Origin of the sequence: Solibacillus ferritrahens, assembly GCF_037027585.1 — a bacterium.
In the GTDB taxonomy this organism is placed as follows: domain Bacteria; phylum Bacillota; class Bacilli; order Bacillales_A; family Planococcaceae; genus Solibacillus; species Solibacillus ferritrahens.
In genome coordinates this window covers 57672-173014 of record NZ_JAXCLE010000003.1, presented here as the reverse complement: position 1 = coordinate 173014, position 115343 = coordinate 57672, and the positions used below count along the sequence as shown (strand labels likewise).

Annotated in this window: 123 protein-coding genes and 1 riboswitch (1 of these 124 only partly in view); of the genes, 34 read left to right on the top strand and 89 right to left on the bottom strand. The window is 36.7% G+C overall.

What is annotated here, in order from left to right; all coding sequences use genetic code 11:
- From SNE38_RS04855 to SNE38_RS04830, 6 genes are all read right to left on the bottom strand, one after another.
- Positions 1–783, bottom strand: coding sequence for an MBL fold metallo-hydrolase (locus tag SNE38_RS04855; RefSeq protein ID WP_191705431.1), 783 nt, complete (start codon positions 781–783; stop codon positions 1–3).
- A gap of 23 nt (positions 784–806) precedes the next feature.
- On the bottom strand, positions 807–1247 hold the full coding sequence (locus SNE38_RS04850) for a DMP19 family protein (protein ID WP_336045982.1): 441 nt from the start codon (positions 1245–1247) through the stop codon (positions 807–809).
- A 248-nt stretch (positions 1248–1495) separates the two neighbouring features.
- The gene (locus SNE38_RS04845) at positions 1496–2110 is read right to left on the bottom strand and encodes a hypothetical protein (protein WP_336045981.1); all 615 of its coding nucleotides are present in this window, start codon (positions 2108–2110) and stop codon (positions 1496–1498) included.
- 357 nt (positions 2111–2467) lie between these two features.
- Positions 2468–3103: a hypothetical protein gene (locus SNE38_RS04840; RefSeq protein WP_336045980.1), complete on the bottom strand. Its 636-nt coding sequence runs from the start codon at positions 3101–3103 to the stop codon at positions 2468–2470.
- Positions 3104–3170: 67 nt separating this feature from the next.
- A complete protein-coding gene (locus SNE38_RS04835) occupies positions 3171–3641 on the bottom strand; it encodes a hypothetical protein (protein ID WP_336045979.1) in 471 nt (156 codons plus the stop codon).
- A gap of 191 nt (positions 3642–3832) precedes the next feature.
- Positions 3833–4357 carry a dehydrogenase gene (locus SNE38_RS04830; protein ID WP_336045978.1) on the bottom strand — a complete coding sequence of 175 codons (525 nt, stop codon included), beginning with the start codon at positions 4355–4357 and terminating at the stop codon, positions 3833–3835.
- 221 nt (positions 4358–4578) lie between these two features.
- Here SNE38_RS04830 and aspA point away from each other — a divergent pair, with 221 nt between their 5' ends.
- Positions 4579–6003: an aspartate ammonia-lyase gene (gene aspA / locus SNE38_RS04825; RefSeq protein ID WP_191705426.1), complete on the top strand. Its 1425-nt coding sequence runs from the start codon at positions 4579–4581 to the stop codon at positions 6001–6003.
- 50 nt (positions 6004–6053) lie between these two features.
- On the opposite strand, the gene SNE38_RS04820 is transcribed toward aspA, so the two are convergent.
- From SNE38_RS04820 to SNE38_RS04810, 3 genes are read right to left on the bottom strand one after another with little or no spacing between them, the layout of a single operon-like run.
- Positions 6054–6356, bottom strand: coding sequence for a DNA primase (locus SNE38_RS04820; protein ID WP_336045977.1), 303 nt, complete (start codon positions 6354–6356; stop codon positions 6054–6056).
- On the bottom strand, positions 6353–7039 hold the full coding sequence (locus tag SNE38_RS04815; protein WP_336045976.1) for a DUF771 domain-containing protein: 687 nt from the start codon (positions 7037–7039) through the stop codon (positions 6353–6355). The genes SNE38_RS04820 and SNE38_RS04815 overlap by 4 nt, the downstream gene beginning before the upstream one ends.
- Positions 7023–7451, bottom strand: coding sequence for an ATPase (locus SNE38_RS04810; protein ID WP_336045975.1), 429 nt, complete (start codon positions 7449–7451; stop codon positions 7023–7025). Before SNE38_RS04810 ends, SNE38_RS04815 begins: the two co-directional genes overlap by 17 nt.
- A gap of 88 nt (positions 7452–7539) precedes the next feature.
- On the opposite strand from SNE38_RS04810, the gene pgeF reads away from it, so the two are divergent.
- Complete coding sequence (pgeF, locus tag SNE38_RS04805) at positions 7540–8301, top strand: peptidoglycan editing factor PgeF (RefSeq protein ID WP_191705422.1); 762 nt, start codon at positions 7540–7542, stop codon at positions 8299–8301.
- A gap of 337 nt (positions 8302–8638) precedes the next feature.
- On the opposite strand, the gene SNE38_RS04800 is transcribed toward pgeF, so the two are convergent.
- From SNE38_RS04800 to SNE38_RS04770, 7 genes are all read right to left on the bottom strand, one after another.
- Positions 8639–9445, bottom strand: coding sequence for an aldo/keto reductase (locus tag SNE38_RS04800; protein ID WP_336045974.1), 807 nt, complete (start codon positions 9443–9445; stop codon positions 8639–8641).
- 184 nt (positions 9446–9629) lie between these two features.
- Positions 9630–10628 carry an NAD(P)/FAD-dependent oxidoreductase gene (locus tag SNE38_RS04795; protein ID WP_191705420.1) on the bottom strand — a complete coding sequence of 333 codons (999 nt, stop codon included), beginning with the start codon at positions 10626–10628 and terminating at the stop codon, positions 9630–9632.
- Between the two features lie 161 nt (positions 10629–10789).
- A complete protein-coding gene (locus SNE38_RS04790; RefSeq protein ID WP_336045973.1) occupies positions 10790–13183 on the bottom strand; it encodes a heavy metal translocating P-type ATPase in 2394 nt (797 codons plus the stop codon).
- A gap of 94 nt (positions 13184–13277) precedes the next feature.
- Positions 13278–13484, bottom strand: a complete 207-nt coding sequence (copZ, locus tag SNE38_RS04785) for a copper chaperone CopZ (protein ID WP_336045972.1) — start codon at positions 13482–13484, stop codon at positions 13278–13280.
- A 13-nt stretch (positions 13485–13497) separates the two neighbouring features.
- Complete coding sequence (locus SNE38_RS04780) at positions 13498–13824, bottom strand: metal-sensitive transcriptional regulator (protein WP_191705417.1); 327 nt, start codon at positions 13822–13824, stop codon at positions 13498–13500.
- A gap of 151 nt (positions 13825–13975) precedes the next feature.
- A complete protein-coding gene (locus SNE38_RS04775) occupies positions 13976–14761 on the bottom strand; it encodes a class I SAM-dependent methyltransferase (RefSeq protein ID WP_191705416.1) in 786 nt (261 codons plus the stop codon).
- Positions 14749–15183 carry a BrxA/BrxB family bacilliredoxin gene (locus tag SNE38_RS04770; protein WP_191705415.1) on the bottom strand — a complete coding sequence of 145 codons (435 nt, stop codon included), beginning with the start codon at positions 15181–15183 and terminating at the stop codon, positions 14749–14751. Before SNE38_RS04770 ends, SNE38_RS04775 begins: the two co-directional genes overlap by 13 nt.
- Before the next feature lie 356 nt (positions 15184–15539).
- Between SNE38_RS04770 and SNE38_RS04765 the strand changes: the two genes are divergently transcribed.
- From SNE38_RS04765 to SNE38_RS04755, 3 genes are all read left to right on the top strand, one after another.
- The gene (locus SNE38_RS04765; protein WP_404829040.1) at positions 15540–15680 is read left to right on the top strand and encodes an aspartyl-phosphate phosphatase Spo0E family protein; all 141 of its coding nucleotides are present in this window, start codon (positions 15540–15542) and stop codon (positions 15678–15680) included.
- Positions 15681–15984: 304 nt separating this feature from the next.
- Entirely contained in the window at positions 15985–16518 is a 534-nt protein-coding gene (locus SNE38_RS04760; RefSeq protein ID WP_191705413.1) for a GNAT family N-acetyltransferase, read from the top strand.
- A gap of 365 nt (positions 16519–16883) precedes the next feature.
- Positions 16884–18401, top strand: a complete 1518-nt coding sequence (locus tag SNE38_RS04755) for an AbgT family transporter (protein ID WP_191705412.1) — start codon at positions 16884–16886, stop codon at positions 18399–18401.
- A 61-nt stretch (positions 18402–18462) separates the two neighbouring features.
- On the opposite strand, the gene SNE38_RS04750 is transcribed toward SNE38_RS04755, so the two are convergent.
- From SNE38_RS04750 to SNE38_RS04715, 8 genes are all read right to left on the bottom strand, one after another.
- The gene (locus SNE38_RS04750) at positions 18463–19368 is read right to left on the bottom strand and encodes a cation diffusion facilitator family transporter (protein ID WP_191705411.1); all 906 of its coding nucleotides are present in this window, start codon (positions 19366–19368) and stop codon (positions 18463–18465) included.
- A 129-nt stretch (positions 19369–19497) separates the two neighbouring features.
- Complete coding sequence (locus tag SNE38_RS04745) at positions 19498–20220, bottom strand: metallophosphoesterase family protein (RefSeq protein ID WP_191705410.1); 723 nt, start codon at positions 20218–20220, stop codon at positions 19498–19500.
- A 105-nt stretch (positions 20221–20325) separates the two neighbouring features.
- Complete coding sequence (locus tag SNE38_RS04740; protein ID WP_191705409.1) at positions 20326–20880, bottom strand: histidine phosphatase family protein; 555 nt, start codon at positions 20878–20880, stop codon at positions 20326–20328.
- A 58-nt stretch (positions 20881–20938) separates the two neighbouring features.
- Entirely contained in the window at positions 20939–21745 is an 807-nt protein-coding gene (locus SNE38_RS04735) for an alpha/beta hydrolase (protein WP_336045971.1), read from the bottom strand.
- A gap of 195 nt (positions 21746–21940) precedes the next feature.
- On the bottom strand, positions 21941–22489 hold the full coding sequence (locus SNE38_RS04730; RefSeq protein ID WP_191705407.1) for a lipoprotein: 549 nt from the start codon (positions 22487–22489) through the stop codon (positions 21941–21943).
- Between the two features lie 46 nt (positions 22490–22535).
- On the bottom strand, positions 22536–22766 hold the full coding sequence (locus SNE38_RS04725; RefSeq protein ID WP_191705406.1) for a hypothetical protein: 231 nt from the start codon (positions 22764–22766) through the stop codon (positions 22536–22538).
- A 4-nt stretch (positions 22767–22770) separates the two neighbouring features.
- On the bottom strand, positions 22771–23313 hold the full coding sequence (locus SNE38_RS04720; RefSeq protein WP_191705405.1) for a DUF2812 domain-containing protein: 543 nt from the start codon (positions 23311–23313) through the stop codon (positions 22771–22773).
- Position 23314: 1 nt separating this feature from the next.
- A complete protein-coding gene (locus tag SNE38_RS04715) occupies positions 23315–23626 on the bottom strand; it encodes a PadR family transcriptional regulator (RefSeq protein WP_336045969.1) in 312 nt (103 codons plus the stop codon).
- Positions 23627–25020: 1394 nt separating this feature from the next.
- Positions 25021–25206, top strand: a riboswitch (cobalamin riboswitch).
- Between the two features lie 146 nt (positions 25207–25352).
- Here SNE38_RS04715 and SNE38_RS04710 point away from each other — a divergent pair.
- The 6 genes from SNE38_RS04710 to SNE38_RS04685 all read left to right on the top strand — a co-directional run bounded on the left by SNE38_RS04710 (position 25353) and on the right by SNE38_RS04685 (position 29955).
- Entirely contained in the window at positions 25353–25577 is a 225-nt protein-coding gene (locus SNE38_RS04710; protein WP_191703142.1) for a glutaredoxin family protein, read from the top strand.
- Positions 25574–25936 carry a class Ib ribonucleoside-diphosphate reductase assembly flavoprotein NrdI gene (gene nrdI / locus SNE38_RS04705; RefSeq protein ID WP_191703141.1) on the top strand — a complete coding sequence of 121 codons (363 nt, stop codon included), beginning with the start codon at positions 25574–25576 and terminating at the stop codon, positions 25934–25936. Before SNE38_RS04710 ends, nrdI begins: the two co-directional genes overlap by 4 nt.
- A 2-nt stretch (positions 25937–25938) precedes the next feature.
- The gene (nrdE, locus tag SNE38_RS04700) at positions 25939–28032 is read left to right on the top strand and encodes a class 1b ribonucleoside-diphosphate reductase subunit alpha (protein WP_336045968.1); all 2094 of its coding nucleotides are present in this window, start codon (positions 25939–25941) and stop codon (positions 28030–28032) included.
- Positions 28020–28604 (top strand): ribonucleotide-diphosphate reductase subunit beta, encoded by a 585-nt coding sequence (locus tag SNE38_RS04695; protein WP_225223689.1) that lies wholly within the window; start codon positions 28020–28022, stop codon positions 28602–28604. The genes nrdE and SNE38_RS04695 overlap by 13 nt, the downstream gene beginning before the upstream one ends.
- Before the next feature lie 286 nt (positions 28605–28890).
- Positions 28891–29274: a ribonucleotide-diphosphate reductase subunit beta gene (locus tag SNE38_RS04690; protein WP_225223701.1), complete on the top strand. Its 384-nt coding sequence runs from the start codon at positions 28891–28893 to the stop codon at positions 29272–29274.
- Positions 29275–29469: 195 nt separating this feature from the next.
- Positions 29470–29955 carry a YusW family protein gene (locus SNE38_RS04685; protein ID WP_336045967.1) on the top strand — a complete coding sequence of 162 codons (486 nt, stop codon included), beginning with the start codon at positions 29470–29472 and terminating at the stop codon, positions 29953–29955.
- Positions 29956–30228: 273 nt separating this feature from the next.
- On the opposite strand, the gene SNE38_RS04680 is transcribed toward SNE38_RS04685, so the two are convergent.
- The 8 genes from SNE38_RS04680 to SNE38_RS04645 all read right to left on the bottom strand — a co-directional run bounded on the left by SNE38_RS04680 (position 30229) and on the right by SNE38_RS04645 (position 35489).
- Complete coding sequence (locus SNE38_RS04680; RefSeq protein ID WP_336045966.1) at positions 30229–30648, bottom strand: ferritin-like domain-containing protein; 420 nt, start codon at positions 30646–30648, stop codon at positions 30229–30231.
- Positions 30649–30663: 15 nt separating this feature from the next.
- On the bottom strand, positions 30664–30936 hold the full coding sequence (locus SNE38_RS04675) for a translation initiation factor 2 (RefSeq protein WP_336045965.1): 273 nt from the start codon (positions 30934–30936) through the stop codon (positions 30664–30666).
- A 302-nt stretch (positions 30937–31238) separates the two neighbouring features.
- Positions 31239–31916 (bottom strand): S16 family serine protease, encoded by a 678-nt coding sequence (locus SNE38_RS04670; protein ID WP_336045964.1) that lies wholly within the window; start codon positions 31914–31916, stop codon positions 31239–31241.
- A gap of 210 nt (positions 31917–32126) precedes the next feature.
- A complete protein-coding gene (locus tag SNE38_RS04665) occupies positions 32127–32915 on the bottom strand; it encodes a DUF2785 domain-containing protein (RefSeq protein WP_336045963.1) in 789 nt (262 codons plus the stop codon).
- 19 nt (positions 32916–32934) lie between these two features.
- A complete protein-coding gene (locus tag SNE38_RS04660; protein ID WP_336045962.1) occupies positions 32935–33465 on the bottom strand; it encodes a GNAT family N-acetyltransferase in 531 nt (176 codons plus the stop codon).
- Between the two features lie 22 nt (positions 33466–33487).
- A complete protein-coding gene (locus SNE38_RS04655) occupies positions 33488–33895 on the bottom strand; it encodes an acyl-CoA thioesterase (RefSeq protein WP_336045961.1) in 408 nt (135 codons plus the stop codon).
- Positions 33896–33909: 14 nt separating this feature from the next.
- Complete coding sequence (locus SNE38_RS04650) at positions 33910–34713, bottom strand: GNAT family N-acetyltransferase (RefSeq protein ID WP_336045960.1); 804 nt, start codon at positions 34711–34713, stop codon at positions 33910–33912.
- 20 nt (positions 34714–34733) lie between these two features.
- Positions 34734–35489, bottom strand: coding sequence for a class I SAM-dependent methyltransferase (locus SNE38_RS04645; RefSeq protein ID WP_336045959.1), 756 nt, complete (start codon positions 35487–35489; stop codon positions 34734–34736).
- Between the two features lie 195 nt (positions 35490–35684).
- On the opposite strand from SNE38_RS04645, the gene SNE38_RS04640 reads away from it, so the two are divergent.
- Complete coding sequence (locus SNE38_RS04640; RefSeq protein WP_336045958.1) at positions 35685–36167, top strand: RNA polymerase sigma factor; 483 nt, start codon at positions 35685–35687, stop codon at positions 36165–36167.
- A 14-nt stretch (positions 36168–36181) separates the two neighbouring features.
- Positions 36182–37129 (top strand): hypothetical protein, encoded by a 948-nt coding sequence (locus SNE38_RS04635; RefSeq protein WP_191703129.1) that lies wholly within the window; start codon positions 36182–36184, stop codon positions 37127–37129.
- A 113-nt stretch (positions 37130–37242) separates the two neighbouring features.
- Here the strand turns inward: SNE38_RS04635 and SNE38_RS04630 are convergent, their stop codons facing one another.
- Genes SNE38_RS04630 through SNE38_RS04620 form a run of 3 tightly spaced genes read right to left on the bottom strand, consistent with a single transcriptional unit; the run spans position 37243 to position 39394 of the window.
- The gene (locus SNE38_RS04630) at positions 37243–37827 is read right to left on the bottom strand and encodes a hypothetical protein (RefSeq protein WP_336045957.1); all 585 of its coding nucleotides are present in this window, start codon (positions 37825–37827) and stop codon (positions 37243–37245) included.
- A 46-nt stretch (positions 37828–37873) separates the two neighbouring features.
- Positions 37874–38314, bottom strand: a complete 441-nt coding sequence (locus SNE38_RS04625; RefSeq protein WP_191703127.1) for a GNAT family N-acetyltransferase — start codon at positions 38312–38314, stop codon at positions 37874–37876.
- A 39-nt stretch (positions 38315–38353) separates the two neighbouring features.
- Entirely contained in the window at positions 38354–39394 is a 1041-nt protein-coding gene (locus SNE38_RS04620) for a DUF1835 domain-containing protein (protein ID WP_191703126.1), read from the bottom strand.
- Between the two features lie 691 nt (positions 39395–40085).
- Here SNE38_RS04620 and SNE38_RS04615 point away from each other — a divergent pair.
- Entirely contained in the window at positions 40086–40649 is a 564-nt protein-coding gene (locus tag SNE38_RS04615) for a DUF4256 domain-containing protein (protein WP_336045956.1), read from the top strand.
- Positions 40650–40803: 154 nt separating this feature from the next.
- Here the strand turns inward: SNE38_RS04615 and SNE38_RS04610 are convergent, their stop codons facing one another.
- From SNE38_RS04610 to SNE38_RS04520, 19 genes are all read right to left on the bottom strand, one after another.
- Positions 40804–41592, bottom strand: a complete 789-nt coding sequence (locus tag SNE38_RS04610) for an urease accessory protein UreD (protein ID WP_191703124.1) — start codon at positions 41590–41592, stop codon at positions 40804–40806.
- Complete coding sequence (gene ureG / locus SNE38_RS04605; RefSeq protein WP_191703123.1) at positions 41589–42212, bottom strand: urease accessory protein UreG; 624 nt, start codon at positions 42210–42212, stop codon at positions 41589–41591. Before ureG ends, SNE38_RS04610 begins: the two co-directional genes overlap by 4 nt.
- 12 nt (positions 42213–42224) lie before the next feature.
- Positions 42225–42905: an urease accessory protein UreF gene (locus tag SNE38_RS04600; RefSeq protein WP_336045955.1), complete on the bottom strand. Its 681-nt coding sequence runs from the start codon at positions 42903–42905 to the stop codon at positions 42225–42227.
- 1 nt (position 42906) lies between these two features.
- The gene (ureE, locus tag SNE38_RS04595; protein WP_191703121.1) at positions 42907–43344 is read right to left on the bottom strand and encodes an urease accessory protein UreE; all 438 of its coding nucleotides are present in this window, start codon (positions 43342–43344) and stop codon (positions 42907–42909) included.
- Between the two features lie 14 nt (positions 43345–43358).
- On the bottom strand, positions 43359–45065 hold the full coding sequence (ureC, locus tag SNE38_RS04590; protein WP_336045954.1) for an urease subunit alpha: 1707 nt from the start codon (positions 45063–45065) through the stop codon (positions 43359–43361).
- Entirely contained in the window at positions 45065–45382 is a 318-nt protein-coding gene (locus tag SNE38_RS04585; RefSeq protein WP_336045953.1) for an urease subunit beta, read from the bottom strand. Before SNE38_RS04585 ends, ureC begins: the two co-directional genes overlap by 1 nt.
- A gap of 12 nt (positions 45383–45394) precedes the next feature.
- Positions 45395–45697, bottom strand: a complete 303-nt coding sequence (locus SNE38_RS04580) for an urease subunit gamma (RefSeq protein ID WP_336045952.1) — start codon at positions 45695–45697, stop codon at positions 45395–45397.
- On the bottom strand, positions 45681–46085 hold the full coding sequence (locus SNE38_RS04575; protein ID WP_336045951.1) for a hypothetical protein: 405 nt from the start codon (positions 46083–46085) through the stop codon (positions 45681–45683). The genes SNE38_RS04580 and SNE38_RS04575 overlap by 17 nt, the downstream gene beginning before the upstream one ends.
- Positions 46078–47637, bottom strand: a complete 1560-nt coding sequence (locus SNE38_RS04570) for an ABC transporter substrate-binding protein (protein WP_336045950.1) — start codon at positions 47635–47637, stop codon at positions 46078–46080. The genes SNE38_RS04575 and SNE38_RS04570 overlap by 8 nt, the downstream gene beginning before the upstream one ends.
- Positions 47585–49675 carry an ATP-binding cassette domain-containing protein gene (locus SNE38_RS04565; RefSeq protein WP_336045949.1) on the bottom strand — a complete coding sequence of 697 codons (2091 nt, stop codon included), beginning with the start codon at positions 49673–49675 and terminating at the stop codon, positions 47585–47587. Before SNE38_RS04565 ends, SNE38_RS04570 begins: the two co-directional genes overlap by 53 nt.
- A 7-nt stretch (positions 49676–49682) precedes the next feature.
- Positions 49683–50636 (bottom strand): ABC transporter permease, encoded by a 954-nt coding sequence (locus SNE38_RS04560; protein WP_336045948.1) that lies wholly within the window; start codon positions 50634–50636, stop codon positions 49683–49685.
- Positions 50637–50716: 80 nt separating this feature from the next.
- Entirely contained in the window at positions 50717–51418 is a 702-nt protein-coding gene (gene urtE / locus SNE38_RS04555; protein WP_191703112.1) for an urea ABC transporter ATP-binding subunit UrtE, read from the bottom strand.
- Complete coding sequence (urtD, locus tag SNE38_RS04550) at positions 51411–52166, bottom strand: urea ABC transporter ATP-binding protein UrtD (protein WP_191703111.1); 756 nt, start codon at positions 52164–52166, stop codon at positions 51411–51413. Before urtD ends, urtE begins: the two co-directional genes overlap by 8 nt.
- Positions 52141–53217, bottom strand: a complete 1077-nt coding sequence (gene urtC, locus SNE38_RS04545) for an urea ABC transporter permease subunit UrtC (protein WP_191703110.1) — start codon at positions 53215–53217, stop codon at positions 52141–52143. The genes urtD and urtC overlap by 26 nt, the downstream gene beginning before the upstream one ends.
- Positions 53218–53229: 12 nt before the next feature.
- Positions 53230–54132: an urea ABC transporter permease subunit UrtB gene (gene urtB, locus SNE38_RS04540; RefSeq protein ID WP_191703109.1), complete on the bottom strand. Its 903-nt coding sequence runs from the start codon at positions 54130–54132 to the stop codon at positions 53230–53232.
- 625 nt (positions 54133–54757) lie between these two features.
- Positions 54758–56035 carry an urea ABC transporter substrate-binding protein gene (gene urtA / locus SNE38_RS04535; RefSeq protein ID WP_336045947.1) on the bottom strand — a complete coding sequence of 426 codons (1278 nt, stop codon included), beginning with the start codon at positions 56033–56035 and terminating at the stop codon, positions 54758–54760.
- 887 nt (positions 56036–56922) lie between these two features.
- Positions 56923–57789 carry an ABC transporter ATP-binding protein gene (locus SNE38_RS04530; RefSeq protein WP_191703107.1) on the bottom strand — a complete coding sequence of 289 codons (867 nt, stop codon included), beginning with the start codon at positions 57787–57789 and terminating at the stop codon, positions 56923–56925.
- Positions 57789–60272 (bottom strand): hypothetical protein, encoded by a 2484-nt coding sequence (locus SNE38_RS04525; RefSeq protein WP_336045946.1) that lies wholly within the window; start codon positions 60270–60272, stop codon positions 57789–57791. The genes SNE38_RS04530 and SNE38_RS04525 overlap by 1 nt, the downstream gene beginning before the upstream one ends.
- A gap of 552 nt (positions 60273–60824) precedes the next feature.
- The gene (locus SNE38_RS04520; protein ID WP_191703154.1) at positions 60825–61424 is read right to left on the bottom strand and encodes a DedA family protein; all 600 of its coding nucleotides are present in this window, start codon (positions 61422–61424) and stop codon (positions 60825–60827) included.
- 485 nt (positions 61425–61909) lie between these two features.
- Here SNE38_RS04520 and SNE38_RS04515 point away from each other — a divergent pair, with 485 nt between their 5' ends.
- Entirely contained in the window at positions 61910–62206 is a 297-nt protein-coding gene (locus SNE38_RS04515; protein WP_336046040.1) for a DNA-binding protein, read from the top strand.
- Positions 62207–62381: 175 nt separating this feature from the next.
- Here SNE38_RS04515 and SNE38_RS04510 read toward each other — a convergent pair whose 3' ends face one another.
- The 3 genes from SNE38_RS04510 to SNE38_RS04500 are packed head-to-tail and all read right to left on the bottom strand — an operon-like array spanning position 62382 to position 65387.
- Positions 62382–63191 (bottom strand): carbohydrate ABC transporter permease, encoded by an 810-nt coding sequence (locus tag SNE38_RS04510; RefSeq protein ID WP_191703105.1) that lies wholly within the window; start codon positions 63189–63191, stop codon positions 62382–62384.
- A 12-nt stretch (positions 63192–63203) separates the two neighbouring features.
- Complete coding sequence (locus SNE38_RS04505; RefSeq protein WP_191703104.1) at positions 63204–64085, bottom strand: carbohydrate ABC transporter permease; 882 nt, start codon at positions 64083–64085, stop codon at positions 63204–63206.
- 51 nt (positions 64086–64136) lie between these two features.
- On the bottom strand, positions 64137–65387 hold the full coding sequence (locus tag SNE38_RS04500; protein ID WP_191703103.1) for an ABC transporter substrate-binding protein: 1251 nt from the start codon (positions 65385–65387) through the stop codon (positions 64137–64139).
- Between the two features lie 491 nt (positions 65388–65878).
- Here SNE38_RS04500 and SNE38_RS04495 point away from each other — a divergent pair, with 491 nt between their 5' ends.
- From SNE38_RS04495 to SNE38_RS04485, 3 genes are all read left to right on the top strand, one after another.
- Positions 65879–66820 carry a bile acid:sodium symporter family protein gene (locus SNE38_RS04495; protein ID WP_191703102.1) on the top strand — a complete coding sequence of 314 codons (942 nt, stop codon included), beginning with the start codon at positions 65879–65881 and terminating at the stop codon, positions 66818–66820.
- Positions 66821–67124: 304 nt separating this feature from the next.
- On the top strand, positions 67125–67913 hold the full coding sequence (locus SNE38_RS04490; protein WP_191703101.1) for a hypothetical protein: 789 nt from the start codon (positions 67125–67127) through the stop codon (positions 67911–67913).
- Complete coding sequence (locus tag SNE38_RS04485) at positions 67910–68455, top strand: hypothetical protein (protein ID WP_191703100.1); 546 nt, start codon at positions 67910–67912, stop codon at positions 68453–68455. Before SNE38_RS04490 ends, SNE38_RS04485 begins: the two co-directional genes overlap by 4 nt.
- Positions 68456–68968: 513 nt before the next feature.
- Here the strand turns inward: SNE38_RS04485 and SNE38_RS04480 are convergent.
- Positions 68969–71197 carry a YcdB/YcdC domain-containing protein gene (locus SNE38_RS04480; RefSeq protein WP_191703099.1) on the bottom strand — a complete coding sequence of 743 codons (2229 nt, stop codon included), beginning with the start codon at positions 71195–71197 and terminating at the stop codon, positions 68969–68971.
- Between the two features lie 211 nt (positions 71198–71408).
- A complete protein-coding gene (locus SNE38_RS04475) occupies positions 71409–72638 on the bottom strand; it encodes a dicarboxylate/amino acid:cation symporter (protein ID WP_336045945.1) in 1230 nt (409 codons plus the stop codon).
- A 470-nt stretch (positions 72639–73108) separates the two neighbouring features.
- Here SNE38_RS04475 and SNE38_RS04470 point away from each other — a divergent pair, with 470 nt between their 5' ends.
- Entirely contained in the window at positions 73109–73891 is a 783-nt protein-coding gene (locus SNE38_RS04470) for a helix-turn-helix domain-containing protein (RefSeq protein ID WP_191703097.1), read from the top strand.
- A 390-nt stretch (positions 73892–74281) separates the two neighbouring features.
- Here SNE38_RS04470 and SNE38_RS04465 read toward each other — a convergent pair whose 3' ends face one another.
- Both SNE38_RS04465 and SNE38_RS04460 read right to left on the bottom strand, forming a co-directional pair.
- Complete coding sequence (locus SNE38_RS04465) at positions 74282–74626, bottom strand: DUF3147 family protein (protein WP_191703152.1); 345 nt, start codon at positions 74624–74626, stop codon at positions 74282–74284.
- Positions 74626–75033 (bottom strand): MarR family winged helix-turn-helix transcriptional regulator, encoded by a 408-nt coding sequence (locus tag SNE38_RS04460; protein WP_191703096.1) that lies wholly within the window; start codon positions 75031–75033, stop codon positions 74626–74628. Before SNE38_RS04460 ends, SNE38_RS04465 begins: the two co-directional genes overlap by 1 nt.
- A gap of 218 nt (positions 75034–75251) precedes the next feature.
- On the opposite strand from SNE38_RS04460, the gene SNE38_RS04455 reads away from it, so the two are divergent.
- The 4 genes from SNE38_RS04455 to SNE38_RS04440 are packed head-to-tail and all read left to right on the top strand — an operon-like array spanning position 75252 to position 77899.
- Entirely contained in the window at positions 75252–75704 is a 453-nt protein-coding gene (locus SNE38_RS04455) for a LytTR family DNA-binding domain-containing protein (RefSeq protein WP_336045942.1), read from the top strand.
- Positions 75701–76111 (top strand): DUF3021 domain-containing protein, encoded by a 411-nt coding sequence (locus SNE38_RS04450; protein WP_191703094.1) that lies wholly within the window; start codon positions 75701–75703, stop codon positions 76109–76111. The genes SNE38_RS04455 and SNE38_RS04450 overlap by 4 nt, the downstream gene beginning before the upstream one ends.
- 2 nt (positions 76112–76113) lie before the next feature.
- Positions 76114–77043 carry an ABC transporter ATP-binding protein gene (locus tag SNE38_RS04445; RefSeq protein WP_191703093.1) on the top strand — a complete coding sequence of 310 codons (930 nt, stop codon included), beginning with the start codon at positions 76114–76116 and terminating at the stop codon, positions 77041–77043.
- Positions 77033–77899, top strand: coding sequence for an ABC transporter permease (locus tag SNE38_RS04440; protein ID WP_336045941.1), 867 nt, complete (start codon positions 77033–77035; stop codon positions 77897–77899). Before SNE38_RS04445 ends, SNE38_RS04440 begins: the two co-directional genes overlap by 11 nt.
- 50 nt (positions 77900–77949) lie before the next feature.
- Here the strand turns inward: SNE38_RS04440 and SNE38_RS04435 are convergent, their stop codons facing one another.
- From SNE38_RS04435 to SNE38_RS04405, 7 genes are all read right to left on the bottom strand, one after another.
- Entirely contained in the window at positions 77950–78495 is a 546-nt protein-coding gene (locus tag SNE38_RS04435; protein ID WP_191703091.1) for a hypothetical protein, read from the bottom strand.
- A 408-nt stretch (positions 78496–78903) separates the two neighbouring features.
- Entirely contained in the window at positions 78904–80733 is a 1830-nt protein-coding gene (locus SNE38_RS04430; RefSeq protein ID WP_191703090.1) for a hypothetical protein, read from the bottom strand.
- Between the two features lie 187 nt (positions 80734–80920).
- Positions 80921–81907 carry an NADPH:quinone reductase gene (locus SNE38_RS04425; protein WP_336045940.1) on the bottom strand — a complete coding sequence of 329 codons (987 nt, stop codon included), beginning with the start codon at positions 81905–81907 and terminating at the stop codon, positions 80921–80923.
- 146 nt (positions 81908–82053) lie between these two features.
- Positions 82054–83736: a hypothetical protein gene (locus SNE38_RS04420; protein WP_191703088.1), complete on the bottom strand. Its 1683-nt coding sequence runs from the start codon at positions 83734–83736 to the stop codon at positions 82054–82056.
- Between the two features lie 615 nt (positions 83737–84351).
- Positions 84352–84537, bottom strand: coding sequence for a hypothetical protein (locus SNE38_RS04415; protein WP_191703087.1), 186 nt, complete (start codon positions 84535–84537; stop codon positions 84352–84354).
- Positions 84538–84551: 14 nt separating this feature from the next.
- Positions 84552–84719 carry a YvrJ family protein gene (locus SNE38_RS04410; RefSeq protein ID WP_191703086.1) on the bottom strand — a complete coding sequence of 56 codons (168 nt, stop codon included), beginning with the start codon at positions 84717–84719 and terminating at the stop codon, positions 84552–84554.
- A complete protein-coding gene (locus tag SNE38_RS04405; RefSeq protein ID WP_191703085.1) occupies positions 84712–85263 on the bottom strand; it encodes a sigma factor-like helix-turn-helix DNA-binding protein in 552 nt (183 codons plus the stop codon). The genes SNE38_RS04410 and SNE38_RS04405 overlap by 8 nt, the downstream gene beginning before the upstream one ends.
- 511 nt (positions 85264–85774) lie before the next feature.
- On the opposite strand from SNE38_RS04405, the gene SNE38_RS04400 reads away from it, so the two are divergent.
- Positions 85775–86632 (top strand): XRE family transcriptional regulator, encoded by an 858-nt coding sequence (locus SNE38_RS04400; protein WP_191703084.1) that lies wholly within the window; start codon positions 85775–85777, stop codon positions 86630–86632.
- 61 nt (positions 86633–86693) lie between these two features.
- Here the strand turns inward: SNE38_RS04400 and SNE38_RS04395 are convergent, their stop codons facing one another.
- The 10 genes from SNE38_RS04395 to SNE38_RS04350 all read right to left on the bottom strand — a co-directional run bounded on the left by SNE38_RS04395 (position 86694) and on the right by SNE38_RS04350 (position 97298).
- Positions 86694–87368, bottom strand: coding sequence for a metal-dependent hydrolase (locus SNE38_RS04395; protein ID WP_191703083.1), 675 nt, complete (start codon positions 87366–87368; stop codon positions 86694–86696).
- A gap of 890 nt (positions 87369–88258) precedes the next feature.
- Positions 88259–88780, bottom strand: coding sequence for a peroxiredoxin family protein (locus SNE38_RS04390; protein WP_191703082.1), 522 nt, complete (start codon positions 88778–88780; stop codon positions 88259–88261).
- Positions 88777–89466, bottom strand: coding sequence for an ABC transporter ATP-binding protein (locus SNE38_RS04385; protein ID WP_336045939.1), 690 nt, complete (start codon positions 89464–89466; stop codon positions 88777–88779). Before SNE38_RS04385 ends, SNE38_RS04390 begins: the two co-directional genes overlap by 4 nt.
- A 7-nt stretch (positions 89467–89473) precedes the next feature.
- Complete coding sequence (locus SNE38_RS04380; protein ID WP_336045938.1) at positions 89474–90271, bottom strand: ABC transporter permease; 798 nt, start codon at positions 90269–90271, stop codon at positions 89474–89476.
- The gene (locus tag SNE38_RS04375) at positions 90268–90729 is read right to left on the bottom strand and encodes a nitrous oxide reductase accessory protein NosL (protein ID WP_191703079.1); all 462 of its coding nucleotides are present in this window, start codon (positions 90727–90729) and stop codon (positions 90268–90270) included. The genes SNE38_RS04380 and SNE38_RS04375 overlap by 4 nt, the downstream gene beginning before the upstream one ends.
- The gene (locus SNE38_RS04370) at positions 90726–92000 is read right to left on the bottom strand and encodes a NosD domain-containing protein (protein ID WP_336045937.1); all 1275 of its coding nucleotides are present in this window, start codon (positions 91998–92000) and stop codon (positions 90726–90728) included. Before SNE38_RS04370 ends, SNE38_RS04375 begins: the two co-directional genes overlap by 4 nt.
- Positions 92001–92069: 69 nt before the next feature.
- Positions 92070–92708, bottom strand: coding sequence for a nitrous oxide reductase accessory protein NosL (locus tag SNE38_RS04365; protein ID WP_336045936.1), 639 nt, complete (start codon positions 92706–92708; stop codon positions 92070–92072).
- A gap of 293 nt (positions 92709–93001) precedes the next feature.
- A complete protein-coding gene (locus SNE38_RS04360) occupies positions 93002–94048 on the bottom strand; it encodes a TlpA family protein disulfide reductase (RefSeq protein WP_336045935.1) in 1047 nt (348 codons plus the stop codon).
- A gap of 37 nt (positions 94049–94085) precedes the next feature.
- The gene (locus SNE38_RS04355; protein WP_336045934.1) at positions 94086–95777 is read right to left on the bottom strand and encodes an FAD-dependent oxidoreductase; all 1692 of its coding nucleotides are present in this window, start codon (positions 95775–95777) and stop codon (positions 94086–94088) included.
- Positions 95778–96125: 348 nt separating this feature from the next.
- On the bottom strand, positions 96126–97298 hold the full coding sequence (locus tag SNE38_RS04350; RefSeq protein WP_336045933.1) for an MDR family MFS transporter: 1173 nt from the start codon (positions 97296–97298) through the stop codon (positions 96126–96128).
- A gap of 156 nt (positions 97299–97454) precedes the next feature.
- Between SNE38_RS04350 and SNE38_RS04345 the strand changes: the two genes are divergently transcribed.
- The 3 genes from SNE38_RS04345 to SNE38_RS04335 all read left to right on the top strand — a co-directional run bounded on the left by SNE38_RS04345 (position 97455) and on the right by SNE38_RS04335 (position 100823).
- Positions 97455–98702 carry an MFS transporter gene (locus SNE38_RS04345; RefSeq protein WP_336045932.1) on the top strand — a complete coding sequence of 416 codons (1248 nt, stop codon included), beginning with the start codon at positions 97455–97457 and terminating at the stop codon, positions 98700–98702.
- Between the two features lie 4 nt (positions 98703–98706).
- The gene (locus tag SNE38_RS04340; RefSeq protein ID WP_336045931.1) at positions 98707–99990 is read left to right on the top strand and encodes an alkaline phosphatase family protein; all 1284 of its coding nucleotides are present in this window, start codon (positions 98707–98709) and stop codon (positions 99988–99990) included.
- Positions 99991–100067: 77 nt separating this feature from the next.
- Positions 100068–100823, top strand: coding sequence for a class I SAM-dependent methyltransferase (locus SNE38_RS04335; RefSeq protein ID WP_336045930.1), 756 nt, complete (start codon positions 100068–100070; stop codon positions 100821–100823).
- A 54-nt stretch (positions 100824–100877) separates the two neighbouring features.
- Here the strand turns inward: SNE38_RS04335 and SNE38_RS04330 are convergent, their stop codons facing one another.
- Positions 100878–101765, bottom strand: a complete 888-nt coding sequence (locus tag SNE38_RS04330) for a LysR family transcriptional regulator (protein WP_336045929.1) — start codon at positions 101763–101765, stop codon at positions 100878–100880.
- A gap of 113 nt (positions 101766–101878) precedes the next feature.
- On the opposite strand from SNE38_RS04330, the gene SNE38_RS04325 reads away from it, so the two are divergent.
- Both SNE38_RS04325 and SNE38_RS04320 read left to right on the top strand, forming a co-directional pair.
- Positions 101879–102892 carry a DUF2332 domain-containing protein gene (locus tag SNE38_RS04325; protein ID WP_336045928.1) on the top strand — a complete coding sequence of 338 codons (1014 nt, stop codon included), beginning with the start codon at positions 101879–101881 and terminating at the stop codon, positions 102890–102892.
- 86 nt (positions 102893–102978) lie between these two features.
- The gene (locus SNE38_RS04320; protein WP_336045927.1) at positions 102979–103860 is read left to right on the top strand and encodes a helix-turn-helix transcriptional regulator; all 882 of its coding nucleotides are present in this window, start codon (positions 102979–102981) and stop codon (positions 103858–103860) included.
- Positions 103861–103961: 101 nt separating this feature from the next.
- Here SNE38_RS04320 and SNE38_RS04315 read toward each other — a convergent pair whose 3' ends face one another.
- Positions 103962–104378, bottom strand: coding sequence for a hypothetical protein (locus SNE38_RS04315; protein ID WP_336045926.1), 417 nt, complete (start codon positions 104376–104378; stop codon positions 103962–103964).
- Between the two features lie 141 nt (positions 104379–104519).
- Here SNE38_RS04315 and SNE38_RS04310 point away from each other — a divergent pair, with 141 nt between their 5' ends.
- Genes SNE38_RS04310 through SNE38_RS04300 form a run of 3 tightly spaced genes read left to right on the top strand, consistent with a single transcriptional unit; the run spans position 104520 to position 105809 of the window.
- On the top strand, positions 104520–104960 hold the full coding sequence (locus tag SNE38_RS04310) for a DUF4275 family protein (RefSeq protein WP_336045925.1): 441 nt from the start codon (positions 104520–104522) through the stop codon (positions 104958–104960).
- Positions 104961–104973: 13 nt separating this feature from the next.
- Positions 104974–105321 (top strand): hypothetical protein, encoded by a 348-nt coding sequence (locus SNE38_RS04305; RefSeq protein ID WP_336045924.1) that lies wholly within the window; start codon positions 104974–104976, stop codon positions 105319–105321.
- Positions 105322–105347: 26 nt separating this feature from the next.
- Entirely contained in the window at positions 105348–105809 is a 462-nt protein-coding gene (locus SNE38_RS04300; protein ID WP_336045923.1) for a DUF2691 family protein, read from the top strand.
- 96 nt (positions 105810–105905) lie between these two features.
- Here the strand turns inward: SNE38_RS04300 and SNE38_RS04295 are convergent, their stop codons facing one another.
- The 3 genes from SNE38_RS04295 to SNE38_RS04285 are packed head-to-tail and all read right to left on the bottom strand — an operon-like array spanning position 105906 to position 109373.
- The gene (locus tag SNE38_RS04295) at positions 105906–107924 is read right to left on the bottom strand and encodes a TRAP transporter permease (protein ID WP_336045922.1); all 2019 of its coding nucleotides are present in this window, start codon (positions 107922–107924) and stop codon (positions 105906–105908) included.
- Positions 107921–108337, bottom strand: a complete 417-nt coding sequence (locus tag SNE38_RS04290; protein ID WP_336045921.1) for a DUF1850 domain-containing protein — start codon at positions 108335–108337, stop codon at positions 107921–107923. The genes SNE38_RS04295 and SNE38_RS04290 overlap by 4 nt, the downstream gene beginning before the upstream one ends.
- 55 nt (positions 108338–108392) lie before the next feature.
- On the bottom strand, positions 108393–109373 hold the full coding sequence (locus SNE38_RS04285) for a TAXI family TRAP transporter solute-binding subunit (RefSeq protein WP_191703045.1): 981 nt from the start codon (positions 109371–109373) through the stop codon (positions 108393–108395).
- Between the two features lie 358 nt (positions 109374–109731).
- On the opposite strand from SNE38_RS04285, the gene SNE38_RS04280 reads away from it, so the two are divergent.
- Together SNE38_RS04280 and SNE38_RS04275 are read left to right on the top strand one after the other, a co-directional pair.
- Positions 109732–110070 (top strand): hypothetical protein, encoded by a 339-nt coding sequence (locus SNE38_RS04280; RefSeq protein WP_336045920.1) that lies wholly within the window; start codon positions 109732–109734, stop codon positions 110068–110070.
- A gap of 171 nt (positions 110071–110241) precedes the next feature.
- Complete coding sequence (locus tag SNE38_RS04275) at positions 110242–110754, top strand: hypothetical protein (protein ID WP_191703043.1); 513 nt, start codon at positions 110242–110244, stop codon at positions 110752–110754.
- Between the two features lie 204 nt (positions 110755–110958).
- On the opposite strand, the gene SNE38_RS04270 is transcribed toward SNE38_RS04275, so the two are convergent.
- From SNE38_RS04270 to SNE38_RS04245, 6 genes are all read right to left on the bottom strand, one after another.
- A complete protein-coding gene (locus SNE38_RS04270) occupies positions 110959–111222 on the bottom strand; it encodes a YfzA family protein (RefSeq protein ID WP_318247675.1) in 264 nt (87 codons plus the stop codon).
- Positions 111223–111254: 32 nt separating this feature from the next.
- Positions 111255–111863, bottom strand: a complete 609-nt coding sequence (locus SNE38_RS04265; protein WP_191703042.1) for an ABC-2 transporter permease — start codon at positions 111861–111863, stop codon at positions 111255–111257.
- On the bottom strand, positions 111847–112728 hold the full coding sequence (locus SNE38_RS04260) for an ABC transporter ATP-binding protein (RefSeq protein ID WP_191703041.1): 882 nt from the start codon (positions 112726–112728) through the stop codon (positions 111847–111849). Before SNE38_RS04260 ends, SNE38_RS04265 begins: the two co-directional genes overlap by 17 nt.
- Entirely contained in the window at positions 112728–113105 is a 378-nt protein-coding gene (locus SNE38_RS04255) for a GntR family transcriptional regulator (RefSeq protein WP_191703040.1), read from the bottom strand. Before SNE38_RS04255 ends, SNE38_RS04260 begins: the two co-directional genes overlap by 1 nt.
- Positions 113106–113299: 194 nt before the next feature.
- Entirely contained in the window at positions 113300–114361 is a 1062-nt protein-coding gene (locus SNE38_RS04250) for a YkvI family membrane protein (RefSeq protein ID WP_336045919.1), read from the bottom strand.
- Between the two features lie 484 nt (positions 114362–114845).
- Positions 114846–115343 carry the end of a catalase gene (locus SNE38_RS04245; protein WP_336045918.1) on the bottom strand. Its footprint extends 1500 nt past the window's final position, so only the last 498 of its 1998 coding nucleotides appear in the window; its start codon lies beyond the right edge, outside the window — the gene reads right to left on this strand; the stop codon is at positions 114846–114848.

Sequence of the window (115343 nt, the reverse complement as noted above, 5' to 3'; positions counted from 1 at the left end):
CTAAAATCGCACACTAAAGCCTTTAAATTGGTGTATGCCTGTTCCAAATTTCACTAAATCATTTTCTCTCAAGTAGATAACTGCCTTTTGAACTTCATTTAAAATATCAGGTTTAATTCCTAATGAATTATGCGAACCATAAATCAAATTAACGTTAGGGATTGTTGTGATTTTCTCTAAAGAGTTCACTAAATCTACAGGGTCTGTTGTTGGATAAAATGCATAAATTGGCGTTTCATCGTACAGTAAATCTCCCGTAAATAAATAGCCTTTTGTCTCGTCAAATATACAAATATGTCCTGGCGAATGTCCAGGTGTATGATAAATAATTAATTTCCGATTCCCTAAATCAAGAATATCGCCATCTTTGAATAATCCAGTAGGCTTTCCAGTAAAGGGCGTATATGTATCTGGGTTAAAGCTTTTCGGTATGGGGATTGTAATATCTCTTGCTGTGTTTGCTCTAATCTGATCTATGGACAACCCCACAATTCCATTTATTAGCCAGGATTCTTCGTACTCATGGACAAAAATACGTGGATATTCCCCATGACTTCCGATATGGTCTGAGTGAACATGTGTTGTGAGCACATCAATTGGCAAGGTCGTTAGCTGATCTGTAATTCGCTTCATGTTATCAATACCTAAGCCTGTATCTATAAGAGCAGCTTTTGTTTCCCCTAATAATAAAAAGGAATGGACTTTTTCCCAATGGCCTAATTCACTTATTGCATATGTATTGTCATCAATTTGCCGAACAGTAAACCAATCATCTTTTAACATGATAACTCCCCTATCCATTCCAATTAATCTTCCACTACTTCTACTAAGTCCGTATAAATCGTAACAAAATATGTTTCCAATAACTCTCGCAACACATCATTAAGCTTGTAATACTCATCTGTCGCTTTTTCCACGATACTATAAAACTCGTCTTCTTCAATTTCATCATTTTCTAATGCAACGTACAAGCTCCACAACTTTTTACCATACTTTTTCTCAATCATCGCATAATTGTGAGCACCGATTTCCTCAAGGACGCCAATTAGTTTATTCAAGTAGTTATCTATTCCAATCTCTTTAATTTCCTGTCCAAACCATCTGAATAAACTTTCGTGTCCCCCACTTTCAAGTTCAGAGTAGTAATGATAGACAATTAATGCTTTATTTAAAGTAGGATCTTCTGATGACAAATTAGATTCACTTAAAACAGTCATTACAGCGTTTGAGATATCTGTCTTGGTCATTAAATCTTTTCTTTTCATTATAGGTTTCACAGCATTCCCTCAAATTCATGTTTTATCTTATACATAGTTCCAAATATACCCTATTCCATAAAAGTTATATTCTTCCTTTTTATTATTAAATTATATCAAATTTATAATTGGTTCTCGCTTAAGTGAGCCTAATTAAATAAAAAAGACAGTAGACAAAATCGAAATCTTCAACATGTCTACTGTATAAAGGGGATGAATAACTTTCGGCATCTTAACTATCAACTGCTCGTTACGAATTTTTTTACTTCGGAAGCCTTATCGCCGTTTAATAAATGCGTCACACCATATAGTTCACCTTTTCCCTTATGATTAATGGCAACGTCTAAATCATTCATAATTTGCTTCATGTACTCGAATGCTTTATGCGTGTTTTCATCAGTAGGTGCCCATTCATCAACTAATTCTATTGATTCCTTCGCTTCACCATTTGGACCTAAATGTACCGTGCGGGCAAATTGCATATGAGAGATATAACTTGTTAAAAGGAACAAAGTTGTATAATCTTCTTCTAATTTTTTATTTCCTTTAATTAAATGGAGTGGTGATTCATCATTGACTACTAGTGACTTCAAGTAATACTCGAACCCTTCATCGTTGCCCGCTTTTTTCAATTTTGGGTCATTCAACGGTTCGGAAAGTAATAGATTCATCTTTGAAACCCATTCTCCGATTTCAGGATGATAAATTTGGGATTCAGATGCTTCTAGGATGTTACTATTTGTTGAGTCATTATTGTCGCTTGAATATTTAAGAGCCCCATATTCACGAACTCCAAGTGTGGCAATAATTATAACAGCAATAGTAGCAGAACCGAATAAAATTTTTCTTTTCATTCTCAAACACCTTTCCTTAATAAAGTTATTATAACCAAGAAGCGCGAGATAGACTCAATTCATTTTTTAATTAGACTTATCGCTGTTTTATTCAACTTCTTCATCTCTATGTCATTGGTAGAAAAGTTATAATCCACACCATGAATAAACTTTTCAAATACCATAGCTGTTGAGACTTGGTTATCAACACTCCAAATAATATTGTATTTTCCCTTATGGTTAGATTCTATAAAAATATCAAGGTCATTTTTTTTAGTATTTATAATCTTTTTACAGCTCTAATTTCCACCTGAATTGACATCTCATTATTTAAGTTGTTCACTTAGAAACTCCTCATTATAAATCTTGCCATAAATGTCATACGCTAGCTACATCACGAGCTATTCCTATAAGATACCATTCTCCATCTCTTTCTTGGTAGATAAACCGCAAAGATTGGAATAAATGCTCCGTTTCTCCTGGCGAATAGTATTCGACGTATTTAGCATTCGGATAAAATTCATGAATGGTATTTATTACACCTGCAAAATTCTCTCCTGGTTCATTAAATGTAATAATACTATAATCTGCATCACTCATTCCCCATTTTCGTAAGAGGAACTGTTGAACATATTCATGGAAGGACATTTCAAATTCTTTACCTGATTCATCGGCTCCCCATAAATACTTTGTATTATTTCTTTCACTTATCTCCTTCTTTGATAAGTTTACATATTCCCCTCCATAGCCATCGGGATGACCAAAATCCGCATAAAAAGCAAAGGTAACACCATGTTCTTGATCAACCTTCTCAGCAAATTTTTCATAGTTAGAATCCTTTAACAGGGAGAATATTTCTTCTGACAATGCTAATAACTTTTTTTCTGTTTCTTTTTCTGAACTCATTTTTTCAGTGTCGGTAGTCGTAGAAACCGGTTGCTTTCCACCTTCATCACAGCCGTAAAGCATTAGCAAACTTGTGACCAAAATTAAAAACCCCCTAATATTTTTCATTTTTCCTCCTGTTACCTTTTTCTTTATTATTTAAAATTGTATTTAATCTTACTGTTTCGTAATTACCCTAATTAGTATAAATTGATTTCAATAGATAATTTCCACTTTTCCCCTTATGCTCAACAAATGAAAACTCGTAGGATACATTATTAACTCCTAAAATGATTAAAACTGTATCTTCTTGTACCATATAAGCTCTAAACTCAAAATTGTTATAATCAAAGCTGTCTCTTATAGGTATTTCATTTGAATCCCCAAAAGAAATCGTATTATTCTCTTTATTAAGTTTTACTGTAGGGGCAATGATTTCTTCTAAATATTCATAATCCTTGTTTATCATTGCACTTATTGCCCGCAGTGATAAATTAAGTGTTTCTTTTAATTGTTCATGTTGTGCTTCACTCAAATCACGGTTTTGTTCGGTTCCGGTTACCGAAGTAGCCAATTTCTCTTCACCCTGACTAATCATTTGATTTTCTGGCTTAGAGGAAATTAAATGAAAAATTGTTGCACTCCCTATCAAAAGTAACAATATCATGCTAGCTGTAAGTTTCTTAAATATAAGTTTCACCCCATTCTTACGTTTTCTAGTGTTAATCCCGTTGAAGATTTGCCCGCAATTCGTTAAAGCGTTTACTCGTGTCGACAATGAAGGGTAGTTCTACTCATTTGAGTTGTTGCTCCTAAAGCTTTTAATCGTGTGATGAATACTGAAGAGCCCCTCAATATTTATTGCAGCTTTTCCTGAACAATCGCATTATCTTCATAAATTGTTCGTTGAATATCAATTAACTTCCCTTTTGTCGTGTTCGTCTTTTCCATCTTGATAACATACGTATTTGGTAGTGCCATTTCCGTACATACAATATCTTTTTCTTTACGAATATCTTCAGGGTAATTTAACTTTACAATTAATGTTTCCCCTTCTTTTTTAACACTCTCGAATACTCTGCCACAGCCATCTGAATAAGCCGTTATAAAAAGGACTTCTTCTGTTTCAAAGTCTATAGCATGGACTGTATCAAACTCGAATATTTCAGCCCATGTTAAATATAGTTTCTCATCCTGTACAATTGAAATGCTAGAACCTATCTCTGGTGGCATGTAGTTCAACTGATGTAGTAGTTTATAGTCAATATTGTCTTCCGCTGCGTCTTCCCCACTATTTTCACCCAAATTACCTGTCTGCTCACCACTATTACAGGCACCCAATAACATAATTAGTATAAACATGTATGGTAACCAATTTTTCATTGTATTCCGCTCACTCCTTTCTAATTTAGTCGCACGAAGCAGAAAAAAGTTTCGTAATTGACTAGAATTTGTTTATAATGAACTTCGGCAATAACTTTTTAAAGTTCACATGAACACGTCAAATAATCTAATAATTCAGCAAGTAAGCTTTTAGGAGTTTTTGACGTATAATGTAATTGTTTATCCAACTATTACACCATTCTCTTGGAGGGTTCGTACAAATGAGTACACGTATTGAAAAAGACTTTTTAGGCACATTAGAAATTCCAAAGGACGCATATTACGGCGTTCAGACAACTCGTGCAATAGAAAACTTCCCCATCACAAAAATGACTATGCATCCGGAATTGATCCGCGCATTTGCCATTGTGAAAAAAAGCTCAGCACTTGCGAATGCAGCGATCGGTAAATTAGACGCAACAATTGCTAATGCGATTGCGCAAGCATCTGATGACATTATTAAAGGGCATTTACACGATCAATTCGTTGTAGATCCAATTCAAGGCGGCGCAGGTACTTCAATGAACATGAATGCCAATGAAGTCATTGCTAACCGTGCGTTAGAAATATTAGGGGAAGAAAAAGGTACTTATTCAATCATCAGTCCTAACAGCCATGTTAATATGGCCCAATCAACTAATGATGCATTCCCATCTGCTATTCATATCGCAACAGTAGCAACTTTAGACAAGTTAATAATGGCGATGGAAGTAATGCGTGACAGTTTCATTCAAAAATCAGTAGAATTTGATTCCATTGTAAAAATGGGTCGTACTCATTTACAAGATGCAGTACCAATCCGTTTAGGTCAAGAATTTGGTGCATACGCGGCAGTAGTAGCACGTGATATTGCCCGTATTAAGAAAGCTCAGCAAACAATGCTGCAAATCAATATCGGTGCAACTGCTATCGGTACTGGTTTAAATGCAGATACACAATATATGAAATTAGCTGTAGAAAACATTGCTGCTTATAGTGGATTCCCATTCATTAAAGTAGATAATTTAATCGATGGTACACAAAATACAGATACGTACGCAGAAGTTTCATCAATGTTAAAAATTGCGATGATGAATATGTCGAAAATCTGTAATGATTTACGTTTAATGGCATCAGGTCCAAAAGCCGGTTTTGCAGAAATCCGTTTACCGGAACGCCAGCCTGGTTCATCTATTATGCCTGGTAAAGTAAATCCAGTTATGCCTGAAGTGATTAACCAAATTGCTTTCCAAGTAATCGGTAATGATGTTACAATTTCTCTTGCTTCTGAAGCAGGACAATTCGAATTGAATGTAATGGAGCCTGTATTAGTATTCAACTTGCTACAATCAATCGAAATTATGACAAATGGTTTTACAGTATTCACAAAATACTGCTTAGATCATATTGAAGCAAACGAAGCGCGTTTACATGATTTTGTAGAGCAATCAATCGGTGTTGTAACAGCTTTAGCCCCTCATTTAGGCTATGAACGTTCAAGCCAGATTGCCCGCGAAGCACTTCATAGCGGTAAATCTGTACGTGAACTTTGCCTACAATATAATTATTTCACAATCGAACAATTGGATATTATTTTAAATCCATTTGAATTAACACAACCAGGTATTGCTGGTGAACGTGCTTTTGAGAAAAAAGTAATTCTATAATATAAAGAAAGCTCCACTGAGAAAATTAATTTCCCGGTGGAGCTTATTTTTTAACTGAATAAAGTTTCCTTTGCTAAAGAAATGGCACGTTTACTTACTTCCAAACGATCCCCATCCGCATTTTTCTTAACGACATCATTTATTTCGTCAAAAATGGATTTTAGCTGTGCTTTCGGCTTTACACCAACCATCATCGGTGCTTTTTCGAACTCTTCAGTGCGTAGCTTTTCCTGCTTTGGTGTGAATCCTTGATCTTCCCCAATTTTCGGGAATGCTGTAGTTTGTTTTTGTATATTTCTTGGACGAGTCTGGTTCGTTAAACTTGAACTACCAGCGCCAACAGATCGAATCATGAAAGATCCCCCTTCTTTTTCCTACTTTTTTGTACATCAATATCCGCGTAAATTTCGATTTCCTGAAGCGCCTGATTTGCTAGCTGATCGGCTTCACCATTTTGTTTGCGGTCAATATATTCATAGTGAGGTCGAATGCCAAGCTTTTGCAGCTTCACATCGATTTTATCCGCCCACGTTGTCAAAACGGAATCAGTTACCGCCCATTCGCCGTTCATTTCATTAATGACTACTTGCGAATCGCCATAAATCTTCACTTTTTGATGGTGGACACCCATTTCCTCAAGCTGTTCAACCGCAAGATTCAGAGCCGCATATTCCGCTTCATTGTTTGATGTTAAATACTCCGCCAGTCGGTTCGTTCGCAAGCGATAGTTTTTCCCATTCTGTTTATAATAGACGACTATCCCTAAACCAGCCAGCTTTTCTTCTCTATGAAAACCTCCATCGAAATACACTTCCACTTCGGTTGGTTCTGTTTCCAGTGATTTTAAATATTTTTTCAGCTCTTTCATGGTCCAAGTACTGTCATGTTCATCTGTCATCACAATATTTTTTGTCCGACCCGTATTTTCCATATCCAGTACCAGCGTATAGGCATGCGCAGCAGGTATGGCCTCACTTCGCCAAGTAATTTCCTGCTTGGACTTTGTGATATAGTGCCATTCAATCGTCAATTCCAATCGGCTCTCCCCTTCCATCTGTCAGTTGCTGTAAGTCTTCTTTATAGAACCAGTTAATACACAGTGTACTAACCATTATGCCAACTATAAACGGCGGTGATACAAAAAATAAAAAATCCGCGCTGCCCATCGGTACTTTAAGAATCATTCCGAAAATGATTGGCTGAAGCACGCAAAAAACAAGACTTGTGAACAAAAGTGCACGTTTGCTGTAACGTTTGCGCATGATGTACAACACATAATACCAAGGGATGACGACAAAGAAGTAAATTGGCAAAACATAAACAATTATGGTCACGGCCGTACCGAATGTGATCGCTTCATTCGCATAAGGAATTGCAACCGCTATAAAAACAATAACCGCCATTACATAAGGTAAAAACCCCGTTAAAATGATTTGCCAACTTTTCATCCTATTCCCCCTATTTCTCATCATTATACCAAACCCCATTTGCCTATACAAAAATTGCTTTTGAGGGTATAGTACAGGGGGTGATAAAATGAAGGTAAAATTTTATGAAAATAATGTAAAACGAGTAATGGGTATTACACTCAAAGATTCAGCATTTTCCGAGGACAATAATATGGCCCTGCATGTTTGCAAAAACGAAGCTAATATTATCGAAAACCGCAAACAGCTTGCATCACTGCTGGAAACAGACCTGTCGGATTTTGTCTGCGCCAATCAAACACATAGCGCAAACTTCTTCCGTGTAGAAAAATCAGAAATCGGTAAAGGTGCGACAGACAACGCAACAGCCATTTCCGACACCGATGCCCTCTATACGTACGAATCGAATGTCGTAATCTCAAGCTTCACTGCAGACTGTGTACCCGTTCTATTTTATAATGAAAAAACAAACCTAGTCGGTGCCGTTCATTCCGGTTGGCAAGGTACGATTAAAGAAATTACTTTAAAGTTGCTACAGCATTTAAACACACAAGAAAATTGTGATATGCGTGATTTAAAAGTGTTAATCGGACCTGCAATTAGCCAGGAAAAATTTGAAGTGGATGCGGATGTGCAGGAGAAATTCAATGCACTCGGCTATGCGGATGAATTTATGTACTGGAATGAAGATACAGGTAAATTCCATATCGATAATCAGTTAACCGTGAAAAAGCAATGCATGCTTGCAGGTGTTCCTGAAGAGAATATTACAATTGACCGTATGTGCACATTTTTGGATGATGACGGATTTTCTCATCGTCAAGACCGAGGTACAGGCAGACATTTGAGTTTTATTATGCGGAAGGAATAGGTTCTTGTGTTTTGGATGAAATTTGAATCAAATAGTACTCCACTTACGATAAGTTTTGTACAGTCACATTGGAATATGGGCTTTAGATAAGTCGAAGTATTTTTTATTAGAACTTTAGATTAGATATTAGAACCTTTTGGCTGGATATTAGAAGATTCCCGAGCGATATTTGAACATTTCAACAGCTTATTAGCACATTGGACAGATATATTAGAAAACTGAACTAATATTAGCACATTTTTAAATATATTAGAAGATTCGACCTGGTTATTAAAAAACGTAAACCAACAGACTAGATAAAACAAGCGTCTCCTAAATTGGAGACGCTTGTTTACATTTACAGACTTTCAATTCTTTCTACATCTGTTGCAGTTAATTCGAAATCGAAAAGTGCTAGATTAGCTGCTTGATTATCACGGTTGTGTGATTTTGGAATAACGATTACACCGCGCTCTATTTGATATTTTAATAACACTTGCGCGCCAGTTTTCCCATAAGCTTTACCGATTTCATCTAACACTTCGTTTTGATCAGCTTCAGTTTTCATAGGCCCCCATGCAACAGGCGTAATACCCTCTTCTTGTAATAAAGCCAGAAGTTCTTTATTCTTTTCTTTTAAATTAATTTGTATTTGATTAACGGCTGGCTTCACTTTAGCGAATTCTTTCAATTCATCAAGCTGATTTTTACCAAAGTTTGAAACCCCTATTGCTTTTAGTTTGCCCGCTTCGTAATAATCTTCAAATACTTCCCAAGTGTTTTTCAGCTGTTCTTTGTCTTCGATCGGGAAGTGAATAAGAAGCAGGTCCAAATAATCTGTTTGGAAGTTTTTCAGACTATTATCTATAGCTGCTCGAGTCGCATCTTTTGAAGAAATATATTCTTCGTTCGCCGGGACTTTTGTCGTAATAAATAAATCTTCTCTAGGAACTGTGCTTTCTGCTAAAACTCTTCCGACAAGTTCTTCGTTGTTATACATAATAGCAGCGTCTATTGATCGATATCCCAACTCAAGTGCTGACACGAGTTCAGGAATTTCATTTTTTAATGCTCCTTTAAATTCATTATTTTCTTTTCCATACGTATTTGTTCCGGTACCAACAATCGACATTTTTACTCCATTATTAAGTGTAATGTATTCCATAGTTTAGGCACTCCCTTTAAATTCTCATTATTTTTCCTGCTAGTTATATCATAACGAAATATGGAATTTTCAGAAAGTAATAGGTAAAGGTCTACGCTTATAATAGTAGATTCCTAAATGTAGATAAAAAGAGACACAAATTCATAAGCGAATTGTGTCTCCATTTCTCTTATTAAACCCCATACTACTTCCTACTGAAAATATCCGTGCTGTGCGGTACATGTTTTTTTGCTGATGGGTCAATATACAACCGTGCCGCACTAATTGCAACCGGCGCTTCACCGAATCCAGTTGCAATTAATTTCACTTTTCCATCGTATGTGGTAACGTCACCAACAGCATATATTCCTTCGATATTTGTTTCCATTTTAGAGTTTACGATAATGGAATTTTTCTCAATTTCCAAACCCCACTCTTTGATTGGACCTAATGAGGATTTAAATCCATAGTTTACGATTATTTCATCCACCTCAAGTGTTTCTTTTTCTCCTTCTGCATTCCGGATGACAACTTGTTTAATGCCCTTTTCATCACCAAACAACTCATCAGGTATAAAAGGCGTTTTTATGTCTACACTCGATTTGAGCAGCTTTTCAACACTGTGCTCATGCGCTCTAAATTGATCACGTCTATGGACAATAGTAACTTTCTTTGCAATAGGCTCAAGCATAAGTGACCAGTCAATAGCTGAGTCTCCTCCGCCGAAAATAACTACATTCTTCCCCTGAAATTCATTTAACTCACTGATGAAATAATGAAGGTTTTTGCCCTCGTAATATTCTGCTCCTACAACTTCCAACTGTCTTGGCTGGAATGCACCAAGACCAGCTGTAATAATGATTGTCTTTGAATAATGTATTTCTTTGTTCGTCGTCAGCTTAAATGTTCCGTCCTCCAACTTAGTAATTGTTTCGACACTTTGCTCAGTTACTATTTCTTGGTTAAATGCTGACATTTGCTCTTTCAAATTATTCACAAGTTCCCGCGCCCGGACCTTTGGAAAACCTGCAATATCATAAATATATTTTTCTGGATAAAGTGCAGCAAGCTGCCCACCTAATTGTGGAAGACTTTCAATTAACTTAACTTCAAGCTGGCGCATACCTCCGTAGAATGCCGTAAACATACCCGCAGGACCTCCACCGATAATCGTGACGTCATATACCTTTGAATCTTCCTTCATATTGATTGCTCCTATCATTATTGGTTTATTTATAATAAAGATGGAATGAGAAAAACATCGATTGTAAGCTTTCACTACAACAAAAACTATACTGTGTTTCTATGTTGATATATTCTTTATTATGAAACGTAAGCATTCTTTATTCAGGAAGTCGGTTATTTTTACAATTTAACACGTTGCAGTCTTAATGCGTTCAATACAACCGAAACAGAACTGAATGCCATCGCGGCACCTGCTACCCAAGGAGCTAGGAAACCGAGTGCAGCAATCGGAATGCCAATGATATTATAAGCAAACGCCCAAAACAGGTTTTGTTTAATGTTCGTCATCGTTTTACGGCTCATTAAAATTGCATCTGCAATACTGTTCAGATCCCCGCGAATTAATGTAATATCTGCCGCTTCCATCGCAACATCGGTTCCTGTACCAATTGCCATTCCGATATCAGCTACCGCTAGTGCCGGTGCGTCGTTTATCCCGTCACCAACCATTGCAACATTACGCCCTTGTTGTTTCAAGGTTTCAATTTGCTGTGCCTTTTGTTCAGGCAGCACTTCTGAGATGACTTCATCAATGCCCACTTCCGCCGCAATAGCTTGAGCAGTACGTTCATTGTCCCCAGTAAGCATAATCACTTTCAGGCCAAGCGCATGCAAACGTTTCACCGCTTCAGCAGATGTTTCTTTTACCGTATCCGCCACGGCAATAATTGCTGCGAATTCTTTGTTAATGGCAACAAGCATCGCAGTCTTTCCTTGCTGTTCCAATGAAATCAATTGCTGTTCAACTGATTCATTAATATCAATTTGTTGATTACGCATTAGTTTTCTCGTACCAACAGCTACTTCGACATCATCTACTTGCGCTTCAATACCAAGTCCAGGAAGTGCTTGGAAATTTGATACAGCTGACAGTTTAATACCACGCTCTAACACACCTTCAACAATCGCTTCTGCCAAAGGATGTTCAGACTGTTTTTCTGCTGTTGCGGCAATGCGAAGCACATCATCTTCATCAAAATTATTAAACATCACTACATCCGTTAACACCGGCTTCCCGTTAGTAACGGTACCTGTTTTATCAACAACCACTGTATCGACAAAACCGGTCTGTTCAAGATGTTCCCCGCCTTTGAACAAAATCCCGAGCTGTGCGGCACGTCCTGAACCCGCCATAATCGATGTCGGTGTCGCCAAGCCGAGCGCACAGGGGCATGCAATAACAAGTACTGCTATTGTCGCTTCAAATGCCTGGATAAATTCTCCGCCGATTAGCCACCATAAAATGAATGTCACGACGGCAATTCCGACAACGATTGGTACAAAAATATTGGAAATCTTATCGGCAAGTCGTTGAATGGGTGCTTTAGAACCTTGTGCCGATTCTACAATTTTAATGATTTGTGACAGTGCTGTTTCACTGCCAACCTTTAAAGCTTTCATTTCCAGTGCACCGTTTTTGTTTAATGTGGCACCATAAACAAAATCGCCAATCTTTTTTTCGACCGGCAAACTTTCGCCTGTCAGCATCGATTCATCTACCGCAGAAGTACCGGAAACGACTTCACCATCGACAGGAATTTTTTCACCAGGCTTCACGCGGACAATATCATTAATGCGCACTTCTTCAAGCGGCACAGACTGCTCGACGGCATCCCGGATCACAAGTGCTGATTTCGCTTGCATACCCATCAACTGTTTGATGGCCTGTGAGGATTTACCTTTTGCACGTGCTTCAAACAGTTTCCCTAATAAAATTAATGTAATGAGCACCGCGCTCGTTTCAAAATACAAGTGCGGCATATGACTGCTCGAATGTGCGAGCATTTGATAAATACTATAAAAATAGGCCGCACTCGTTCCCATCACAACGAGCACATCCATATTGGCCGCACCACTGCGTAATGATTTGTACGCACCTACATAAAATTGCCAGCCAATAATAAATTGAACGGGTGTTGCTAATGCTAGCTGTACCCAAGGATTCATTAGAAGGTCAGGCACATATAAGAAGCTCGTAAATGAAAAGTGTGCCACCATCGTCCATAATAGTGGCAGTGATAAAATGGCCGCCGCGATAAATTTAATTGTTTGCCGTTGGATTGCTTTTTCCCGATGATCAACCGGGTCGCCCTCGACTACAGCTTGTGCCCCATAGCCAATTTTCTCAATACGCGCAATAATATCGGACACCGAAACTTGTGACGGATTAAATTCTATCGTCGCTTTCTCCAATGCCAAGTTCACATTCGCAGTAGAAATCCCGTCCATTTTCCCAAGCACCTTTTCGATTCTTGCCGAACATGCCGCACACGTCATACCATCGATTGTGAAATCTGCTTTCTCTTTGACAACATCATAGCCGAGCGCCTGGATTTTTTGCTCGATATCCTGTGCTTTGATGACCGTTTCATCATATTGAACCGCTGCTTTTTCAACCGCTAGATTGACGTTCGCTGATTCGACCCCTTCCATGCGGTTCAACCCTTTTTCAATCCTTGCCGAACATGCCGCACACGTCATACCTGTTACTTGCAATGTCAATTCTTTTGTCATATTCTCACCTCTTTATACCTCAAGGGGGTATAAAATTTTATAAAAAGAGAGGTTCTCTAATTAGAGAACCTAAAACATTCGTAAACCTCAATTATTAAACAACGTCATAACCTTGTTCATCAATTGTTTCTTTAATTTTATCAACTGAAACAGCATCTTCGTTATACGCAACTGCTACCTTTTTTTCAGTTAGGTCCACTTTTACTTCCTGTACACCAGCTAATGCGCCAACACTTGTTTCAACAGCTTTTACACAATGCCCGCATGTCATACCATTTACATTTAAAATTACGTTTTCCATTCTCAAACACTCCTTATTTTTTCATCATTTTTTGAATTGTAACTACAAGCTCGTCTAATACTTCCGTGTCGCCTTCATTTAAACGATCGACTACACAGCCTTTTAGATGACCTTCCAGCAAAATTTTCGCGACACTATTTAAAGCAGATTGAGTGGCCGATAATTGTGTAATGACATCATCACAATAAATATCTTTCTCAATCATACCTTTAATCCCACGAATTTGCCCTTCTATACGATTTAATCTTGTCGTCAAATCTTTTTTTATCGGTTCAGGATGATGACTTTTACGACAGCTCACTTCATGAATTACGTGCTCTTCGTTGCTTTCATGGATCATTCAACCAATCCCCCTTACTTATTTTTACATTACCATACCTATATGGGGTATGTAAAGTTCCAAGACGTTCCTATTTATGTGCAATTCATAGCAACATATTCATTCAAATCAAAAAAAGCGCTGAAGCTCCTATAAAAGAACTTCAACGGCCTTATTTTATATAGACACCATAATGGAATTTTGCAGTTAGACGGACATCGCGCTGAAAATGATACCGTTCAAACCAATCCGATTTAAAATGTGCCTTTAAAACAACACGTCTTTTAGCAACACGCTTTGCTTCTATTACCCATTCATCCGTTAACGGGATATGGTTACCAGCGAAACGTAATGCTTCAAAATTAGTCGATTCCTCGATTACTTCGGTAAACATCGGATCCATATATACAACATCAAAACTGTTATCTTCCTGTTTTTTCAAAAATTCAAGCGCATTGGCATGAATGACTTTAATATTGCGCATATAGGACGTTAATGGGAGCTCGGAAGTATCATAAGTTTGCATACCTGTTTTCACAATAAATGCTACATTTTGATCGGCTTCAAGACCGATGATTTCACCACTATTCCCAACCGCATATGCCGCTAATAAGCTGTCTGAGCCGATACCGAGCGTACAATCTAAAAACGTATCGCCCTTTTGTAAAGCACACGCTGTAAGCAATGGCTCTTCTTCACCACGATCTACTCGTTTCAATCGAAATGCAGCAGAATTCGGATGAAAAAAGAAAGGCGCCTCAGCACCTTTCGCGTAATATTCATAACGGTTTTTCCCAGCAACGATTACATTCGCATCGTAAATTTCAGCAAGTTTACGAACTGAACGCTTTTGTCGTGGAATAATTTTCGCATTTAGTTCCTGACTTGCTAGTTCAGCTAATTTTAGCGATTGCTCGTCTGGACGTCCGGCAGTCGTGATGATTGTTAGTCGGCACATACTTGCTTTAATACATCTACTAAATGGTCACGAATTTGTTCCATAGGGAAGCCTTCGATTTGTTCACGTGGAATGAAATATGCTAATTGACCACCTTTTAAAATTGCCATAGAAGGCGAACTTGGTGGCACTTCATCAAAATAACCGCGCATCGCTGCTGTTGCTTCAGGGTCTTGACCTGCAAAAACAGTTACTAATTGATCCGGTTTTACTTCTGAAACTGCTTCACGGGCAGCCGGACGTGCTAAACCTGCAGCACAACCACATACGGAGTTAATGACAACAAGAGCTGTCCCCTTCGTTTCTGCCATAAATTCATGTACGCTATCCGCAGTCGTTAATTGTGTAAAGCCTGAATTTTCAAGCTCTGTACGCATTGGCTGTGTTACTTGACGCATGTATTCATCATAAGCATTTGTCATTTCCATAACCTCTTTCTGATTCTTATCTATTCACAATGCCCATTATATCAATGTTTTTCCGAGTTGTACAAAGATTGGATTGCTTTGACCTCGAATTTTAGGATACCTTTCCCTCCCAAAATAATGCTTAAAAATGAACCTTTTTATTAAAGTCAAGCTTGAATAATAGTTTGTCGAACAAATTTCCTTTATTTGTTACAAATTTATGAAATGTGTCAATTCTTACACATTTCGACACCTGGAATTTTTTGAATAAGATACCATATAAAAGTCATAAATATATTTCATCCACATAATGAAGATTACTAATAATAACGAATGGAGAGTTTACTTTGAAGATCTACTTGTTAAAAAAAATGTTAAAACTAAGAATTGAATTGAAAAGAAAATATATGTATAAAAAAGCAAAAAATTTAGGATATACGCATCCACAAGTAGTAAATTGCAGTCAGGAATTAGACGAATTACTTAATAAGTATTCTGATGTAGCTGCTTAATTACGGCTGTTCATCCATACCTATCGTTCCCTACAAAGCTTCACGCCTGAAGGATTAGCTTTATACTACTATTAAGATATGGATGAGCAGTATCATAAATTAAGTAAGTGTAGATTTTAAAAGACGTTTAGGACAGCATCAATGTTATCTGATGCTGTCTTTTTTTAGTTGTTAGTAGTCACGCCCGTGCTTCTCCAGGAAAGCGGACGTCGTAACCGAGAACAACGGCTACATGGTAGCACATTACACATCACCATTAATATGTTAAGATAATAAAAATAATAGTAAACAAGGTAGGAACAGCATGAATATAGTACCGTACGAAATAAAGTATGCAGCTAAAATTGCTGCACTTTTAAATGATTATTTACCATTTGAAATAGAAAATGCCCACACTATTGATCAGGCTGGTGGCATCCGTTATTTATCGCTCAATGAGCATGAGGAGGTTGTTGGCTATATTGCTGGATATGAAATAATTGATTTCAATAAGGACTTCCCTTATTTCCAGAATGAACTACAGTTTTTAAAAGAGCGTGTTTCGTCAGGCACAGCCTTTTATACAAGCCACTTTGTCGTCCATCCGAATGAGCGGAAAAAAGGGATTGGGACGGAACTTTTGCGTGCATACCTCAGTGCAGCTGAAACAATTGCACAGACGATTATAACGGTTGGCTGGGTACAGTCCGATACGAACCGCTGGGCAGCCGAGCGCCAATTTGTAGAACAAGGGTTCGAACCCGTCATTTATATGCCGCGCTATTTTGAACCTTACAAAGTCGATTGCCCTAGTTGCAAAGGACTTTGCTATTGCGATGCTCATATTTTTATAAAATAATAAAAGCCTAAAACAGCTTTGTGTGACTTGCTACTTTAGGCTTTTTTGCATTTAATATCTTCTCCCCCTCTCTTTGTACACCCTACAAATACATTTGATTTTCTTAAATATACAAAACGTCACATTTCAGACACAATCACCTCATCAAATATACAGTTATTTACAATGACAATTTTCATGCCTATTCAACAAAATTTTCGAGAATAAAAAAGATTTATAGGTACTAAATTTTCTTTGACTATTAAACAACCCTTGCATTATTAAATTTTTTCTTTCTAGAGTTAATTCTGAATTTTTTCTAAAAATGGTATTCTATATATTTCTTACTATACTAAAAAAGTTACTTTAAATTAGGAGGAGAGACCATGGATAAAAAACAAAAAAAATCCTTAATCGATCGATTTTTAAATGGAATAGAAACAGCAGGTAATAAATTGCCTGACCCTATTACTATTTTCGCCATGTTAGCAGGTTTAGTCTTACTTGCTTCTTGGTTGTTAAACAAAATCGGTCTAACAGCAGTGAGTCCAACTTCCGGTGAAACATTGGAAGTTGTAAACTTACTTTCTAAAGAAGGTTTGCATCAGATATTAACAAACATGGTGTCAAACTTCACAAGCTTTGCGCCACTTGGCATCGTGATCGTTGCGATGATTGGTATTGGTGTAGCCGAGCATAGTGGTTTAATTACTACGATGATGAAAAAGACAGTACTATCTGCACCAAAGGGCCTGATCGTACCTGTCCTAATTTTCACAGCAATTTTTGGTAGTGTCGCAACAGATGCCGCATACATCATCTTGCCACCTATTGCTGCAATGATCTTCATGAGCATTGGACGCCATCCATTAGTTGGTATGGTTGCGGCTTATGCAGCAATTGCTGGTGGATTTAGTGCGAACATCCTAATTACATCACTGGATGTATTACTTGTTGGGATTACACAGGAAGCTGCGCGCCTAGTTGACCCGGAATTTACAGGTCTTGCAACGATGAACTACTACTTCATGGCCGTATCAACTGTATTATTAATTGCAGTTGCAACATGGGTAACAGTAAAAATCGTAGAGCCTCGATTCGGTAAATACGAAGGTAAAGTTGAAGTATTAGAAAAAGTAACACCTAAAGAAAGTAAGGCACTTATTTGGGCAACCGTATCTGCGCTTATTTATATCGCTGTTCTACTGGTTACGGTACTTCCGGAAAACGGTATTTTACGCGGTGAAAACGGTGAATTTTTACAATCACCATTTATGTCGGGTATCGTACCATTAATGCTATTCCTTTTCTTAATTCCTGGTATCGTCTACGGAATGGTAGTCGGTACAATCAAATCAGACCGCGATGTTGCTGGGATGATGTTCAAATCAATGGCAGACCTTGCATCATTCATCGTGCTGGCATTCGTTGCTGCACAAATGATTGCATTCTTTAGCTGGAGTAATATCGGCACAATTTTAGCAATTAAAGGTGCTGAAACATTACAGGCTATGAACTTCACGGGTGTACCAATGTTTATCGGATTCATCTTCATCGTGGCGTTAGTTAACTTACTAATGGCATCAGCTTCTGCGAAATGGGTACTACTTGCACCAATTTTCGTACCGATGTTTATGTATTTAGGCTACTCACCCGCTGTAACGCAAATGGCTTACCGTGTCGGTGACTCCATTACAAACCCGATTACACCGCTTCTTGCATACTTTGCGATGCTACTTGCATTTGCACGTAAGTATGATAAAAACATTAAAATGGGTACACTGATTTCAGCTTTAATTCCGTATTCAATTTTCTTCGCAATCATGTGGATTATTTTATTCGGGGTATGGCTATTACTAGGTTTACCAATGGGCCCAGGTGAAATATTGCATATTAATAAGTAACCTAAAGGAAAAGCACGACATGCTACATACATGTCGTGCTTTCTTTTCTTGTTTAATCGTGTTAAAAATGGAAATCATCTTCACAAATTATTTCTTCTTTCGGGTCATATGGTTCAATATGGACAAGTGTTGTCGTAAATTTGCTCAATTGCTCAACTGCCTGTTCAATTTGCTCGGTAATAGCATGCGAATCCCTGACATTTAAATTTGGATTCACACGTACTGTAACATCTACTAAAATTAAGCTCCCATGCTGTCTTCCACGGACATCTACCACTTCGCGCACCCGAGGAATTTTCGTTACTCGTTCTTCTATCGATGAGATTAACTCCGTATCAAATCCATCCGTTAAAGAGAAAACCGCATCTTTAAAGATTTCTATAGCCGTTTTTATAATAATCAAACCAATAATAAATGCCGTGATTGTATCAACAATTGGAAAACCTAGAATTGCAGCACTAATACCAATAGCTGTCCCTATACTAACTAACGCATCCGATCGATTATCGTATGCTGCTGCCCTGACCGCTGAGCTATTGATTTTTGTAGCGAGTTTAAGGTTATATTTATAAACTGCAAACATAACTACAGCACTAAATAATGCAACAATAATTGTAATTACAGAAGGCTCCTGCTCAATCGGATTTACTATTTTCTCCCCTGCCGATAAAAGAACTTCAATACCTACGTAAATCATAATAAATGAGGCAACAAGTGAAGCGATTGTTTCTGCACGGAAATGTCCGTATCGATGATCATCATCAGCTGGACGCTGTGAAATTCGCAGCCCAATTAATACCGCAATGGATGCAATAATATCTGTTGTATTATTTAAACCGTCTGCTTTTAATGCTTCTGAATCTCCTATAAAACCTACAGTAAGCTTCAGTATACTTAAAAATATGTAGGCAACTATGGATAAATAGGCTCCTTTTTCACCAGCCCGTAAATTTGTATATTGCTCCAAAATGTTTCCTCCCTGAAAAACTTCTTTAAACACGAAAGAGGTTACCCCTTTTCTAAAAATCAGAAAAGGAAGTAACCTCCAAAAATGCAGTTTATAATATTATATCAAAAATATAATGAACTGCCTAATTTATTTTGGCGGATCCACTACTACTTTATATATATTCAAAATCTCTCCGGCTTCAGATATATTTAATGCATTTAGTTGACCGGTCATATAGCAGCCACCGTCAATCCCAATATATTTGGCATCTTCACTTATCCACACATCACTTGAATCATGAATTAAGTGCACAGGTGTATGACCAAATACATTGACATAGGGTGTGCGGTTTTGAGACAAATAATGCTTACGAATCCAAAGAAAATCTTCGGCACTTGTATTATCAATTGTTTCAAAATTCGAATCAAATCCGGCATGTGTAAACAAAACATTTCCAATAATCACAAAAAGTTTGCTTGTTGTTATCATCGAAATTTCTCTCGCAAACTTTTCCTTAATCATTTCAACTTGTATGACTGGATTTACTGTCATGAACTCATTCGGAAGTTGATCTTGAAAATTTCTAATTGTATCCAGACCGCCGTTTTTAAAAAAGCGGTCTTGTTTTATATCCGGGAAATTTAAATAATCGATCAACATGTCTTCATGATTGCCTAGGCAAACGATTACTTGATCACCGAATTCGTCTTTTAATTCCAGCACTTTTTGTATAACCTCTAATGACTTTGGTCCACGGTCGATTAAATCTCCTAAAATCACCAGTGTATCTTTTTTGTCCCAAAATGAAAGTACATGAACAAATTGATCATAATGGCCGTGAATATCGCTTACTACAAAGATGTTTTTCATAAGTCACCCACTTTTCAACCTGTTTCATTTTTAGTTTATGTAGGAATTTCTTACATTTTCCTTATATATATATTTCCCCCATTTTTTTATTTAAACTATAATTGCTTAAATAAATTCAATTTCACTTCCCCATATCCGATTCACCTTAATCTCTTTACTATTAAAATTAATTTCATAAACATCCGGATTGGATAGTTGTTTCCATTCATTAAATCCAAAATCACCATTATAGTGATTGATTAATAACGACATAATATTCCCGTGCGTAACGATTGCTACAGACGTATGATTTCCTTGTCGCAGTTCATTTACTAATTCAATCATTCGATTAACGGCCTCATTACTCGATTCTCCACCCGTAAACTTTAAATCATAATCTATGTAGGTTTGCTGTAATTTTTCAAGCCAATCTACAAGATTTTCACTACTCAATACCCTTTCCTTTAATCGTTCATCTACTTTAAAGGGAATACCGTTGTCCTGGATGAACATTTCTATTGTCTGTATGGCTCTTTCATATGGACTGGAAATGACTTCCTCTATTTGATAAGGAATTAAAAAATCCGCAAGACGCTTTCGTGCTTCCATTCCCGTTGCCGTCAACATTGCCTCAGGAGCTTGCCCCTCTGCTTCACAATGTCGAATGATATATACTTTCATGAAATGATATCCCCCTTTATTATAAAAAAAACGCATCAAAAAGTTGACGCGTTAACAGTTAATTATTGATGATTTGCACTAATGTATTGAAAGCTTTCTTCGCTTCGGGAATTGGAAATACCGGAAATACATGATTCATATTCGGGTATTCGTAATAATGGAGGGCTACATTTTGTTCATTTGCTTTACTTCGCAACATTCTTGCATCGACAAGAAGAAGCTCTCCTGTCCCAACAAAAACCGTTATTTGACCAATATCCTTTATTTCTCCATGCAAAGGGCTGACTTTATAATGTGTTAAATCCAGTCCGTTTGCCCACATACGACCGAGTTCCTGTGCCCCTAATACGCCAAGCATCGGATCTAGTTTTTCCAGCGTTTTATACTGAGGATCCTCTCCTCTTACATCTAGCCATGCCGAATGAAGTACAATATGCTGCGGCTGCATTTTCGACAGGTGCTTTACATCTTGCGCGAATGCCAACGCTAACCCGCCACCAGCAGAATCCCCCATAAAAATAAACGGTACGTCATAATCTTTTACTAATTGATCATACAAGCTATGAATTGCCTCAAATGCTTCCTTAACCGTATTCCGTGGAAGCTTCGGATAAATCGGTACGACAATTGTAAAATTCGTTACTTCAGCCAGCTTTACTAAGTAGCGCCAATGAAAAATGAGCGGGTCATTAATGTAAGCTCCCCCGTGGAAATAATAAATCACTTTTTTCGGAGAAGGCTGGTCATTAATCGTGTAATACAGCATCCCGGCTATCTCGTTTTTTCTAATCGAGTGCTTTTGCTGAAATTTCTCATCTAATACATAGGGCCGCTCATTGTATTTGCTTGCTATAAATTTTTCCATTAGCCGTGCATCCAAAAATTTCTTTTTAGTTCCCCTTAGCATTAAAAACCTTTCAAACAACACACTTTGCCAACTTCGCATCCACAGACCTCCATTTACTCAGTAAATTGTGCCATATAGCGTATGTAAAGAATTTGTAGATTATAATCGCGACTTACCACCAATCGATGCTCCAGCTTACTTTCAAAAATGCCCCTAATATTTCCGCTCCTGTCTTTCGGAACTATGAAACAGTTCTACCAACTTTTCAAATACTTCTTCTTCCTGATTGACTACTTTATAAGCGTTTGGAGATACATCCTCTGCACCTACACTTAAGATTTTATGATCCAAATCTATTGCGATTGTAGGACCACTTAAATATAGATATTGAGGACGGATAATCCAAAAATCAAAATCTTCATCTTTTTGAGAAAAATCTTTTTTATAAAGTTTCACTTCGACGGATTTTATATAATTCAACAATTCTTCCTGTTTTTCCTCTGATAAAGAATAATTCGTTTGTGGATAAACGAATTCATCGCGATCTAAATTCTCATAATATGTAGCAAAAGCAATTTCCCGATCATCAAACTGACCTTGGAAAATATTTTCAAGCGTGTTGGTTTTCTTTTTCATTTCCGCCTCCACCCGTTCAACAAGTGGCGCTTCTGTATTGATGACTCCTTGGCCCTCCATTTCATTTTGCTCACTACACCCAGTTAAGACGAGCATGGCGAATAGGAATGGTAGTATCTTTTTCATAACAAGCTCCTTTCTATCTTTGCTTACTATTTAAAAAATTGATTTACTAATTCATAGATTCTGGTACACCTTTTCTCATGAGTTGCTCATATTTTTTTGTTTTGTACTTTTTTAAAATAAAGGAACCAATTACTCCGATATATAACGAGAATAAAAACACAATTTTATAATCTTGAACTTGCTGGCGATATACATCAAATGCAGCTAAAATTAATGGGATAATTCCAAATAGTGACATGAAAAAGAATATATTATCGAGTGTTTTCAAATATTTCATCTCATTACCTCCCATGTTGTAATTGACGTACTTTTTTATGGAATTTGTATAACCCATAGCTATACCATATAACTACTGGTATCCCCATAATAATAAGAGCATTTAACCAATCGTAATCAAAATAAAATGTTGCAATATATGCGCCAATTACTGCAGCCGCAAATCCAATTACATAAAATGACATTATATTGCGAAATCTTCGTTCACGGTCAATGAGTGATAATTGATCTGAAAAAATATCCTTTCCCTCAATTGATATGAAAATATGTTTCATATAATAATGATTTTTTGCAATTAGCTCCCAACCAGCTTCATGGAAAAGCTTCTTATAATCATCAAACTCTTCTTTATCTTTTAAACTTCTGAAATCAATTTTGTATCGCATATTTACCGCATCTAAATCAACTTTAAATATATAATAGTTTTCACCAATTTCTTTTTTATCGTAATCTACAAGACGCCAACCGCTTTGGGCAAGCTCGTTTAACCATTGTTCTTCAGCTTCAAATGAATTAAATCTTTTACTCAATGTTCGTGTAATTGCCATCTTATCCCTCACCATTTAATTTGTATGTAAATAATAATAGCTTTTCATAACGTCGTTGTTCATAGATTAGCGCTTCTTTTCCTGCATCTGTAATGGCATAAATCTTTTTCTTTCGATTGTCTAAATCAACACCAACTACTTCAATTAACTTTTGTTTTTCAATATTTTTTAATACCCCATAAAGCGTTCCCGGTGCGATTTCATACTGCCCTTCGCTTACCTCTGAAATTGCTTTAATAATGCCATAGCCATGCGTTGGTTCTTTTATTAATGCTAATAAAATTAAATACGTTGGTTCTGATAAAGGAATCATAGGCCCTCCATATATTGACTGTCGATATATCGATATTACATATATTAAAATGTGTATATATCGAGTGTCAAGATATAATTAGCATATATTGTAAAACATTCAATTTTTTTAAACTTATATTTATCTTGTTTTAATGGTGGTAGCATATCCAAGTAACTGACAACTGCCCACAGCGCAAATATAAAAAAACCTTCCTAAGATATATCAGAAGGTAAGTAAAGGTATAGAATTTATCCCCAATTAATGAAATTCCGCCCCATCTACTATATAATGGAAATTACAAAACATAAAGGTTCATCACCATAACATGAGGTTGATTTTCTAATAAAATTTCACTTGAATAATTGATGGGCTACGGCAAGACAGCGCTAAAGCCGCTTGACGTGTCTTTATCACTGCCTTTATTGCCGTTTACGAGGCCCACCAATCCGAAAATTTTGATTTTGAAGCGTCCGTCCAACTTCGAGTGGACAAAACGCCTTAGTAGATAGAAAGTGCCTTATTTTAAATTTTTCAGTGCCCGCCTAAAATAAGGGAAGATTTTACCGTTATTTGAAGGATGCAGCTCATTTTGGGGTAAATAAGGGAACGTTTTACCGTTATTTCAAATAAAATCCTGAAATTTCATGTTTTTTAGGTCAATAACGGAAATTTCTCCCCTTATTTTGACTATTTTTTATGTCATTTTCGAAATAACGGAAATTCCTTCCGCTATTTATTTCATTAACAATTCAATCTACAAAGGCTTTGTAGCCACACCGCCCGAAATGCCTGCCCCGGAATGTAGTACAACAGACGCTTCAACGCGTTTTCCCGTAGCGAATCTTATTTTTTCAATAATGTCATCCCCAACTTATGGTGATGAACCAACATAAGGATTTTAGAAGGAGGACTACAGTGAATTTCCAAAACTTAAATTTATTCATCCTCGCCATCCCTATTGTTACTTCTTTTATTATTTCGATTGGCTTATATCTTTATTACAGAAAAAAACCGAAAGTTGATAAAGGTTTTAAGTTCAATTATTATGCCCTTTCATACCGCCGAAAATTTTGGCGTACTGTCTATTCGATTCCAATATGTATACTTTCAATCGGAGTCATTTATTTAATGCTAGGATTTTCTAGGTTGTTTATTTTCATAACATTTTTCATCACCATTTTATTTGCTATTCAAGCAACCTATAATTACGTCATGTGGAAAAGAGAATTAAAGCATTAATATGACACATTGTTCATTCGAAGTTTTGGGCAATGTGTTTTTTAGTTCCTTTTTGATTTGTATAGGTATTAGTTCTGTCAACTTTCTCTTTAAAAAGTACAATAGCTGATCAAGTTATATTTCTTTCCTTTACTTTTACTTTGGAACGGCTTATACTCAATTCACAACCATATATTGTGTTTTTTTATCACGGTACTACTAAATGTAGTTTAAAAGGGAAGTTTGGTGCAAAACCAACGCTGTCCCCGCAACTGTAAATGCTGACTGAAGACTAAAATTGCCACTGTGCCACGTGCATGGGAAGGTACGTCTGATGGATGACGCAAAGCCAGGAGACCTGCCGTGTTAAAACTACGTACATTTCTTCGGGGAATAGGAAATGGAGGCGCAATTTTTCCATTTACGTTTCCATTTCAGGCTATCCTTTTTTTCCCGGGATAGCCTTTTTATATTTTCTTTAGAACGTACAGCACAATAAATATCTTTATAGCGAGGGATTCTATTAATGAAACTTTATACGAAAACAATCTGTCCAAAATGCCTATGGGTAAAATCCGAACTTGATGCTGCGAACTTACAAGTCGAGATTATTAATATTGACCAGGACGAAACGGCAAAGCAAAAAGTACTCGATGCAGGCTTTCTATCTGTCCCTTTATTCGAAATCAACGGAGAATTTATCGCAGAGCCAACTTCCATTATTAACCGAATTTCTGAAATAACTGCATGATTATTTATGCTTCACGAACTGGCAATGTACGATACATCGTGCAAAAACTTGGCTTGCCTGCAAAGGATTTAGCCGATGTGGATAAAATCGATGCGCCGTATCTGCTATTTACATATACGGATGGATTAGGCTCTGTCCCCCCTATCGTCGATCAGTTCATGACTGCGAACTACAATCAATGCAAAGGAATTATCGTAAGCGGGAACCGTAATTTCGGTCATGCTTTTTTCGGCCGAGCAGGTGATCTTTTAGCAACAAAATACGGCATTCCGTTAATCGAGAAACTAGAATTACGTGGGACCCCATTCAATTACGAAACCATTAAAAATTACTATTATTCCATTTGGAAAGAGGTTTAATGATGAAACAATATTTAAAATTAAACAATGACATATTAAATCGTTACCGTGCTACGGGTGAACTGGATTTAGCAAAAGATAAAGAAGCAACACGCCGCTATTTCCTAGAAGACGTGAATGTCCGTTTACGCTACTTTATCGATATTGAGGAAAAAGTACGCTATTTAGTTGATGAAGGCTATTATGAAAAAGAATTTCTTGAAATGTACTCAATGGATTTTATTAAACGGATGTACAAAAAAGCGTATGCGTATAAATTCCGTTTCCCCTCGTTTATGAGTGCTTCGAAATTTTACGATAGCTATGCAATGAAAAGCAGAGACGGAAAAGAAATTCTTGAAAAATATGAAGACCGAATCGTTATTATTGCCCTTTATTTAGCACAGGGTGATGAAGCATTGGCAGAAAAGGCCATTAAAGCGGTCATGACTGCCTATCAGCCGGCAACACCTACTGCTTTAAACAGCGGGAAAAAAGCACGCGGTGAGCTTGTCTCATGCTTTAAACTGACGATGGACGACACGATGAATTCGATTGCCGAAAACATCGGCTATTGCCTGGAGCTTTCCCGATTAGGAGGCGGTGTCGGAGTAAACTTAACCGATCTGCGTCCTTTAGGTGATCCGATTAAAGGGATATTAAACCGTGCGAGCGGGGTAATGCCAGTTGCGAAACTGCTGGAAAACTCCTTTAGTTATTCGAATCAGCTTGGGCAACGAAATGGTTCTGGAGTCGTCTACTTAAATGTTTTCCACGGAGATATTGAGGCGTTCATCTCTTCCAAAAAACCAAATGCAGACGATAAAATCCGTCTTGCCACACTCTCAACAGGGATTATTCTTCCGGATATTTTCTTTGAACTGATGCGCCGCGATAAAGATATCGTCTTGTTTAGTTCTTATGACATTTATAAAGAATACGGAAAACGCATGTCGGAAATTTCGATTACGGAAATGTACTACGAGCTATTGGATAATCCGAACATCCGTAAACTGAAACGATTAAATGCACGTAAATTATATACGGAAATCAAAAAAGCTCAATTTGAATCGGGTTATCCGTTCGAAATATTTGATGATAATGTTAATAACGCTCATCCATTAAAGGAAATCGGTCGTGTGAAGATGTCCAATCTATGCACCGAAATACTTCAGTACCAACAAACAAGTGTTGTTACCGATCAAAATGAGCCGAATGAATATGGCCTCGATGTTTCTTGTAACCTAGGTTCAATTGACATTCATGAAGCAACGAAAGTTCAGGATTTCGGTCAGCTTGTCGATACAGCAATGCGTCTTTTGACGAATGTTTCAACTATGACAGATATCGTCAACGTTCCTTCTGTATCTAAAGCGAACAAAGTAATGCACTCTGTTGGATTAGGTGTTATGAACTTGCATGGACACCTCGTACAAAGCGGAATCCGTTATGGTTCCAAAGAGTCCATCGAATTTATCGATGCGTTTATGGAAGCATTGAACTATTACTCGTTAAAAGCATCAATGGAAATTGCGAAGGAAAAGAACGAAACATTTTACCGATTTGAGGAAAGCGATTATGCGAGCGGGGTTTATTTTGAAAAGTATATAAACAAAGAAGAAATAGAACTTACACCTGGTGTGATTAAAGCACTTGGGGCTACACCGATTATTACTCAAAATATGTGGCACCAGTTGAAGTCTGACGTATTGGAGCATGGGTTATTCCACTCCTACAGATTGGCGATCGCTCCGACAGGCAGTATCTCATACATCCGCAGCTGTACGGCTTCTATCTCCCCTGTTACGGAACGTGTGGAAGTACGTGACTATGCGGACAGCCGTACCATTTATCCGATGCCATTTTTAACAAATGACAATGAGGAACTCTATACAGAAGCCTATGATGTAAATCCGTATGAACTGATCGACCTTTACGCAGCCGCGCAAAAGCATATTGACCAAGGAATTTCCATGACACTTTACGTAACGGACCAGTGGAACACAGAACAATTAGCAAAAGCCTACATTTATGCGTGGACGCGTGGTATTAAAACCGTTTATTACGTACGCCAACGTTTACTTACAATTGAGGAGTGTGTCGCATGTCAAATTTAACGTATAAAGCGGTCAACTGGAATACCCCAACGAGTGAACTCGCACGTATTTTTTGGGATCAGCAATGGAAACAAATATGGTTCCCAGAGGAAATTGCAGTCAGTAAAGACGTCAAACAATGGAAGGAATTCGAGCACCAAGATACGTACAAAAAAGTGTTCGGCGGCCTGACATTGCTTGATACAGTACAAACGAACATTGGCATGAATGAAATCGCTAAGTATACACCTGATTTTCAGGAAAAAGCGGTATTAACAGTTTTCGGATCGTTTGAAGCGATTCACGCGAAGTCTTATTCGTATATTTTCACAACACTTTGTACAAATACGGAAATTGACGAAGTGTTCGATTGGGTGCAAAAAAATGAGTTTCTTCAATATAAAGCTAACCGTATTGGAGAAGTATATTCTGCTATAAAAGAAGATGACCCGGAAAGCTTATGGAAAGCGATGTACGCTTCAGTTATGCTGGAAAGCTTCCTATTCTATTCCGGCTTCTTCTACCCGCTTTATTTAGGCGGACAAGGTGTACTGCGAAATAGTGCGGAAGTAATTAGCTTAATCTTGCGTTAAATCGTGGCGCAAGTAAAACTCTTTGAATTCAAGGAACATCCTAACGTTAAGTCGAGGACAATCTTGAGCCAAGATTGATAGTTAAAAGGTTGAAATATATCAATAAGGTGCAACGATCATCGAAAGCACATGGTTTTACATGGAAGCGAGTAGAGTAGGGTACAAGTCAATAATGGTATCCGAAGCGGAGAGATATAGCAAAAGTTATATATGATATGATCTGATCTTATAAGAAATTATAAGCTGCATATAGCAGAAGTAAGAATGACGAACTTACTTGAACAAAATGGACGAATCAATCCACGGAGTAGCAGTCGGCTTTTTCGCCCAGAACATTTTCAAAACGTTCCCAACAGAAAAACAGCAGGAGCTAACTTTGTGGGGCTATGAATATTTACTCGATTTATATCAAAATGAAATGAAGTATACCGATGATTTATACGCAGAAACGGGACTTTCCCCTGAAGTGAAAAAATATGTGCGCTATAATGCAAATAAAGCGCTCATGAATTTGGGGCACGATACAATGTTCCCTGACGAGGAAGTCAACCCGATTGTCATGAACGGGATTTCCAATACAGGCTCAACATATGATTTCTTCAGCCAAAAAGGCGCGACTTATGCAGTTGCTAAAGTAGCCCCGATTACGGATGATACATTTAAATTTTAAATTTAAAACGCTATGGCTAACTTCTGCCATAGCGTTTTTAGTGATTTATATTAGGAAAAATTTTCAATTACAGTACAAATGGATAGATTATTTTAATTTGGGAATACTTTTATTAAAAATTAGCGGCTTAAATTAAGTTATCAAGCCACTTTTAAAGGAGAGAATAAAATGAAATTATTTAAATTAATACTTACAATGCCATTATTATTGGGATTATTGTACGCATGTAACAACGATGATACAAAGACAAATAAGGATGTTACAGGTAATAATAGTACTATTGATGAAACAACGAATAACAAAAATACCACTAATAACTCAGAAAATGAAAATGAACGTACTGGCATTAAGGTCGCAGATGTAAATTATGCTTTTACTGACTTTGATTTAGACGTAGAATATGCGAATCGAAATTCATATGATGTTGAATATGAGAACGATGGAAACAATATTTACGCAGAACTAGATGATGAAATTAAAGGTGTTGAGTATAAAGGTGATCAAGCCTATGATAATTTTGTCGATGCATTAAAACAGTTAACATTTGACGAAACTACTAGTGATGAGGATGTTCGTAAAGAAGTACTAAAAGCATTTGCTCTCGATGAAAACTATAAGTCCTTTGAGCTTGAAGTAAAATTCAAAAACGGGGAAATAAAACATTATCATCATAATAAATAATTGTGTGTAAAGAGGGTTTAAACCCTCTCTAGAACTCTTACCATAATGCACAAAAAATCGAATTGCATGATGCAGTTTCGATTTTTTGTGTGAACTAGAACTAATCTCTTACTTATCACATTACAGAAATTCTTAATTACCCTTTCCCCCACGAACTATCCAACCAATACCATTTAATATTTTGTCCAATCTAGATGTTACTAGCCCAATTATTTTTGATGCAAAAAAATATTACAAATAAAAAGGGAGGGTTATTAATGCACCCTCTAAATACTAGTGATGATTCATGAAATATAAAAACCAGACAGCATGATTTTGTTCGTCGGCAGCATTTGAACGAAATTGATGACTGATATAAGGAATATTTGTTTCTCTAGCTACTCGATGATAGAACTCTACTGCCTCTTGTTCATCATGAAATGCAGTGATGATGCCCTGCTTTAAATCAGTCGGTAATGGTTCAGATATTCGTGGAGAAGGTTGCTGCCCAGTAAGGCATGTGAAAATGTAAGAAAACCCATGATAATGACGCATTTCATCTTTTCTAATTTCAAGAATACGTTTTTTAATTTCATCATTAGGGGCAAGTTGGGCTAAATGTTCATAAAAACGTATGGCATTATATTCACCTTCAAGAGCTTTAGTGAGATTCATCACTATGCTGTTTAACGATGGTTGTATAACATATTGCAAAGATTTACTCCCTTCTTAACTTAACATCTTTTTAATTTGTTTTAATTCCTTTATTAAATAATCAATTTGCTTTTGTGTAGAATCCATCTGTTTTGATGAATCATATTGAGGTTGTGTACTTTGATTGTTCGATTTTTCCAATTCTTGTAGAGCAAGACCTGCAGCCAATGCTGCTAAACCATCTCCAAGCGTAGTAATGGTTGCTGCAATAAATGCAAGTCTAGCAATCTGAATATCTGTTGAATCAGAGGGTTGATTAGATTTATTTCTATGATCATTAATCGGCATATCCTCCTCATATTAACGGATGTAAAATTGCTTTAATTACAATATATGCAGAGAATAAATAGAATTCACTAAACAAAACATTCTTTAAAGATTCTTATTCAATTTAAGCCTCAATTTTTCATTGATGCGCCATTCGTTATGTATATAACAAGTCGTTCAAAATCCATTTCTTCACCTCACTTGACTATATAAAGATTGAACATGTGCTTTGGTTTTAAATTTTAATATTTACTACAAATATAAAAAAGCTACGACCATTTTGTGCCATAGCGTTCTGTTGATTATTAATGATACTTACTAATTTAAGTATTTAGCTTCTCTATTTCCGTTACAGCATTTTCGACCGTTGCCACTTCAATAAGCTCAATGTTAAGTTGATGTATGTCCTTTACTTCTCTCGCCTCTTTTGCATTTTCCTCTGGTATGAAAATATGCGAAAAACCGCTTTTTTCTGCAATGAGAATTTTAGCTTTCATAGAGCCAATTTCCTTCACATTCCCTTCCCCGTCAATCGCACCTGTTACGGCAATCGGTACGTTATTGTTGAAGCTGCCTTTTTCTGCGAGTCCGCTTAATACAGTAGCCAGTCCTGCACTGTCACCTTCAAAATCTTCTCTATTTAAAAAATCTTCAATAGCAGAAGAGGTTCCCGGCAGATAAGCCACAACATTTTCCTTCATCGTTTCAAAATGCTTCTCCGCGGGACGTATATAACTTAATAACTCATCATTTTTCGAAGTATAACGAATTTTATTTGTTACCATTTCCGCATCCAATACTTCTTTATCATTTGATAATTCTAGCGTCTTTATTAAGTAATCTAAATCATCAATATACGCCGCTTCGAAGATATCCACTGAAAGTATATGTATACCTGAATCTTCAACAATTTCAAAAGGCTCATTATAGGACGTTACGAAATAAGTATAGACTTCATAATTAATTAAGCGAGATTCAAATACGCATATTAAAGATATCACAAAAAAAATTCCCACAAAAATCTGCTTCTGCCTATTGTTGTTCCGGTAAAGATAAAATCCTAAAAGCGCGATTCCTAAGCCAGTTATTATCAAAATAAAAAACAGATAAATATTAATCTTGTCGAAATAATAGAGCAGTAAACCCAATATGTATAAAATGAACGGCAGAACTATTAGTGTAGCTCGTTTCAACCTCTCATCTCCCTTCTGCTAATTCTTAATAATCCAATTGGTCGTAAGTAGGCATTTGTTAGTTTTTAATAAATGTCTTAATAATGTGGCTTCAAACTTCTTCACATTCCATTCGTACCGATATTTCATATGCCATTCGTCTATTTCAATTTCATGTAATTCCTTTAACCATGCTAACAACTGTTCGTCTGTCAATCCTTTGTCCAGTAATGCATCAATTACCGGTAACATGCGCGCTTCCTCTTTATCAATAAAAGCATAGTCCGTATGCAGGCAGCTTTTTAAACTTTGCAATGCTTTATGACACAAATGTAAATCCTTCATAAGCGGGTGTGCAATGGCTTCAGCTAATAAGTCACTACCATGTGCAACCGCATGTGCCCAGCCTTTCGAATTGACGAACCCCCGATAATCCTTTTCAAGCTTTAAATAATCGACACTCCGTTGAATCGTCTCTAGAATAAGTGCTTCAGGCAATTTTCTGTTTTCACGATCTTTACCTAAAATAAGCGCGATGACAAGTGCTGAAAAAGATCGAGTAAATACATCATCCGAAGGATCGTTATGCGAAATATTTAAATAAAGATGCTCGTCATCCATGCATGTATTTAATAGTACAACTAATTGTTCCACCGTTAGTTTTTCGTTCAGAATTAATTCGCAAAATCCCCTATAAATTAGGTCATCACGTAAATAAGCATCCGGATTCCCGATATTTTGCAGCATGAATTGGAGCATTTCGTCTATATTGATTAGGTCTAAATTTATTTCTTCTTTTCTTACGATAGTTTCCAGATACTCTTTCATTCTTTATTCATTTCTCCTTTTAATAAGGCACATCATCCAGTTGAACCGGTGTTATAATACCTGTCTTCCAGTCATCATAGATAGCTGCATATAACACGCTATCTACAACCGTGCCGTCTTCATTTTCCCAGGCTTTTCGCAAGTAGCCCTCTTTTACAAATCCTGATTTAGTAAAGCATTTCCGCATTGGTACATTATCTGTTCTCGTATAAGCCTCAATCCGGATTTTCCCTTTTTCTCCAAATAAATAGTTTTGCAGCCAGCGTAAAGTTTGTACACCTGTTCCCTTTCCTCTTGCCTTGGGAGTTAACCGGATATCAAACAATGGAATCGAATCATCAATATCATCAATAATTACTAGCCCTACTTTTTCATGGTCGACTAAAATCCAAAATGTTTCGCGACCCTTTTCATAATAACCATTCGCTGCTTTTTCTTTTATTTCTGTAGGATTAACTACAGGGTTCGCAAAAAACGGCCATTCGTTGTTAGTAAGGAAATCCGTTAAATCTTGAACTTCTGAATTAAATCGTTGCATTTTAATAGTCATCTTTTGCATTCTCCTACATTAACTATTTACTGCTTATTTCAAAAAGCTTCTTCAATGGCTCCGGTATTTTCGCAACCTTTTTCTTTTCTAAATGATAAAAGCATCCGGATTGTTTGCCTGTACAATGGATATGTTTTTCTGTAGTAATTTCCAGCTCCATTTCCCAGCTGGATTGCCCGATTTTCACCATCCAACACCGTCCGACCGGTTTATCAAAAATTGTTAAAGGGGCTTTGTATTCTATTTCTGTTTTCATCAAAATTGGTGAAATTTGCACAGCCATCATTTCTGCTAATGGATAATGTTCGTTTAAAAAAGCCATACGTAAATCCTCAAACCATCGTACGTACACAATATTACTGACAATGCCCATCGCATCGATGTCATAGGCATTTATTTGAATTGGCTGTTCTGCTAATAAAGTACGCAATTCGTTTCCCTCCTTTATTTTTCCTCTTCAAATCGAATCATTGACCAAAAACCGATATCCTCAAATCCAATTCGTTTATAAATGCGCCCTGCTGCAGGATTGTCATAAAACAAACAAATCGATTTCCCTTCAGCAAGCAAGTCCCGACAAAGCTTTAGCATACAGTGTGTCGCATACCCTTTTTTTGCGTAACCCGGTCTCGTTCCAACCCCTACAATCATGGCAGACTGGGAATTTTCAGCGGTTGTCGATGCAGAGGACACCATAACCCCCTGTTCATCGCGGATAATATATGTACGTCCTGTTCTAAACTTTTCCGCGCGTTCTCTTCCTTCAATACTAAAAGTACCTGTTGAAAACTCAGGAATGGACTTGAGCATTTCAATATTTTCCTCATATTCATGCGGCTGTAAATACGTCACATTTGAAAAGTCCAAATCTGCAATCGGAACCGTCAATTTTGTACATTTTGCATAATACGTTTCACTATCCCGACGAATCCCGCGATTAATCCATTTTCGTAATGGAGCGACTAAATGCTGCAACCCCGAAATTTCAATAGGACCTTTGTTTATATTAATAATTTCTGCGAACCCTGCTGCATCATAGTCCCCTTCGCTATAGGGAATATAATTTTGATCGTAGCGCAGTAAAACCGCCATAAGCTGATCCTCTTCAAATTGTCCCCATAGCTCCTGAATATCCGATTCCATTCCATAAGCCTCTATATCACCAATAATAAATAAATTTTCTGCCGGCTTTTTTTCTACTAGTGCCATTGTTAGTTCGCGGTCATTATTTGTTAATTTTCTTATCATCATACTTACCCCCTATTTGATTAACTGCGTTTTCTAGCCTTTACGATAAACGTCGTAGGAAAGTGACTGGCTTTATGCAGTGAATAATATCTCTCGGAATACGTTACTTCTTCAGTTTTTGCTTGTTCAGGTATATCACTTTCGATAATCTCCACAAGTTCAAAGTTCGCCCGTAACAGTGCATTAATAAAGGTCGCCATTTTATATTTGGGTATTTGCATAGGCGCATCTTCCCCTTTAAATGTCGTCGTTTCAATATATCCTTCACGCTGGTAAGAATCGGTTAATAAAAACTGATGATCTCGGCACTTGATTTGGCTATAAAAAGGGTGCTCCCAACTGAAAACAAACTCGCCCCCATCTTTTAAGTAGCTATGTATCAGCTTAAACGTTGCGGACAAATCACTTGACCAGCCGATTGCATAAATGGAATACACTAAGTCAAAATAGTTTTTCGGTAAACCAATCTCCTGTTCCATTGGGGCTGTATGTAATGTTGCTTTTATACCATTTAACGTCGTTTGCGCCAGCTCTTTCTGCGCGCTCGAAAAATCGACTCCCCAAAGCTCCTTTGCTCCATTGTTATTCATATATAAAAGAGAATGCCCACTACCAAAGCCAATTTCAAGCACCTTCTTCCCTGCAACAGATCCGATTAAATGCAGCTCCTCTTCTGTTTGCGCTAAAGGCCCATAGCCCGGTAATGCGTCTCCCCCAGCAAAATGCTTCGCTACGATATCCCAGCTTTTTTTATTGTTTTCAATGATATTGTTCAAGCGATTGTCCCCCTTTATTTTTAAGAGAATTTGAATTATTCTTTATTAACATAATTTTCTAATTTAATAGTGATTTTGATTTTATCATTGAATCATTATTTTTTCTATATACATATTTTCCAAATCATGTCACATTTCCAACCACTAAATTGTCTAATGTTTATGAAAGGAGTGGTTTAATTGCAGCCAAAAATCATGACCATGACTAATGAAAAATTTTTAATACGTGAGATGGATGAACTCATTGAAGCGTACTATGACAAAATTTATAAATATTGCTTCAGCCTCTTACGAAATACATATGACGCTGAAGATGCCGTCCAAGAAGTTTTTATAAAGGCGATGAAGTACGGCAAATTAGCCTCGATTGAAAATCCGAATGCTTGGCTTTATAAAATTTCGTATTTTCATTGTCTCAATAAAATAAAGCGAAAAAAATTAAAGTCTTTCATTCCCTTTATTGAGCAGGAAACAACTACAGCAGTCTTTGATCACGACAATGATGATCAGCTTGAGTCAATACTTATCCATTTAAAGCCTGAAGAACGATCACTCCTGCTATTACGTGTAATTGAAAATTATAGTTTTGATGAAATCGGTCAGATTTTTGAAAAACCACCAGCAACAATCCGAAAACGATACGAACGTTTAAAAGTAAAAGTGAAAAATTTATTATAGAAGGGGTTGATTATATGAAAGATTTCGATACGTTTGAGAAAAAATTGAAGGAACAATACGAGCAAATCGAGAGCCCAAACAAACAGCGAGTTATTCAAAAAATCTCATCTCATAAAGATAAAAAGATAAGACGATTACCGACATTTGCTATGATTTGTTTCGGTTTACTTCTTTCCGTCGCAACAGTCGGTGCAATGAATTTCAATGGTTTGACGTTTTTTAATAAGAATGCATCTTCCGTTATTGAGATAGAAACAATGACAGATGAAGAAATGATTCCTCATCATCAGGCGGATGATATATCAATGAAAAATAGAAAGCTAATGGATCGATTAAGAAAAACAATTGAGCCTGGGAAATTTTTACACTTTTTAGATGTAGAGGCATATGAGCAATATGGTGAGCCCAATTTGTTCCATCTGCATAATTTTGATACGTTTCGCTCATTCGACTATTTACCTGTTGATATAACAGCTAGATGGACATTTCCAAAAACTATATTAGAACAATACGAATTTAAAGAAGGAAGATTAACGTATGATAGCCCTGAATCATCATACGAGAAAATGATGGAAATTGTAGAGCAGTTAAAACAGCAAGCGCATGAACAAAATCAACATTATGCGGTATTAGAAGGAGAGTTATTATCTTCCGTTCACTCTATATCATTACAATATGAATATAATGAATTTCCAATTATTAAGTTATTTAATATTGATATTCAAGTTATCAATAAGGGAATAAAAACAAACGAAGACCTGTCTAGTTTTATTAAATTGAATAATGTGCTGGAAACAGATGCTTATTATAGTGAAGAGCAAAAAAAGTTATTATTTGTTAAAGAAACTGCGGAGGAAAATTATTTAATATCAGTTTGGGATCCTTGGACTCCTGTTGTACCTGCAGAAAATGTGAGTGTACAAACTTTTATTGAAGTCGCAAAAATCTTTCACGATCTATAATTTCCGGCTTATTGTAAATTAACACCCCTGTTCTAATTAAAGGACAGGGGTGTTTTTCAATTCATTGGGGATTTAAACAGATGTTTTCCAAATCAATGTTAGGAAATGTAATATTATTTTTTATTAATCATAATTTCGGTAGTTTCCAGTCCTAATCGTTTTCTTAATTCTTCCGTTATTGAAAATGAAATAGTTGAACCTTTTTCTACATCTGCATATTTATGATGTACAGCAGTCACAACCGTGCCATCAGTAACGTAGGTTTCAGAAGGATTAGTATTCACATTTAAATGGTCTATATAATCCCCGCTAATTTGTCCTTGCATAAATATTTCTAGTGGCAAAATCGGATAATCCATTTGCCTTTCTACCAAAGAAATTTCAATCGTCTGATCTTGTATGTCGACTAAACCATTTGTCGGAACTGGTACCCCGTTAACTTCCAATTCATAATTCCATAAATTTATTGCTAAATCTTTTAATTCGGCATCACTATAATCTTTAATAAGGTCGTCAATCACTTGTTTATAATACGCCGCTTCCTCTTCTTTGTAGTTAAAATCCGTTTGAAGATTATCCAAAGTTGCCTGCAGTTCCTCATTCTGGACTTCCAATTTGTCGATTTGAGCATTGTTCTCGTCCAAAATTTGTGTGGACGTATCTTCATTTTTATTTGAACAACCAACGAGAATAAACATAAAACTTAAGCATACTAGGATTCTTTTCAATTATTTACACCTCCATCTATGATTTAAGGTTTTTGCTTAAGAAAACAAGTCTTTCAATTTCTTCAAACCCATTCTTCTTATAAAATGCTTCAGCTGGAATACCTCTATCAGTTAAAAGCGTGATGTTGCTTATATTATTTCCTAGAGATTTAATTAAATAATCCAACAACGCTTTACCAATTCCCCGATTTTGGCGTTCGGAGTCAACACACATTTCATGAATATAAAATTCATCCCCGCTCCACCATTTTCTTTGTACTCCCATTATAAAGCCCATTACTTCTTCATTTTCTTTTACGATAACCCCTAAAAATCCAGGTGTTTGATAAAAATCCAATAAATACTTTTGAGCTTTCGGAAATGTCCATTCATCATTCCACGGCTCATCATTAAACACTTTAATAAAAGTTTCAATACATTTAACTAAATCGGTTTCTTCCATAAGTTTAAATTCCAAAGTAAGTACCCCTTTATGTGATATTTAGAAATTGAAACATTATCGTATTTTTACGCTATAGAAGCGCATTGCCTTTGGGACACCTTCCATATCAAATATCCCATCGACGATTAAACGTCTGACGCGATATTCTATAAATTGATCGCCAACATATTGATCTAAATGACCAATTACTTCGCCGATGATTCTAGCTGATTTTATAAAGTCATTGTGCTTTTTCTCCTGATGGAGCTTCTTCACTGTCTGGATGATGTACTCATCGTAAAAAGTTTCGGAGACACTCATTATTTGATGACTTTTCCAAATGCGTAAAACTTCTTTCCCCTCACAAAGTTGCTCCCATTGCTGTTCAAATGCTTTACGTTCCCTTTGCGTCAGTGTATGACCCATCTTCTCGTTTTCATAAATTTGCTTTAATTGTTCACCTGAAAGCTCTCCCATATTTCTTGGTGTAAAATCGATTTCAGGTCTATCAAAATGAGCTTTATATGCCTCATTTGTTTGAATGATATAGATGTCGTTTGTTTTCTCTTTTAATAAATAGAGAACAAACCTTAATCCAGTTTGTTCATGTGCATTTTCTCCTGCCCAAATAATAATCGGATGGTGACTTGGGATTTTTTCGATTTCTAATAAAGTACGTTTAAAGTGATCTTCATAATTGAATAGCACCTCTTCATCAATATTTATATTTGTTCGTAACCATTCAAATCGATTAGTAATACCTTGTGCGTTATGTAAGTGCAAAATTGGACCAATTGAAAACAAATCGGAAAAGGTAATAATCCTTTCCTGCTGATCTAGTCCTAATTTTTTTAAAGCAATTTTTAAGCTTCCAGTTGGTGAATCGCCAAATACAATATGAGTAGTATGAAATTGTGTGTGCAGTTCGTTATTTGCTTGTTCTTTTTTGTAGGCTAATAGTTCGTTGTATGTTTTTTTAATATCTAAAAAGAATTGCTGTTCTGAATAACCCTTTCTTTCTTCAACTAATTGCATACGTAAAAAGAATTGAGCTAATAAAGATCTCAGTTCTTCATCCTCCAAGTGATTTAGCATATCTTTTATTTCATGAAACAAATAAATACCCCCTTTTCATTAAATTTTACCATTATTACAGTACCACTAGCGGTAAACATTAATATTTAAAGCTATTTACAACGCTTTTTGAAAATCGCTCATTTTTCTGTGCCCTAGCACAAAAGTGGTCGAGCAATTTACTTAAGCGCTTTTGTTCCTAAAAGGGAGTGGTTGATGAAGATAGAGGCAGATTGAATTGCGTAATGAGAAAAATAGAGGAATGAATTTCCGTTATTTCGAAAATAACATAAAAAATAGTAAAAATAAGGGAAGGAATTTCCGTTATTGACCTAAAAAACATGAAATTTCACGGTTTTATTTAAAATAACGGTAAAACGTTCCCTTATTTAACCTAAAAATGAGCTACATCCTTCAAATAACGGTAATATCTTCCCTTATTTTAGGAGGGCACTGAAAAACTTAATGAGGCACTTTCTATCTACTCAGGCGTTTTGAATGTGCTACACTAAATTGGAGCAGTGCTTTAGTGCTTTTGTTCCTTAACTTTATAACGAGGGCAAAACTTTGGGATTGGTGGGCCTCGCAAGCGGCAATAAAGGCAATGATAAAGACAAGTATAACGTGGCTTTAGCGCTGTCTTGCCGTAACTCATCAATCAATCAAGTAAAATTTCATTAGAAAATCTTCCCTATATTATGGTTAAAATAACTATTAAGAGGTGTTTCTACCAATGGCAATAGGAAAAACTTTAACAACAGCGCAGAATGAACAATTACTATCAACTTTAAAAGCCAGGTTCGAACAGCATATGGAGCGGCATCCGAATATTGACTGGGAAAATGTGCAGGCAAAACTGGAAGCAAATCCTGAAAAGCTTTGGTCTCTTCATGAAATGGAACGTACAGAGGGAGAGCCGGATGTCGTTGCCTATCATTATGAAACGGACACGTATACTTTTATGGACTGTTCGCCTGAAAGCCCTAAAGGTCGCAGAAGTATTTGTTATGACCTGGAGGCATTGAATGCGAGAAAGAAAAACAAACCGGAAGACAGTGCAATGAATATGGCGGCATCGATGGGCATTGAAATTTTATCAGAAGTCAAATATCGCTCATTACAGCAGCTTGGAAAATTTGATTTGAAAACTTCCAGCTGGGTTTTAACACCACCGGAAATACGTAAACTTGGAGGAGCGATTTTCTGCGATCGTCGCTATGATACGGTTTTCATGTATCATAATGGTGCAGACTCTTACTATAGTGCGCGAGGATTCAGAGGGGCGTTAACAATTTAATTTTTCCTAGTATATAAATGGGCTATCTAGTAAGCCCCTTTTTTTGTTAAAAAAATAATTTCCGGAATGCAGCTATCGTGCGGTCCTTTTGTTGCAATTACAGCAAAAAGCTATAAAGAGAATATCCCCTTATAGCTTTTGTTCACTTGATTTATTAATATTTACGCAGTCGCAATGGCTGCTCCTGTTTTGTCAGTTTTAGTAAATCATCGACTCGTTGGAACACATTTTCAATATGCTGTGTTTCTTTAGCTGCAATTTTCAAAACAAATCCTTCTTTATCTAGCTGTGAGTAGCCAATTTCACAGTCCGGATGGGTAACCTTGTGCAGTTCATCATAAAATGTATCTGCTAGCTTATCGACGCAAACAAAGGAACCGTAGTGTGTATAGTTACCAAGTTGCAGTAGATGCTGTTGCTGCCCTTTTTCCCAGCATAATCGATCTATATAAAATAATTTATCGTCACGTCTAATGGCCAGTTCGGTATAAAGTTCCTTATACGTAAACGGCTCTTTTGTCGGTGACCAACCGGGTGTCATTATTTCGCTATAATATAATGTACTTGTTTTGGCTAACTCGATTGTAGTCATTTGATGAAATGTTGCATGCTCATACAAAATAAGCGGGTCCTGCAACAGTGATAAATGGCTATGCTCACCAAGCTTTATACTCGTTGATACAACAGCAGGTGTCGTTCCTTTATACACTTTTGTCGCTGCCTGTGTCGTTAAGTAAAGACGCGTATTGTCTAACAGTTCGATTTGCTGTGTATATGTATCACCGCTCACATAACCACCACCGACATGCAGTAAGTAATAGAGAGGAGTACCGTTGCGCCATACAGGCTTTCCAAGCTTAAAGGCACCGCGCGCATAGCTCTCCTCAAAGAGCATGCGCCCATTTACATTTTTTAATCGTAAACGCAGCTCTCCTGTGCTCATGCTGGTGCAAGCCCTTCAAAAAACACTTCGCGCTTAATCCAGTTCACTACATCCTCCAAGCCTTCCTCATCCTTTAAGTTCGTAAAGAAGAAGTCCTTTTGCCCGCGTGTTGCAAGTGTATCCTCTTTCATCACTTCTAAGCTTGCTCCAACATATGGTGCTAAATCGGTTTTATTGATGATGAACAAGTCGGATTTAATCATTCCTTGTCCACCTTTACGAGGAATTTTTTCACCCTGTGCTACGTCAATAATATAAATCGAAAAATCGGCAAGCTCCGGGCTAAATGTTGCCGCTAAATTGTCGCCACCACTTTCTACAAAGATCAAATCTAAATTCGGATGCGCCTCATTTAGCTCATCAATCGCTGCAAAATTCATGGAAGCATCCTCCCGAATAGCTGTATGTGGGCACCCCCCCGTTTCCACACCAATAATACGGTCTTCCGGTAAAATCCCGTTTCTCATTAAAAATTTTGCATCCTCTTTTGTATAAATATCATTTGTGACAACAGCCATCTCATACATCCCATGCATTGCACGCGTTAATTTTTCAACAAGCATTGTTTTTCCAGCCCCTACAGGACCTCCAACACCGATTCTTACTGGATTTTTTTTCATACTAATTCCTCCTCAGCTCATAAATAATCGTACAGGTATGTGCTCATGCTGCATTTGCTTTATTTCAAGCATTGGTGATGTGCACCCTACATGCTTTTCTGTTAATTGCATAATCTTCGTGATACTTTCGGTACACTTTTCCACTGCAAGCTGAAACATTTTTTGACCGTCTGTTTGCCCGAGTGGAATGGCGCGTACCGCATTTTGAATAATGGTAGAACATGCTGTATACATAATCGTTTGCACTGCAATCTCTAGAGGAAACTTTAGTTCAAAAAGTAAAATTGCCTGACATATACTGCTATGGCCGTGCGCCTTCTTTTGCTGAATGGCTGCTGCATAGTCATTTAATCGTGTCTCAGGATAGAGCGCACGGTACAGGCGTAGCATTTGCTGACCGATACGCTGTGCTCCAAGTCTAGATTCTGATGCACTCGCTGAACAATACAACACTTCATCAAGTGCTAGCACCTTCTCCCATGCCCCGTCTGCTAAATAGTCGTACACTAGCCTTGCACTCAAACCGTCTGCATAGCAAAGCTGCTCAATATAGCCTTCTAAAAATGACTGGAACTGCATGCTATCCTTTATATGCTCCTGTTGCACAAACGTTTCCATCCCAAAGGAATGTGAAAACGCGCCTGAAGGGAAATTCGAATCTGTTAGCTGCATGAGCAGCAAAAAGTTGTGCATATTAATGCCCTATATGGCGGAATGCTTTTTTCATTTTACGTTCCTCGCGCTTAAACGGGATGCCTAGCTGTGTCAGCAGCTCTTCTACTAAGTAATCGTACTGTACAAACATTTCTTCCCCTTCAAATTGTGCCGGTAAGTGACGGTTGCCTAGTTGATGTGCGATATCGCCCATTTCCAACATAGAGCGTGGCTGAATTGAAATAACATCATCCTTATTCGTATAAATGACAATCATATTTTTTTCGTCCTTATACAACACATCCCCGTCCTCTAAATCGCTATGTCCGTCGAGGCGGATGCCAATTTCTTTTCCGTGATCTGTTTTCACACGCATAATACGTTTCACTAAATCCTCACTGTTTAAATAAATTTTCTCTACATGCCCACTTCGTAAATCATCCTTATAAATATTGCCTAGTACTTTTTCGATAATCATATTTTTTCCTCCTCTTAAAATAAAAAGTAGCGCTGTGCCATTGGAAGGCTCTCGGCTGGTTCACATGTAATTAACTCCCCGTCTATCATTACTTCATAAGTTTGCGGGTCTACATCGATCAAAGGTGTTTCATTATTTAGCTGTAAATCACTTTTTCGTAGCTGTCGAATGTTAGAAACTGCTGTCACCTTTTTTTGAAGGCCAAGCTTTTGAGGGAGCTGCTGCTCAATCGCCACTTTTGACATAAAGGTGATCGCTGTGTCATGTACCGCCTTGCCATATGCCCCAAACATTTGACGGTAAAGCGCTGGCTGCGGGGTTGGGATAGAAGCATTTGGATCCCCCATAATGCTCGCAGCAATCATGCCACCTTTAATGATAATTTCTGGCTTAATACCAAAAAATGCAGGCTCCCATAGCACTAAATCAGCAAGTTTCCCTTCTTCAATCGAGCCTACCTCATGGCTAATTCCATGTGTAATCGCCGGATTAATCGTATATTTTGCGATGTAACGCTTCACGCGGAAGTTATCAGCCGTCGTCGTTTCTTGTGGTAATGCCCCGCGCTGCTCCTTCATTTTGTGCGCAGTTTGCCACGTCCGTATAATTACTTCTCCGACACGTCCCATCGCCTGCGAATCCGAGCTAATCATCGAAAACACACCGATATCATGTAAAATATCCTCAGCGGCAATCGTTTCCTTACGAATTCGAGAATCTGCAAAGGCAATATCCTCTGGAATGGCTGGATCTAAATGGTGACACACCATTAACATATCTAAGTGCTCTTCTAATGTATTAATCGTATACGGGCGAGTCGGATTAGTAGAGGATGGTAATACATTCGGGAAGCTCGCCATTTTAATAATATCCGGCGCATGCCCACCACCCGCACCTTCTGTATGGTACGTATGAATAACCCGGTCACCAATCGCGGCAATTGTATCCTCTACAAAGCCTGCCTCATTTAATGTGTCGGAGTGAATCGCTATTTGAACATCATACTGGTCTGCTACCTTTAAGCTTGTATCAATTGCAGCAGGTGTTGTTCCCCAATCTTCATGAAGCTTCAGTCCAATTGCACCCGCCTCGATTTGCTCAATGAGCGGCGCTTCACTTGAAGCATTTCCTTTACCTAAAAAACCAAAGTTCATCGGAAATTGTTCGACAGCCTTCAGCATTTTATGTAAATAAAAACTTCCGGGTGTACATGTTGTAGCATTCGTACCGGTAGATGGACCTGTCCCACCACCAATCATTGTCGTCACGCCACTATGCAGCGCAGTTTCGATTTGGTCTACACATATAAAATGAATATGTGCATCAATCCCTCCTGCTGTGACAATCTTCCCCTCTGCCGCAATAATGTCTGTAGAGGCACCGATTGTCATTGTGACACCGTCCATTAAAAGTGAGTTGCCCGCCTTTCCGATATTGGCAATGCGCCCGTTTTTTACACCGATATCTGCTTTATAAATGCCGGTATAGTCAATAACGACAGCATTTGTCAGCACCAAATCCATACAATCTGCCTCTACAGCAAGCGGATGCTGCCCCATACCATCCCGAATTACCTTACCACCGCCAAACTTTACTTCATCACCATACGTTGTATAGTCTTGTTCAATTTCAATCCAAAGGTTTGTGTCAGCTAATCGAATCTGATCACCTGTTGTCGGTCCAAACATATCAGCATATTGTTCACGCGGAATACGCAGCATTACATTCCCTCCTTCATCGAACCATTTGTTTTATTATTTAAACCGTACGCCTCTTGATTGCCGCCAAACGTCACAAGATCGACTGTTTTTTTATCACCTGGCTCAAAGCGTAATGCTGTGCCTGCCGGAATATTTAAGTGATAGCCAAATGCCTCCATTCGATTAAATTCAAGCTGTGCATTGACCTCATAAAAATGAAAATGTGAGCCGATCTGTACGGGACGATCTCCGTTATTTACAACTGCTATGCTTTTTATGCTGCGGTTTACATTTGCTACAATATCGCCTTGTGCCAATCTAATTTCTCCTGGTATCATAAAAAATCCCTCCTATTGAATTGGATGATGTACTGTGACAAGCTTTGTACCGTCTGGGAAGGTCGCCTCTACTTGGATGTCATGAATCATTTGTGCAATCCCTTCCATTACATCATCTTGGCGTAAAATATGACGGCCACTATCCATGAGCTCTGCTACGGTCTTACCGTCTCGTGCTCCTTCTAAAATCTCATACGTAATAATAGCGATTGCTTCAGGATAATTTAGCTTCAAGCCGCGCGCTTTACGGCGATAAGCTAAATCAGCAGCCACGACAATCATTAATTTTTCTTGTTCTCTATTCGTTAATTTCACATTTATCGCTCCCCTTTGAATGAATGGTAATTGGATAGAGTAACGGGTCATTTTCCATGACTCCAATGCGCTCCGTTTCCATTTCCAATATAAAGTGCATACTAATTGTTTGATAATCAGTAAATACCGTTGTAAAAGCCTTGATGCTGCCCCAGTACTCACAGCGCTTTATAATCTCGCTAAATCGTGATTCCAACGCTTCTTTTGATAATTGAATGGAGGCATATACGACATCCTTTTCATCTAATTGATTTATTAATGTTTCTCTGACGATGCTTCGGATGGCATGGGACCTATTTTGAAATCCCTTTTGAAGAACAAAATCATCGAGCTGTTTTAATAATGTCGGCTCCATAGATACACCAAATCTTTTTAACGTATCACACATCTAAATCCTCCCATCTCCAATCCTCAATATTCCACATGATGCCAAAGCCGTTGTGCCCTAGTATTCTATTACTTGTACCGACCAGCTTGTCTGACATCGCATAAATACCATCTACATAGACTAAAAAGCTAAACACCATTTCATCCGCTAAATGCTGCTGGAACGTATTATAATTCTCTATACGCTCCCCCCTTGTCCCACCTTTTGCATTCTCTAACGCTTCATCGATCTCGGGATTATTAACCAATGCATAGTTATAGCCTGCTGGTGCATGCTCCGTACTATGGAACACTCGATACGTATGGGTATCCGGATCGTCTTCACTGCCCCAGCCAATCATAAATGTATCCTCAGCTTCAATCGCAATATTTGACCAGTCCTTTGTTTGCAGGATCGCATTGACACCTTTTGCTTGTAGCTGCTCGACAATGACCGTTGCTAAAGACACACGTACAGCATCCGTAATCGGTGCTACGACATTAAACTGTAGGACCTCACCTTCATTCTCGAAATATTTCGTCTCTTTTTTATAGCCTGCTTCTTCTAAAAGCTTCGTTGCTTGTGCAACGTCTAATCGGTACACATCAGCATCCGCACGTGCAAAGCTGCGCTGCAACGGTCCAAATGCTTGCTCACCTGTACCATGTAAAACTAGCTGAATTAGTTGCTCCCGATCAATCAAGTGATTAATCGCCTTACGTACACGTTCATCCGCTAATTGTGCATGGTGCTGATTAAACTGCAATGCACGATAATCAGCGGTTTGTAAAGTTTTCACCTCCACATGCTCATACGCTTCTACCGCTTCCTTTTGCTGGGGTGTAATTTGTGCGATATGTAAGTCACCCGATTTTAAGCGTAAAAGCTTTGCATTTTCATCTAGTTTTGTGAAAACTATAATTTTTTCAATTTCAGGCGTTGTACCGTAAAAACGTTCATTTGCTTCAAAAGTCAACACATCATCAGCACTCCAATTTTTTAGTACATATGGTCCGTTTCCTACAGGTGCTGTATTTTGTGGGGCTGTTAATATATCTTGCCCTTCATAAATGTGCTGTGGGAGTAATCCAACTTTTAGCTTATGTAATAACGTAGGCGTCGGCTCATTTACGATGATTTGTACTGTGTGTTTATCGACTATTTCTACACCTACAACCGTTTGAAAATCGCTAAAATACGGCGATGCTACTTCAGGTGTTTTGATTTGTTCGAGTGTAAATTTCACATCATCCGCCGTAATTGGCCGCCCGTCATGCCAAGTTGCTTCATGTAACATAAATGTATAGGTCAATTCATCTTCAGAAAGGGTAACGCTTTTTGCTACATCACCTACCACATCGTTTGTTTCTGTTTGTTTCATTAAACCTCTATACACAAGAGACTGAAGTTCACTATGTCCCTCTTCCGTTAAGATTGGGTTTAAATGCTCGATTGATTTCGTAATACCGTAGCGCAGTACATTTTCTGTTGGGTTACTATTCGCTGTGTTAGATGCTGTGTTACACGCTGTTAGCATGAGACACATAATGATTAGTAGAATAACTTTTTTCATTGTGATGCTCCTTTACGGTCTGACGTTCTACAATGTATTGTTTTGATGCGTAGGTACTTAACCAAGCCTCATCATGGCTGACTGCAACAATCGTTAAGCCTTTCTTAACAAATTGAAGTAAAATGTCGGTAATCGCCTCCGTTGTCTGCTCATCTAAACTAGCAAAAGCTTCATCTAATAGAAGTAACTTTGGGCGCTTAAGTAGCACGCGGAACAATGCAAGCTTTTGACATTGTCCTCCCGATAACGTAGATACCTTTTGTTTTAAAAGTGCAGGCAGTAGCTGTAACTGCTCAAGTAGACTGATACACTCCTCTTTAGTGCAGTCGGCTGCCTGCTGTGCTTCGCGTATAACTTGTGCGACAGTCCATTTAGCAGGGAGACTTTCTGTATAACTTTGTGGTACATATTGAATGCTTGTTCTTACTGCTTCCCCTTTAAATACAAGCTGCGCTAGCAGTACTTGTAAAAAGGTCGTCTTCCCACTGCCGCTTGCACCACAAACACCGACGATTTCACCTTGCTGACAAGAAAAGTGTTCAATCTTTAATACTGGTGTTAAACGTTTCCGCCAAAAGCCACCTGTTTGTCGATAGGCGACCCCGTCCAGCCTGCAGCATAGTAAGCTTTTTTGCTGGAATCTCATCGGTTTTATTTGAGGCTTCGGCTGCTCAAGAAAAGATGTGAGTTTCTGATTCTCAAGCTTTAAAAATTGGGATGCAAATTCGCTGTACCACTTAACTTGATGAGTGATAACGAGAATAGCCATCCCTGTTGCGCATGACTCCTCCCAAAAGGATAAAGTTTTAGAAATAAATGCCTCATTTAATGCAGCGGTCGGCTCATCGGCTATTAATAGCTTCGGCTGCTGACAGTGCGCTAAAATAAGCTGAATTCGCTGCAGCATGCCCCCTGAACATTCATATGGGTAGTAGCGTAAACAAGATATTGGCAACTCAAATAAGTCAAAATAATCAGTAATTTCAGTCCAGAACTGCTCTTTTTCGATGCCTTTTGAAAGACGAATATCTTCAAAATGTTCTCTTACCTTTTTTAAAGGGTTAAAGCTTTGCTCTGCATGCTGCGGTAAAAGGACGACATCATCTTTTGTAATTTCTGTTGCTACTTCATCGCCACCTTCGTAAAGTGCTTTAGCTAGAATCGTTTTACCAATCCCACTTTTCCCTGTAAGGACGATTTTGTCGCCCGCCTTGATGTGAAATGTTGCGTTTTTCACGATGCAATTTCCTTCGCAAAAAACGGAAAGTCCCGTTACGTGCAGCATCTTTTGCACCTCCTTCAAAGTGTTTCTTTTCAGATGTAGCAAATACAAAGTAATAGCGGCAATAAAAAGTCCCGGAAATAAAATATTCCACCATGCACCTAGTAAAAAGTAGCTTTGCGCATCCATGAGTAAATTGCCGAGCGTCGGTGTATTCACTGCGAGTCCAAAGCCTAAAAAGCTAATTGTAGCTTCTGCAAATAGCACATGAATCGCCTCATGAATGACTGTGATACCTAAAATAGGATAGATAGCAGGGATATAATAGCGCTTTAAACGATGCCACCTCGTTGTTTCAATTTGCTTTGCCATTAGGATATATGGCTGCTGCTTCTCTTGTAGTAATTGCATACGTACTTGTCGGGCAATCGTCATCCAGCTACATAAGCCAATAATGATCGGAATCGTCCATAGTGTAGGCTTTACGAGTGAGGCGACGAGCAAAATATAGACAATGGACGGCAAGCTGTTCATAAAATCAAGTACAAGAATAATTTTATCTCCAAGCCATTTTGGGGCTAGGCTACTCAATACACCTACGCTCACCCCAATAACTAATACGACGCTTATCGCAATTACTATCATTAAAATAGAATATCCTGCACCGGCTATCGTTCTACTAAATACATCTCGTCCAAATGCATCTGTGCCAAAGAAATGTGTGATGGACGGTGCTACGTTATTTTCACCTATATACATTTCATATGGATTTCCCTTTAATACTATTAGCCCTACTATAATAATGATTATTAACATGTGTTACTCAGTCCTTTAAACTTCTAAATACTCTCGGATCAATCCAGCAGCTACATAAATCAATCAATAATTGCACCACTAGAATTACAGCTAAGCTCACTAAAATAATCATCAATAATGTTGGATAATCATGTAGTTTCGTCGCTTCAACTGTTAGCTTTCCTACGCCTGGAATCGAAAAAACTGTTTCCACAGCAATTGTCCCTCCAATAAACGCTGTTACAAAATAACCGTTAAGTTGCAAATAAACTAAACCTACATGTGGAAAGACATGCCTTGCCAATCGGCTCCTCGAAATACCGCGCCTCTGAAGATGAATCATAAAGGGTTGCTGCTTCAGCCCAGCAAATTGGTCTTCTAATAGTTTCACTCCGTAATAGACAGCCGGTAACGCAAGGGCTATACTCGGTAATATTGCGTGGTATATGAGTGCTCCTATACTGCCATCCCCTACACCATAGATCGGAAACCAGCCAAGGATAACACCACATAGCCACAGTAAAAAGAAGCTAAGCCAAAAACCAGGCACAACCATAGCCCCTAGTAGAAGCCCCCCTAAAATAGAGCGCAACAGTTTATGACGTAATCGCTGCAAAAGGTAAAACCACAGTGTCATTAAAATATTTGTAAAAATTAGTGCAAGCGTAACAACTATTGCGGTATATAGTGATTGTTCCATTATTAAAGTTAGTACGTTCTGTTGCTTACTAAAGGAAAATCCCCAATCCCCCCGTAAAATATCTCCTATCCACTGTATGTATTGCATAATCAACGACTCATTTCCGAGCAATGCTTGTTCAATTCTTACTTTCTCTTCCTCTGTTAGACGCTGGGCATTAGCCCCGTAAATACTGTAAGCTGCACTTCCCGGGAGCTGGCGAATTAGTATAAAGCATATAAATGAACAAATAATTAATGCTAGCGCACTTTTCCCAAATCGCTTGCTGACATATTTCCACATTCATAACACCTATCTTTCTATTCGTGACACGATGTTTCCAAAAATATAAAGAGCAGCAAGTGCTCCATATATTTAAAACATTACACAACTAAATGTCTCTCAATATCCTGAATGTTGAGTTTATTCGTTTCACCTTCTACGACCATATGACCGTGATCCATTACATAAATGAAGTCTGCCGTTTCCATGGCCAAATCCAAATCATGCTCTACAAGCACGACACCGATATTTTTTTCACGAGCAATTTTCGTAATAACTTGCTGAATCAGTTGCACGATGGATGGCTGAATTCCTTCCATCGGTTCATCCAGCAGTAAAATATCCGGCTGTCCGACGTATGCGCGGGCAATCGCGAGCTGCTGCTGCTGCCCACCTGATAAATCGCCACCTTTACGATGGAGCATTTCTTTTAAGACAGGGAACCACTCAAAAACCTCATTAGGTATTTTTTTATTTTTCCCTGCTTTGCCCATCATCTCAAAACCTAGTAATATATTCTCCTCAACCGTTAGTGACGGGAAAATTTCACGTCCTTGGGGTACGTATCCTATACCAAGTCGTGCTCTTTTATCAATCGGCAGCTTTTTTAAGCCTTGCTCATGAAAATGGATGTCACCTTCTTTTAATGGGACTAATCCTATAATTGATTTTAATAATGTCGATTTCCCCACACCATTTCGTCCTAATACTCCAACAATTTGTCCTTTTTGTGCTTGGAAGGTAAGATCATTTAACACCATGCTGCCGTCATAACCTGCCAAGATTCCTTTGACATTAAGCATGTGTTTTCCCCCTTCCTAAATACACCTCAATAACACGCTCGTCATTTTGTACCGTATTCATATCCCCCTCACAAAGTACCTTTCCTTCGTGCATCACCGTTACTTGCTTGGAGAAATTACGTACAAACTCCATATCATGTTCAACAATTAGTACCGAGCATTCCTTTGACACATCGTGAATGAGGCGACCTGTTTTTTCACGTTCCTGTCCGGACATACCGGCGATTGGTTCATCAAGCAAAAGCAGTTGTGGATCTTGAATGAGCTGCATACCAATTTCCAGCCACTGTTTTTGACCATGTGCCAAAAAGCCCGCCAAACGGTTACGTTCCTGAGTTAAATTAATTTTTTCAAGCGTATACTCAATCTTTTCCTTTGTCGGTTCGTCCATTTTGGCAAACAGCATATGCCACAATGTTTTCTTTTGTTTCATCGCAAGCTCTAAATTTTCTAACACAGTTAACTGCGGGAAAATTGACGGTGCCTGAAATTTACGCGCAATGCCTGCAAGCGCAATTTTATGCTCCTCTAGCTTATGAATAGAGCCCTCCATTTCCTGAAAAAATACAGAGCCTTCCGTTGCTCGTGTTTTCCCGCAAATCACATCCAACAAAGTCGTTTTTCCAGCGCCATTCGGTCCGATTAAAAAACGAACCTCCTGCTGCTCCACTTGTAAATCCACACCTTTCAAAGCGAAAAATCCATCAAAATCAACTTTCACATCATTGCAAGTTAGTATTTGCGTCATAGGACGTTCCCCCTGCTTTTTTAGACGTTTTGAATCTAAACCATTTTGCATAAAGCGACTGCGCCACACCGACTAATCCATTTGGCATCACGAGTACGACTAAAATGAATAAGCTCCCTAATAAAAACAACCACATATCCGGGTATGATTCACTGAAAAATGTTTTTGCACTATTTGTTAACACTGCACCAATTACCGCACCAAAAATCGAATAACGTCCACCAACAGCTACCCACAGCACCATCTCAATTGAAGGAATAATCCCCATCATTTCTGGTGAAATCATGCCGACCTGCAGGACAAATAATCCACCTGCAATCCCGGCAAACGCTGCCGATACGCAGTAAATAAATACTTTAAACGTTGTAGGGTTAAAACCAAGGAAGCGCACACGGTTTTCCCCTTCTCTAATCGCAACCAATAGCTTCCCTGCACGACTTTGTGTTAGCCATAAGCTAATGAGAACTATTAAGAGTAATATTAAAATCGTGATATAATACAGCACCTTTTGTACGACTGGATGCGTCAAATACACCCCGAAGCCTGTCGTAAAATTCGTCAAACCATTCGTACCGCCCGTAAGCTCCTGGGTACCGATGAATAGCGTTACAAACACAACGACTAAAGCTTGCGAAATTAAAGAGAAGTACACCCCTTTTATTCGGTTATGGAATGTAAAGAATCCAATAATAAATGCCAAGGCGACAGGCACCCCGATCATCATAAACAAGGCAAAAACGGGGTTAGCAAAAGGCTTCCATAAAAGTGGCAGCTCACTCACACCTGACCATTGCATAAAGTCTGGAATCCCACCTGGTGACGCTTGAATTTTCAAATACATTCCTACTGCATAGGCACCCAATCCAAAAAACACGCCATGCCCTAAACTTAAAATTCCTGTATATCCCCAAATTAAGCTAATCCCTACTGCAATAATTGCAAAACATAAAAATTTCGCTAATAAAGAAATACGGAAATCTGACATAAGAAGTGGTGCTAATGCAAGGATTAAAAATAATATTGAAAAACTAATTTTCGTACTTTTGGCCATATCGTTCCCCCCTTAGTCCAGCACTCGTGTTCTAGTTGAAATTAGTCCTGATGGCTTCCATTGAAGGAAGATAATGATGAAAGCAAACACAACTACCTTTGCAATCGTGGCACTTGTACCGTATTCAGTAAATGTACTTAATAAGCCAATACATAGGGCACCAAGCACCGTGCCTTTAATTTTGCCGACACCGCCTAAAATAACAATCATAAATGCATCGATAATATAATTAGTTCCTACAGTTGGACCAACTGGACCAAGTAAAGTAAGCGCACACCCTGCCACTCCGCCTAAGCCAGAGCCTAACGCAAAGGCTGTTGCATCTACTTTTCGTGTATTAATACCTAAGCTTGCTGCCATTGGTCGATTAAGAGTTACAGCATTCATTCGTCTACCCGCAGTCGTTTTAACTAAATAATAATAAAGCCCCAGCACACACAAGCATACAAGTACAAGAATAAATAATCGTTTATATGGCAACACCACCGAAGCAATTTCCACATTGCCATTCAACCAAGAAGGTGCTGTTACGGCAACGTTTGGAGCCCCAAAAATCATCCGGGCAATTTGCTGAAAAATTAAGCTCAATCCCCAAGTAGCTAATAAACTATCAAGTGGTCGAGCATATAAAAATCGAATTAAGCTTTTTTCAACTAACAAGCCGATTAAAGCTGTTACAATAAACGCAATAGGAATAGAGAGAATAAAATAATAATCAAATAAAGACTCAGGTACCATACTGACAAAAATTAATTGAACAGAGTAGGTAACATATGCTCCGATCATAATCATGTCACCATGTGCCATATTCATAACACGCATTAAGCCAAAAGTGATGGAAAGACCTAACGCAATTAGTAATAAAAATGAGCTATAGCTTAATCCATTAAATAGCTGTGTCAACAAAATCTCCATCATAGACCTCCTCGATTGAAAAGTTAGCCCCTACTAGATGTAGGAGCGTACTATTTCAATTATTCAGGTTCATCACCATAAGTTGGGGATGTTAAAAATCAAGTTCGTTCTGCTGCGCTACGGGAAAGAACGTTGAAGCAAGTGTTTTTGAAGCTCGCGTCCGTTGTACTACGTTCCGGGGCAGGCTTTCCGGGCGGCGTGGCTCCAACTAACTTTTGATGCCTTTGACGGCGGCATCAAAAGTGGATTTTCCGCGCACGCTTAATCGCCAAGGAGTCCGCCCCTACACTTCGCACAACTCTTTTCGTTGAAAAAAGTTATTGACGGCGCATCCTCCGCTCCGCGTCACTCTACACTTTGGCATAAAGTAAATTTCTACAAAAATGAAGATTCAAAATATAGCATTTTGCTCTCCGCCGCCTCGCGATAGCGCAAGCGGCTTGATTGGGTGTTTTTACTACACTTTATAAAGAGGTAAAAAATTTGGGGATTGGTGGGCCTCGCAAACGGCAATATAGGCAGTGATAAAGACACGTATCACGTGGCTTTAGCGCTGTCTTGCCGTAGCCCACCAATCAAGTGAAATTTTATTAGAAAATCTTCCCCATGTTATGATGGTTAGCCATTATTCACCTGGTTTTACAGATGCTGCCCAATCATAGTTTTCTAAGTATGGATCTGGCTTCACTGCCTCACCTGAATTCCAAAGCTCATCGATTAAACCGTCTTCACGAATTTCACCGATACGAACGACTTTATAAGTATGTTGGTTATCTCCATCGATTTTCACGGTACCACCTGGAGCAGACACTTCAATACCTTTCGCTGCTTCTTTCACAGCATCTACATCAAACGAGCCGGCTTTTTCTGCTGCTGCAGCCCATAAATAAACTGCAAAGTATGCCGCTTCAATTGGATCGTCTGTTACAACTTCATCTCCGTACTTCGCTTTGAAGTTTGCAACCCAGTCGTTATTTTCTGCTGTATCAAGTGTTTGGTAATAGTTCCAAGAAGTATAATGTCCAGCTACAACATCTCCACCAATACCGCGAATTTCTTCTTCAGCAATTGATACTGAAAGGACAGGTAGATTTTCAGCTGTAATACCAACATCTTTTAATTGTTTAAAGAATGCGACGTTACTATCGCCATTTAATGTGTTAAACACAACATCTGGCTTTGCCGCCTTAATTTTTGAAATTAATGTCGAGTAGTCAGTGTGGCCAAGGGCAGTATATTCTTCACCGACTAATTCGCCACCTTTTGCTTTTAATTGAGCTTTTATAATATTATTGGCAGTACGAGGGAAAACGTAATCTGAACCTAATAAGAACATCTTTTTCCCTTTGTTTTCTAACAGCCAGTCCACTGCTGGAACAATCTGTTGATTAGTAGTAGCGCCTGTGTACATAATGTTCGGCGAAGATTCCATTCCTTCATATTGCACTGGGTACCAAAGTAAGCCATTATTTTGTTCAAATACAGGGAGCATTGCTTTACGTGATGCGGAAGTCCAACCACCGAATACCGTGGCTACTTGATCACTTTGAAGTAATTTTTTTGCTTTTTCAGCAAACGTAGGCCAATCTGATGCACCATCTTCAATAATTGGTTCAATTTGTTTACCTAAAACACCACCAGCGGCATTGATTTCTTCGATTGCCATCATTTCGGCATTTCTTAGTGATACCTCACTGATTGCCATCGTGCCACTCAATGAGTGTAAAATCCCTACTTTTACATTATCACCCTCTGGCTTTTCTGTTTTAGTAGCTGTACCATCTGATGTTGATTCTGCTCCCGTTTTTGCTGGTTCTGCGGCATTTTCACCGACACAAGCTGTTAATACGACAAACATAAGTGTCAACAATGCCATAAACCATATATTTTTCAGCTTTTTCATTCACTAACCCCCCTCAAACTATTACGCAAGGATTTTCATGTTAGTTTTCCTTACACGTGAAATTCTATAGAATAATTCAGTCTGTATCAATTCCATTTTCAGAACATTCTTATCTCAATATAAGAAGTATGACGAATCCATATTTTGGTTATTACTTACTTTTATCTCCAATTTTTGTTAATAAAATTATGAAAATATAGCTTTCAAAATACAAAACACATCTTACTCGAGCCTCTTCTAACGTTATGTATACAGGCATATTGCCTCAAAGGTATTTTTCGCAAAGTCTCTGTATGACGCTGGATGTTAAAATGTAGTTCAGTTTTGTTTTTAATGTTAACTAATCTTACATAAGTGACTTTGGATTGTTTTTTTAGGAGGATAAATAGAACTTATCGAAGATTTAATTGAAGTTTTTGGTTTCAGAAGTTTCATTTCACCATAAATTAAGCCGTTTTCGCGATACATGACAATGGCTTAGATTGTCGACAAAAGGTCTCGAGAGATAAACCCTCGAGACCTTTTGTCTTTTTATTATAAATTTCAACTAGATGGTTAGCCGGAAAATTTGTTCACGTTCATTGTTTGATTACTAGTCATCATTGAAATCATATCTCACTTTATTTAAAGCGATGAATAAGTTGATTGGAGTGGAGGGACCGTGACTCCACCGGGAACCGCACGCGCGGAAGATCCACTAAATTGTACCTGCCGTTGTAGGCACAATTTAGTTAGCTGGAGCCGTGCCCGGGGAAAGCTTCGGTCCCGGAATGGAAATCAACGGTTCAATATATGTAATTTTAAACAAATACTTTTTAAGAGGTCGTCTACAGTTTAAGCCGTTGTCACGATATGCGACAACGGCTTTTTATAATTTCCTATATTAACTACACATCATAAAAATCGCGATACAACTCTTCCAAATTACGTTTTAACGGATTTACCGACTGAATTTGTATATCCTGCTTAAGTAGCCATTGCAGATAAATTTCAATCGAGTGTGCCGCATCTGTAATAAGCCGATTTTCATTTATCTGAAATGGAAGTTCACTATCTTGCATTAATTGAGCAAGGTCATGATTAGGATTACACTTAATCTCATAAGGTACATCGATCTTTGACTCAAGCTGATTTGTATGGAGCTTTCCCTCTTTAATAAACCAGATTGTATCTGTCAAATCCTCCAGTATATCGAGGTTATGTGTGGAGATGACTATGCTGATTCCCTGTCCATGCAGTGTGCGGATTAATTGTTTTAATTCTATAGTACTTGTTGGGTCCAATCCGTTAAACGGTTCATCCATTAAAATAATCAGCGGCTTTGTCAGAATACTTACCGCAATAAATAAATGTTGGCGCATCCCATAAGAATAGGACTTCACAGGCTGATTCACATAGGAGCGAATTCCGACTAGATCTATAATATCCTCGATATCATTAGGGGGAATCTTATAGACATTGGCAATAAACGACAGATGATCATAACCTGTTAGCTGCATATACAAGTAATTATCACTCGGTAAAAAAGAGATATATTTAAAAAATTCAGGGCTATTATGAGAAATGTTATTTATTTGAACTGAGCCGCCATTAATTTCTTCCAGCCCTAATACTGAACGCATTAACGTTGATTTCCCTGCCCCATTTGGTCCTACAAGACCAATGATTTCCCCACCTCCAATCGAAAAATTAATATTTTCGAGGATTAGCTTATTTTTATACTTTTTTTCGAGCTGATGAACATGCAATACCATTAAGATGTCACCCTCCTTCTAAATAAAAGACCGATAACGAACAACAAGCTTCCGCTAACGAATAAAATGGCCGTGCCACTTAGAAAATTTACTTGCCCGTTATTCGCTTCAATGGATTTCCAGCCATCTATCACATTCCAAGTATCAAAATAGACAAACGGATTATAAAAACTGCTCGTTAATTCAATATAATAGTTTCCAGCAGTATAGCCTGCAATGACAATCAAGAACGTCACAATAATAGCTGCGTAATGGTTTTTAATCACTTTTCCTATGAAACTGAACAGGCTATTCAAAAAGTAAATTTGAGCGATGATAAGAATTCCGCTTTTCACAAGAAGTGCAGCTAGGCTTTCAAAGTAAAAATAGGCATAATCGGCTGTTGAAAGGAAATAATGTTCCCCTATCCTTTCCCTCGCATAAATCAAAATCGGATAATTCGCTTCTCCAAAGCCCCCAATAAGTATGGCAACGAGGAGAACGATCGTACTGCTAATAAGAAGTAAACTACAGGCAATCACGAAATTATAGAGCCATTTCGTTATATAAACGGATGTAAGTCGAATCGGCTTCGTAGCTAAAAAGTTAATCGTTGGATTAGGACTGCGCTCCTCAGCCATCGTTGTCCATAACAGTAATACAAATAGAAGCAATACAAACAGCATCATATTCCAATCCATAAACTTGTAGACAGCAAACAAACTGCTGTTGTCATATTTAGTATTTTGTTCCTGGAAAAGGTTTAATCTTTTAAAATGGTCATTATCCACAGCACGACTCGGATCATGAAAATTGGAAACCCATTTATGTCCAAGTGGCCATGGGGTGATCCCCTTGTCTTCCAGAATCATTTGCTGCTCTTCAGATGCCATATCTGTCAAAGTGCTTGTGTTTTCGCTGTCTTTATATGAACCAGGCGCCAGCGATTTCATCACTTTACGAAAAGTTTCGGAAAAGTCAGGGGAATGAATCTCGCCTTTTAAACTTTCCACTGCATCATACCGATTTTCCAATTGTTTGATCATCAATAGGAACGGGTTTTCCTCCAGTATTTCCATTTCTTCTCCGGCTTGCTCCGCCATTTGCCGTTGCAATGCCTGTTCGAGTTCAAATTCTTCCGCTACTAGTTTCCAATGTGCCTGATCTTGAATAATTTGATTTTGATAACTTTCAATCGCTTTTAATGCTTTGTCAGGGAATGTTTGATACTGCTCATTCACCGCAACAACGACCCCACCAATCATTCCGAATAATAAAATTATGGTAAAAAGAATATGTCCTTTGCGTTTCTTTTTTATATGCTCGAATTGCAGAAGCTTAAAATTCTGTGTTGATTGATACTGCTTTTTTGTTGTATTAAGTTGAGGTATTGTAAGCTTGATATTTTTAGTTCGAATAATAACATACGCAATGATACTACTAAAAATGAGCAGCAATAGCATGCCAAGTAAATACAGAACAAAACGATTTGAAGTCAACAAGTGCGGTTCATATGAAGCAATTAAGTGAATCGGGTTACCTATTTGGAATCCAGATTTTAATGAAATCATGTAGCCGATGAAAACCGGCATACTAATGACAAAGAACAGGATGCCTAAATTGGCTTGCTGCTTGAACAGACAAATTGTTATAAGCAGTAGAAATGAAATAAAAATTCCCCAGCCAATCGGAATAAAACCTAGCCACTTCCATACAGGCACCAAAATTATTTCTGAACCGACAGCTACTTCCAGCGGGTAAAAAATTGTATTGATATTCCCAGTTACTAACGGAGGTAAAAACGATAGAATACTTGCTATAAAAATATACAAAAATACTACACTTAGTAATGGAACTAAGTATCCGTAATAAATGGATGTATTGGATAATGAATTTATTTTAAAGAAATCAAATAGCCGTTTTTCTTTATCAGCCATATATTTAAAACAAAATACAAGGAGTAGCATAAATATAGTAATCGGGCTAAAAAAAATCTGGAATAACTGCTTTGTAAAGAGGGCCGTTTTATAGGGAGTGATTTGCTCTGTATATGGTAGATCATAATTAAGTAAATGTTCAGCCATAAGACGCTCAAGCTTTAATGCATCTTTATTGAGGTAAGGTATAAATTTGGTTGTGGCGGTATATGTTTCGTACTCATTTATATAGGCAAGCTGTTGTTGTGCAATCTGTAGATCCCCTGCATTAATCTTTGCCAATATCTCTTTTATATGCTCTTCCTTCAACAAAAGAATATCCAACGATTCCCGTTCATCAGGTGTAAGACCAATAACACGGTCTTTTGTTAGCATACTGGAAATTAAAAGACGAACAGTTTCTTTACGATTGTCAAATGTTTCCTGCAACTCGTTCTTCGTTCCACCTGACTGCGTACTATTAATGCCAAGCAGTATACAAATAAGAAGCCCCATTGCAATCGGAAACAGGAAAATATACTTGCTTTTTAGCCATCCCTTCATAAGAAAATGGATTATATCTTTCAATTGTCCCCCTCCACTCATATGATTTTGCATCTACTAAATTTAAATCTTATTAAGTTATTGTTCTTTTATGTTCACTTTACCATTTTTAAACCAAAATATGTATAAAATGGTTAAACACCATTCTATAAGTTGGGGGACAAAGTTGAAATAATAAGATTTTATAATGAAGTCTGTCCTGCTGCGCTACGGGGAAAATGCGATAAGGCAAGTTTTTTGGAAGCTCGCGTCCGTTGTACTCCGTTCCGGGGCAGGCTTTCCGGGCGGCGTGGCTCCAACTAACTTTTGATGCCTCTGACGGCGGCATCAAAAGTGGATTTTCCGCGCACGCTTAATCGCCAAGGAGTCCGCCCCTACACTTCGCACAACTCTTTTCGTTGAAGTAAGTATTTTTGGCGGCTCACCCTCCGCTCCGAATTAGAAAAGAACCCCCATGTTATGATGATGAGTCTATAAAATTCCTATTAGAATATTCGGGGGTTTTTTTAAAAGAAAGTGAGGTGAAAATTGTAATTAAAAAAGGTAGCCCTTATATAATCAGGCTACCTTTTCAAACTATTTCTTATTTGGTAAATTCATTTTACGTTCCAATAACTTGATGCGGTATTTATAAATTGCATAAATTACTGCTAAAATTAAAATGATGATAACAAATGGCTGTAAATATTGTTTAAACAGCTCTCCAGCCTGTTCCCAATTTTCACCTAGCTTAATGCCTAAATACACATAAAGTGCGGTAATCGGAAACATTGCTAAAAACGTGTAAATTGTAAATTTCCATACATTCATTTTTGTCATCCCGCAAGGAACGGAAATCGCTGTACGGACGATTGGCATAAAGCGTCCGAAAAAGGCGACACCTGCACCATATTTTGCGAAAAACTTGTCCGCAGCATTTATTTGCTTTTCATTAACCAAGAAGAACTTCCCGTATTTCAATACAATCGGACGACCGCCATAGCGACCTACCGCGTATAATGTCAATGGACCAATTGTTCCACCTACAGTACCTGCAAGCACCATTAGCCAATATTTATATTCTCCCTGAGCAATCCAAAACCCGGCCATCGGTAAAATGACTTCTGCCGGAATAAACTCGAAGCAGAGTGCCAATAATACACCGAAATAGCCAAACCCTTTAAAAAACTCAATCATTGGTAAAATGATTGTATCTAACAACAAAAACAACTCCAATCATTTGCAATCTTCAAAGTCAAAATCGACAGAAACCGATTTTATCCCTTTAGTCCACTTCTACATTCATTTAGCATACAAAAACTTGGAACGTTTCACAATAGAAAATGTGAAAACCTACCGCTATTATGTATGTTCTCCTTTAAAATAGAACGTCATTCCCGCAAGTAATGTTGCCTTCTTTAAGATATTTCCCTATTATAGCAGTGTATGTATATGCAAAAAGCGATATGTCACAACCACTTTGACTAGTCCCCTTTTCTATCTGCTTTTTTGTACTTTAGACTCAAGATCAACAATTAATTTTACCTAAACTGAATATTTACGTTAAAATAAGAATGAGATTTTGAATGAATGTACTTAAACTAAAAGCACAGGTTAATGAAAAATAGAATCTTAACATCAATCTTACATAAGATGACATTTATTTTTAGGGGGGCAAAATGATGGAATGGGGTTTTATTTTTGTAGCCGTAGGAATTGCAGTTGCAGGATATTTTATCGGAGATGGACTGAAAAATTTTAAAAATCCGAATGCAAAAAATCTTCTCGATTCTTTAGACGAAGAAGATGAACACGAACTCATTAAAGAAAATGATGTCCATTATTTTATGGGAATATCAAAAGAAGATGCAAAATCTTTAATTCAAGAGCATTCAGACATTCCGCATATTATAATAAAAGGTAAGGTGTACTATCCGAAGGAAAAATTGCGTAAATGGTTATTGAATTTAGGCGAGTAAACTTACTTTATTTTAGTAAAACTGGACAGCAATACAAACGAGTTAGGAGATACATTCCTAGCTCATTTTTTATGCATTTTTATTTTAATATGAAATAACGGGAGTAATAGCCAAAGGGATTTGGAAAACGAGCAATTTCCAAATCCGCTTATATATTCGGCTATATTACATTTAATTATCCTTTAACAGAACCTGCTGTAATCCCGGCAATGAAGTAACGTTGTAGGAATAGATAAGCAAGAATCATAGGAGCTGATGCTATTAAGACTCCCGTAAATAACAGCGGATAGTTCGTAGCATATTCTCCTTGGAATTCCAACAAAGCAAGAGGAAGCGTTTTATAATCATTGTTCGTAATAAATAATAATGGATACAATAAATCGTTCCAGTGCATTACGCATAGGAAAATTGCTGTTGCTGCAATGGAAGGCAATGATAAAGGTATAGCAATCTTATAATACATTTTAAATTCACTGGCTCCGTCAATTGTAGCTGCTTCAAATAATGATTTAGGAATAGATTTCATAAATCCAGTTATTATAAAAATAGCTACTGGCATTGTGACAGCAATATTAACTAATATTAAACCTAGCAAACTATTAGTTAACCCTAAATTATATACTAGCTGATAGAGCGGTATCATATTTACTTGAGCTGGCACCATCATCCCCAGCGTAAATAAAGAAAAGATAATGACACCAATCCATCCAAACATTCTCGTTACACTATATGCAATCAAACTTGCAAACAATAGAGTAAGCGTTACAGAGAAAAACGTAACAATTACACTGTTCAAGAAATAACGGGACATTGGTTGTTCTGTAAAAATAGATACATAGTTTTTAAAGCTTAAACTGCTCGGTAATCCTAATATATTTGAAAATACCTCTGATGTAGATTTAAATGTTGTAAGTACGACAATCATCATAGGTATAATGACGACTAAAGCAAATAATGTTAGAAGTATGAATCTTATAATCCGCATATCCCTTCCCCCCTATTCCTGGACCTTGCTAGCTCTCAAAATTCTAAATTGCAGTACTGTGATAATAGCAATAATAATCATAAATAATACCGATTCAGCTGAAGCATAACCGAACTCAAAGCTTCTAAATGCAGTCGTATAAATGAGAGTTGCCAAAATTTCCGTTGAATAATTAGGGCCACCACGAGTCATTGCGAAAATCAAGTCGAACGCTTTAAAGGACTGAATGGTCGTATATGCCATAACAATAGTCGCTGATGGGGCAATCATCGGCCAAGTAACATACCTAAAACGCTGCCAACGACTTGCGCCTTCTATATTAGCCACTTCGTATAAATCTTTAGGAATTGCTTGTAGTCCTGCTACGAAAATGACTAACATTTGACCTGTATGGAACCAAACTTGTGTTACAGCTACTGAATAAATAGCTATATTTTGATTACCTAACCAACTTTGCTGTAAAAACTCAAGGTTTAAATAACCAAGAATCGTGTTTAATATGCCGATATTTGGGTCATAAACAAATGACCAAATAAACGCTACAGAAACTGAACTTAAAATTGTCGGGAAAAAATATAATGCACGTAAAAATACATTCGTCTTTGTGTTTTTAATTAAAAACAGTGCAAACAGTAACGAAAAGCCTGTTTGGAAAATTAATACAAAGAGCATAAATTTCAAGTTATTGCCCATTGCCTTTAAGAATATTGAATCATTTGTAAGTATATTTATGTAGTTATCAAACCCAACTATGTTATAGTCTGGCGAAAGTCCGTCCCAATCTGTAAAAGAGTATATTACAGCATTAATAGTAGGAATGATAAAGAAAATAGAATATAAAATTAAACCTGGAATTAAAAATAGTAGTAAGACCTTATTCCTTTTTAAGTTCATCCAATCATCCCTTTACATTAAATAGAGTAGGGGAAAAAAATCCCCCTTTTATCAAATATTTTGATCTACAATCTTTTGAGAATCTTCAGCTGCTTTTACCGGATCCGTTCCATTTAATACAGCTTGTATTGAAGCAATAACAGCTTTTTCTACATTAGCATTCGGGATTAAATAACGTGGTTGGAAGCGGGTGTTTTTCTCAAACCATTCTTCTGCTGATTTTAATTCTTCAGATGTATACTCTACGTCATTAACTGTTACGTGTTGACTTGTTTTATTTGCGTATTCCTCAGCGTTTTCTTTTTCAGATAAGAAAGATACAAACTTTTTGGCCGCTTCTTTTTTACTTGATTTCGAATTTACTGCAAGCATGAATGTAGTTGTATGAATCCCTTCCCACACAGCTTCACTTTCTGAAACTGTAATTGGCGCAAGTAAACCTAATTCAATATCTGGATTGATCTCTTTAATGCCCGCTACTGCAAATGAACCAGTTGCAAGCATAGCTGCTTCACCGTTTGCAATCATGGCAATAGCACCTGGATGATTTGTTCCTAGAGCACCATTTCCTAAATAGCCTTTGTCGTTTAACTCTTTAAATTGTGTAAGTGTTTTTACCCACCACTCATCTGTAAGCCTAGCTTCCCCGGCTATTAGCTTGTCAAAAACATCTTCTTCAGGAGCATTGTTCATCATCATAGAGTTCATGAACTGTCCCGGGCCAATATCTGCACCTGGGAAGGCAATCGGAGTATGTCCTGCATCGGCTATTGCTTGGCAAAGGGCTAAAAATTCTTCCCAGCTTTTAGGGTTTGGATCTAATCCTAATTCCTCAAATAATGTAGCGTTGTATATAGGCTGATTAAATACAAGCTGTAACGGTACTGCATATTGCTTGTCATCTGCCTGACCAGCTAAAATTAATCGCTCATTATAGTTTTCAAGAAAATCTTCATTGGATAAATCCTCAAATAAACCTGCCTGTTTAATTATTTCAAAATGAGAACCCGGATAGCTTGTAAAAACATCTCCTGTTGAGCCGTCACGTAATAACGTTTGCGCTGTAGATTGATATTGTTCTGATGGATAAATTGTCATGTCTACTTCAATGTCTTTATTTTGTTCTTCGAATTCAGCTATTAGGCTATCGAAAGCCTCTTTATCTTCGCCTCGCCAATGAATGAAGCTAATTTTCGTTTTACCATCGCCGGCCCCACTATCAGAATTACTACTTGTACTCCCTACACAACCAGATAAAACAACTGACAATATTAAAATACTAACTAAAAACATCCTTTTCATACTTGGAGTCCCCCTTTTTTCTTCCATTATTCGATTAATATTTACATGACAACAAAATCGGTTCACTATGTAACACGCAGTTATAGTTATCTTTTTAAGGTCTATTCAAGAACTTATTAAATGACTGCATAATAAAAAGAATTTTATTTATTCAATTCTCACTCCTACTCTTTATTTATTATTTTTTAGTTTACTAATGGTGGTTGTAATAGGATTGCACTTAAAATTGGAGATGTTACACTTGGGGAAATTTACTGGCTGAGACAAAACCAATAATTTCATATACCCCTATTAAAAGTTAAGTAAACCTATTTTTTGAAATATGTTTGATTAATTAAAAATTACGATATTTATATGTTTTGGAGCATGTACTAATTATTAATATCATTATTACCAATATTGATAAACAAAATTTTCTGAATTTTATTGCAATTAAAAATTTAATATATTACAATAACTAGAATTCAATAGAAAGCTGAGGTCACATCATTATGGGAGTTTTACAGAAAATAGGTAAGTTTGCGGGGAATACATTTGCGATTTGGGTACTCGTCGCAGCTGGTTTAGCCATCTGGTTACCAGAATATTTCACTTGGATTGGCAGTTACATCACCTTGTTACTCGGAATTGTTATGTTTGGTATGGGGATGACGTTGAAAGTAGATGATTTCAAGTTAATTCTTCAGCACCCTAAAGGCGTCATCATTGGGATTGTTTCACAATTTGTTATTATGCCATTACTAGCGTTTGCATTAGCCAAGATTTTCAACCTGCCACCGGAAATTGCGGTTGGGGTTATATTAGTAGGTTGCTGCCCGGGAGGAACTTCATCTAACGTTATGACATTCCTCGCAAAAGGAAATACAGCATTATCCGTTACAATTACATCATGTACGACATTACTAGCCCCTTTTGTAACACCGGCTCTTATTTACTTATTAGCAAGCGAATGGTTACCGGTTTCATTTATGGCCATGTTTATGTCGGTAATAAAAGTGGTATTAATTCCAATTATTTTAGGTATCATTGCGCAGTTCTTATTTAAACCACTTGTTGAAAAAAGTGTTGATATTCTTCCAACAGTATCAGTTGTTGCCATCGTCATGATTGTTGCAGCTGTAGTAAGCGGAAGCCGCGACAAAATTTTAGAAACAGGATTAATTATCTTTGCAATTGTCATTTTACATAACGGTTTAGGATACTTACTCGGGTTCTTAGTAGCGAAACTATTTAAACTACAGTACGATGATCAAAAAGCTGTCTCAATTGAAGTGGGTATGCAAAATTCTGGCTTAGGCGCACAATTAGCAATGGCCCACTTCGATCCAGTAGCAGCGGTTCCAAGTGCCATTTTCAGTTTCTGGCACAATATTTCCGGACCAGTTCTTGCTACGTATTGGGGTTCTAAAGCGGATAAGAAGGAAAAACAGTAACTAAATATTAGCTAATCAATTTGAAAAGTGGTACGAATTTAAAAATTCATACCACTTTTTCATTTGAATAATTTAGACAGTGCCTTTTATTGTTTAACATCGAGTACGAAAGTTTTAATACATTCCTAAATTAAATAAATGTTTAAATTTGTGAAAGTTATCTTTCCCCTTTGCAACTTCTTCGGTTATAAACACTTACAATAGCTCATTCTTTTTAAAATAACATAGCGTATACTATTTATGTAATAATTCCCTAATTTAGCGGGTTATTTACTATAACAAAGAGTAAAGTTAGGAGAATTTTATGAAAAGATTATTACTGATACTTGCTGTAGTTGGTATTATACAAATAGCGAGTACGCTATACTATGACACAAAGATGCTGGATGAACCGATTCCTGTGGCTGGTATGATTGACTTTGCAAACAAAACGATTAAATTTTCATATGTAACAAATTCATTAGATCCGCATGAATTCCAATCGATAGAGTTTAACGGGCACCATTATTACCCGGAACAGCCATTTTCGATGTTTAATGCGCAGCCACAGACTACGCTTGAAACATATGTTAAATATACGTATTACAGTATGATTTCACCGGTTATATGGCTTTATGACAATGAAGATTTAACTCCTTTAGAGGGCGTTACAAAAGGGACAATTCATTTTAAGAATGGAATTACAACAACGATCCCACTTACAACTTATGAGTATGAGGAGATCCCGCAGCTTCAGTCATTATCTAGTTCTGTCGGGACAGATGGCACGTCCGGTTTTTATAAAGTATTAGAACCCTTTACTTTAAAACAAGTAACGGTCGTGGATAATCGGGTTGACCTGCTGAATTTCAAAATAAATGGTAAGGATGTACAGCTTCCCCTAACTGCACCACTTCAATTTAACACCGAAGATAAACTATATATTGAGACAACAGACGGCGAGGCTCAATATGAAATGGAGCTATTTAAACTGGAACTGCATATTATGGATGCCGAGCAAAAAGATAAAATTTTGACCTTGACCCAATTTTTAAATACGAAACCAAGTGAGGACTGGGTAAACAATTTAGTGAAGGAGCGTGGCGAGCTATGAACTTTCACAAACTTATTATAATCGGGATTTTGTTTCAGTTTTTTGACATCAATTTTGGCACCTTTGATATTTTTCCGGATTTTATCGGCTTCATTATTATTGTTTATGCGTTTTCAAAAGTGGAGGCCCAATATGCCAAACTAGGTGCGATCTGTGCTACGGTACTTGCCATAACGTCAATAATTGGAATAGTACAGCCTGAAATGTTCGTTCCATCTACAAATTTAACGTTCCAAATCGTTGCTATATTAAATGGGCTTCTTTCAATTCTCTATCTTTCCTGTATTTTTTCTGTTTCAAAAGAAATTTTACGTGGTGAAGAGAGTATGTTTCCTAGGCTCTATATTAGCTTACTATTGTTATTTCAGTTGTTTACTTACATTGGCATACACTTTGCAGTTGACCTTTACGAGATCATTCTTCTTGCAACTAATGTATTGTTGTTTTGCTTTTATATTTATTTCATCGTGTTTCTATGGAAGCGTAAAAATAAGGAAAACAGACTTTCCCGGCGGCGTGGTTCCAAAGTTTCTTTGGATTGAATTGCGTAGTCAGAAAAATAGAGGAACTAATTTCCGTTATTTTAAAAAAACTTAAAAAACAGTAAAAATAAGGGGAAGAATTTCCGTTATTGACCTAAAAAAGATGAAATTTCACGATTTTATTTGAAATAACGGTAAAACGTTCCCTTATTTATCCTAAAAATGAGCTACATCATACAAATAACGGTAAAATATTCCCTTATTTTAGGGGGGCACCGAAAAACTTGATATGTCGCTTTCTATCTATCGGAAGCTTCAGCGCTTCTATTCCATCACTTTATTACCAGGGGAATTTTTCGGATTGGCGGGCCTCGCAAACGGCAATAAGTGCAGTGATAAAGACATGCAGACGTGGTTTTAGCGCTGTCTTGCTGTAGCCCATTTATAAAGTGAAATTTTATTAGAAAATCTTCCCCACGTTATAGCGACCAACTGTATCTAAAAAAAGACAAATGCTGTTATATATAGCACTTGTCTTTTTTTAAAATTATTTTCTCTTTGAACATTCACTCATTAATAGTTGTTAATCTGATATTCGTTCATTTTATGGGCTAAACGAATTGTTGCTTGTGCTAATTGAGCATACGTTACTTCACTATTTGGCTTCAGCAGATTATTTTCTGCCTCAAGTAATCCCAATCCATACGCTAATGCAACATAACCGCGTAGCTCCTGATTTACTTGTGCTGCATCACTGTATTTTAAATCATATATATCACTAAGTTGCGCTGGCTTATCAAGCTTCAGCGTACCGATTACCCATTTTGCCAGTTCTTGATTTGAAAGAGGGGAAGTTGCGTTAAATGTTTTAGTAGAGGTATCAAGCATCCCCATACTTAAGGCGCGTGTTACAAATGAATACAAAGGATGTTCAGACGTTATATCTGTAAACGTTTGATCCGTCGTTTCATACTCGTTATATCTCGAGCTATAATACATATAGGTTACTGATTTCAATAATATTTTTAGCGCTTCCTCTTTTGTAACGGATGCATCTGGATTAAATGATTCATCTACCTCTAAAATCCCTGCATGAATTAAATAATTTAATTCCTCTGCAGCTGTTGGATGCGTGATTTTAGGCTTGTCTGAACTGCTCATTCCATAAGCATCTAACCATTCTCCTGTTTTGGCATCAATCCCAGCAGAGGACCCTTCTTTGAATACCGATTGATAGACTAAGCTATAATGCTGTTCATTACCCACTTTTGGATGATTCACATATTGCAGCTTTAGTTTCAACTCATCTTTCAACATTTTTGTTGCTTCCTGTTCTGATAAAATATCAGTTGCTGCTGGCCACTCCAAATCACCATAATCGCTTATATACAAGTTTACTAAAGCACCTGTATTGGCATCGACACCTACTGAGATATTGTCTCCTACTACTGTTAAGCCATTCACGATGCGTGGGAACGTAAAGTTATAACTGTTATTGTAACTCTCGTGGTAGCCATCATTTACAGGCAATGCAAACTTGTGAGCAGATGAAGGTATCCATTCTTTCACAAGGGCGATCGCTTTATCCAATGCCTGTTTTTGTGTTAATTTTACATCTGCCTCGCTGTCATCACTTTCTACTTCGAGATGACTTTTAATATCACTATACTGAATGAATTCTCCTGTTGCTTTATCAATTGTTAGTACAGTTCCTGTTCCACCATTCCGATAGTTATACATATATTGAATGTTGAAGACTTCTTTACCAGTCTCCGATGTTGTTTCATCAACTGCTCCAATTTCTAGTTGAACACCTTTTATATCTGTGGCAAGTAATTTCTCAGCCAATGCTCGCGCCTGCTCTGCTGTCATGTTCGGCTGTTTTGCCGCTAAGGGCGCAGAAACAATTGATGTAATTGGTTTAGCAGATAATGTTGATGACAGCCCGTCCAAAGTTAACCATTCCCCTGTTTGCGCATGGATACCTGAAATAACTTGGCTATTTGGTTCATAAACAAGCTTTACTTTGTGATCCCCTGTTGAATAATCAGGTACAATTGTATATGACAACTGTGCTTTTAAAGCATCTTGCAAGCGGTTAGCAATGGAAGATTCATTTTGTTTTTTGGCTGGATCATCATACGTAAAATTATTTTTTGGAGGTGTTGTTCTGTAAAATGATGACACTGTGCCATCCCCTAACACTCGTATATTAATAGTTTGATCCGAAATTGGTATACCGGAGTTTTTCTTTTCATACATAAACGAGTATTCAACAGGCTGCGTTAAAATTGAAGATGAGTAAAAATCATGTGCGTTTGGCACAAGCTCATACCCCTCGCCTTTATTGAACTTTTCTAAAAATTTATCTGCTACCTTTTGCGCTTCTTCTTTTGAATATTTTGCCGGGAACAATACATCCTTAGTGTTTACTGGTTGATAATAAAAACTCTCTAACTCTAACGTTTCTCCAACAAATCTAAAACTTCCATGTACATATTGATTATCAATATGCTTCGTAAAACTCAGTTCATAACTAACCGTAGAATCTGTAGTACGTGAGAAACCTGCACCTGTACGAAAATCTTTTTCACTCACATTTGAGAATTCATTCGGAAATAACTCTCTAAACCGCTTCATTAAATCCTCTTTTGTTACCGTTGAATTCGTTTGCGCTACTTGAATTGGCAATGTCTCCATACGCTCATTTCCTAACGTTGAAGCGCTTGCCATTGGTGCTAATAAACCTACAGATAACGCTGTTGCAGATAACATTGCACCTGCTTTTTTAAAAGTTACCACTCTTCATCCCCCAATCTCTTTTTTATAAAACACACATGTTACACTTTCATTATACCTAACCTCCAAACAATAATTTTAAATTATTCAAAATATTACCATAAAAATTTTAGTCACGTAACGGAATATATAATGGGTTTAGAAATGGCTTGGGTAACTAGTAAAAAGGGCAACGAGATAATATAAACTCGTTGCCCTTCTATTATTTAGACTATTATTCAGCCAATGCTGACTTTTCTTTGTCTTTTTCACTTTCCGTTATATAAAGCGCACATGTTAAATCGCCAAAACAGTTGACCATTGTACGTGTCATGTCCAGTAGACGGTCAATACCAATAATTAATGCAATACCTTCTACAGGTAAGCCTATTGATTCCAATACCATGGCAAGCATAATCATACCTGCACCCGGAACTGCAGCTGTTCCAATTGATGCCAATACCGCCGTCATAACAACAATTAACATTTGAGAAAATGATAAGTCCACGCCGTATACTTGTGCAATGAAAATTGTTGCAACACCTTGCATGATTGCTGTACCGTCCATGTTGATAGTGGCACCAAGCGGTTGAACGAAACTACTAATTCCTTTTGGTACATTTAATTTATTTTGTGCAACTTCCATCGAAATTGGTAGTGTAGCACTACTGCTTGATGTACTAAATGCAACGGTCATTGCAGGAAGATAAGCTTTAACAACTTCAATCGGATTACGTTTTGCTAATACTTTTAACGCACTTCCATAAATCAGTATGAAGTGTATAAATAAAGCCAATAATACAACCATCATATACCAGAACATCGCCTGTAATGCATCAAACCCTTGCTTACCTACCGCTGATGCAATTAATCCAAATGTTCCGTACGGTGCAAATTTCATAACTAAGGTTACAAGGAACATCATTAGTTCATTTCCCTGTTCCATAAAGCGTTTTACTAAATCTACTTTTGAAGCTAAATAACTTATTCCTAGTCCAATAAAGATTGCAAAGAATATAATTTGCAGCATATCGCCACTTGCCATTGCATCAATCGGGTTCGCCGGGATAATACCAAGCAGTGTTTCGGATACAGGTGGTGCTTCAGTAGCCTCATAGCTTGCTTCCTGTACATCGAATTGACCTTTATTACCTGGTTGGAAAATCACTGCTAAAGCAATACCAATTGTAATAGCAATAGCTGTCGTTGTTAAGAAAAACAGCATCGCTTTACTTCCCATCCGACCTAAAGCTTTCGGGTCACCAATATTTGCTACCCCAACTACAATTGAGAAAAACACTAGTGGTACGATAAGCATTTTAATTAAGTTTAAAAAGATCGTCCCTAATGGTGTGAAGAAAAATCGGTCTGCTTCAGTAAAGAATGAAGGCGCAGCAAGGTTTAATCCTATACCGACAATTGCCCCTAACCCTAACGCCCATAAAATTTTTGTTGCTAGTTTCATAAACTCACTTCCTTTTACTTAGATAATTTTTACGTATTATAGAATAATAGATACTTATTGTAGAACATATCCGGACACCACACCACAATACAAGCTTTTTCTGTTTGATTTTTGACATTATTCTAAAAAAATCAAGCATGACCTACAATTTTCATCAAAAACATTCTTCCACTTGAGTAATAGAAAGCCAATGATTTAGTAAAAATCTCTTAACTCGTATTTAGTCAGCCGAACTCAACTTTCTCCTCTCTTTACCCAATTTTCTGATAAAAATAAAACTCCCACAAAAAATCTTTGGTCCCTACGTGCATAAATGGTAAAACTTCCCCTTATTTATCTAAAAATGAGCAACATTATTCAAATAACGGTAAAATCTCCCCTTATTTCTTTATCGTTAGAAATTCCCCAAAAAAAAATGTCCCCTTTTACCTTCAATACTGACATATGTATGGTGAAGGGAGATGCACATTATGGTATTCGATTATTTAAAAACATATCAAACTTTTAAAACAGTAAAAGAAATGGACGAGGCAGTAGCCACTCACCTTTCCGATCATGAATTAACAGGTAGTGAGCGTAATGTAATTTTACGTATCGCTCAGTCTGCACTTGCTTATCCTGGGGCCGCGCATTTAAAGGCTAAAACAATTGCCGATAGTGTCGGGATTAGCACGAAAACAGTGTATCGCACTGTAAAAAAAGCATCGGAACTTGGGATTTTATGTGTTGTTGCAAGCACGAAACTAAATGGGATTAAAGGGGCTAACATTTATCAGATTTTACATGTCCCATCGGAAATGTCCGAGCGGGTCCTAGCTGAAGAAGTGCATGAAATCGAGGACTGTGGAGGTTTTTCAACTAACGAAACTATCTCTTTTAATCTTTTTAAAACAAGCTCTTTAAAAGAAATATATAATAATACGCTCACACAGATGAATGAGTGGCAAAAAACATTGTATGAGTTTTTAATAAGCTTGCCGTTAAATGATGAACTAAAAGATGGGTTACGGTCAGCTATTTTAGCAACACCGATTCAAAATATGCGTGAATTTACGGTTGCTAAAGATGCCATGTGGCGAATTATTCAAGACATTTATGACGGAAAATTAACGGTTCGGACGACTTTACGTGCAATTTATAAAGGGGCGTATGACAAGGCATTGGCACGTCCAGTTTTACCAGAAGCAAAAGAGCAACAGCCGAAGCAAAGTACAAGACCGGTTCCATTTTACAATTGGCTGGCGGAGCGATAAAGAAAATTTCACCTTTTTTTATTTGTTAAATGGGAGCCGGTGGATTCAGTTATTTTCCTACTGTTGTGCAGTTATCAATATACTTGCTTCCCCATTCTGGTTTATTAATCGTTGGATAGAGCTTTTCCCCCAAATGAGTTAAAGAATTTCGAATGTGAAATCTGAGCAATTCATTATTGAAGCAGTACATTATAAACGAACGAACTCGTTTCGAATAAATAACTAATGATTTTTTATTGGTGATTTTTGGATGACGCGTTGCATAAACTTTTGACTTTTTAGCAAATGCTAAGCAAACCGGAGTTTCTATAAAAACGTAAAAAGCCAAAAAACGTAATTAAATTAACGTTTCTCGGCTTTTCTTTTATAATTTTAGCGTTATATCATTTTTTAAATATTCTTAAAAACTTTAACAAAGATTTCTTGAATAGCTAAAAATATCATCCACCCTGCTATACCTAATGAGATTGACCATATTAAATGCATTGAATTTTTCATTCCTATGTATACAATCACCAATAAAACCATCGTTGCTGGTAACCCCATTAAAACACCTACTATAAATTTATTTAATGTCTCAGCTTGTTCGCCCTGAATCGATAGCCATAAAATACTTAATAAGCTAACTAAAGGTAAAGCCGCTATTATTCCTCCGTAAGTAGGAAATCTTCTCGCAATTTCTGTCACTAAACCGATAAGGATAGCCGAAACTGCTATTTTGAATATCGTATACATCATTTTGCACGCTCACTTAATATTTTTAGGCTATTCATCAAATCAAATCTTTCTTTATCACTTAAAGAATGCATAATATTTTCAAGCTTCGACTCATCTAAGCTGGTGTTTTTTTTGAGAACCTCTTTACCTAATTTCGTTAAATGCAGAATTACCTTTCGTTCATCCACATCACTTCTTGACTTAAAAAGAAATCCCTTGCCAACTAATTTTTTCACATGTTCAGATGCAGTATTATGCGAAACCTTTAAATACTCTGCGATATTTCCCACACTATTTAAATCTGTTTTCTCTATCATTTGCAAAATACGTACAGCTTGATGCGAAATCTGCTCTTCATGTGCATAGTGAAGGGAAAAATATATATCCGTCCAGTACTGGTTCAATAACTTTATTTCTTTATCCAATTGATAACCCCCTTTATATCGCTCGAAATGATTATATCGTTAATTACGATATATAATTAGTTTACCATAATTTAGTACAATAAGAACAGCAGAGAAATACTTGGCACATTTCACTCGAATATTTAAACCTGTTATTAACTATTTTTAACCTGTTACTAACGATTTTAGAAAGCATGAAAAAAATAGTGCTACACTTTTGTTCATGAAAGGAGTTACTGATGAAAGTTCATCTACATATTGAAAATGACTGTAAAGAAATCGAAGTTCATATCCACGCCCCAAAATTTGATGAAACAATCGAACAATTGATGAGAAAAATTAATAGTTCATCACCCGAAAGTATTGCAGGTTACTCAGACGGAGACATTCACCTACTTAAACTATCGGAAATTTATTCAATTTTCACCGAGAATGGAAAAGCATTATTACAGACAGAAGAAGAGGAATTTGAAGCGAAAAGTAAGTTGTACGAATTAGAGGATCGCTTTCAATCAAGCTTTATACGAGTCAATAAATCGATGCTCGTAAATATCGATAAAATTGTCTCCATCCAAGCAAAAGTACTCGGCAACCCTCAAGTCGTTTTAGCAAATGAAACAGTCTTCCCTGTCAGTCGTAATTATTTCAAACTACTAAAAGAAGCACTCGGTTTAGGAGGTGTTGGCAAATGAGGAACTTTTTAATAAGCTGCTTTGTCAGTGTCTTTATGTCTTATTTCATCATTGCACTTATTACTTACAATGATGCGACAATTACCTGGTCCGGTGCAGATTTGCTACACCAATTTTTATTAGCCCTTTCATTAGGCGTTATCATTGGTTGTGCAAACAGTTTATTTTTAATTAAACATTGGCCTTATATAGCGGTTTTAACACTTCATTATGGAGTTGTCTTATGTTCCGTATATACTATCGGGCTTTTTGGGAATTGGTTTTCATTTAATGAACCATCAACATTAATCCTTCTGTTTATACAATCTACAGCCATCTATATTATCGTTTGGTGCTTTATTTTCTTTTCGCTTAAGCGTGATATTAAACGAATGAACGATGTTTTAAAACAAAACCGAGGTGAATAACATTGACTTACGCCATTGAAGTCTCGAACTTAAAAAAGCATTTTGGTACGATTGAAGCAGTTAAAGGGATTCATTTCCAAGTGAAAAAAGGTTCTTTATTCGCCTTTTTAGGCAGTAACGGTGCCGGTAAGTCAACGACAATTGAAATTTTATGTACATTACTTGAGAAAACAAGCGGTGAAGTAACGATTAATGGGCACCGACTCGGAACGATGAAGGATAATGAACGGATTAGGAAATCAATTGGGATTGTTTTTCAGCAAAGTTTGCTTGATAAAGAGCTGACTGTAAAGGAAAATATCATCCACCGTGGACGCTTTTATCATTTAACGAAGGCACAGTTAATTGAAAATTATCAATTCGTTTGGCAATATTTAAAGCTTGGAGAAATAGAGCTTAAAAAATATGGTCAATTGTCTGGTGGTCAACGTAGACGAGCCGATATTGCCCGTGCAATAATCCATAAGCCATCGATCTTATTTCTAGACGAACCGACTACTGGGCTCGATCCTCACACCCGAAAGTTCGTATGGGAAACGATTGAACGACTACGGAAAGAGATTGGTATGACAATATTTTTAACTACCCATTACATGGAGGAAGCAGCAAATGCGGATCAAATAGTCATTATTAAAAAAGGAGAAATTATTGCTCAAGGCACACCAAATGAATTGAAAGAACGGTTTGCATCTGACCAGATGGTACTTTCCTTTAAAAAGGAAGCTGATATTCAACAAATAGCCGAACAACTCGGCTATGTAATGGTGCAATTCGGTGATGTTTATAAAGTGAATATCCCCTCTACTTTACATGCGATTCCGATTATCGAACGGATTCAACCATTCCTTACATCATTTGAGGTGATTAAAGGCTCGATTGATCAAGTATTTATTCATATCAATGAGGAAGCAGGTGACATGAATGCTACTTAGTTTAGTCAGCCGAAATAACAAGGTATTCTTTCGCAATAAATTGCTCGTTTTCTTCTCTTTGCTTTCGGTACTTATTTTAATTGGGCTTTACGCCATTTTTTTGCAGAACCTTCAATTAAACTCCATTGCTGAATATGTTCCTGTTACACCTGAAATTGAAGTATTAGTCAGTGAATGGATGGTCGCTGGACTTTTATCAATAATCGCCATGTCGGCAACTCTCGGGGTATTTGGGATTTATATTAAAGATTTAGAGGCAAAAACGACAGCAGATTTTTTAGTAACTGCTGCGTCGCGTTATAAAATTCAGTTAAGCTATGTAATCAGTTCTTTTATTATTGGGTTTTCCATGACTTTTATCGGCTTTATTTGTTGTGAAATTTTCATCGTTTCAATCGGCGGTGAATTGCTTTCTCCCATCGCAATGTTAAAGGCGGTCGGTATTTTAATTTTAGCAGTGGTCATGAGCAGTATGATCAATTTATTTATCGTGTTATTTATTAATACTGAAACCGCATTTTCTACTGTGAGTACAATTAGTGGAACATTATTAGGTTTTTTATGCGGTATATACGTTCCGATGGCAGTATTGCCAACTGCGGTCCAATCGGCTATTCACTTCTTCCCGGTAAGCCATATAACTGTATTACTGCGCGATGTATTTACGGCACAATCCGTTGAAAAAGTATTTGCCGGTTATGAACTTTACGCTAAAACGTACAAAGTCGATTACGGGGTTATTTATGAAATTGATGGTTCCATCCTTTCGAGTTTGATGAGTTTACTATTTGTACTTAGTACGATTATTGTTCTTGGTACATTGTCTGCTTTAGTGTTTAGAAGGAAGTATAAATAGCGAAAAAGAGTATTGCACCTATCCCGGCAATACTCTTTTGAATATACTTTTTAATTTACTTCGACTACTACTACATAAACAATTGGAAAGCGTTCGTATGCTTCAACAAAATCTTTTTTCTCTTCAACAGTTAGTTTTAATGGTTCTGTATAGGTTGTTGAATCTTCTTCTGACAAGGATCCAAACATTCCCAATCGGTATTGTCCCTGTTTAGTAACTACTTTATTTTCTGCCTCTTTGAAAATTACGCCCCATTCCGTCAAATCAATCAACATTTTCTTTGATACTGCGTGATTCTTATCTTGAATAGCTCCAATCAAAAACACCTCTGCCGCATTATCCGGTCTAAACATAGAAAATTGTACGCTGCCATTTCCTTTGAAATTGTTGCCAAAATAAAATTCCCTATCATCAATAAATTGACCATTTTCATAAACTTCAACAAACATCGTGACACTTTGTTCTTCTTTCAGATTAAATGCTTGTTGGAGATTAAACTCAGCTGCACTCGATAGGATGTCTTCACTTGTTTCAGCTTCATTTGAACATCCTAATAGAGAGAGACATAATAAAAACAACAATAAAATTCTTTTCATATGTAGCACCATCCTTTGTAGACTTCTTCAGGGTAAGGAGAATAAATATACATACAAATAGCTAAAAAAATGAAGGAACTAAGAATTGCTAATTTATTTTTAACCTTGCCCTCTTTATTTATCAAAGTAAATAAATATTTTAGCACATTAAATCCAATTAGTTCCGGATTATTCTGGGTATGTTGAAATAAGCGGAGTTTTTACCGCTATTTGCAGTAGAGAACTAGTTTAGGGTGAAAATAAAGGGAAATTTTCCCCTTATTCCATGGAAATACACCCGATATCGTGTTTTTTGGGGGCAATAAGGGGAATTTCTTCCCTTATTTTGTCACTCACCCTCTCTTACCTCAAGGAACATAATAAAAAATTCGAAGCCCAGTAGTTAGGCTTCGAAATTTTTTGCCAATCTTATTCCATCAGCTGCTTCGCAATTTCTTTGACGTCCTTATCTTTGGATTCTTTTGAATAGCGTTGCACAAGCTGTTCAATCTCCGTACCTTGCCAATAAGATTTATTATAGTTTTGGAGTGTTTGGATCGTAATGTATTGCAGATGGTAATCTGTTGTTTTTAAAGTTTTCAATAAAAATTGTAAGCCTACTCCGTCATACTGTTCCAATTCCTCCAAAAGCACTAACACAACCATTTTTTGATCCTCATTCAGATCATTGAAATCCCAGAGTGAATTTGTAATTTCGAGGAGCTGTTCGATAATTTGTACATTTTCAGCAGAAAATAATGCCATATAATACTTATAGTTTTCTGGATTACTTTTTAATTTCAGAAGCACTATATCCGTAATATCGGCATTATAGTATTGTGCTACTGCCAATGCGTAATCCTCATCCCCTTCTCCATTTCCCAATATTTCGAATGCCTGTTTCAGGTACTCTGGATTTTTCGCAATCCCCTCTATATTTTCTTCTACCGCGCGTTTTTCATGTGGCTTCCAGTTTGTCGAGAATCGGTCTTCCCAAGTTTCTTCATCATATTGTAAATAATCATGAATTTGCGTTAGTATATAAAACTGCTGAAGTGTGCGGCAATGTGTCTTTGCATGATATGTGTAGCGCATCATCACTTGGCCAGCATATTCATAATCATCCATCATTTGATAAGAACCTTCATATAATAATCCTAAAATAATTGTACCGGCACCTTCATATATCTTTTCAGAAATGGCGGATTCATGTAGCTCTATATCAAGCTTTCCTTTGTTTGCACACATTAAAGCAGATGCATTGCCTGGAACTGTATCCTTTAATCCTTCAAGTAATATCCACTGACGGATGTCCTCATTAGATGCATCCAAAAAGTTCAACGCCTCTAACTTACCCCATCCCGTTACATTTTTTGCGACATGCCAAACCGTTTCATTGCTGTTAGTAGTCCCATTCGTTAATGCAAAAAGGGCTACCCCAGTAAATTCTTCATGTAGAGCGATAATTTTAAGGCGCTCCTTTACTTCTTCGCAATTTCCTGTCCCTAGAACAATAAGCGCAAATTTCACAACTTCTCGATGTGCACTATGCTCAAGTAACCAAAGTGCTTCTTCCTTTACCCGACTTTCCACTTTTTCGATTTCAGAAAACTGTTCTAAAAACTCATAATAATAACTAATTACTTTTTCATCTTTTATTTTTTCGTAAGTAGCTTTCCTAGTTTGATCAGTTGGATTGTTCATCTGTTCTAAAAACAGTTTGATCAGCTTTTTTGTATAAAAAGGCGTTACTTCTTCCGTATGAAGCTGATCTGCAAATCCAGGTGCATGTTTTGGATAAAATTCATCATATAAAAAAGCATCATCCGGTAAATCTTTTGTTATTAACTTTTGATTTGCAAGAAATTGCTGTTCAATAAATGGCACGATAAATTCCTTATTTGACCAGGGTAAAAATTGTAGTTTCATCGCGTCATGTAAAAGCTCTTTTCCGTCTACTTTAACCGTTACATTCAGTTTTACAAATCCGCCTATTTTAACAAATACTTTATGTGTCTTCCCGCTGCTAGATTGAAACTTCCCTTTCAATGTTGAAAATGGCAAGATATGTGTCCAGATGGATTTCCGAACGTTTTGGGCTATAATTTCACCATCAACCTTCAATACTTCCTCCATCATCTCATTAATAATCTCTATTTTATGTCCTTCAAAATCGAGGACCCAATATTTTTCAACCTCTTTTGCTACATCATTTTGTATATTGCGCATTTCTCGCTTAAATTCTTCTTTAAATCCCATTGTTACGCTCCCTAATTTCTCATATATTACTCGTATATCATAACAATTTTTTCTATTTTTTTTAGCAAATAGCACTAAACAGACAAAATAATAGCAAAAGTATTCAAAATTCCTTACTTAAATGTCAATATTTCCAAAATTTAATATAAAAAAAAAGGACTAGCGCATTTACTAGTCCAAAAATTTACTATTGTGTACGCACAACGACTTTTCCGTTATGCTCACCATTTATAACTGCATTAAATGCAATGCTAGCCTCTTCTAAAGGATAGCTATAGCCGATTACCGGTTTAAGTTGCTGATTATCAAGAAGTTTTGCCACATTCTGAATAAGTTGCTGATGTTCTCCTGCTGTTATATTAAATAATACCATGCCACGAACGTCACACTCTTTTTGCATAATTAGACGTGGATTTATATTAATTTCCCCACGGTTTCCTACAACAACAATAACACCTTGCTTTGCTATCATTTGCAAATCTGTTTGTAAATTCTCGTTTGCCAAAAATTCAATAATAACATTTGGTCCTTTTCCATCCGTTTGTTCTAAAACGGTATGAATTGTTTGTTCCGTAATATGATCAAGAACAATATCTGCTCCTGCCTCTTTTACAAGCTGTTTGCCGGATTCCCGACTTGCTGTTCCAATTACTTTTGCGCCTAATGCTTTTGCAATTTGAACAGCCTGTAAACCAACCGCTCCACTTGCCCCGTGAATAAATACGGTTTGCCCAGCTTTTACATTCGCTCTTCCCACTATAGCTCGATATGCTGTTAAAGCCGGAATACCTAACGCGGCCCCTTCCTCAAACGAAATATGTTCCGGAATTGAATGAACAAAGCGGCTTTCACAAACAATTTTTTCTGCAATCGTTCCAGTTGTATCACCATTTGGTAAACTCGCAATAAATACTCGGTCCCCAACTTTCACATTTGTTACGAGATCCCCAACCTCTTCTACAATACCTGCACCATCTAGCCCTGGCGTGTATGGTAGTTCTGGTTTTATGGCATATGTACCTGTCGAAGTATAAACATCGCTCGGATTCACTCCCGCTGCATACAGGTTTATTCGCACTTCATTTTTACATGGTGCTTGTATTTCGGTTTGCTCGACAACTAAATTTTCCGTTGTACCAAATTGATTGATTCGTATCGCTTTCAATGACCTCACCTCAAAATATATAGTATTTTAAGAATATTAGAAATTTTAATTTTTGTATAGCGATTGCCACTTTAAAAAATAAAAGTAGCACAAACCATTTAGAAGGTCTGTGCTACTTTTTAGCGTTTTTTATTCAGTTAAATTAAAGGTTCCTCTTATTTTAGGAAATTTAAAAAATTAGAGAATGATGTTACTAAGTTTTGATAGTAGCCAATCACTTTATCTTTTAATGCGATTTTCTCAGCTTGCTTTTGGTCTGTTTCCGTATCAACACTAATTTCTTCCGTTTCAGTTGGTACCGTTTCTTCTACTGGTTCTGATACGATATTCTCCACCTCTTCAACTTCTTGCTCAGGAGTTACTACAGTTGAAGGTTGTTCAGGTTGTTCTTCATCTTCTACAACAGCTGGACTTTCCAGGTTTTCATCAGTCTCAGTTGGTAATTCTGCATTATCAACAGCATTATCTTGAGATTCATCTTCTTCTAATGTTGTATCTGTTGTATCTGCTTCATCAGCATCTGCAGAATCATCAGTTGCATCATCAATTACTGGCACATTTTCAGATTCTTCGTTTGTTTGATCCGATTCTAAGTCACTTAAATATTGTTCAATATGAATTTGATAGTAGTTAATTAAACTTTGATAACTATTGTCGATAAATTGATACGATTCATCTAACCAATTAATAAAGTCATCGTCTGCTGTACCATCTTCAGTTACCGGTGTTTCCGGTTCTTCAACTACCTCTTCTTCAGTTGGTTCTTCTTCCGATACTGGTGTTTCCGGCTCTACCACTACCTCTTCTTCAGTCGGTTCTTCTTCCGATACTGGTGTTTCCGGCTCTTCAACTACTTCTTCAGTTGGTTCTTCTTCCGATACCGGTGTTTCTGGCTCTTCAGCTACCTCTTCTTCAATTGGTTCTTCTTCAGTTACCGGTGTTTCCGGCTCTTCCACTATCTCTTCTTCTGTTTGATCATCTTCAGAAACTGGTGTTTCCGGTTCTTCAGCTCCATCTTCTGTTTGGTCGTCTTCAGTTACCGGTGTTTCCGGCTCTTCAACTACACCTTCTTCAGTTGAATCTTCTTCCGATACTGGTATTTCAGGCTCTTCAACTACCCCTTCTTCAGTTGGTTCTTCTTCCGATACTGGTGTTTCAGGCTCTTCAACTACACCTTCTTCAGTTGGTTCTTCTTCTGATACTGGTGCTTCTGGCTCTTCAACTACCTCTTCTTCAATTGAATCTTCTTCTGATTCTGGTGCTTCCGGCTCTTCAACTACCTCTTCTTCAATTGGTTCTTCTTCCGATACAGGTGCTTCCGGTTCTTCAACTTCATCTTCTTCAGTTGGTTGTTCTTCCGATACTGGTGTTTCCGGTTCTTCTACTATCTCTTCTTCAGTTGAATCTTCTTCTGATTCTGGTGCTTCCGGTTCTTCTACTACCTCTTCTTCAATTGGATTATCTTCAGTCACCGGTGATTCCGGCACTTCAGTTGCACCTTCATCTACACTATCATTATCTGTTTCATCTATATTATCGCTTTCTTCTAGTTCATCATTAGCTGTGACAGAGTTCTGCTGGGCTACCTGGCTAACAAGCTTCCCTTTTTCAGGAGATCCTGGCAGGCTCTTTGCGAATGCCGATACTTTCTGTCCATGATTTTTCGCGTGTTCAATAATTTCCGGATTTACATCTTTTGTATCAAGCTCAGATGCAGAAATAGGTGCTCCAGCCGCTAAAAATGATGCAGCTATAAATGATGTTGACATCACTAGTGGCGCTACTTTCTTAGAAAAATTTTTATTTGCTGTTTTAGAGTCCATTTGTTTTTTATTCATTACTTGATCGCTCCTAATTCGTATTTTTTCTACTGATAGGATGGATTTTTCATTTTTCCGGTATTTATCGTTTCACCTCTGATTCAAATTGAGTAAAATAACTACTCAAATTTTTAGGCAGCACCATCTACTGCCTGTTTAGAATATACCAAAATTATATTACAATATTGTTTTACTCTGATTAAAAGAGTTGAGGCCTTCATTACGAATTTTTCGAATTTTGCAATATACGAAATAATAAATACAGATTAAATCATTCTATATCTAATAAAATGATTACGCTTTCATATTTGCTCTCTATGATATTTAATGCGATTTCCTCTATAGTATTAAATAGGAAAATTATTTTACAGATATAACGTTACAGTAAAAATTGCCTTAACAAAAATGACATTTTTCAGCTTATTATTACCGATTCAAAAATATAAAAATTAAAAAAGCCCTCAAATAGTTGAGTTTATCTGGTGAAACACTTTATTTATTATGTAACATTCATTTTAACTTCCTTGAAATATAAGGTTTTTTTGAATACGTAAACATATTAAAAAGGCATTTTAATAATCCAAAGATGCAACGAACTCCTTAGATATCAAAATGCCTCACCAACTATTCTATTCATTTAAACAATCCTTTTGGTTGTACAAAAACCGTATTTTTTAAAGTTTTAATGGTAACTTCATAAAGGTGCTGCTTAAGGTCATCTCGATTTTCTCTTCTAGTTTGCAGTGATGAATAAGAAATGACTGGTTCAATTCTCTTTAATACTTGAACAATTTCATTTGAATCAAAATGCTCGACCATAGTTAACCTCCCCCCTATTTTTTACTCCTTTCATGGTTTACCTTAGTGAGGTCGTTCGATAATACGTCAATCGAATTTCGTAATGAATCAATTTTGCCTTCGAATCTCATTAGTAAATAAATCGCAATGGTAATAGGAAATCCGAAATTCCCCAATATTTGAAACAGCTGTCCCTCAATCATTCCTCTCCCTCCCTTCTCTTAATATATTTATTGATCTATGAATCATCTTAGAAATAGCTTGTTGTGATACATTGTAAATCGTCGCAATTTCCTTCTCAGTTAACTCGTTTACATACCGATAATACAACACTTGTTTTTGTTTAGTATTTAAACGCTTTAATAAGGTGATTAACAATTCATCACTCAACAAGCTCTCTAAGTCATTCTCAAAAATGTTTTCGAATTGGAGAAAAGAATTTTCATCTTGGACTGTGTCTACCATTGCTAGGCTTTCATTGATTGGGGAATCCAAATTCAATTCGTACTTTCTATTGTGCTCTCTTAACTTTGAATCAAATTTTCTGGATTCATATATAATTGCTTTTTTTATATAGGCGATACGAACTATCTGTTTTTCAAAATATTTAAATTGTTCATTTAAGATGTCAGCATTAGTACTTGTCGGATCCTCTAAATATGCAGTATACAGTTTGTTATGTTCTTCAATCTCTATAAATCTCTTGAATACATTACTATTCACAACATCAGGATTTAAAATCTTCATTCGTCATACCCCTTATCTTTTTAGTCATAAAACATGAACTTTCGTTCGTTTTTAATTAAAAAAGACCGAATAGAACTTTTGCTTACCTTCTTACTATATATAGGGGGATTTCTAAAGAAAAATACAACCAAAAAAATGAAATTATAATAATTTTTAAATGTTTTATATTCATTTTATACGAATATTAGGATATAATTACTATTTTTACCTTAGGCTATGTAAAGGGATGTTCATATTAATGGTTTTTACACATTAAAATGGCACCAGAATATACAAGAAAAGCACCAGTCATAGTATTTCAGGACTTTACTACTACTGGTGCCATCCTATTACTGCATCTAATGTTGCTTTTCAGAAAAACCTATTAACCTCCCCCAATTCCTATTAGCCATAAATCTAGAGCGATAATAATCATATCAATCATCTTCTCACCCCCCCTTTTTACTTATTTTACATAATTTATACTTTTTTGTCTTATAATATTAGTAAAAGAATATTTAGGGAGGATGTTATGAATAATTACGGACAGACAATAAAAAAAATACGAGTTGGCAAAGGTTTATCTCAAAGATATGTATCAAACAATATTTGTACACAAGGTAATTTTTCAAAATTTGAACTAGGAGAAAATAAAGATATTAAACATTCCACCTTATCTGAATTTCTAGTCCGTATAGAAACTTCTTACGAGGAATTTAAATATATTAATAATGGCTATAACATGTCTTTAAGAGATGAAATTATTAATAATTTTTATAATCAAACCTATAATAATTCGGATAATTTACTGCAATTACAGCAAAGTTGTATTTCATACTTAAATGAATGTCCTGAGGATAAACTTATTAGTAAAATAAATATAATTATAAAAAGTCTAAGAATACTAGCAAATACTAACGATATTCATAATGCAAAATTACTTGCTGAACCCATCTGGACAGAATTATCTCGTAGGGACAATTTATACTTATCCGATATCTTTTTACTAAATGCTATACTTTATATTTTTCCAGTTGATACCGCTGTAGAAATGAAAAATTTTGCTTTTCGGCATATTGAAAAGTATAAAAATTTCCAAAATATAAATCGTATAAAAATAAACTTTTTAGTTAATTTATCCTTGTTATATTTAAAAAATAACGATTATAATATGGCTCTAGAACAATTAGAAAACTCTATCGAACTCTGCAAAATAGAAAAACAGTTTATTAATCTATCAATATGTTATATACGTAAGGGTGTTTGTTTAAATAATATGGGCACTCGCGGATTATATTGGATTAATAAAGGAATGAGTATGTTGGAAGTTTTAGATCAGTTCGACTTGTTATCAATATTAAAAGCAGAAATAAAACAATACTCGACTTAAGGCACCTTTAAAAAAGGACTTACAACAGCTTAAATAAACTGTTGTAAGTCCTACTTCAAATTTATATTCGTATTTTAAACACTTTGTTTGTAATGGGAGAAAGAAATTTAACTCCTTTTTTCGTCATCATATCGCCTAGAATATGAGAAAGATAGGCCATAGTTGAGATTATCGCTAAATGTTCAGCCCCTGTGCTCACTTCCAACAGATGAGACATATACCCCCAATAAATTAATGCCCAAATTGTATGGGTCAGCCCTCTGTGCGGAAACCATCCCGCTGCCCCAATGTAGATAGCAAACATAACGAGCCACCATAGTTCATCCGTCATGGCATAGTATAGTAGGAATAAACTTAAAATGCTCATAAGAATATTTTTCAATGTTTCCTGGCTTTTCATGGATAATGCAATAATGATTGCTCCCAAACCTAAAAACAGTAGTTTATTTTGTTGAGTGATCCATTCTTCCTCTAGGAAAGGCAGGAAATTGAATTGGAATATGTAGGAGACCAATGACAGAACAATCAATGCCCCACCGACAAATTGTCCGCCCTTTTTTATTTGTTTCGCCGTCTTCGTCACATGCTTGTTTAACAGATTATTTCCGTCTAAATCAGGAGCAAGCGAAGCCACAGCGGATGCACCTAAAACAACAGGGATCATCTCGGGTGTTTGGCTGACAGATGCCACTGCCCCAATTCCCAACCCAATTGTTAAATGTGTTCGACCTTTCATGTTGCCACCTCTTTGTTGTGATCTCTTTATATAAGAGTTACCGTTGAACCGTTAATTACAGCTTAGTACCCTTCTTTCCTGGTTGACTGTAAAAGCAAAAAATGGGGTACCTTCTATTATAATATGGTTTTACTGGTTCCCCTATCACTTCTTATGTATTCAAAGATTCCATTGTACTTAAACTAATTTGATTAATCAAGTTTTACTAATTGTAAAAAGAACTAGCACACAGTAAACTCTGATTAGAATTGGTCTCAACTCCTCACTCAGGAGTTTTTATCAGATATTTAGCTTATCCTATAAACATGGAAAAGTCGCAGAACCTTTAAGGTGAGGCAATGAAAAATTCCTTAGTAATTGAGAGAGTACAGGAACGAAAATTCGTTCCAAGACCTCTTTTTCTTCGATGCCGTTGATTTCCATTACGGCGGACGCTTTTCGCGGGTACGGCTACGATATTCGCAGTGAATCTGAAGCAAAGGGAGGTATTATGTAAAGAAATAAGAGGAGATTTTACCGTTATTTAAATGATGTTGCTCATTTTTGGATAAATAAGGGGAAGTTTTACCGTTATTTTAAATAAATTCCCGAAATTTCATGTTTTTCAGGTCAATAACGGAAATTTCTCCCCTTATTTTTACTATTTTTTATTTTATTTTCGAAATAAGGGAAATTCATTCCTCTATTTACTCATTACGCAATTCAATCCCCCATCACCATCGGGGTTATTTGGCATGGAAATAAAAGGTGCCACACCATATTCGCAGAGAAGGCACTTCCCATTCAATTCCGAATAGGAAGTGCCTTATTTTTGTTTGAAAAACTAAACCGTCATTTCAGTGCCCTACCTTTAAGGCACCGCGACTTTTTTTATTAGTATAAAATGAAATTCACAAAGATAAAAGATCGATTATAAATGATTCTTCCATCGGACCAACAAATTCATGCTTAATATTCCCTTTCTCGTCGATAAATATTGTAGTTGGAATAGTAAAGGCACCATAGGTCATACTAACGTCTCCTTGCTCATCCAACAAAACCGGAAATGTCAGCCCATATCTATTAACAAACTCCTGAACATCTTTAGGAGTATCCTTCTTCGTCATGTTCACTGCCAATATTTCAAGCTGGTCATTATATTCTTCATATATTCGTTGTAAATGCGGAGCCTCCATTTTACAAGGTTCACACCAGGAAGCCCAAAAGTTCACAATCGTCCATTTCCCTTGAGAATTCGACAGTGAATGCTGTTGATGATCTAGTGCCTGCAATGTGAAATCAGTTGCTTTAACTACACGAGAGCCATCCTCATTCGTAGCTTTACTTAAGTTTTCATTCGTGGACATGCTATTTTCCCATATAAGGATTCCGATTAATAATGTGATAATAGCAAGTCCAATATATTTCTTCATTGGATGTTCTCCATCGTTGTTAAAGTTAGCCACAGTTGTTCTAACGTTTGACAATGGTAAGTAGTTAGAAGCGTTTGAATATTTCCTTTCGCAATTACTTCACCTTCATGAAGCATAATCACTTGGTCTGCAATTTCTTCGGCAAATGAAAGTAGATGGGTAGAAAACAAGATGTGAGTCCCTTTTTCTTTTTCTTCCACAAGCATTTTTTTCATTGTTGCAATCCAAAATGGGTCTAAGCCATTCGTCGGTTCGTCCAATATATATAAATCGCCATCGCCAATTAAACTTTGGGCTAAATTTAAACGTTGGCGCATCCCTTTTGAATACTCCGAAACCCGTAAATGACCTTTATCAGCTAGTCCTACTTGTTCAAGAAGTTTTGGGATTGTATTGGAGGACACTTTTTTTAGATTGGCTAATAGTGCTAATATTTCAGCAGCTGTTAAAGTATCCGGGAAGTTTAAATCATCCGGCATATAACGGAGTGCCTCTTTGGAAAAACCATTAATTTCCCCTTCATTTTGCACGAGCTGCCCAGTTAATAGTTTTATAATGGTACTTTTTCCTGCGCCATTTGCTCCGACGAGTGCCGTAATTTCGCCAGCATCGATTTTTACATGAATATTGTGCACGCCACGGTTTTTCTTGTACGTTTTCGTAATATTCAACAATTCAACGGTCATATACTTATCACCTTCTTTTCAACAAATATGTAGCTAATAACAGTGGACTTACTCCCCATAGTGCAGTAAATAAGCTGTAATAAAATAGTCCGACTGTAGAATCATAAAATTTCACCAGCTCATAGAAGGCCGGTCCTAAAACAGCTGACTGATCCGTAAATACAAAATAACTAAAGCGCATCCATTCAAGCGGATTAATATGAATGGATAACGAAATGAAGGTTTTCAATAAATTTTCCGAAATAATGGTCCCTACCGCCATTAATACATACGATAAAATCAGTGTAATCATCGACCATACACCTAAAGCAAGTGCCAGTGCATGTAGCCTGTTTTTCGCTATCACACCTACGAAAATACTAAGTGATGTGAAAAGTAACAGCAAAATAAGAATAAATACGATGAACGGACCATTTAGTGAAATGCCGCCAAAAAAGCTCCCCATCATATAGGAAAGTGTAATGGCTAATAGTGTAATGAATAAGAATACATTAAATAAGCCGATCCACTTCGTAAAAATATACTTACCATTGGACATCGGATATGTTTTCAGTAAATTTAACCATCCTGATTCACGGTCCGCCGCTAGACTCATTGAACCAATTGTCAGTATAAATAACGGCAATAAAAATAATAACACGTTTAACATTGCGGCTGACTGACGCGTAAATCCTTGTGCATCAGGCATTGCAATTTGTTGAATCATTAACACGGATGTAAAGGTAACGACAAATAATACGGTAACGATTTGAAGCCATTTACTACGGATTAATTGCTTCATCTCAAGTTGAATAAACTTTATCATTCGTGCGTATGGATTCCCCATTCAAATGTTAACAAATCATCATATTTAAGCTGTTTACCTTGTCCATTTTCATTCATATAAGCATCCACACTTTCCTTCGATGCAAATGCAAGCACGCCGTAGTTCATAGGTGTCCAGTAGTTCGCTTCGTAGATATATACGGCATCTTTTACATTTATCCATTTATTTGTTGATTCATCTTTAATGTATGCCGCGCCAATATCGCTCTCGCCATTCGTAATAATGTATTCCATCAAACAGCCTAAATCGTCAAAAACGAGATGATCATTATTTTTAAACACAATTTGACCCGCGTAATCCATATGTGAAATTGTCATATTACAAATTTCACATACATCGGTTTCTGCAGAAATCTCTTTCGGCTTGTATTCTTTATTGCCACAGCCTGCTAATAACATCATTGCAATAATAGTAAATATAACTAATAGCCGTTTCATCTTAATTTCCTCCAAATACTAAATAATATGAATAAACTTGCCATACTTCCCAAAATATGTTTCCAATTCAGTTGAATGCTTTGTTCTTTTTTCTCCGTCATCATAAGTGGATTTTTATCAACTAAGACCATCTTTTTTGTATCGGAGAATTGCTGATCCAATTTATTAAGTAATGTGACACTCGGAGATTCTACGTAATACTGATACACGGGCTTACGTACCATCCATTGCCCAAAACTTGTGAATGAATGATAGTCTGTATCGCCTATTCCATCAGCATTGAAATCATAGCCATTATAATCGTCATAATGGTTTCGATTTAACACAAAGCCAATTTCGTCAGACCGAGCCGTTAATATATTACCTTGAAACTCATTTTCAGTAACTGTTACGTTTGGTGAACTTCTACTGTGAATGACCGTTCCATTTGACTGAAACATATTCTTGGTAAACGTGCTGTTCTTTACTTGATTCCAAATCGTCGCAGTCGTATTTTCCTTAAATATATTATTCGTGATTTGCGCTTCTTCAATATCATATAAATACATGCCGTTACTGTTTAATTGAAGCTGTCTTTCGATTTGGTTATGGGCAATATAAGCATTTTCAACGACCATAATCGTCATGCCCGATACATTATTCTTAACCGTATTGTGTTGCAGCTGTATCTTGGTACCGTACATGAAATGCAATCCATACCGCCCATCTTCAACTACCGTTTGCTGGACATCTACATTTTTTGTTTTCTCAAAATACATACCATCCTGAATGTTTTTAGCAAACAGATTTTTGACAATAATTTGTTCCCCTTCAAATAGACTCACCGCGTTTGGCTTTTTGGAAAAATGGCCTTCTTTTCTTCCCTCTATTTTCAAAGAGGAAAGAGTGACATTTTGAACACGGTTAAACTCCACACCTTTTTCATCAATATCTAGGTTCAAATTTTTCAAGACAAGATCTTTACTGTCTTCAACAAGAATAGGCGTTAGTTTCGTTTCAAATTGGAGTGCTTGAAGCGTAATATTATTTGTTTCCTTAATTGTAATTCCTGTAGTTAATGATGTAATTTTTGTTTTTTTATCGCCAATGATTGTAATAGGTTTTGTAATGGTAACTGGTCCTTCGTACGTTTGGTTTTTTAAATAAAGCGTACTATTTGGACTTGTTTCGTCTATTAACTGCTGTAAACTTTCTGCTGCTACGCTATGTGAAACGAGGGGAAAGAAGGTTAATAGCAGCGAAAGAACAGCCCATTTCATCAATTTATTCATAAGCCCCATGCACCTCTATTTATGGTGTATTTACAGAGATTAGTCGCTTTCAGACATATCACCTGCTCATTAATCACCATCATTGTGCTGTTGTTTTTCTCCTTCATGATGCACATGACCGTCTTCAGGATCATGTTTATCCACATTCTCTCCCGCTTTCATTTTTGCTTTACGGCGTTCTAAAGCTTGTTGACGTACTTTTGTATAGGAAGTCAATTCCGAGCCTTCATTTTCATCGATATACGTTTTTGCATCATCTTCATATTTAAAGAAAATATATCCCCAGTTCATCGGTGATTTTAACTTTGTTTTGACAATATACGCTTGCTCTACATTAAACCAATTCAATGTATTGTAATCACGTACAAATTTTTCGTTTACTTCTACGTTGGCAAATTCTGCGTTCAGTAAACAACCGATATCATCATAAAATGCAATGGAACCGTCCTCTTTAATTGCCTGAGCTGAAAAGACGCCCATCTCTTGATCTTTTGTATAAACTTTCATATTACACATCGCACATACCGTATCTTCTGTAGGCTCTTGCAAACGTGCATCCTGCGTCCAATCCTTCTCGGCAATTTGTTCAACTTCCTGCTGCTGTGCAGATTCCTGATTGGAAACTGTTGACTCATTCTTCTCTTCAGTTTGGTTGCAAGCTGATAATAATATTGTGATAGTTCCTGCTAATAATATCTTTTTAAACACGTACATCGCTCCATTTCTTCTATTACGCTTCCTATGATAACACTTGGTTAGAATATTATATTTGACAAAGTAATCACAATATTTTGTGCTAATTGTGAAGTTTTTATAATACCCATGCAGGTATAAAACATCCCATAAATAAAAGCCGCTAAGTTCCGCGGCTTTTTTTAACTATTTTTCATTTGTTATATTAATATATTTATCTACCTTTAATTCTCGTGGTCTTTCATGATAGCCATTTGAAATTTCTTTTCTAATGATAGATTGGTGTAAGCATATACAATTGACATCAGTTATTCACTCAATAATGGTTGATATTTTCTCATTAATTGGCGCAATCCTTCTTCACTTACCGGTCCCACAATCCGTTCAAGCTCTTCACCTTGTGCATTAAGCACTACCGTCGTTGGAATGGATTTTACTTGGAAAGCTGTTCCTACTCCATCATCTTCATCCCTTAAGATTGGATATGTCACGCCGTATGTTTTCATAAAATCTGCGAGTGCTTCTTCACCGTTGTCACGTGCCGTTAAATTGATACCGAGTAAAGCAACCCCCCTAGGCAAGTTTTCACCAAAACTTTGTAAATGAGGCATCTCTGCTTTACATGGCGGGCACCACGTTGCAAAAAAATTAACAACAGTTAAAGATTGTTCCTGTTCAGACAGTCGATATTGCTCACCCGTTGTAGTTGGTAAATCAATCGCTGCACGGGTCGTTGTCTTTATGTTTTCTTCAACATCCATCAGCATGATTGCAACTAAGCTTAAAAGTCCTGCACCTGCTAAATACTGAGCGTGCTTCGTTCTAAAATAAACAGTTAATAATACGGCACCATGAAAGAGCGTAAAGCTTGAAATAAAGCCGTCTAACCACATGAGCAGGAAAAATTGAACGAGTAATACCTGCTGACTTTTTATTCGTTCAATTAAAATAAGGGTAAAAATCCACATACCTACAACAAACCACTGTTCCTGAAAGCTGTAAAAAATAAGCTGATAAACTGCTGCAAGTCTTACCCAATACATCCAGCCTGCTTCCCAATCAAACACTTTCCGCTTTCGGTACAATAGGAAAGCGACAGCTACCAGTGCTGATAGATGGCCTTTCAAACCCCCATCAAAATAAATTAGTGATAATGGTGCCTGAAAGAAATCTGATCCCGAGAAAATTATATAACTGAACTTCCATATGAAAATATACGTATAAAGCAAATGTTCAATCAGTTTATTTGTTGCTCCATCCTTATGGCGATTACGGAAATCGCTATAAAGGATGGCAATGACAAAAGCGAGCCATGCGATAGGAATATTCACTTGTCCCAATGATAAATATGTCATGTTTCATTTCCTTTCCAATCGCTAAGCTCGCAAATCGTTACTTAAAATTATAAGCTGTTACAATCGGTTCACGATTGTTCACTTGATCCTGATAGTATTCATATAAGGAAATCCCTAAGAATGAACCCGAGATATTCGCTACATTTGTATAGCCACTATTATTGAGTGCCATCACTGCATTATAACTACGCTGTGATGAACGACAATGTACATAAACCGGTACATCTGTAGGGATTTCCTCCATACGCTCACGTAATTCGCCCAGTGGAATGTTCACTGCCCCTTTCAACGCCCCTTGCGCAAACTCATTCACTTCTCGCACGTCAACAATAAAAGCACCTTCTTCTACTAAACGGCGTACATCGCTCACACGCACCTGCTTAAACCGGCCAGCCATTAAGTTCGTTGCTACCAAGGCTGCTAAATTCACAACATCTTTTGCTGTACTAAACATAGGCGAATACGAAAGCTCCAGCTCTTTTAAGTCTTCGATTGTTCCGTTCATTGTAATCAATGTCGCAATCACATCAATACGCTTATCTGCATTGCCTTTTCCAATTGCTTGCGCGCCGACAATTCGACCCGTAGGCAACTCATAAACTAACTTGAAATGAAGGGGGTTACTCGAAGGCATTAAGCCGACTTTATCAGGCGCGATAATATATACGGCCTCCACTGATAAACCGATTTCCTTTGCAGTACGCTCATTTAACCCCGTAGACGCTGCAGCATAGTCAAATACTTGAATGCTAGATGAACCGATGACACCTTTATTTTTGGCCGGTATTCCATACATATGATCCGCTGCCGCGCGTGCTTGACGTTGAGCAGGACCGGCAAGTGCTAAACGAGTTTGTTTGTTCATCAGACGATGATACACTTCGATGACATCCCCAACTGCATAAATATTTGGATCGCTTGTTTGGTAATTTTGATTAACTTTAATCGCACCCGTCTCACCAATTTCCAAGCCTGCTTCTGTCGCTAAAGTTGTTTCCGGACGAACGCCAATGGCTAAAACAACAATGTCAGCTGCAACTTCTTTCCCTGAATTTAACTTAATTAAATTCGGCGTAATTTCTGCTAAGCCATCACCGACGATTAACTCAACACCTTGATCAACCATTTCCTTATGCAAAATTTGTACCATGTCTTCATCAAACGGCGTTAAAATTTGCGGTGCAAACTCGACAAGCGATACATTTCGACCTGCTAAACGTAGGTTTTCTGCTACCTCAACCCCGATAAAGCCTCCTCCAATGACCGCAATATTTTGTGCGTCCTGTTCTATAATTGCTTTATGTAAACGCTCGATATCCACAACATTTCTTACGGTAAATACATGCGGTAGATCATTGCCTGGCAACTTCGGGACAATTGGAGTCGCACCTGGTGATAAAACTAACTGATCATAGTCTTCTGTTGTTTGTTCACCTGTAACGGTATTTTTCACTGTCACCGTCTTGTCTGCACGATTAATGGCAATAACCTCACTATTTATGCGGGCATCAATGTTATGCTTAGCTTCAAATGAATCCGGTGTCATCATTAACAGCTTCTTGCTATCTGCAACAACTCCACTTAAATAAAACGGTAATGAACAATTTGAGAACGATACATGTGGTCCTTTTTCAAACATCACAATTTCTGCCTGCTCGTCTAAACGACGAATTCTTGCTGCTGCAGAAGCTCCACCTGCTACCCCACCAATAATTACTACTTTTTTCATCTTAAGCCCTCCTAAGTTTCACAGTTAATTTGTTATTACTACTTACTTCACACAATATACCCCACGAGGTATATTGTCAACGATTTTAATATAAATACAAACGACAAATTTTAGTCTACTCTTCGCTTATTTACCCCAATTCTTCACAAAACCATATAAACACAGGCATTTCATAAAAAAAGCTCAATCGCTCTTAAGTCCTAATACAGAAAATGCTAAACAGTTTTTAGGTTTACGCCCCCTACTATATAAAAATATACCTAGTAAAAAACTCGTCAATCAACGTAGATTAACGAGTTTAGATGCATGAATAATGCAGCATAATGATTAACTTATGAACAACCCAATTCAAGCCAGTCTCTGTGCACTGTTATATATAAAAATACTGCATAGCAAGATTAAAGAAATGATGGCAAACATATAATCTATATAAACCGTTAATAACCATCCACCTAAAATTGGACCTACAAATCCCCCAATATTTTTGAACTGTGCTGCACCTAAATACGTTCCTTTTTGATCTTCAGGAGCAATTTCTTCAATAACAGCATTCATCATTGGAAAACAGAAGATTTCCCCTACAGAAAAAATAATCATACTCACGACAAACATCCACGAACTGTGAGAAACACCGAATAAAAACAAACCGACAGCAAAAATAACTACTCCTATTTTTAAGGATGCATATATGGATATTTTTTCACTGAAGATGGTTAAGGGTAATTGGAATGTTAAAACAGTAATCGAATTAGCTACTATCACATATGCAAAGAGTTTTACTCCCTCTTCCACATTCATATTAATAAATTGAGGTAATGTCGAATCAAATTGCGAGTAACCAATTGTTATTAATATACCACCAGCAATAAACAGTAACAGCTTTCGATCGTGAACTACTGCATTTAAAACAGTAAATACATGCTGGTTTGTACCCAGCTTTTTCTGTTTCATTTCGTAGCGATTTAATATGATAAATAAAAATAATCCGTACATCGCGTACATTAAGCCAGTGATCATAAATGGAATCGATGGACTTGTTAAGCTTGCGACCCACACTCCAAGCAAGGGACCAATAACAGCCGCAATATTAATAGCCGTATACCGCACTGAAAACAGACGCCTCTTTTTAGCATCTTCCGTAAAATCAATCATGAGTGCCTGTGTTCCGGGCTCAAAAAATGAACGGCATAAACCATTAATGGCATTTAAAACAACAAAGTAAATTGCTGAAGGCGCTAACGCAAAGCCGATAAATGTAAGACTCCAAACAAATACCGTCATGATAATAACAATTTTCCGACCAAAACGATCTGTTAAAAAACCGCCAAAAAAGCCGCCAAAAGTAGAAAACAGAGGGGCGATTCCAATCGTTAAGCCGATTAGTAACGGCGAAGCTTGCAGTTCATTATGTAAATACAATGCTAAAAATGGGATAGCCATAAAACTGGCTGTTCGTACAAAAATGGTTCCGCTTAATATTATCCATACAAGTGGATGGAAATATTGAAAAATTCTTTGCATAAATTGTCTCCTCTAGTTTTCCTTTGGATGTAATTTCCATTATACATAACTTCCGTAAATAATATTTCACTAATGTGAATTTTCTATATTTTATCTCTTCATTTCCAGTAAAATGGTATAATTGCAGAAAATAATAGGTTAGGAGGGTAAATTCAAGTGAAGCTTACGAAAGAAGAGAAATCGTGGATATTGTATGATTGTGGGAATTCAGCTTATTCAATAGCCATTACTACTGCCCTGTTTCCAATTGTCTTTGGTATGTTTAATGGGGTAAATAATATGGATTTAGGTTACTTTAATTCACTTGCCAGTATATTTGTTGCTGTACTTAGTCCGATTTTAGGGGCCTTTGCGGATTATAAAGATAAGAAAAAACGTTTCTTTACATTTTTTGCTTTAGTCGGTATTATCTCTACTCTTTCCTTTACATTTATTTCACCTGAAAGTGGACAATGGCAGCTATTAATTGTCATGTACATTTTATCCTGCATTGGCTTTGCCGGAGCAAACATTTTCTATGATTCTTTCTTAGTTGATGTTACGACGGATGAAAAAATGGATAAAGTATCATCATCCGGTTTTGCATTCGGCTATATTTCGAGTGTCATCCCTTTTGGAATAAGTTTAGCCGTTATTTTCCTAATGGGAATGGATGAAGCGATTGGCTATCAAATCGGTTTTTGTATTACGGCATTATGGTGGGGATTACTGACAATCCCGATGATTCGTGATGTAAGGCAGCGCCATTATATCGAACCAGAACCAAATCCCGTTGGCAAAAGCTTTAAACGTTTAGGTCAAACGTTTCTAAATATTAAAGATTATAAAATCGTATTCTTATTTTTAGTCGCTTACTTCTGCTATATCGATGGTGTTGATACAATTATTAAAATGGTTGTACCTTATGCAACGAGCGTTTTAGGACCAGATAGTTTAAATACATTTATGCTCTTAGGTATTTTACTCGTTATTCAAATTGTTGCTTTTCCATTTGCACTGCTTTATGGTTCACTTGCAAAAAAATATTCCACACGCTCTATGATTATTGCAGGTATTACCACATATATGATTGTATGTATTGCGGCATTTTTCATATCTGAAATGTGGCATATCTTTGTCCTTGGAATTATGATTGGCTCTGCGCAAGGCGGAATTCAGGCCCTTAGTCGATCTTACTATGGAAAAATTATACCGAAGGAACGCTCGAATGAGTTTTTCGGCTTTTATAATATTTTCGGGAAGTTTGCAGCAATTATCGGTCCCTTCTTAATGGCTTTAACAACAACTCTGACAGGTGAAGCAAGATATAGTATTTTATCGATTATTCCATTATTTATTATCGGCCTCATCGTCTTTTTAATGCTTCCTAAAGATGTAGGTCGTGAAACAAGAACAGTAAGGTGATTATATGAAACAAAAAAGTAAATATGTCATTGTCGTTTCGTATGATGCGTTTTCTAAAGACAATTGGGAAAGCGCAAAGTCGAAACCGAATTTAACAAAGTTAATTGAAAATGGTGCTTCCACAAATTTAGTGAAAAGTGTGTATCCGACCCTCACCTATGTTATTCACAGTTCGTATGTGACAGGCATGTATCCAGATAAACACGGTGTATTTCATAATAATCCGTTCCAGCCTTTCGTGCCTGAAAGCGAACAAAACTGGCATTGGTTCCGGAAGGATATACAGGCACCAACTGTGTATGAGGCCGCTCATAAAAAGGGCCTTACAACAGCAGGATTATTATGGCCAGTAACAGGAAAAGCACAAATCGATTACAATATCCCTGAAATTAAAGCAGTCAAAAATGAAAACCAGGCATTAAAGATTTTAAAAAGTGGAAGTAAATTATTCACGCTCCAGATGGAATTAAAATATGGCAAAATCAGACAAGGAATCAACCAGCCTTATTTGGATGATTTCACAACAGTATGTGCAGTCGATACGATTAAAAAGAAAAAGCCGAATTTACTGCTAATGCATTTAATCGATTTGGATGATTCCAAGCACTTGCACGGTACACAAGGTGCTCACATCGAAGAAGTAATAGATCGTATGGATCGGCGTATTGGTGATTTAGTTCAGGCGACCAAGGATGCCGGCATTTTTGAAGAAACGACTTTTATAATTGTTGGGGATCATAGCCAGCTTGATGTTCAATATAAAGTGTATTTAAATCGGTTGTTTTATGATGAGAACTTAATTTATGAGCAAAATGGAGAATGGCAGTGGCGTGCCTATGTGCAAGGTGCTGGCGGTGCAGCCTATTTGCATGTGCAACCCGGAGATTCCGAGGCGGAAAGAATTGCTCTTTCCATTTTACATGATGCCAAACAACATGAATCCTATGGCATAGAAGCCATTTTAAGTACAAAGGAACTGAACGAACTCCATGTAAATAATCGATTCCGTTATATGATTGAAGCAAAGGAAGGCTACTCTTTTGAGGATGACCATTTACAGGAAGCGGTCGTTGATTTACATGCACAAGGTAAAAAATACGCAACACATGGTTATTTACCATCTAAAGCGAATTATACGAGTAATTTAATTATTTCAGGTAATCAGGTCATTGCCGGCACTGATATTGGTGAAGTAAGTGTTGTCGACATTGGTCCTACAATTGCACATATATTAAATCTTGATTTACCTAATACAGATGGCCGGGCGTTGACCGAATTATTTAAGTGATGACTTCTATAAGCCGTTTGTCATTTTTCTGATAGGCGGCTATTCAACTCAACCAAAATTGCGAGGTAACTAACTATATGTTGATAAATGAATTCAGCGATAATCTATCTAAATACAAACTACCGGAAGAATATGACGAGACTTATAAAAATTACACAGCAGATTTAGATTTTATCGAGGCTTATTTAGGAGAAAACAAGAGCACCATCATTGAACTTGCTTGTGGAACAGGACGCTTGGCAATCCCATTAGCCAAAAGAGGTCATACAGTTTACGGTGTGGATATCGATCAAGGCATGCTGCATTTCGCACAGGAAATGGCACGTAAAAAAGGTGTTGACATTCATTTAAGTGTACAAGACTGCACACAATTGAACTTACCGATTAAATCAGATTTTATTTATATGACAGGTAATTCATTTCAACACTTCCTAACAAACGAAAGCCAGGATGCTCTATTCATGTCAGTCAAAAAGCATTTAAATCCAGCGGGGGAATTTCTATTTGATACGCGAAATCCGATTCTCCATGAACTTGCGAAAGACGAGATTTATGAAGAATCTATAGATAAAAATGGTGAAACATGTACTGTCATCAATCAAGAGACTTATGATCCATTAACACAAATATTACATTGTACATCCACCTATACATCTTCTCAAAAAGAATATAAAGATCGTATTAAATTAAGATATACATATCCATTAGAAATGCAACGGCTTTTAGAGCAGCATGGATTTGAACTGATTCATATTTATGGTTCCTGGACAAAAGCAACCTTTGATGCAAATAGTATTTCGATGGTGATTCATGCAAGGTTAAAGAATGCTTAATATAGCTTTATCCCCTTCTAATTGTTAAAACTAGAAGGGTTTTTTTTGGTGCTGTTAAAAATTCGAGTTATATTTTTCTCTAATAAAGTTTAATAAAGGCAATAATTGCTCACTCTCTCGAACGTGCTTCATATAAATTTCTACAGGAAATAAATGCATATGTGGCTTTAATTCTAAAATTTTCAATCTCCCCTCTGCCAGTTCTTCTTCTATGAGAAACTTAGGTAAAAATCCAATTCCTAAACCGCCTAATACTAATTGTTTCACGATATTACTTTCTTTAATTGTATTTTTCCGGGTAATTTTGTGCTCTTGTTCTATTAGGGTTAATAGCGGCTCTATTCCTTCCAAATACCCTACAAACATTGGATAATCATTAAGTAGCTCTGACAATATAATTGATATTTTTTTATCTTCCTCTATAAATGACGATGGGTAAGTTAAAACAAGTGGACTTGTTTGTAATTTTTCTGCATGAATATCTTTAAACTTACTGTTGCTTGTACCTATCGCAAGGTGAACCGTTTGTAAGCGAATTAAAACATCTATATCATGTGATTCTTCTATCACGATATCAAGCTCGTAGTTTGTAAAATGGGACATAAATTCATACAAAATTTCTGGTAGTTTTGTTGTTACCAATATTGGAGACAGCGCAATGGATAATTGGATCTTTTCAGAATTTGAATACGTTAACAATAACTGTTTATTTTCATCAACCTTCTCTAAAATTTCTTTCGCTAAAGGATAAAAATATTCCCCTTCTCTTGTAAGTTGAATTTGCGTATGATTTCGCACAAACAGAGGTACCTTTAAATCTTCTTCCAATAATTTTATATGTACGGAAATGCTTGGTTGTGAAATAAACAGCCTTTCAGCAGCTACCCTAAAATTGCCGCATTCATAAACTGTCACAAAAGTTTTCAACCATTTCAACTCCATTATTTCACCTTCTTCTAATTAATATTATTAATCAATTTTATTAAATTTTATTAATTCAGTTAATTTAACTTTTATTATACGATAAATTCACTCAAAAGAAAGAAGGTATGAACATGGGAAAAAATCAAATAATCTCAACTTTTAATCGCTTTGCAGAAATGGAAGCAAAAGATAACAGCCCTCTATATGAATTTTGGTGCCATCGCATCGTTCAGGATGATCTTCTGCTGGATTTAATCGAGCATATTCCTAAGACACAGCCTCAACCAAATCTATTTTTTGCTTCAGTGCAATATTTAGCATTAAGAACGAAACAGCCGTTAGCTCACTGTTTTCTTTACCCGGAAGAGACCAAATTCGAAATGAGCTTTCATTTATTAAAAGATTTCTGTAAGGAAAATGAATATGAGTTAATTGAATTATTCCAAACGAAAAAAGTGCAAACAAATGAGGTTCAACGAGCAGCTTACTTGTACCCCATTTTCCATGAAATTTTTAAACGAGGTAACAAACCATTAACACTAATCGAGATTGGAACAAGTGCAGGATTATTATTAAACCTTGAATATTATCAATACGAAATTCAACAATCTGATCCTATTCATTATGGAGCTAAAGGGAGTTCCCTTCAGATACACGCGAAGAATTTAGGAGATACTTTAATCGGGGTTGATACATTTGAAATTAAAAATCGCTTAGGAATTGACTTAAACATTATCGACTTAAACGTGGATGAAGATTTTTATTGGCTTCAATGCTTAATTTGGCCAGAGCAACAGAAGCGAAAAGAAAATTTAAAAAAGGCCCGAAAAATCCATTTAAACTGTGAGAAAACTTTATTAGAAGGTGATTTCAGAAAGTTAATTCCAAAGTATATTGGCGAACTAAATGAAGAATCACAAATTGTCATTTTTCATACGCATGTTGCCAATCAGTTCCCTTCTGAATTAAAGGAAGAATTATTAATAATGATCAATCATTTAAGCAGAAAAACACCGATTTATCATGTTTATAATAACCTTTACGATCAACATCTTCATGTAGATTATATTCATTCAAGTGAAACAACTAACTTAAAAGTATTGAAAAATACAGATGGACATGGGCATTATTTTTATTGGAATTAATGATTTAAACCAATAAAAATCAGACCGCAATAATTATCAAAAATATCCATTATTTCTCCGCTATACTAAATCTTGAGGTGAGCGCAATGTATAGTTTAATCGTGCAGGATATTATTAATACGCTAGAGGATCATCTTTTGGAGCAATGGCAGCTGGAAGACTATGCTAAGAAAATCGGCTATTCGAAATTTCATTTAACGAGAAGTTTTAAAAAGGAAACGGGCTTAACTATAGGCGAATATATTCGAAAAAGACGACTTGCAATAGCTTCTTATCTATTACTGCATTCCGATTTAAGTATTATGGAAATTTCGCTTGAATGCCATTTCCAATCTCAAGAAGCGTTTACTAGAGCATTCAAAGAGCTATACAATATGCCCCCAGGAAAGTACCGCAATCTAATGAAATCAATTATGCGAACGGAGGAACAGGAAATGACGACAACAAACGAAGTAAAGGGCTGGTTTTTAAGCGGGACTAATCCAGCAGCGTACACGATGAAAGCAGATACTGAAGTATTTCATACCGGAACAAAATCCGGCTATTTAGGCTGTTTGGAACCTTCTACTGAAGGACATTTTGGCACAATGATGCAGTCCTTTTCGGCAAAAAATTGGGTTGGCAAACGTTTCAAAATATCATGTTTTATTAAAACAAAGGAAGCAATGAAATGCGGTGCGTGGTGCCGTATTGATGCAAAAAACGGGGATTTATTACAATTTGATAATATGGACAACCGCGCAATTCATGGTACGACAGATTGGAACTACTACACGATTGTGCTAGACGTACCCGAAGAGAGTGCTTCCATTCATTTTGGACTTTTACTCGCCGGATCAGGAGAAGCATGGATTGATGGCATTAAGTTTGAAGAAGTGGAGAAATCCGTAGCCACTACAAATATGATTGGTTCCGTTGGAGACCTGCCATTAGAGCCGGTAAATTTAGGATTTGATGATTCTAAATAGGTATATTCAATATAATTGCTTCTTAAGAAACTTAATTCCAGGTTATAGACCTACTCCTTATAATCTGGAATTTATTTTCCTATATTAAATCCCTTTATCGATTACTCAAATACGGTTATGCTATCACCTGGCCCCGCCACAATTAATAACTGTTCTCCATCCAACCTTGCCTCCATTTGCCAGCCTTCATAAGCATCATTATAGCCAAACACCTCAAGCTCGATGCCCGATTCAAATGTAACGTATAAATCATTCGCTGCTACAAGCTCCACTGTAATAATTTTTTGAAATGCTAATCTACAAAGCTGCGGCAATCGTTCTGTATCCCCCATCTCCATTCGGATTATTTCCTCATTTTCTTTAATTTTAAAGGCGCCTTCTATACATATATACACTTCATCATATAAATTATTATTTACAGATAACATTAACTTTGGTCCCCAAAAGTGCAGACCATCCACCGTTTCACTTATAAAAATCTTTTCAATTGTATTTTTTATGTCCTTTATATCACACATTTTCTATTCCTCCCCAATAAAACCGCTGTATATTTATTATCCTTTAATTCCGAAATAAGATATGCTTTAAATTGTATTCTACTATAACACAAACCAGGAAAATAATGGCTCACCCTACACATAAACTAATAGGAGATACTTATGGACCAATTAATCAAGCAACTTGAAAAAAATAATATCAAATTTAAAGTATATCTCTACTTTGCCCCTTATTTCCGTAAACGCTGGGAAGATGCTTTCGTTCACCATTTAAGTAAAACTGAAAAGGAAAAAATATATCTTTACGGAAATCGTTATAGCTGTGGCTATTTATGGCATGTTTTTAGTAATGAACGAAAATCCCATTTTGTAAAAACTGCTGCTAACAAAGCCTTTGATATGAAAAAGAAAACAAAGTGCTACGTATTTCATCAGCGATTACCTGAAGTTTTATTAGTTGAGCGAGCAGACGCACTAAAAGCCATTCTTTTTCAACTGGAAGAAGATGTATATATTGTAGATGAGCAATTTACGTGGACATATGTAGTAACACATGAAAGTGACTTTGGCCCTTACTATAGTGAGGCAGACTACTTGAACTAAGGAGATAAAATTTATGCATCATACCATTGCCGTGATATTAGAAGATTGGGTTGAAAAAATAAATGAAGATGAATTTTATTTATCTACTGCATTTGACAAACTCATCCAGGAAAAAACGAGTTTCGAAGCATTTGACTTCATTCCTTATATGCTCGATGCCATCTTAGAAACGAATGATGATTTCGTTGCCTCTCAGCTCATTTTTTATATGAACTGTTTATATGGAAAGGCTGATACAACAGAGATCCACCCGATACTTTCTCAAAATCAGGAGAAACTTGAGCAGCATATAGCTACGTTAAATGGGCACAACGCTATCAGAGAATACCGTGAATTTAAGCGGGATTTACGTTTAACGTAATATATAGAGGGAGGCATTATTTACAGATGAGAGGACTATCTTTTGAAATTCCTAACAAATCCGGACAATACTTGTTAAACATTTTAAATGCTTTCGATTTCACACAGTATTTTTGGAAGACTGGTGGTGAGGAAGCTTATTATATTGAAAATGATGAATTAGGTGCACCTCTATTTCCGAAACCACATGTGTATTCAGGGGAAGCGTTTTATAATAGAATTTCTGCAGGAAATTATTATGTCCTGTTCGCTGACTTAAAAGCCTTTAATGACCCTTTACATGTGAAAGAAATCACTACATATGAAGAATTTTTAAACAGCCAATGTGAATTCGCGCTTTTACTCGTTGATTGTTCCTATGTAACAATTTATACAAAAAATCAGAAGGTCCTTACCGCGCTGTATACAAAAGCAATTGAGTCGAAATATGAAAATGTTGTCTATATTACAGATGAAAACGACAACAGAACTACTTTTGAGATCTTTTAAGGTAAGAAATTAAAAAGGAAAATGCACTGGTTTAGGCATTTTCCTTTATGAATGTTTTAATAATAACCTGAATTGTAAAATATCCGAAGACGTTTTTTAAGCCATTACTTTTGCTTCGCTATTCTCTTTATTGGTTTTCACGGTGTTCAATACAAAAATCCCCACTACAATTAATCCACCAACTACATCCGTATAGAACTCAGGGATAATGAGTAATAATGCACCTGCTGCTAAAATGATACGGGTGATGCCGTTCATATAGGTTTTGAAATACCCTTCAATTGCAGCACCAATTCCCACTACACCCAAAATCGAAGAAATCGTTACTGATAAAATATCAGGAATCGATGCCAACGGGAATTCAGTTGCGTTCATTGGTAGTCCTGTCGGATCAATTAGGAGCATGGCAGGAGCGTATACGAATAAATAAGGTACAATAAAACCAGCAAGTGCCAAGCGAACGGATATGACACCCGTTCTCATTGGGCTGCCGCCAGAAAGTCCTGCAGCCGCAAATGAAGCCAGAGCGACAGGTGGTGTGATATTGGCAAAAATACCAAAATAGAATACAAACATATGCGCTACTAAAAGCGGTACACCGAATTCAGCAAGTGCAGGTGCGACCATCGTTGCGGTAATAATATAAGCTGGAATACTTGGTAGACCCATTCCGAGAATAATCGAAGCAATCATTGTCAGGAATAAAGTCAAGAATAAACTGCCTGAACCAAGTGTTGTAATGGCCGAAGTCAAGGTTGAGCCGAAACTTGTCAAATTCACTACACCGATAATGATACCAACTACTCCACAGGCAATAACGGTAGAAAGAGATTGACGTGCCCCATCCTCTAACGCGAAGAAAATATCTTTAAACGACATGCGTGTATGCTTTCGCACTGCTGCCACAACAACGGTTAAAACAATCGTCCAAAAGGCAGCATGTGCTACAGGCATCCCTGAACCGAGTAGGACAACTAGCCCCACTAACGGAACTATTAAATGACCTTTGTCTAGTAACACTTCTTTTACACGTGGCAGGTCGGGTTTTGGAATGCCTTTTAATCCATCTCGCCCTGCCCTAAAATGTACTTGCATAATTACCCCTAAAAAGTATAAAAGTGCGGGAATGACAGCAGCAAGTGCAATCGTACCGTAACTAATACCTGTTGTTTCCGCCATAATGAAGGCACTCGCTCCCATAACAGGCGGCAGAATTTGTCCACCTATGGAGGCACTTGCCTCTACGGCTCCAGCGAAATCTTTTTTATACCCGATTTTTTTCATTAAAGGAATAGTAAAAGCTCCTGTTCCGACAACATTCGCAACGGCGGATCCATTAATACTCCCCATAAATGCACTAGAGATAACCGCCACTTTGGCAGGTCCCCCTTGTTTATGTCCTGCTAAAGCAAGTGCTAAATCGTTAAAGAACTGACCCATTCCAGATTTAGATAAAAAAGCACCAAACAAAATGAATAGGAAAATGAATTGCACGGAAGCTCCGATGGCTGTTGAAAATAATCCTTCTGTTTTTAAGAACAATTGACCGAAAATATCACCTAAGTCAAATTCTCGCGTCATCATCATACGTGGTAGCCAACCTTGGTGACTGAAGAACGGATAACTTAGGAATACCAATGCCAAAACTGGTAAAACCCACCCTGTTACACGTCTTGCGGTTTCTAGTACTAATAGAACCGTCATGATCGCAACGATAATATCTATTGTGTTCGGAATACCACCCCGCGTGGAAACAATATCCTGATATTCTACAAATAAGTAGCCACAAGCTCCAATACTTAAAGCAAATAAAATCCAATCATAAAAAGGAATTTTGTCTCTTCGTTGTTTGTTGAAGGTTGGATAGATTAAAAACACAAGCCCCATGGCAAACAGTAAGTGAACTGAACGCAATAACAGGGTCGGAATCGGATTAAACGTAATATACAAATGGAATATTGAATACAGAATGCCTAAAATACTCAGCAGGATGACTAAACTTTTGTTACTGTATTTCCGTACTTTGGAATCAGTATCGTATTTTTCGAGTACTTCTTGTACTTTCTCACTCGAAATTTCTTCAGCTAACACCTTTTCTTTTTTTTCTTCTGTCATAACTTTACCCCCTTAAATACCATATCCCATAAAGAGAGGTTCGTTACGGAAATGGTAACCGCTTCATAATTTTTTGTCAGCTTGTACAATGGAATTTCCTTTCCTTCTATCACAAATGTGCTTTGTACGTTCTCAGACACAACTAATTGCAGAGATTGGAACATTCTGTCGATGTCCATCGTCACATAGCCGTTTTCAAGCACAGAATTTTTTCCGTCATTAGGTGTGCTGGGGACCCCCGCCCCGAACGTTTTAAATGACGTGTGTGTTAAAAGTAGTTGATCATTTTTTATTTCATAAAACTCTATCCATTCTTCTTTTTCCACCGAATGAATCCATGCCAGTCCAAATGTGTCCTGCCAAGACCAATATATCTGCTCATCCGCCTCGACAGTTACTACTGAAAAATTCAAGAAAAAAGAAGCGAAAAGGAGGGCGATTACTACCGCTCCTCCGATTGTAAAGCTCTTACTTCTTTTGCTCATCATAATAACGTTGTGCACCTGGGTGAATTGGTGCCACTACGCTTTCTTGTGCAGCATCTAATGTAATATCATTTGCAGCTTGATGTGAATTTTGAAGAGTAGGTATACTTTCAAAGAATTTCTTCGTTAAATCATATACATCATCTTCACTCATATCCGTACGAACAACCAGAGCGTTTGGCACAGCCGCTGTTGTAATCGCTTCTTCATTTTTGTACGTATCTACTGCGATATCATACGAAATAAAGTACGGATGTTCTTTTGCAATTTCTGCTACTTTATCAGCGTTTACTGATACTAATTGGATACCTGTTGTTTCAGCTAACTCCATGACAGAAGCATTTGGTAAACCACTCGTTAAAAAAGCTGCATCAATTGTTCCAGCTTTTAAGCCATCCGCTGCTTCCGCATATCCTAAGTAGTCCACTTTCACATCCTCATATGTAATCCCGTGCCCATTCAGTAATACGCGGGCATTAATTTCTACACCTGAGTTTTGATCTCCAACAGCTATGCGTTTTCCTTTTAAATCTTCAATTGTTTTAATTCCCGATCCTTCTTTCGTGATAATCTGTACGACGTTCGGATACAATGTTGCGATTTGAGATACATTTTTAATAGGTTCTTTAAAACTTACTTCTCCATTGACTGCTTGCGACAAAGCGTCACTCATGACAAATGCCATTTCTGCTTTCCCTTGTTCCAATAAATTAATGTTTTCCACAGAAGCGCCCGTTGTTTGCGTACGAGAGTTTACATCAAACTCTTTAACGTATTGATCAGCAAGCGTTGTACCGATGATATTATAAGGACCACTCGCACCACCTGTTGCAATTGTTACGATATTTGTTTCCAAACCTTCAGTTGCGTCAGTTCCCCCATTTTCTTTGTCATCATTCCCATTACAAGCAGCAAGTGCCAATGATAATGATAAAGCAGAAGCTAAAATTAATTTTTTCTTCATGAAATTCCTCCTTATTTTTTATACTATACTGCTAGTTTAGCTATTCAGAACAAAAAAGAAAACCCTCATATTACAATTTATTCTAAAAATTACGAATAAATGCTAAATTCAGCGCATATCTCCTATTTATTAAAAATTCTAACTTCTTCATCGTGATATCTGGATATTGGGGAGAAAACAGTAATTATGGGATTTAAAAAATCGAGCACTACAAATGTTATCAAACGTCGGTTTAGTACTTGTTTTACTTGTATTCAATAATCGGGGGATGCAACCTTTTATTGTAAAATAAGTCAGATTACACAATCAGGTATTGTGATAGGGAGTGTTCATCATTGGAATTTCATTAATATTTTTAATGGTTGTTGGCATTATTGCATTTTTAACGTTTTTCATTCCTGTATTTATAGCTGTTAGAAAAGTTCAAAAAGGAAACCCACCTCGAAAATTTTCTTATGTAATAGTAGGACTGTTGGTTTTTCATTGGGTATTTTACTTAGTTAGTGGTTACGCTCTTTTACCAACAAATATTGCGGATGCTGTGTTTATACCAGTATGGTTAGTATTATGCGTCGCAGGTGCAATTACAGCAATCTATGAATTTAAAAACAATAAAGTTTTTGCTATTCCAGTTGCTGGCTTAACCATTATCAGTTTATTACTTTGTATTTTTATCTATGGAATATCAAAGATGTAAATTAGCAATCGAGCTCGATTTTTTTATAAGCATCGCTTTTCTTATTAAACTACCGATCTTTAGGTGCAATAAGTATTTAAAATTTGCCCAAAATTCACTTTGGGAATGTTCTAAAGGTATTTTAAATAATAAATTGAATATATATTAAATAACTGTTATTGGGGGTGTCATATGAAGAAATGGATATTCTTAATAGCCTTTTTTGTTTTTGGGGGAGTAATTTTTTCTATTTGGAGTGAGCAAAACAAAGTGAATTACATAGGGGGAATTTTAAATAACATATCCTCAGTCGATTTAATCATCGTAAAAGATAGCGAAACAGATAAACAAATATTTGAATATACTCAGAACGATGATTTTTTTAACGATATGGTTAATATATATGACCCGCCCTTTTTTGAATTAAAAAAATCTGAAAAAAAACTATTAAATAAGGAATCCACATATGTTATCGAGTATTTAAATGATAATACAATTCGATATAAAGTAAATATATACAAAATAGAAGATAGTACAGAGGTATTCGTTGATAAAGAATTTGCCACGGAAATTAAAGAATTCGACTATATCTTTTCACCTGAAAGTACAAATCATAGTTATGTTTTTGTAACGGAGAAATATCATAATTTATTAGGTTTGAATGATGGGTTGAAACAGATTATAGATGAAATATTAAACTTGTAGTATTTCAAAATAACGTCCCAAAATGCTACTTTCAATCTGTCTAGCTAATGGGGAGCATAACACAGCATTGTACGAACAGGCGATAGCTTCGAAATATGAAAATGAAAGCCGAACTAATTTTGAAATCTTATAAATTAGAAAAAGGAAAATGCGCTACTTTAGGCATTTACCTTTATAAATGGTTTGGAAGCTTGATTAATTGTATTAAAAAACCTTTATTTTTTTTAATAATAAACTGACTATGATATTTATAATAACGAGCACTCCAAAAAAGACGGTGAACAGGTTAAAGAACGGCGTATCGTAAAAGTTAAACCACCCTTTAAACAGCGGGGTATCTGTAATGGTACCAAATAAATTCCCGTCTATTTCTCTTAAACGAGGAATCCAGCCTGTAAACTCCATTAATATAAAAACCACTTGTAATAATATAAAAGCAAAAATAGGAAGTAACCACTGTTTTCTTATTAGTTTTATAAAAACTCCTCCTAAAGGGATTTTTAAAACACTTTCTTTTCATAAATTCGAATTGATAATAACCAGGATAGAATGTACGTAATCACCAAGATAAGGCCAGCATATAAAATAAGCTGCGATTCACCTAAATTCATTATTTTGGTGAAAGTTTCCCGAATCTGATCATTTAAATTAGGGATGAAAAACATAATTATTGCCAAATAAAGTCCGAAGCATGTAAAGAATGTGATGTTCACATATTTACTAGTAAATTTATAGGCAACTGGATACATAAAAGAAACGACAAATAACGATCCGATTGCAATCATTAATAAATGAAACCCGTTTGGTAACACTTGTTGAAATAATAAGCTACCACCAGTTATCGCCAATACTATCAATAAAATAAAAAGTATCGCTGAAATGTATTTTGAACTAACAATTTCTTTACGCGTAAAAGGTAATGAGCTTAATAACATTTGCGCATGTCGCTTTTCATCCGTTGAAAATAGGTTTAATGTCAATGTCATGGAAAATAATAGACCTAGAAAAATAATCGGAATATCGATGTACATATAAATAAGCAAAACAAGAAACATAAACATCAGCATTTTTTTATGAATGATTAAATCTTTCTTAACTAATTGATACACCCTTCTCCCCGCCTTTCTTTGTATAGAACATAATATCTTCCAATGTTGCTGTTTCGTATAAAGCTAAGTCTCCAAATAATTGCATGACTCGCCCTTTATTAGATGACAAACCTTCAAATCCCATTTTAGTTTTTCGAATCGCAATAAATTCTTTCTCAGTGTCCGGATCAAGTAAATCCAACCCACCTTTAACGAGCACATATTTTTCTGCAATCGTATAAAATTCATGCATAAATATTAGTTCCCCATTGTGCAGGAAGACGATATAATCTGCAATCCGATCTAAATCTGACGTGATATGAGTAGAAAAGAAAATCGTTTTTTCACCATCCTGCACAATTTCATGCAATAAATTTAAAAACTCACGTCTGAACACCGGATCCAATCCTGCTGTCGGTTCATCCATAATTATTAGTTCTGCGTGATGGGACAAAGCAATTGCCAGTGAGGCTTTCATCATCATCCCTTTAGAGAAGGTTTTTAACTTTTTCTTTTTTAAAGGTAATTGGAATTGTTCAACATATTTATAAAAAAGCTCGTCGTCCCATTGTGTATATACTGGCTGAATTAAATTCTTCATTTCCTGCAAAGTAAGATGTTCATAAAACACATGATCATCATAGACGAAACCAATTTTCTGTTTGATTACTTTTTCATGATCTTTATAATTTAAGCCGAAAACCTTTACTTCCCCACTGTCAGGCTGCAGTAAATTCATAAGCAGCTTAATCGCCGTAGATTTCCCTGTTCCATTTGCCCCAACAAAGCCCGTTACAAATCCTTTTTTTATCTCAAAAGTAAGGTTCTTAATCGCAAAATCATTGAATGCTTTATTTACGTTTGTAAATTGAATAATTGATTCCATTAATCCATCTCCTCATATAACAGTGTCATAATTTCTTTTAGTTCATCTAAACTTAAACCGATTTCCTTGCTGTTTTTTATGGCCTGACTCAGCTGTTCTTCAATTACTTTTTGTTTTCTTTCAATAATCATTTCGATATTTTGCTCCGAAACAAAGGAGCCCTTCCCGACAACAGAGTAAATTAATCCGGCCTTTTCCAACTCTTCATAGGCGCGCTTTGTCGTAATCACACTGACCTCTAAATCTTTTGCCATATTGCGCATAGAAGGTAACGCATAGCCCGCAGGAAGTTCGTTTGCCAAAATACTTTTCTTAATTTGATGAAAGATTTGCTCGTAAATCGGTTCTTTCGAATTGTGAGCGATTAAAATTTGCATGCTTTGTCCTCAATTCATATTGTATATATACTTTATATACAATATACATAATTCCCCCATTTATTGTCAATTAAATCTTTCAAAAAAAATAAAAACATCTTTTTCAAACACAAAAAAACCCGCTCAAGTTTATGAACGGGTTTATAAAATATCTACTCTATGTTTTCTACTAATTTATTGAGCCATCTTTACATTTATTGATTTTTTGCACTTTGTCTCTTAATAATAAACGGAGCAGCCACTAACACTACAATCAGGATAATCCCCAAATAACCAATTAGAGGATAAAAATAACTAACTAGTCCAGTAAATCCTACATAACTTGCTAAATAGCCAACAGTCATTGTAATGAAGAAGAATATTTTAAATTCCTGTGTTCCTGATTCTGCAAAACGAGCTGAGAAAGAAAAGAACATTCCAACCGCTGTATTATAAATCATTGCAAAGATAACTAATGACATGACAATACCTAGTGTTGGCGATAAATTACTAACTATCCCAAGCATTGGCATGTCCAAAGTGCCAACTTCTTCGATTTTCGAGAAAATAGCTAAATGGATTAAGAGAATCAGTATTCCTAAAACAAGTCCACCCAATAATCCACCGAGCGCTGCTGTTTTTGGACTTTTTTCAGCCCCGCCCATAACAATTGACATCGAAGCTCCAACAGCAATATTGAATGAAACGTAATTAATACTGGAAATAAACCAGTTTGGCAAAGTAGTCGGTGTTGCTTGCGCTACGTCGTTTAACGATGTAAAAGTTCCATTCATCGTTAAAAAACTGTAAATCGCAATAAATATAACAAAAATAACGAGAATCGGCGTAATGCTTCCAATAATGGAAACAACCCGATTTACCTTTAAAAATCCTGTTAATAGTACGAGTATCGTCATAAGGGTCGTACCTACAAAGACCGGTAATCCAAACTGTTGGTTTAAGTTTGAACCTGCCCCGGCAAGCATAACGACCCCTACGCCAAACAACGTAAAAATAAGAATTAAATCGATTACAGTTCCAAGATAACGCCCGCTAATTCTGTAAATAACATCTTTATGTGATGTCGTTTTAGTATAACTGCCCAGCCATACTAAAAGCATACCAATGCCTGAAAAAAGTACAGTTGATAAAATTGCTCCGAATATCCCGAGTGTTCCGAAGCTCGTAAAGTATTGCAGTATTTCTTGTCCTGAAGCGAACCCTGCACCCACTATCACACCAATAAATGCGCTTCCAATTTTTAATATATTTTTCAAACGCCTCACTCCCCTTTTTTTGTATAACTACGGTTCAGTATGTATAAAAAAGATAACTTAGGTTATTCCTCATATAAGATTTCAGAATCCATATTAACATGATTCATCCATTAAAATGCTATCCTGTGATAATATATAAATAAACGTTCTGCCTTGGTAATAACGACCTCAGCTCTAATACAACTATAGTTTCTATTCTAGTTACTGCATAAATTCCCCCTTTCCTTTTACTCATACAAGCTCTTGTTAATGTTCAAATAATCCGCTAATTCTCTTTGTCATGGTACTTTCATATTGGGTTTTATACCCATTCATAATATCATACTCTAGTAAACTAGCAATTTAATAATAAAAAAGTAAGGTGAAGTTTTCTTCATTCAAAATAAACGTTGAAAATAATATTTTATGTGCAACAAAAAGGCATTTTTCTCAATGAGATAAATGCCTTTTTGAACTTTATGCTACTTGTTTTATTATATAAAAATTATCCCGTTGCATCTGTACGGTCAAAATGGCGGCCCATTTTTAAAGCATTGATAAATTCATCAGGCGCTGTTACAACACCCGGTGCATTTGCATACAATTTATCCATACTTTCAAATGCAATATAGCCTAGTGTTTTATAATGATTGAATATTTCATCTGCAAATCTTTGTACTTTACGGTTTTGTACTACATCTGTAAAGCTTGCTGCCACAAATAGCCCATCGTAAAGAACAGGGTCTGCCGTATCTAATGTATGGTCAATTTCACGATTATTGATCATGCCTTGTTTATCACTAATCAACTCAACAATAACCCCTTCATTTTCCAAACTTTGAATAAGATCATCCACATTACTGTTTGTGTCGACAATAATACCGACCTTTCTTGTCTTTAAAATCGGTACTTGGTTTTTTAATATACTCACAGCATCTGATGGTGGCAAGTCCGCTACCTGCTCGATTGACGCATCCGGCGCGGATACACCAATTCGCTGTGC

Excerpts from the sequence above, each read along its gene's own strand:
- SNE38_RS04855 (WP_191705431.1), bottom strand. The coding sequence starts at position 783 with ATGTTAAAAGATGATTGGTTTACTGTTCGGCAAATTGATGACAATACA.
- SNE38_RS04850 (WP_336045982.1), bottom strand. The coding sequence starts at position 1,247 with ATGACCAAGACAGATATCTCAAACGCTGTAATGACTGTTTTAAGTGAA.
- SNE38_RS04845 (WP_336045981.1), bottom strand. The coding sequence starts at position 2,110 with ATGAAAAGAAAAATTTTATTCGGTTCTGCTACTATTGCTGTTATAATT.
- SNE38_RS04840 (WP_336045980.1), bottom strand. The coding sequence starts at position 3,103 with ATGAAAAATATTAGGGGGTTTTTAATTTTGGTCACAAGTTTGCTAATG.
- SNE38_RS04835 (WP_336045979.1), bottom strand. The coding sequence starts at position 3,641 with ATGATATTGTTACTTTTGATAGGGAGTGCAACAATTTTTCATTTAATT.
- SNE38_RS04830 (WP_336045978.1), bottom strand. The coding sequence starts at position 4,357 with ATGAAAAATTGGTTACCATACATGTTTATACTAATTATGTTATTGGGT.
- aspA (WP_191705426.1), top strand. The coding sequence starts at position 4,579 with ATGAGTACACGTATTGAAAAAGACTTTTTAGGCACATTAGAAATTCCA.
- SNE38_RS04820 (WP_336045977.1), bottom strand. The coding sequence starts at position 6,356 with ATGATTCGATCTGTTGGCGCTGGTAGTTCAAGTTTAACGAACCAGACT.
- SNE38_RS04810 (WP_336045975.1), bottom strand. The coding sequence starts at position 7,451 with ATGAAAAGTTGGCAAATCATTTTAACGGGGTTTTTACCTTATGTAATG.
- pgeF (WP_191705422.1), top strand. The coding sequence starts at position 7,540 with ATGAAGGTAAAATTTTATGAAAATAATGTAAAACGAGTAATGGGTATT.
- SNE38_RS04800 (WP_336045974.1), bottom strand. The coding sequence starts at position 9,445 with ATGGAATACATTACACTTAATAATGGAGTAAAAATGTCGATTGTTGGT.
- SNE38_RS04795 (WP_191705420.1), bottom strand. The coding sequence starts at position 10,628 with ATGAAGGAAGATTCAAAGGTATATGACGTCACGATTATCGGTGGAGGT.
- SNE38_RS04790 (WP_336045973.1), bottom strand. The coding sequence starts at position 13,183 with ATGACAAAAGAATTGACATTGCAAGTAACAGGTATGACGTGTGCGGCA.
- copZ (WP_336045972.1), bottom strand. The coding sequence starts at position 13,484 with ATGGAAAACGTAATTTTAAATGTAAATGGTATGACATGCGGGCATTGT.
- SNE38_RS04780 (WP_191705417.1), bottom strand. The coding sequence starts at position 13,824 with ATGATCCATGAAAGCAACGAAGAGCACGTAATTCATGAAGTGAGCTGT.
- SNE38_RS04775 (WP_191705416.1), bottom strand. The coding sequence starts at position 14,761 with ATGTGCCGACTAACAATCATCACGACTGCCGGACGTCCAGACGAGCAA.
- SNE38_RS04770 (WP_191705415.1), bottom strand. The coding sequence starts at position 15,183 with ATGACAAATGCTTATGATGAATACATGCGTCAAGTAACACAGCCAATG.
- SNE38_RS04765 (WP_404829040.1), top strand. The coding sequence starts at position 15,540 with ATGTTAAAACTAAGAATTGAATTGAAAAGAAAATATATGTATAAAAAA.
- SNE38_RS04760 (WP_191705413.1), top strand. The coding sequence starts at position 15,985 with ATGAATATAGTACCGTACGAAATAAAGTATGCAGCTAAAATTGCTGCA.
- SNE38_RS04755 (WP_191705412.1), top strand. The coding sequence starts at position 16,884 with ATGGATAAAAAACAAAAAAAATCCTTAATCGATCGATTTTTAAATGGA.
- SNE38_RS04745 (WP_191705410.1), bottom strand. The coding sequence starts at position 20,220 with ATGAAAAACATCTTTGTAGTAAGCGATATTCACGGCCATTATGATCAA.
- SNE38_RS04740 (WP_191705409.1), bottom strand. The coding sequence starts at position 20,880 with ATGAAAGTATATATCATTCGACATTGTGAAGCAGAGGGGCAAGCTCCT.
- SNE38_RS04735 (WP_336045971.1), bottom strand. The coding sequence starts at position 21,745 with ATGGAAAAATTTATAGCAAGCAAATACAATGAGCGGCCCTATGTATTA.
- SNE38_RS04730 (WP_191705407.1), bottom strand. The coding sequence starts at position 22,489 with ATGAAAAAGATACTACCATTCCTATTCGCCATGCTCGTCTTAACTGGG.
- SNE38_RS04725 (WP_191705406.1), bottom strand. The coding sequence starts at position 22,766 with ATGAAATATTTGAAAACACTCGATAATATATTCTTTTTCATGTCACTA.
- SNE38_RS04720 (WP_191705405.1), bottom strand. The coding sequence starts at position 23,313 with ATGGCAATTACACGAACATTGAGTAAAAGATTTAATTCATTTGAAGCT.
- SNE38_RS04715 (WP_336045969.1), bottom strand. The coding sequence starts at position 23,626 with ATGATTCCTTTATCAGAACCAACGTATTTAATTTTATTAGCATTAATA.
- SNE38_RS04710 (WP_191703142.1), top strand. The coding sequence starts at position 25,353 with ATGAAACTTTATACGAAAACAATCTGTCCAAAATGCCTATGGGTAAAA.
- nrdI (WP_191703141.1), top strand. The coding sequence starts at position 25,574 with ATGATTATTTATGCTTCACGAACTGGCAATGTACGATACATCGTGCAA.
- nrdE (WP_336045968.1), top strand. The coding sequence starts at position 25,939 with ATGAAACAATATTTAAAATTAAACAATGACATATTAAATCGTTACCGT.
- SNE38_RS04695 (WP_225223689.1), top strand. The coding sequence starts at position 28,020 with ATGTCAAATTTAACGTATAAAGCGGTCAACTGGAATACCCCAACGAGT.
- SNE38_RS04690 (WP_225223701.1), top strand. The coding sequence starts at position 28,891 with ATGGACGAATCAATCCACGGAGTAGCAGTCGGCTTTTTCGCCCAGAAC.
- SNE38_RS04685 (WP_336045967.1), top strand. The coding sequence starts at position 29,470 with ATGCCATTATTATTGGGATTATTGTACGCATGTAACAACGATGATACA.
- SNE38_RS04675 (WP_336045965.1), bottom strand. The coding sequence starts at position 30,936 with ATGCCGATTAATGATCATAGAAATAAATCTAATCAACCCTCTGATTCA.
- SNE38_RS04665 (WP_336045963.1), bottom strand. The coding sequence starts at position 32,915 with ATGAAAGAGTATCTGGAAACTATCGTAAGAAAAGAAGAAATAAATTTA.
- SNE38_RS04660 (WP_336045962.1), bottom strand. The coding sequence starts at position 33,465 with ATGACTATTAAAATGCAACGATTTAATTCAGAAGTTCAAGATTTAACG.
- SNE38_RS04650 (WP_336045960.1), bottom strand. The coding sequence starts at position 34,713 with ATGATAAGAAAATTAACAAATAATGACCGCGAACTAACAATGGCACTA.
- SNE38_RS04640 (WP_336045958.1), top strand. The coding sequence starts at position 35,685 with ATGACCATGACTAATGAAAAATTTTTAATACGTGAGATGGATGAACTC.
- SNE38_RS04635 (WP_191703129.1), top strand. The coding sequence starts at position 36,182 with ATGAAAGATTTCGATACGTTTGAGAAAAAATTGAAGGAACAATACGAG.
- SNE38_RS04630 (WP_336045957.1), bottom strand. The coding sequence starts at position 37,827 with ATGTTTATTCTCGTTGGTTGTTCAAATAAAAATGAAGATACGTCCACA.
- SNE38_RS04615 (WP_336045956.1), top strand. The coding sequence starts at position 40,086 with ATGGCAATAGGAAAAACTTTAACAACAGCGCAGAATGAACAATTACTA.
- SNE38_RS04610 (WP_191703124.1), bottom strand. The coding sequence starts at position 41,592 with ATGAGCACAGGAGAGCTGCGTTTACGATTAAAAAATGTAAATGGGCGC.
- ureG (WP_191703123.1), bottom strand. The coding sequence starts at position 42,212 with ATGAAAAAAAATCCAGTAAGAATCGGTGTTGGAGGTCCTGTAGGGGCT.
- SNE38_RS04600 (WP_336045955.1), bottom strand. The coding sequence starts at position 42,905 with ATGCACAACTTTTTGCTGCTCATGCAGCTAACAGATTCGAATTTCCCT.
- ureE (WP_191703121.1), bottom strand. The coding sequence starts at position 43,344 with ATGATTATCGAAAAAGTACTAGGCAATATTTATAAGGATGATTTACGA.
- ureC (WP_336045954.1), bottom strand. The coding sequence starts at position 45,065 with ATGCTGCGTATTCCGCGTGAACAATATGCTGATATGTTTGGACCGACA.
- SNE38_RS04585 (WP_336045953.1), bottom strand. The coding sequence starts at position 45,382 with ATGATACCAGGAGAAATTAGATTGGCACAAGGCGATATTGTAGCAAAT.
- SNE38_RS04575 (WP_336045951.1), bottom strand. The coding sequence starts at position 46,085 with ATGTGTGATACGTTAAAAAGATTTGGTGTATCTATGGAGCCGACATTA.
- SNE38_RS04570 (WP_336045950.1), bottom strand. The coding sequence starts at position 47,637 with ATGAAAAAAGTTATTCTACTAATCATTATGTGTCTCATGCTAACAGCG.
- SNE38_RS04565 (WP_336045949.1), bottom strand. The coding sequence starts at position 49,675 with ATGTTAATAATCATTATTATAGTAGGGCTAATAGTATTAAAGGGAAAT.
- SNE38_RS04560 (WP_336045948.1), bottom strand. The coding sequence starts at position 50,636 with ATGTGGAAATATGTCAGCAAGCGATTTGGGAAAAGTGCGCTAGCATTA.
- urtE (WP_191703112.1), bottom strand. The coding sequence starts at position 51,418 with ATGCTTAATGTCAAAGGAATCTTGGCAGGTTATGACGGCAGCATGGTG.
- urtD (WP_191703111.1), bottom strand. The coding sequence starts at position 52,166 with ATGACGCAAATACTAACTTGCAATGATGTGAAAGTTGATTTTGATGGA.
- urtC (WP_191703110.1), bottom strand. The coding sequence starts at position 53,217 with ATGGCCAAAAGTACGAAAATTAGTTTTTCAATATTATTTTTAATCCTT.
- urtB (WP_191703109.1), bottom strand. The coding sequence starts at position 54,132 with ATGGAGATTTTGTTGACACAGCTATTTAATGGATTAAGCTATAGCTCA.
- urtA (WP_336045947.1), bottom strand. The coding sequence starts at position 56,035 with ATGAAAAAGCTGAAAAATATATGGTTTATGGCATTGTTGACACTTATG.
- SNE38_RS04530 (WP_191703107.1), bottom strand. The coding sequence starts at position 57,789 with ATGGTATTGCATGTTCATCAGCTCGAAAAAAAGTATAAAAATAAGCTA.
- SNE38_RS04520 (WP_191703154.1), bottom strand. The coding sequence starts at position 61,424 with ATGATTGAGTTTTTTAAAGGGTTTGGCTATTTCGGTGTATTATTGGCA.
- SNE38_RS04515 (WP_336046040.1), top strand. The coding sequence starts at position 61,910 with ATGGAATGGGGTTTTATTTTTGTAGCCGTAGGAATTGCAGTTGCAGGA.
- SNE38_RS04510 (WP_191703105.1), bottom strand. The coding sequence starts at position 63,191 with ATGCGGATTATAAGATTCATACTTCTAACATTATTTGCTTTAGTCGTC.
- SNE38_RS04505 (WP_191703104.1), bottom strand. The coding sequence starts at position 64,085 with ATGAACTTAAAAAGGAATAAGGTCTTACTACTATTTTTAATTCCAGGT.
- SNE38_RS04500 (WP_191703103.1), bottom strand. The coding sequence starts at position 65,387 with ATGAAAAGGATGTTTTTAGTTAGTATTTTAATATTGTCAGTTGTTTTA.
- SNE38_RS04495 (WP_191703102.1), top strand. The coding sequence starts at position 65,879 with ATGGGAGTTTTACAGAAAATAGGTAAGTTTGCGGGGAATACATTTGCG.
- SNE38_RS04490 (WP_191703101.1), top strand. The coding sequence starts at position 67,125 with ATGAAAAGATTATTACTGATACTTGCTGTAGTTGGTATTATACAAATA.
- SNE38_RS04485 (WP_191703100.1), top strand. The coding sequence starts at position 67,910 with ATGAACTTTCACAAACTTATTATAATCGGGATTTTGTTTCAGTTTTTT.
- SNE38_RS04475 (WP_336045945.1), bottom strand. The coding sequence starts at position 72,638 with ATGAAACTAGCAACAAAAATTTTATGGGCGTTAGGGTTAGGGGCAATT.
- SNE38_RS04470 (WP_191703097.1), top strand. The coding sequence starts at position 73,109 with ATGGTATTCGATTATTTAAAAACATATCAAACTTTTAAAACAGTAAAA.
- SNE38_RS04465 (WP_191703152.1), bottom strand. The coding sequence starts at position 74,626 with ATGTATACGATATTCAAAATAGCAGTTTCGGCTATCCTTATCGGTTTA.
- SNE38_RS04455 (WP_336045942.1), top strand. The coding sequence starts at position 75,252 with ATGAAAGTTCATCTACATATTGAAAATGACTGTAAAGAAATCGAAGTT.
- SNE38_RS04450 (WP_191703094.1), top strand. The coding sequence starts at position 75,701 with ATGAGGAACTTTTTAATAAGCTGCTTTGTCAGTGTCTTTATGTCTTAT.
- SNE38_RS04440 (WP_336045941.1), top strand. The coding sequence starts at position 77,033 with ATGCTACTTAGTTTAGTCAGCCGAAATAACAAGGTATTCTTTCGCAAT.
- SNE38_RS04435 (WP_191703091.1), bottom strand. The coding sequence starts at position 78,495 with ATGAAAAGAATTTTATTGTTGTTTTTATTATGTCTCTCTCTATTAGGA.
- SNE38_RS04430 (WP_191703090.1), bottom strand. The coding sequence starts at position 80,733 with ATGGGATTTAAAGAAGAATTTAAGCGAGAAATGCGCAATATACAAAAT.
- SNE38_RS04420 (WP_191703088.1), bottom strand. The coding sequence starts at position 83,736 with ATGAATAAAAAACAAATGGACTCTAAAACAGCAAATAAAAATTTTTCT.
- SNE38_RS04415 (WP_191703087.1), bottom strand. The coding sequence starts at position 84,537 with ATGGTCGAGCATTTTGATTCAAATGAAATTGTTCAAGTATTAAAGAGA.
- SNE38_RS04410 (WP_191703086.1), bottom strand. The coding sequence starts at position 84,719 with ATGATTGAGGGACAGCTGTTTCAAATATTGGGGAATTTCGGATTTCCT.
- SNE38_RS04405 (WP_191703085.1), bottom strand. The coding sequence starts at position 85,263 with ATGAAGATTTTAAATCCTGATGTTGTGAATAGTAATGTATTCAAGAGA.
- SNE38_RS04400 (WP_191703084.1), top strand. The coding sequence starts at position 85,775 with ATGAATAATTACGGACAGACAATAAAAAAAATACGAGTTGGCAAAGGT.
- SNE38_RS04395 (WP_191703083.1), bottom strand. The coding sequence starts at position 87,368 with ATGAAAGGTCGAACACATTTAACAATTGGGTTGGGAATTGGGGCAGTG.
- SNE38_RS04390 (WP_191703082.1), bottom strand. The coding sequence starts at position 88,780 with ATGAAGAAATATATTGGACTTGCTATTATCACATTATTAATCGGAATC.
- SNE38_RS04385 (WP_336045939.1), bottom strand. The coding sequence starts at position 89,466 with ATGACCGTTGAATTGTTGAATATTACGAAAACGTACAAGAAAAACCGT.
- SNE38_RS04380 (WP_336045938.1), bottom strand. The coding sequence starts at position 90,271 with ATGATAAAGTTTATTCAACTTGAGATGAAGCAATTAATCCGTAGTAAA.
- SNE38_RS04375 (WP_191703079.1), bottom strand. The coding sequence starts at position 90,729 with ATGAAACGGCTATTAGTTATATTTACTATTATTGCAATGATGTTATTA.
- SNE38_RS04370 (WP_336045937.1), bottom strand. The coding sequence starts at position 92,000 with ATGAATAAATTGATGAAATGGGCTGTTCTTTCGCTGCTATTAACCTTC.
- SNE38_RS04360 (WP_336045935.1), bottom strand. The coding sequence starts at position 94,048 with ATGACATATTTATCATTGGGACAAGTGAATATTCCTATCGCATGGCTC.
- SNE38_RS04355 (WP_336045934.1), bottom strand. The coding sequence starts at position 95,777 with ATGAAAAAAGTAGTAATTATTGGTGGGGTAGCAGGTGGAGCTTCTGCA.
- SNE38_RS04350 (WP_336045933.1), bottom strand. The coding sequence starts at position 97,298 with ATGCAAAGAATTTTTCAATATTTCCATCCACTTGTATGGATAATATTA.
- SNE38_RS04340 (WP_336045931.1), top strand. The coding sequence starts at position 98,707 with ATGAAACAAAAAAGTAAATATGTCATTGTCGTTTCGTATGATGCGTTT.
- SNE38_RS04335 (WP_336045930.1), top strand. The coding sequence starts at position 100,068 with ATGTTGATAAATGAATTCAGCGATAATCTATCTAAATACAAACTACCG.
- SNE38_RS04330 (WP_336045929.1), bottom strand. The coding sequence starts at position 101,765 with ATGGAGTTGAAATGGTTGAAAACTTTTGTGACAGTTTATGAATGCGGC.
- SNE38_RS04325 (WP_336045928.1), top strand. The coding sequence starts at position 101,879 with ATGGGAAAAAATCAAATAATCTCAACTTTTAATCGCTTTGCAGAAATG.
- SNE38_RS04320 (WP_336045927.1), top strand. The coding sequence starts at position 102,979 with ATGTATAGTTTAATCGTGCAGGATATTATTAATACGCTAGAGGATCAT.
- SNE38_RS04315 (WP_336045926.1), bottom strand. The coding sequence starts at position 104,378 with ATGTGTGATATAAAGGACATAAAAAATACAATTGAAAAGATTTTTATA.
- SNE38_RS04310 (WP_336045925.1), top strand. The coding sequence starts at position 104,520 with ATGGACCAATTAATCAAGCAACTTGAAAAAAATAATATCAAATTTAAA.
- SNE38_RS04305 (WP_336045924.1), top strand. The coding sequence starts at position 104,974 with ATGCATCATACCATTGCCGTGATATTAGAAGATTGGGTTGAAAAAATA.
- SNE38_RS04300 (WP_336045923.1), top strand. The coding sequence starts at position 105,348 with ATGAGAGGACTATCTTTTGAAATTCCTAACAAATCCGGACAATACTTG.
- SNE38_RS04295 (WP_336045922.1), bottom strand. The coding sequence starts at position 107,924 with ATGACAGAAGAAAAAAAAGAAAAGGTGTTAGCTGAAGAAATTTCGAGT.
- SNE38_RS04285 (WP_191703045.1), bottom strand. The coding sequence starts at position 109,373 with ATGAAGAAAAAATTAATTTTAGCTTCTGCTTTATCATTATCATTGGCA.
- SNE38_RS04280 (WP_336045920.1), top strand. The coding sequence starts at position 109,732 with ATGGTTGTTGGCATTATTGCATTTTTAACGTTTTTCATTCCTGTATTT.
- SNE38_RS04275 (WP_191703043.1), top strand. The coding sequence starts at position 110,242 with ATGAAGAAATGGATATTCTTAATAGCCTTTTTTGTTTTTGGGGGAGTA.
- SNE38_RS04260 (WP_191703041.1), bottom strand. The coding sequence starts at position 112,728 with ATGGAATCAATTATTCAATTTACAAACGTAAATAAAGCATTCAATGAT.
- SNE38_RS04255 (WP_191703040.1), bottom strand. The coding sequence starts at position 113,105 with ATGCAAATTTTAATCGCTCACAATTCGAAAGAACCGATTTACGAGCAA.